Origin of the sequence: Sphingosinicella sp. CPCC 101087, assembly GCF_004151485.1 — a bacterium.
In the GTDB taxonomy this organism is placed as follows: Bacteria; Pseudomonadota; Alphaproteobacteria; order Sphingomonadales; family Sphingomonadaceae; genus Allosphingosinicella.
Window position 1 is genome coordinate 169,102 of record NZ_SBFF01000001.1, and the last position, 111,019, is coordinate 280,120.

Below are 111,019 nucleotides of genomic sequence, written 5' to 3' on the forward strand. Positions count from 1 at the left end.
GACGATCCGCAACGACCTTTCGAAGCTGCGGCCGCTCCTGCGCTGAGCCGGCGGCGGGAAGCTCAGGCGAGAAACGCGGGATCGGCGACGATCCGGCCCGCCTCGAGATCGGCGATTCCCGGCCTGAACGGGATCATCGCGCGTCGTCCATCCGGCTTTTCGATCTCGATGATGTCGCCCGCGCCGAAATTCTCGACGCCGACGACGGTGCCGAGCGTTTCGCCCTCCCGGCTGTCGCAGGGAAGTCCGAGCAGGTCGGCATGATAATATTCCCCCTCGTCGAGCGGCGGCAGCTCTGAGCGTGGGACGGAGAGGAGTTGCCCCCGGAGCGACTCGGCGGCCTCGCGACCATCGATTCCCTTGAACCGGGCAATCGCGCCACCGCCGCCCGCGCGGAGCGACTGCAGGGTCAGCAGCCTCTCGCCGGCGAACAGGCGCTTATGCCGCTTCAGGCTCTCCGGGCCCTCGGCGAACAATTTCAGGCGCACCTCGCCGCCGACGCCATGCGCGCCGGCGACGGCAGCGAGGATGACCTGAGGCTCCGACAAGGGTTACTGCGCCTTTTCGGCACCTTCCTCGGGAGCGGCCTCGTCCGAGCCTTCGGCGGGTTCGGCAGTCGACACGCCCTCGTTGGACGCTTCCCCGGCGGGTGTCGCTTCCTCGGCAGGAGCTTCTTCGGCCGCCGGTTGCTCGGCAGGCGCTTCGGCCGAAGCCTCCTCGGCGGGTGCGGCTTCTGCAGCCGGCTCCGGAGCAGACGCCTCGGCGGGTTCGGCCGCAGTCTCGACCGACTCGGCCTCGGCGGGTTCCTCGGCCTGCGCTTCGGCGGCCTCGGCTGCACGGGTGGCACGCTCCTCGGCGCGCTCCTTGGCCTTCTCGCCCGGAGTGCCCTTGTTGGGGTTGTTACGAGCCGGCCGTTCGAGAATGCCGGCGGCATCGAGGAAGCGGTGGACGCGGTCGCTCGGCTGCGCACCGACCGACAGCCAATGGCGAGCGCGGTCCGCGTCCAGCTTCACCCGCTCGGGATCGTCCTTGGCGAGCAGCGGATTGTAGCTGCCGATCCGCTCGATGAACTTGCCGTCGCGCGAATTGCGCGAATCGGCGACCACGATCTTGTAATAAGGGCGCTTCTTCGCGCCGCCCCGGGAAAGCCGGATTGCTACTGCCATTTTACCATTCCTTTCTGGTGAACATGCTCATTTCTTGAAATTCTTAGGCAAATTGAACGGCGTGCCGCCTTGGCCGCCGGGAAGACCGGGAAACCCGCCAGGCAGACCCGGGGGAAGCGCGCCGGGCGCTCCGGGGCCGCCCATTCCGCCCATGCCGCCGCCGAAGAGCGCGCCGAGCTTCCCGAGCCCGCCCATCTTGCGGATCTTCTTCATCGCCGTGGACATCTCCTGGTGCATCTTGAGGAGCTTGTTTACCTCCTGCACGGTGGTGCCGGAGCCCTTCGCGACTCGAATCTTGCGCTTGGCGTTCAGCACCTCCGGCTTGGCGCGTTCCTTCGGAGTCATCGAACCGATGATCGCGTCGAGCCGGCCCAGCACATTGCCTTCCAGAACGCCGCTCTGGTTGATCTGATTCTTCATCTTGCCAAGGCCGGGAAGCATCCCGGCAAGCGCCCCGAGGCCGCCCATGCGCTGCATCTGGCGCAGCTGACTGCGAAGGTCGTTGAGATCGAACTGGCCCTTCGCCATCTTCTTGGCGAGCGCTTCGGCCTCCTCGACCTGAATCGTCTCCTGCGCCTTCTCGACCAGGCTCACGACATCGCCCATGCCGAGGATGCGGCCGGCTATCCGTTCCGGATGGAACGGCTCGATCGCGTCGATCCCCTCGCCGATGCCCGCGAACTTGATCGGCCGCCCGGTCACCGCGCGCATCGACAGAGCGGCACCGCCGCGGGCGTCGCCGTCCAGACGGGTGAGAACCACGCCGGAGAGATCGATCTCGTCGACGAAGCTCTTGGCCACGTTGACCGCGTCCTGGCCCGTCATGGCGTCGGCGACGAGGAGCACTTCATGGGGCTGCGTCGCGCCGGCAACGGCCTTCATCTCGTCCATCAGCGCCTGGTCGACGTGGAGCCGGCCGGCCGTGTCGAGCATCAGCACGTCATAGCCTTGGAGCCTGGCAGCGTTGAGCGCGCGCCGGGCGATGTCGACCGGCGGCTGGCCGGGAACGATCGGCAATGTGGCGACATCGGCCTGGCGACCGAGCACGGCGAGCTGCTCCTGCGCCGCCGGACGGGCGACGTCGAGCGAGGCCATCAGGACCTTCTTGCGCTCCTTCTCGGTCAGCCGCTTGGCGATCTTCGCGGTCGTCGTCGTCTTGCCCGAGCCCTGGAGACCGACCATCATGACGACGGCCGGGGGCGTCACGGCGAGGTCGAGGCCCGCCTCCTCGGCGCCGAGCATCTCGACCAGCGCGTCATGGACGATCTTCACGACCTGCTGGCCGGGAGTGACCGAGCGAAGGACCTGCTGGCCGACCGCCTGTTCGGTGGCCTTGTCGACGAATTCGCGAACGACGGGCAGCGCGACATCGGCCTCGAGCAAGGCGATACGGACCTCGCGCATGGCGGCGCGGACGTCCGCCTCGTTGAGGGCGCCGCGGCCGCGCAGGCGGTCGAACACGCCGCTGAGGCGGTCGCCGAGGCTCTCGAACATCTAACGCTCCTTCGCTTCTCCGGTCAGCGGCAAGCCCTGGTCACAAACGCAAAAGCGCCGGCGGGCGAAACCTCGCCGGCCAGCGTGCGTCCTTGACGCTTCAGCACTCACCCGTGATCGGGATGTGGGCGCGCATAGCCGCAGTGGCAAGAGAAGGCAAGTTGGACTCCGGAGACGCGTCATGGGCCCGGCGAGAACGGCCGCATTGAATCACCTCCGCCAGGACCTATTTCACTTTCCGTGATTTCCGAGCCGCCGGGTTCCACCCGGCTCGAATTCCCTCTAGATCGCCAGCGCAATGATCCCCTTCCGCAAGATGCACGGCCTCGGCAACGACTTCGTCATCATCGACGCGCGCGAGCAGGCGGTCGAGATGGACGCCGCGCGGGCGAGGAGGATCGCCGACCGGCACACCGGCATCGGCTGCGACCAGCTGATCCTGATCGAGCGGTCCCAGGTTGCGGACGTGCGGATGCGGATCTGGAATGCCGACGGCGGCGAGGTCGAATCCTGCGGCAATGCGACGCGCTGCGTCGCCTTGCTGCAAGGCGGCGAGGTCACGATCGAGACTGCCGGCGGAATTCTGCGCGGCCGGGCGGACGGCAGCGGCGCGACGATCGAGATGGGTAGCCCGCGCTTCGGATGGGACGAGATCCCGCTCGGCTTTGCGATGGATACGCTGAACATGCCGGTCGGCTGGGAGGATTTGCGGAACCCGTCGGCGGTCAACGTCGGCAACCCGCATGTGGTCTTCTTCGTCGACGACCCGGACGCCGTCGAGCTCGAGCGGCTCGGCCCCCTCGTCGAAAATGATCCGCTCTTTCCGGAGCGGGTCAACGTCAACGTCGCTTCGATCGACGGGGACTCCATCCGCCTGCGGGTGTGGGAGCGCGGCGCAGGCCTGACCTTGGCCTGCGGCACCGGCGCCTGCGCGACCGCGGTGGCCGCCATCCGTCGCAAACTGGCCCTTGGCGCGGTCGAGGTGCGGCTTCCCGGCGGGACGCTGACAGTCGATTGGCAGCCGGGCGGGACGATCCGGATGACCGGCCCCGCCACCCACGTCTTCACCGGCGAGCTGCCGTCGTGAGCGGCCCCGAGATCATCACCTTGGGCTGCCGACTCAACGCCGCCGAAAGCGAGGCGATGCGCCGCCTCGCCGCGACCGAGCATGATCTCGTCATCGTCAACAGCTGCGCCGTCACGAACGAAGCGGTGCGCCAGACGCGCCAGGCGATCCGCAGGGCCAAGCGCGCGCGCCCCGACGCCCGCATCCTGGTCACCGGCTGCGCCGCCCAGATCGAGCCCGAGACGTTCGCCCGGATGCCCGAAGTGGCGCGCGTGCTCGGCAATCGCGAGAAGATGGAAGCAACCTCCTTCGGCACTTCCCCGCGAATGTTCGACGAAGCCCCGGCCGAGGTCCGCGTTTCCGACATCATGTCGGTCCGCGAGACGGCGTCGCACCTGCTGACCGGCTTTTCCGAGCGTGCGCGGGCCTTCGTCGAGGTGCAGAATGGCTGCGACCATCGCTGCACCTTCTGCATCATCCCTTATGGCCGCGGGAACAGCCGATCGGTGCCGGCCGGATTGGTGATCGAGCGGATCCGCTCGCTGGTCGCCGAGGGCCACAAGGAGGTCGTTCTCACCGGCGTCGACGTCACCAGCTACGGCGCCGACCTCCCCGGCGCGCCCACGCTCGGCCGACTGATAGAAAGGATCCTGACTTACGTGCCCGAGCTTCCGCGGCTGCGCCTGTCTTCGCTGGATTGCATCGAGATGGACGAGCGGCTGTTCGCCCTGGCTACCGAAGAGCCGCGCTTCATGCCTCACCTCCACATGAGCTTCCAGGCCGGCGACGACATGATCCTGAAACGGATGAAGCGCCGGCACAGCCGGGCCGACGCGGTCCAGACGGTGGAGCGCTTGAAGGCGAAGCGGCCGGACATCGCTATCGGCGCGGACCTGATCGCCGGATTTCCCACGGAAACGCAGGCGATGCACGCGAACAGCCTCGCCCTGATCGATGAATGCGACATCGTCATGGGTCACATCTTCCCTTATTCACCCAAGCAAGGCACGCCGGCGGCACGAATGCCGCGGGTCGATCCGCAGGCCGTGAAGGCGCGCGCGCGGGCGTTGCGCGAAGCGACGGCCCGCCGGCGGCGGACATGGCTCGAAGGCCTTGTCGGCAGCCGCCAGACGGTCCTGATCGAGCGCGTGGAATCGGGGCCGGGGGGAGGAAGCGGCCACGCGGAGAATTTCGCGCCAGTGCGGGTATGTGCGGGCGCCGACGTCGGGGGAATGATGGAAGCGAGGATTACCGGCCTCGAAGGCGACATGCTGCTCGGGGTGCCGGCATGACCGACCTGCCCTGGTACGAACGCGTCCGCTCGGGGTTTCGCAAGACCTCGGACCGGCTCGGCGACAATCTCACCGGCCTGCTCAACAGAGCGGCGCTCGACGAGGAATCGCTGGACGAGATCGAGGAGGCTCTGGTCGCCTCCGATCTCGGCCCCGCCACTGCCGCCAAGGTGAGGGCCCGGCTGGAGGAGGAAAGGTTCGAACTCGGAGTCACCGAGGCGGCCGTTCGCGCCGTTGTGGCGCAGGAGCTGGAGAAGATCCTGGCTCCGGTCGCCGAGCCGCTCGAGATAGACGCCTTCCCCCGGCCGCAGGTCATTCTGGTGGTCGGCGTCAACGGATCCGGCAAGACGACGACGATCGCCAAGCTCGCCCATCTGTTCCAGGAGCAGGATTATTCAGTCCTGCTCGCCGCCGGCGACACGTTCCGCGCGGCGGCCATCGAGCAGTTGAGGATTTGGGCGGATCGGGCCGGCGTGCCGGTCATCGCGGGGCCGGAAGGATCCGACAGCTCGGCAATCGTCTATGACGGGGTCAAGAAGGCGACGGCGGAAGGGATCGACGTTCTGATCGTCGACACCGCCGGCCGTCTGCAGAACAAGAAGCATTTGATGGACGAGCTTGCCAAGATACGCCGGGTGCTGGGCCGGCTGAACCCGGCCGCGCCGCACGACGTCGTATTGGTGCTCGACGCCACCACCGGCCAGAACGCCTTGAGCCAGATCGAGGTGTTCCGCGAGGTGGCGGGCGTTACCGGCCTGGTCATGACCAAGCTAGACGGGACAGCCCGCGGCGGCGTCATGGTCGCCGCGGCCGATCGCTACGGCCTGCCGATCCACGCGATCGGAGTGGGCGAAGGCATGGACGACCTCCGCCCCTTCGACGCCGCGGAAGTGGCCCGCGCCATATCCGGAGTGGCGGCATGAGCGAGTCCAGGACAGACGAGACGCCGAAGGTGCCGGCCGGACCGAGCGCCGGGGCGCGACTCCTGATCGACCTCGGGCCGCTGCTGGCTTTCTTCCTCACCAACTTCCTGGCGCCGGTGCCGGACTCGCTGAAGATATTCGTCGCCACCGGCGTGTTCATGGTCGCGATGATGATCGCGATGCTGGTCTCCCAGCTCAAATATCGCCACATCTCGCCCCTGCTCTGGTTCTCCGGGATCATGGTCGTCATGCTCGGTGGGCTGACCATCTGGCTGCACGACGAGACTTTCATCAAGATCAAGCCGACAATCTATTATTGCGTGGTCGCCGCCCTGCTGACGTTCGGCCTGGTCACCGGACGCAACCTCATGAAAATGGTGCTCGGTACCGTCTATCCCGGCCTTTCGGACCGCGGTTGGCACCTGCTGACCCGCAACTGGATCCTCTTCTTCGTGGTGATGGCCGCTCTCAACGAGGCGGTGTGGCGATCAACCTCGACCGACACGTGGGTCGCGTTCAAGCTCTGGTTCACCCTTCCGGCCACCTTCCTGTTCGTCGCGGCGAACGTTCCGATGTTGATGCGGCACGGATTCGCTCTCGAGGCAGCGAAGGAAGAGCCTCCGATCCCGCCAACCCAGTAGAAGGAAGACAATGGCGCCGGTCATATCGATCAGGGGACTGAGCAAAACCTATGCCTCCGGGCTGCAGGCGCTCAAGCCGCTCGACCTGGACATCGAGCGCGGCGAGATCTTCGCGCTGCTGGGGCCGAACGGCGCCGGCAAGACGACGATGATCAGCATCGTGTGCGGGCTGGTCACGCCGAGCGCCGGCACCGTCACAGTCGACGGACACGACATCCTTCGCGACTACCGCCAGGTCCGTCGCAAGATCGGCCTGGTCCCGCAGGAGTTGCACACCGACCAGTTCGAATCGGTATTCGCGACCACGATGTTCAGCCGCGGTCTGTTCGGATGCCCGCGCGATCCGTCCTACGTCGAGAAGGTGCTTCGGGACCTGTCGCTGTGGGACAAGCGCGGCGCCAAGATCCGGGAGCTGTCGGGCGGGATGAAGAGGCGCGTGATGATCGCCAAGGCGCTCGCCCATGAGCCCGAGGTGCTGTTCCTCGACGAGCCCACCGCCGGGGTCGACGTCGAATTGAGACGCGACATGTGGGAGCTTGTGCGCAGGCTTCGCGAGCGCGGCGTCACCATCATCCTCACCACCCATTATATCGAGGAGGCCGAGGAGATGGCCGATCGGGTAGGGGTGATCAACCGCGGCGAACTGATCCTTGCGGAGGAGAAGAATGCGCTGATGGCCAAGCTCGGCAAGAAAGAGCTGACGCTTCAGCTCGCCGAGCCGCTCGCCGCCATCCCACCCGAGCTATCGGAGTGGAACCTGGCGCTGAACCAGGACGGCCACGAGCTCCAATATATCTTCGACGCCAAGGCGGACCGGACCGGCATTCCCTCGCTGCTCGCGCGGCTCAGGGATCACGGCATCGCCTTCAAGGACCTCAACACGCGCCAGAGCTCGCTCGAGGACATTTTCGTCAGCCTGGTCAGCGACCGAAGGGGAGAGTGAGCGCCATGAACTTCAACGCGCAGGGTGTCTGGGCGATCTATCGCTTCGAGATGCACCGCTTCATGCGGACCTTGTGGACCGGACTTGCGGTGCCGGTGATCACCACCTCGCTCTATTTCATCGTCTTCGGGGCGGCGATCGGATCGCGGATGACCGAGATTGGCGGCGTCCCTTATGGATCATTCATCGTGCCCGGGCTGATGATGCTGTCGATGTTCACCGAGAGCATATTCAACGCTTCCTTCGGAATTCACATGCCGCGCTTCACCGGCACGATCTACGAGCTGCTGTCGGCCCCCCTCTCGCCACTCGAGATCGTGCTCGGCTATGTCGGCGCCGCCGCGACCAAGTCGATCACGGTGGCGCTCGTAATCCTCGCCACCGCCAACCTGTTCGTCGACGTGACGATCGCGCACCCGCTGCCGATGATCCTCTTCCTGGTTCTTATCGCCGCGACCTTCTGCCTGTTCGGATTCATCATCGGGATATGGGCAAAAGGATTCGAGCAACTCCAGGTGATCCCCCTGCTCATCGTCACTCCCCTCACCTTCCTGGGAGGTGCCTTCTACTCGATCGACATGCTGCCCGAGCCGTGGCGCACCGCCACCCTGTTCAATCCGGTGGTCTATCTGATCAGCGGGTTCCGCTGGACCTTCTTCGGCACGTCCGATGTCGGCGTCTGGATCAGCCTGACGGCCACCTTCGGCTTCTTCCTGCTCTGCCTGGTGATCGTCGGATGGATTTTCAGGACGGGCTATCGGCTGAAAAGCTAGGACCCTAGAGCCGCCGGAACATGACCAGGGCGTCCACATAGCCAAGGGCCGGGTGTTCGAAGGCCCCCGGCAGTCGACCGACGATCTCAAATCCGAGCGATTCCCACAGCTTCACGGCTCGATCGTTCGAGCTGACGACGAAGTTGAATTGCATGGCGCGATAGCCGCGCTGCCGCGCGTGCTCCAGGGAGTGCAGGCACATGGCGCGAGCGACGCCGCGACCGCTTGCGGCCGCGGCGGTCATGTAGCCGCAATTGCAGACGTGCCTGCCGCCGCCGGCCTGGTTGGGGCGGAGATAGTAGGTGCCGAGAATCTCGCCGCCTTCCGCTGCGACGAACGTCTCCCGGTCTTCGCCCATCCAGTAAGCGATGGCTTGGCTCTCGGTCATGTCCCGATCGAGCGCATAGGTCTCGCCGGCGCGAATCGTCGGGCCGATGATACGCCAGATCGAGGCGGCATCGTTCAAGTCGGCGGGGCGAATATGCATGGCGGGTCGAGGCCCCCGGTTCGGCCCCTCTTCAGGGGAAAGTTTGGGTGGTGACGACGCAAGGCACCCTGCGGGCTCCCGCCCGTCGAGCGCCTCGTCCGAAAGGAAGGAGCATGTTGGAATGAAGAAGGGAGACGGCCTGCCTGCCGCCTCCCCTCGTCGCGGTTCGTGGCGACAGGGCGCTCAGCCTTCCTGGTCGGCCCTCGAGACGCCGTTGCCGTCCAAGTTCTGGGCGACGAACTCCCAATTGACGATGTTGCCGAGCACCTTCTCGGCAAAGTCCGGGCGGGCGTTGCGATAGTCGATATAATAAGCATGCTCCCAGATATCGAGCGTCAGGAGCGGCTGCATTCCGTCATAGGCGACGGGCGTATCGGCATCGTGCAGCGAGGTGATCTTCAGCGCGCCCTGGTCGAGCACCAGCCAGGCCCAGCCGTTGGAAAAGTGACCGACCGCTTCCTCCTTCAGCTTGGCGAGGAGGTTGTCGCTCGAGCCGAAGCTCTCGTCGATCAGCTCGGCGAGCCTGCCGGTCGGCCGCTGACCTTCCGGGGCAGCCAGGCACTGCCAGTAGAAGCTGTGGTTCCAGATCTGCGCACTGTTGTTGAACAGCGGCGCGTCCCCTTTCTCCTTCGCGGCCAGAATGACCCGGGAGAGCGATGCACCCTCCAGTCCCTTGGCGCCGAGCATGCCGTTCGTCTTGTCGACATAGGCCTTGTGGTGCTTGCCGTGATGATATTCGAGCGTCTCGGCCGACATGAATTCGCCGAGCGCGTCGCGGGAATAAGGCAGATCGGGAAGCCGAAAGGCCATGGTTGATTCCTCCTTTTGATGTGGGTTTCCCGCTAACGCTCACGAGACCCGCTTTGCACCCCCTTTTTTCCGTTTGAACGATGAATCGGGGCAGCCGAGCCACGGCGGCCGCCTCCGGCTCTCCTGACGAACGGCTCCGATTCAACGGGTGACGACGCGGAAGCGGCGCAGCTCGAGCCGCGGCTCCTCCCACCCGGGCGCAAGTTCGCTTGCCCTCCGATAGTCCGAATAGGCCTCGCGAACATTGCCGAGCGCTTCATTGGCGACGGCCCGGCCGTAATGCGCAAGCGCCGGCCGGCTGGTCTCGTGCTGAAGCGCCAGGCTGAAAAGTGGCAGCGCCCGGCCGGGATCGTTGAGCCGGATCATGAGGGCGCCCTTGTTGAGATAGGCCTCGGGCTGCTCGGGATCGAGTTCGATCGCCCGGTCGAAATCGGCCATCGCCTCCTCGACACGATTATGGCGCAGCCGCAGGATACCGCGATTAACATGGGTGGCGACGGTGTCGTAGAGGCTGAGCGACGTCTCGCCGAACGCCTGATCGCAGTGCCGCAGGTCCTGGAAGGTAGGCTGCAGCGGCGAATCCGCGGCCTGGATGCACAAGCGGGCCGAGCTGCTGCCGATGACGGTGACCGAGGCGAGGGCCGGGACCGGAGACGCCGCGAGCAGGGCGGCGACCGCTACGCTGCTCTTTGCCATAGTCGACTCCTTCAACCATGGGCGAGCCCGACAATAGCATGAAAGCAACTGGAATTCATGCCGAAATGCCCCTCTCTGGCGTTGCCGTGGCATCCAGGCAGCGCGCCGCCCAATCCACCGGCGGCGTCGTTGTGGCGGATTTCTGATCGATGCTGCCTCCAAGCTGCTCGCAGTGGAGAGCAAGCGATCCTATGTCAGGACGGACCGCCCGTTCGCCGCCCAGACTCTTGATCAGGGCCGCGGATCGTCAGGAAAGGAAGAATGAAGATGACCGACCAGATCGCCCAGGATCGGACGACCTTCGACCTCACGCCGCCGACCGAGAGCCAGTTCCAGGCGCTGGCCGCCGATCTGAACGAGCAGCAGCGCCAGGTGCTCCTCGCGCACGGCACCGAGGCGCCGTTTTGCGGCACTTTTCTCGACGAGAAGCGCGAGGGCCTGTTCACCTGCCGGCTATGCGGCCTCCCCTTGTTCAGCGGCGGCACAAAGTTCGAGAGCGGCACCGGCTGGCCGAGCTTCACCTCCCCGTTCGCTCCAGGACATCTGGAGCAGATCCGGGACACCAGTTACGGCATGGTCCGCATCGAAATCGTCTGCGGCCGGTGCGGCGGCCACCAGGGTCATGTCTTTCCGGACGGTCCGCCGCCGACCGGAGAGCGCTATTGCATCAATTCGGTGTCGCTGGAGTTCACGCCGAAGGGCGAACCCCTCCCCGACAAGCTCGGCCGCGGCGCGCCGGAGGGTCAGGTCTGGCCGGGATGAGGCTCGGATCGAGCATTATGAAGTCAGGCGAATGCGCCTGACCACTCGGAAGATGCCGCAGCTCGCCAGCTTCTAGGCCGACCGAGCGAACCAGATGACATGGCGGGGGCCCTTGCCGTTGCTCCGCGCCCGCACGACGACCTCCTCGACCGCAAATCCGGCCGCCCGGAGCCTGCGCGCGAATGCGGCATCCGGAGCCGCCGACCAGATCGCGAGCACGCCGGATGGCCTCAGGGCCGCTCTTGCCGCCGCCAGGCCCGACAACGAATAGAGTCGCTCATTCGCATCGCGAACGAGCCCGTCGGGACCATTGTCGACATCGAGCAGGATCGCGTCATAGGCGTCACGTCCTTCGTCGATGAGCGCCGCGACGTCTCGCTCGACCAGATCGACGCGCGGATCGTCCAGGCATCCGGCGGCAAGCTCGGCCATAGGCCCCCTTGCCCATTCGATGATTTCGGGCACGAGCTCCGCAACCGTCACCCGGGCCTCGGACGGGAGCACCGCCAGAGCCGCGCGCAGGGTAAAGCCCATGCCATAGCCTCCGATCAGGAGACGAGGCGCGACGCGGTTGCGCAGCCGTTCACAGGTCATCACGGCGAGGCTTTCTTCCGACCCGCTCATCCGGCTGCTCATCAGCTCGTTGCGGTCGAGCACGATCATGAAGTCATCCCCGCGCCGGAACAGGCGGAGCGCCTCGCCTCCCGGCACCCTGGCCGTTCCGATCAGCTGCCGTGGTTTCATCGAGCCTGCTCCAGATGGGTCGTCACGTCGCCCCTTCCGCCGCGGAACCGCCGAGCCGGTGACGCCATTTTGAGGGCATCGTCAATCGCACGAGCACAATTTCCCACCCGCAAGGCTTTGGGGACTCGCATTATATGCCCTATCGGCGTAACCGCCTGCGATCCTCCGCCAAAGCAGGAACCAACCACTCTCATGCCTCCGTTCAAGCAACCGACCTTCCAGGAGCGCGCCGCCCTCGCCGCCAAGGCCAAGCAGGCGGCGCTGGAAAATTTCCGCGCCAAGCCGCCAGTCGACGAAGCGGCGCTGGCGGAGCGCCGTGCCGCACGCATGGCCCGGGAAGAGGCCCAGGCGAAGGCGCGGGAGGAGAAGCAGGCGGCGCGCGAGCGGGAGAAGGCCGAGAAGGCGATGCGCGCGGAAGCGGCCGTTTCCGCGACCGAGCCGGCCAAGACCGAGGCCGAGCTGAAGGCCGCGCGGGACGCCCGGTACGCCGCGCGGAAGAGCCGCAAGGGCAAGCGGTAGAAGAGCGGCAGCGCTTCGCTTGGAGTGGTGAGCCGGATCATCAGGGCGCCTTGGCCGAGATGCGCCTAGAGCTGCTCCGGGCCGAGCCCGATCTGCCCTCCAACCCAATTTTCGCCTCGTCGATCCGATTGTGCCGCCGCCGCAGGATGCCGCGGTCACGTGAATGGCGACGGGTGTCGTAGGTCGCCCACGCACCTTTTCGGGCGATGGGCGGCTGCTCCAAGATCGTATATGCTCCGGCTCGGCTTCCGGAGGAACGGGCCGTGCAATCTTTCCTGCATTGCGTGACGCGCTGGCTGGCGATCGCCTCGCTCGTGGGGGCCACGGCGTCCGTCGAGGCGAAGGTCGACGCGCAGCCGCAGACGACGCATTCCGTCGCCTCCGCCAACGGCGTTCCGATTGTCTATGAAGTCCATGGGATCGGGGAGCCGACCCTCATCCTCATCCACGGCTGGTCCTGCGACCGGAGCTATTGGTCCTCCCAGCTCGGCCCGCTGGCTGAGTGGTACAAGGTGGTGGCGGTCGACCTCGGCGGGCACGGCGAGTCGGGCGCCGGCCGCCGCGCCTGGACCATCGATTCCTTCGGCGAGGATGTCGCAGCGGTCGTCGCGCAGGCCGTTGAGGGCGACGTCATTCTCGTCGGACATTCGATGGGCGGCGACGTCGCGGTCGCCGCCGCCCTGCGACTCGGCGACCGGGTGAAAGCCATCATCTGGGTCGACACCTATCGGCAATTCGGGGCCCGGCGCTCGCCCGAGGACATCGAAATTCTGGTTCGGCCGTTCCGCGACGATTTCGCGGCCACGACGCGGGAGTTCGTGCGCGGCATGTTCCCAGCGGGCGCGGACCAGGCCCTGATCGAACGGGTTGCGGAGGATATGGCCTCCGCCCCACCCGAGATCGCCGTGCCGGCGCTCGAATCCTCGCTGAATTACGGCAGGACGATCACCGAGACGATCCGCGGCCTAGAAGCCCCGATCGTCGCCATCAACGCCGAAGCCTCGCGACCGGACGCGGAGTCGCTGAAGGCCCACGGCGTGGACGTCGTCCCGACGACCGGGGTCGGCCATTTCATGATGATGGAGAATCCACAGTCCTTCAACACGCTCCTGCTCCGGATACTCGAACGCTACCGGTCACGTGACGGCGGTGATCGCTAGACCAGCGTCGGCCGCAGCAGGTCGCCCGGCGCGCCCGTTGCATCCGCTTCGGCCGCTGCTAGTTTGACGGTTCTCGGAACGCCTGAAAGGCCGATGATGCCGACGGAGCTCTGGGTTCTCGGGTGGGGCTGTATCCTGGCCCTGGTGCACATCTTCGCCGCCGTGCGCGCCAAGACCCGGCAATATGGGACGAAATGGAACATGAGCGCGCGGGACGAGGCGCTTCCGCCGCTGCAGCCGCTCGCAGGCCGCCTGGCCCGAGCTCAGGCGAATTACTTCGAGACCTTCCCGATCATGATCGCGGCCGTCCTGATCGCCGTCGTCGGCGACCGCACCAGCGACGTCACCGCTGCAGGCGCAGGAATCTGGCTCGCCGCGCGTATCGTCTATCTCCCGCTCTACGCCGTCGGCATTCCGGTGGTGCGAACGATCTGCTTTCTGGTCAGCGTGGCCGGAATTCTGATGGTGCTCGTTCCGGCCCTCCTTCACTGAGGCCGGCCGGGCTGGAGGGAAGCTAGAAGAACAGTTTGCGGAAGCTGATGCGGATGGAACGCCCGATCGGATCGAGCAGATCGGGCTGGTAGCCGATCGGCACCACGCCGGCGGCGTCGCGCACGTCGAGCCGCTGATCGAAAAGATTGTCGACCGCCAGCGTCACCCGCGAGCTGCGGAAGAAAGGCACCGACCGAACCAAAGCCCGTTGTGCGCCGAGATCCGCGAAGAGCCGAAGATTGACGGTCGCGAGATCGCCGAACGTCAGGTCTTGCGGCGAGGGCGCACCATTCGGATCCGCGCGCAGGCGGGTGGCGCTCTGCCAATCGACATTGAGGCGCGCGCCAAGCCCGTTGCGGCTGTAGCCGGCGCGCAGTTGCACCTCGTGGCGCGGCTGCCCGCCCCGGCCGCCGACGGCGGAACCGTCGAGCAGGTCGAGCTCGGGAACGCCCGGACGGATCAGGATCGTGTCCACGAGACGCACGGTATGGAAGAGGCTGAGCTGCACGCGGCCCTGCCGCCCACCGCCGAACCCGCGCCCGCCGCCGCCGCCAAAACGTCCGCCGCCGCGACCACCCCGCTCGCCGGCACCCGGGCCCTGCCCGCCCTCGCGGGCGCTGCGGCGCGCTTCGCGACGCTCCTCGATCTGTTCGGGCGTGAGCGGCTGACCGTCAGGCCCGATGGGCGGCGGTGCCTCGAGCGTCTCAGACCAGTTGAACCCCCAGCGGATCTGGCGCTGGCGGCTTCGCGCGAAATTGACCGGACGGCTGTCGATGCGCAGCAGATTTCCCTCGGCATCGCGTTCGAATCGGTCGGGGAATGCGGCCTCGATCTCCGGCGTCGCCGTGGGGAAGCTGGCCGTCGGATTTTCGGTCCGCTCGTCGGTGAAGTTGGCGAGGACGGTGAGGCCGTCGAGCGGCCGCACGGTCAGGCCGAGCTTCAGCTCCCGGCGATTGTCGGCGAGCAGGTCGGGATTGCCGCCCTCGATGCGGGTGACATCCACCGTCCGCCCGGTGACGAGATCGAGGACGCGGACATTGGGCGTGGCGAGGACCGGATCTCCAAGCTGCTGAATGCTTGGCGCGCCCTCCTCGTGCGTCATGGAGGCGATCAGCCTGACCTCATCGACCGGCTCCCAATTGATGCCGTAGCCGAGGGTGGTCAGCGTGCCGAAGTCGGAAAGCCGCTCGACTCGTCCGTTGGCATTGGCCGAGAGGGTACCGACCGGACTGTCGTCGAGCAGCGGCAGGTCAAGATTGGCCTGGACGTTGCCCTGATCTCGGGAAAGGCGGGTGGAGGTGACGATGCCCGAACGGGAGGATTCGCTTTCGATGTCGCGCAAATTGAAACCGGCCCCGATCGTGGCCGACACGGCACCGGCCGGAAGTTCGAACAGCTCGCCGCTCGCGGTGCCTTCGCTTCGGATCGTGCTGGCGGCCGATTCTGCTCGATCGCGGCCGACGCCGCCGGGCAGGTCCCGGTCGGTGAGCGTCGTCGACCATATACGCTCGTAACCACCGTCGAGCGACCAATTCCAGCCGGCCAAGTCGCCGTTCAATGCATAGCCGATGTCGCCGGTTCGGCTGCGGCGGTTGCGGAGCAGGCGCTGCGAGCCGTCCTCGGCGCGACCGAGCGCCGCCAGCGTGTCCTCCCCTTCCAGCTCCGCACTCAACGTCGCGGAAACATTGCCGAGGATCGTGCGGTTGTAAGTGGCGCCCAGCTCCGCCGAATCAGAGGCACTCAGCAGCGTGCGGTCGGGATCGGCGTCGGCGAGGTCGCGCTCGGTCTCGAAGAGGGGATTGGACCGCTCATATTCGGCATCGATGCTGAGACGGCTGCCTTCCGCGATACGCAGGTAATTGACGTCCGCCTCATATTCCTGGCGGCCGCCCGCGGTGGCCTGGACGGTCTCGACCTCGGCGGTGACCGCCTCGAAGCGGCGCCTCAGCACGAAGTTCACGACCTTCTGGTCGGCGCGATAGCCATATTTGAGCGCGACCTCCTCGGGCAGGATGTCGACGCGGACGACGGCTTCGGGCGGAAGATCGCGAATTTCGCGGAAGCTGCTGATGCGACGGCCGCCCAGGAGGATGACCGGCTGGCCGCCGCCGCGGCCCTGGATGCTGCCGGTGAGCGGGCTCAATTCCTCGAGCAGCTCGGCGAGGTTGGAGGCTCCATAAGCGCGAATGTCGCGGGCATTGAGAGTCACCTCGGGCTCGATGTCGCCGATGACCGATCCGCGCGGCGGCCGCCGCGTGCCGGCAACCACGATCTCTTGGTCATATACCTCCTCGTCCAGCTCCGCGTCCGGATCGAACGCCGGATCCTCGACCAGCGCCGGATCCTCGGCCTCAGCGGGCGGCACCGCCTCGCTTTGGGCGAGCACGGGCCAGGAGGCGGAGAGCAGAAGAAGAGCGAAGACAGACGCGACGGGCTTTTGCGATTTCAAATGAGAACTCCCTTTGGGGGAGCCCTTGCGGCCTGGCCGCTTAACAGTTGCCGAACCGGATGCGGACTCGTGACGCCGCCCAACGCCTATCCCGATCCGAATGCCACGCAGGCGCGACGCGCTCAGCCTCGCGTGACGAAGCAACCGGCGCAAGTCCGGCCGCGCCGGATCGGCACCGAAGAAGTCGTGCATGCCGCGCATATCGCAGCGTGGCTTGGCCGAGGAACGGTTCCTGTGCTCTATAGCCCCGCAGGAGTGTGCGCGCGCCGCCCGAATCGGGATTGCTCCAGCACGCTTGCCAGGCTCGCGCGGGCGGGCCATGCTGCCGCTATGAAGGCTGCTCCCTGTACCATCGACATGGTGTTCCCGCGCGGCTGACGCGAGGAACAAGGCTGAACCGGCGCCTTTGCGCCCGTCGGCCATGATCGCCTTTTGTCTTGATGGCGGCCGCGCTCCCGAGCGCGGAACGCCGTGCAGAGAGCATCCCGATGACCAACTATTTCGAAAGCCCGTTCAAGGGCATCCCGCTTTCACGACAGGTTACCCACCCGAATATCATCGTCGGACGATACAGCTATTATTCCGGCTATTATCATGGCCATAGCTTCGACGATTGCGCCCGTTTCCTTCTGCCCGACGAGGACGCCGACAAGCTCGTGATCGGCAGCTTCTGCTCGATCGGATCGGGCGCAAGCTTCATCATGGCCGGCAACCAGGGGCACCGGAATGAATGGGTAAGCACCTTCCCTTTCTTCTTCTACCCGGATGCGCCGGAATTTGCGGGCGCCCACAACGGCTACTTGCCGGCGGGAGACACCGTTGTCGGCAACGATGTCTGGATCGGCTCGGAAGCCATCGTCATGCCGGGGATCAAGGTAGGCCATGGGGCCGTGATCGGAACGAGGGCTCTCGTGACACGGGACGTGGAACCCTACGTGATCGTCGGCGGCAATCCCGCAAAGCCGATCCGCAAGCGGTTCGAGGATGCTCGTATAGCCATGCTGCTGGAAATGGCATGGTGGGACTGGACCGACGAGCAGCTGAAGGTTGCCATGCCTTTGCTGACTAGCGGAGAGGTGGAGGCCCTCCACCATCATTGGAGCGAGCGGATCGCAAAGAAGCCGCGAAATCTCACGGCGGAAGATCCTGGCCGGCCCTGAGGATCGTGAACGGAGAGCGGGGACGACCGCTCTCCGTTCACCACGGCCAGCGCACGCGCGCCCCCTCTTTCGCTCCACTGGGCGGCGCAGATCGGGTCGGCGCAGGCGCGCATGAGACGGAAACCGCCAGTCTTGCGGCCGCGGCCGGCCTAAGGCAGCTATCGTGTACGAACCGTCGAACAGGAGAAAGGCGGCTTGAGGGACGACATCGTCAGCTTCACCGCGCCACTTCTCGTGTGGCGCACCGAAAAGTACGGCGACATCGGCTATGTCCTGGCCGCCGGTGGAGCCGCCGAAACGATCCGGGCGCATGAGCTGATCCGAAGGCTGGAGCTCGGACGGCGGCGCGGGTTCGGCTCAGTGAAAGTCCAGGCGATGATCGGCCATAGCCGCTGGTCGACCTCGGTCTTCCCGCAAAAGCAGGGCGGCTGGTTCCTGCCGGTCAAGAAGGCGATCTGCCGCGCCGAGGGCATAGAGGCTGGCCACGACGTCGCGGTACGACTGGAGCTGCTATAGACTCGTTATCCCGGCGTCGGCTGGAGTTCGGCGCGCATGGCTGTCTGCGAGCCGGTGGCGGACATGAGCTCGACCAACAAGTTCGGATATTGGGACCGAAACGATCTCACGAGCGTTTGAGCGGCGAAACGAGGAGATTTCCATGCGTATTATCGCCCTGCTTCCGCTCCTGATGGTTGCCGCATGCGACGTCGAGAGCGATCCGCAAAACGACCAGGTCTCGCTGGGCTATGACGAGCAGCAGATAGAGAATACGGCCGAGAGCGTCGGCACGGCGGCCGGAGAGGCGGCTTCCGAGGTCGGCAATGCGGCCGAGGCAGCGGCTTCGCAACTGGGCAATGCCGCGAGCGAGGCCGGCCAGGCGATCGAGGACGAAGTCGGGGACGTCGACGTGGACGTGGACGTGAATCGCAACAATGACGGCGACGCGAATTAATACTGTGCCGGCGGTCGTTCGGAGAGCCGGTAGGCTTTCCCCCCACCCGTTCGCGTCGCCGCAATATGGCAGCGACCGCGCGTCCGAGCTCGCGACCTATGTCAGGAAAGGCGAGCCGCTGGTCGCGCTGGCCCGGTGAACGCGGCCTTCGCTTTTCTCCGGCTCGGCTTTCGGCGGGTCGCCGTCGAAATCGGTAGCCGATTCAGGGCAGAGCTGCGCGGATGCGATCGCGCACCGCCTTGATCCTGTCGGCTGCCTCGGTGAACGACTGCACCTCGGCCCGCCGGTTATTGCCTCGCGCCTCCTTGGCCGCCTCGAGATAGCCTTCGAGGTCGGCATCGAGCGCGTCGACGAGGATCTCGGCCTCGTCCTCGGTGAATGTGAGCGTGATTCCCTTAGCCATGTCGGCGCCTATGCACCGAGAGGCGGCTGCTGTGAAACCCCCGGCGTGGTAAAGGCCGGTCAGCGCCACGTCCTACGAAGATGCATCATGAAGGTTCTGCGACTTGTGCACGCATCGGAGGCCTCGTCTGCAGTCCAGGTCGTCACGCAGGCGAAATATATGTAATCATTCGAAAAATCTTTCGACTAATTTCCCGACCCGCCGGAACATGGAGGCCCAGCGCCGGTTCACAGAGAACCTTCTGACGGGAGATCCCACATGTTCATGCACAACAAACGGCTGCAATATACGGTGCGCGTCGCCGAGCCCAATCCGAAGCTGGCAACGATGATGCTGGAACAGTTCGGCGGGGCGGACGGCGAGCTTGCCGCGGCCATGCGCTATTTCACCCAGGGGCTCGGCGAGGACGACCCCGGCCGCAAGGACATGCTGCTGGACATCGCCACGGAGGAACTGAGCCATCTCGAGGTGATCGGATCGATCGTCGCGATGCTCAACAAGGGCGTGAAGGCGCAGCTTTCGGAAGCGCAGATGGAGGAAGCCGAGCTCTACCAGATGATCGGGGCGAGCGGTAACAGCGCGAAGCAGTCGCTGCTGTTCGGCGGCGGGCCGGCCCTCACCGACTCAGCCGGGGTGCCCTGGACCGCCGCTTATGTGGATTCCCGGGCCGAACCGACGGTCGACCTGCGTTCGAACATCGCTGCGGAAAGCCGAGCGAAGATCGTCTATGAACGGCTGATCAACATCACCGACGATCCAGGCATCAAGGAAGCGCTCGGTTTCTTGATGACGCGCGAGATCGCGCACCAGAAATCCTTCGAGAAAGCGCTTTACGCGATCGAGGACAATTTCCCGCCGGGCAAGCTCCCCGGGGTCGAACGCTTCGCCAGCCTGTACGTCAACAGCTCGCAGGGCGAGGGCGACATGGACGGACCGTGGAACAGCGGGGAGCAATGGGACCGGGTGGACGACCTGCCGGGATCGATTCCGATGGATGGAGGCGAAGGCATGCCTTCGGTCGGCCTGGACAAGGAAGACCTCGCGGTCATGTCCCAGCTGTCTGTGAGGACCATGTCCAACCCTGCCTCCGATCCGATGACCGGGGCCGATCTCGGCGCCGGCGCAGGCGCCGGCCGCACCACCAAGGGAGACATGGGCGGCGCGCAGAGCGCGGCGGATGCCTCGGTCATGGCGGACGCCAATGCCAAGGAGACGATCGCAAAGGTGAAGGAGAAATCGACGGAAGCCTGAGCCTTCACAAAGCTTCCAGTGAGCGATTCCCTCGTCTTCGTCGGGTTCGTCGCCAGCCTGCTTGCCGGGCTGGCGACGTTCGTCGGCGCCTTGCCGATCCTGGCGGTCGGACGCCCGACGGAGCAGCAGGAAAATCTCATGCTCGGGTTCGCGGCGGGCGTCATGCTCGCTGCTTCCTTCTTCTCGCTGATCATCCCCGGCATCGAGCAGGCGCAGGCGATGGGCGCGAGCAAGGCGGAGGCTTCAGGAACGATGGTGGCAGCGGTGCTGCTCGGCGGGCTCCTCCTCGCGCACCTCAACGCCGTCGTGCCGCCGCTCGACAGGATCGGCCTGGGTCCGCGCGCGATAGCCGATGCCCGCTTCCGACGCGTCTGGCTGTTCGTCGCGGCGATCACCCTGCACAATTTTCCCGAAGGCCTGGCCGTTGGTACGAGCTTCGGCGGCGGCGACATGGCGGCCGGAACCGCGACGGCGATCGGAATCGGCCTTCAGAACCTGCCCGAAGGCTTCGCGGTGGCGGGGGCGCTGACGGCGCTCGGCTATTCTCGGCAAAGAGCGGTCCTGCTCGCCCTCGCTTCGGGACTTGTCGAGCCGGTTGGCGGCCTGGCGGGCGCGGCGCTCGTGTCGATCGCGACGCCTCTACTTCCCTGGGCGCTCGGCTTCGCCGCCGGGGCGATGATCTATGTCGTGCTGTCGGAGATCATCCCCGAGGTGCAGACCCGTCTCGGCCCCGGCCGCCGCGCAAGTTCGGCGCTTATGGCCGGCCTCGTCACGATGATGTTCCTGGATTCGACGCTCGGCTAAGCGCTACGCCGGATGGGAGCATCTAATACCAGTTGAGCCTTGGTGCTTAACCTGGATTGAACCATTGCCTGCACAGGCCGTTGCTGCATTCATCGCTGGAACGTGCGGCTCCGGCGCCTGGGCGGCGGTGCGCTCCCGTCCTTTCGAAGGAATATTCCACTGCATGCATTGATCATCGAACAGGACACCTGGATCATCCTGATGATCGAAGACGTCCTGCGCGACCTGGGTTATTCCAGCTTCGCCGTCGCATCCTCTCTCGAAGCCGCGGTCGCTGCTGCGAACCTTCGCTGTCCCGACCTGATCACCTCCGACATTCGCCTCGGGTCGGGAACTGGCATCGAAGCGGTTCGGCAGATCTGCTCCGCCCGGCCCATCCCCGTCGTTTTCGTGACGGCGACGCCGTGGGAAGTGCGACAAGCCAATGCCAATGCCGTCGTCGTGGCGAAGCCGTTCGGCGAAGATGCTCTCAAGGAGGGCATAAGCCAGGCAAGGACGGCGCTCGCCGGCTGAACGCACTGAACGACGGCGGCATGGGGCTTGTCGCCGTAACAAGAAGATCATCTCCTCGAAGAGGGGCGATGAACGTCCTTCCTCTCCGCTGACGCAAGCCGGCCGGCGCAGTGCATGGCGTGTCGAGCGCCTGCACGGCTTCTGCATCAACCTCCACCGTTTCTCCTTCGCCGGTGCGGCACCAATCCGATCGGCAGAGGCCATGAACGACCCGCAGCTCACGGGAGATGTTCATGCCGGTCGCTCTTTCGCTTTCTCGCCGCCACAGCTTTCGGGCCAAGGTCGGGGCCGCCCTCGCCTTGATCCTGCTCGCCGACTTTCTGTTCTTCCTCCAGGAGCCCGGCTGGACGATCGGTCTGTTCGCTCTGGCCTGGGCAGCGGCGTTGGCTGCCGTCGTGCCCGCGGTGCCCGGAAACCGCCCGGCCCGCCTCGCGCTGGCGCTCGCCTTCCTCTATGCCGCCTTGCTGGTCGACGATCCCGATCCGCTTGGTGTCCTCCTGTTCGGGACCGCCCTGTCGCTTGCCGCCTTGCTGCCGCGGCGGGATTTCGACGACGCCTGGCGATGGGCGCTGCGGCTGATCCTCCACGGTGTCTCCGCGGTCATAGCGCCGTTCGCCGACCTGGCGCGGCTGAGCCGGCTTCCCCGTCCGGCCCGTTTCGGACCCCGTGCCGTGATCCGGCTGGTGGCGCTGCCGATCGCCGGGAGCCTCATATTCCTATCGCTGTTCGCCGCGGCCAACCCGCTGATCGAAAGTGCGCTGGCGATGGTCCGGGTGCCGCAGCTCGACGCCGAGACTTTCCTGCGGATCATCTTCTGGGCTTTGGTCCTGTGCGCGACCTGGCCGATGTTCCGCCCACGTGCGATCGCCCTGCGGCCAGCGATCAACGGCGGCGCATCTCCGGTCGACCTGCCGTCGGTCTCGACGGCCTCGATCGCCCTCTCGCTCGCTGCGTTCAACCTGCTGTTCGCGGTACAGAACGGGCTCGACCTTCTCTTCCTGTGGAGTGGCGCGCCGCTGCCGGAAGGCGTGACGCTCGCCGAATATGCCCATCGCGGAGCCTATCCGCTGATCGCAACGGCCCTGCTCGCCGGGCTCTTCGTGCTCGTGACGCTGCGACCGGGTAGCGAGACCGCACAGCGACCGATGGTCCGGCGGTTGGTGGTGCTATGGGTCGGCCAAAATCTGCTGCTCGTCGCCTCCAGCATCCTTCGCACGATCGACTATGTCGAGGCCTATTCGCTGACCGTCCTGCGCCTCGCGGCGCTCGCCTGGATGGCGCTCGTCGCCGTCGGGCTGATGCTGATCTGCTGGCGCATGCTGCGGGAGCGCAGCGGCGCCTGGTTGATCAACAACAATGCGCTCGCGGCCGCGATCGTGCTGAGCGCCGCGGCGGCCGTCGACCTGGGCAGCATCGCCGCCGAATGGAACGTCCGCCACGCGCGCGAAGTCGACGCCACCGGCGCCGAACTGGACCTGTGCTACCTGCGCTCGCTCGGCCCGTCCGCGCTCGTGCCGCTGGCGCGTTTCGAGGCACGTCTGCCCGACGGCGCATTGCGCGAGCGCGTACGCCATGTGCGCTCACGGCTGCTCGACCGCGCCCAAGCAGGCGAGGGCGACTGGCGGCAATGGACCTGGCGCAACGCCCGCCGACTCGCCGCCGCCCGCGATGCGTTGGGCGACGCGCCCCCGCCGGCCGCCCCGGCGCCCTGGGGCCGCGACTGCGACGGTCGACCGCTGCCGCCACAACCGGCGCCGCCCGTGCCGGAGACCGCACCGGAGGTCTCCGCGCCGCCGGAGCCCCCTTCCGGCGCACCGCCGAGCACCGGACCAGCCAAGCCGTCGGCCGCGCCGTTGACGGCCGGGGTCGAACGATGATCCAATGCCCCATGCCCCGCACGATCCTGGTCGTCGACGACGATCCACATATTCGCCAGCTGCTGCTGTTCGCGCTCCGCAAGGCCGGGCTCGGCACCGCCGAGGCGGCGGACGGCGAGGCGGCGCTGGCGGCGATCGCCGAGCAGGCGCCCGATCTCGTCATCCTCGACATCAACATGCCGCAGATGGACGGGCTCGAGGTTTGCCGGCGGATCCGGGCGGCGGGCGACCTGCCGATCCTGTTCCTGTCGTCGCGGGACGACGAAATCGACCGGGTGCTTGGGATCGAGCTTGGCGCGGACGATTATGTCGTGAAGCCGTTCAGCCCGCGCGAGGTGGTGGCGCGGGCGATGGCGATCCTGCGGCGAGCCGCCGCCCGGCCTCCGCAGGCGGATTCCGGGCGCGCGTTCATCCATCATGGGCGGCTGAGCCTCGACGTCGAGGGCTGGCGGGCGAGTTGGGACGGCGAGGATGTGCCGCTCACCGTCACCGAGTTCGGAATCCTCAGGACGCTCGCGGCCATGCCTTCCAAGGTGTTCAGCCGCGACGCGATCATCGACCGAGTGCATGGGCCGGGCTTCGCGATGACCGACCGGACGATCGACAGCCATGTGCGCAACCTGCGCGCGAAGTTCGCCCGGATCGGTGCCGCCGACCTGGTCGAGACTCGACCGGGCATCGGCTACCGGATCGGCGGCTGCACCGGCACGGGCGCCGGCGCGCAGGGATGATCGCCGCCCAGGCCTGGATCGGCGCTGCCCGGGCCTGGATCAGGAGGCATTGGCCACGGCTGCGGCTACGCACGATCCTCCTCGCCACCCTGTTGTTCGTCGCCGCCTTGCCCGGCCTCGGCGCAGTCTTCCTGAGGGTCTACGAGAATACGCTCGTTCGCCAGACGGAGGCCGAGCTGGTCGCGCAGGGCGCCGCGCTCGCCGCGGCCGCAACGGCGCTGTGGCCGGGCACCCGGCCGGCCCAGATTCCCGACCCGGCCGACCTGCGCCCTGAGCCGCCCCGCATCGACCTCAATGCAACCCCGATCCTTCCCGAGCGGCCGGCGCCCACAATCCAGACGAGAAGGGATCCGGCCGCCGAAGCCGCCGCCCGACGTCTGGCGCCGATCCTGGCTTACACCCGGCGGACCACCCTAGCCTCGATCCTGCTGCTCGACAGAGACGGCAACGTCCTGCTTCCTTCCGAATTCCTCGGCAGCCATGCGGCGTTGCCGGAGGTGCGGGCAGCGCTTGCCGGTCGGCCGGAGACCGTGCTTCGCCGCAACGGCGACTATCGCCAAGTCTACCGGTTCGAATGGCTGACCCGCGCCGCTGCCATCCGTGTCCACCATGCGCGGCCGATCGTCGTGGACGGCCGGGTCGTCGGCGTGCTGCTGCTGTCGCGATCGGCGCGCGCCCTGTTCCGCGGCATGTACGAGGACCGGGGCAAGATCGCGATCGGCGTGGTCGCGATCTTTGCGATCCTGGTCGTGCTGACCGCCCTGCTGTCGCGAGGCATATCACGGCCGATCGAGCGCTTGAGCGAAGCCACGCGCGCCGTCGCCCAGGGACGCGGCGAAGTTCCGGATCCGCCGCCCACCGCGGCGATCGAGATCCAGGCTCTTTATGCCGATTTCGGAGCCATGGCGGCGGCGATCGACCGCCGGTCGCGCTATCTGCGCGACTTCGCCCATTCGGTGAGCCACGAGTTCAAGACGCCGCTTGCCGGCATCAGGGGCGCCATCGAGCTGCTGCAGGACCATTATACCACGATGGATGAGGCGGAGCGCCGGCAGTTCCTCGCCAATGCGGCTGCGGATGCCGACCGATTGGCACATCTGCTCTCGCGCCTGCTCGATCTCGCCAAGGCCGACATGGCGCGCCCGGGAAACGAAGCCACCGCACCGGTCGACGCGACCGCGCACCGCATCGCCGATGCGCATCGCGCCGACGGCTTTGCCGTCGACGTTTCGCTGCCGCCTGCAATGCCGCCGGCGATGGTCCCGGAGCGGGTTCTCGAAGCCGCGTTGACCAGCCTCATCGAAAATAGCCGCCAGGCCGGCGCCACACGGGTCTCCATCACGGGACGCGAGAACGGGCCGCGGATCGAGGTCGATGTGCTGGACGACGGACCGGGGATCCGCCCTGCCGACCGAGAGCGCATCTTCGAGCCGTTCTTCACCGGCCGCCGTGCCGAGGGCGGCACCGGGCTCGGACTTCCCATCGTCAAGTCGCTGCTCGCCGGAAGTCATGCGAAAATCGATCTGGTCGCCTCGGATCGTGGGGCGTTGTTTCGGCTGAACCTCCCCCGCTCAGACAAGGTCGGAGGCTAGGGCAAGCGGCTTCGGGATATCCGGTCGCCGCTCGCGCACCGGCTCCCCCCGAGATGCTCCCTCAGAAATCGAAGTCCTGCAAACGTCGTGAACGATCAGGCGGCCGGATGCGCCCCGACCGGCGGAACGGTCTCGATCCAGCCGCGCATGGCCTCCAAACCCGCAATCTCCCGCCTCGCCATCGTCGCGACGAGGCCGCTCCCGTTCCGGGTCGCTTCCTCGAACACCGCGATTCGGCCATCGAGGGTGGACGCCGCCGCGGCGCGGGCCCGCAAAGCGGACCAGCGGATCCGGTCGCTCGGGTGCCGGGCGGCGAATTCAGCTATGAGGTCCGCGCCTTCCTCGCCGCCTTGATGCGCCGCAAGGGCGAGCATCGGCTCGATCGACGTACGGGTCAGGATACCGGCCACCGTACCGCCCTGAACGTCAAATCGATACTGGTCCTTGAATAAGGTGCTGTGTGCGGTCTCGACGATGTTGATCGAGACCGACATTTCATCTGCAGGAAGCTGGAGATGGATGTCCTTGTGGGCGCGGTAGAGCATCACCTTGCCAGGCTCGAGCCGGCTGCGCTCGACGAAACGGAGCTCGACCTTTTCGCCGGGATAGCCGACCACCCCCCCATAATCATATTCGTAATAGTCACTCCAATAGCCGGGCCCGAAATAGCCGACGGTCAGGAACGAGAAATTGTGATCGTGCGGGATGCCGTAGAAGAATGGATCGGTGCCGCTGTGGCGCACCACGCTGTCCTTGAGCGCGGGCCAGATGTTCGCCCGAACGAGAAACCTGCCGGGCGCACCGTGGAGCAGGATCACCTGCGCGCTGAACTGATTGTCCCGCAGCTGTCGCCGGCACCTTTCCTTCAGCTCGGCGATCATCAGGCGGGGTAGAAAGTCGCGATTGTTGGCGAGCTTCCTCAGACCCTCTCCCCAGGAGGCGAAATTCTCCTCGTCCTCGCCGTCGAACCCGCCGGTCTCCAGCCGCTCGACGAGATCGCCCAGCTCGATCGACTCCTCGGTGTCGGTCGGGATCAGGCGCGGCATGCGGCGCCCTCGCTTGCCGTGATCATCGCCCCGATCTGCTCCTCATCCACGAAGAAGAGGCTCAATGCCTGCCGCGCCGCGGCGCGGACGTCCGGGTGCGGATCGTCCGACGCCAACTTCCGCAGCGACGGCAGGGCCGCGTCGGCGTCCATCGCCAGCATCTCCCGCATGACGTGCCAGCGCGTATGGAAATTCGGATTCCCCAGCGCCTCCTCCAGGAGGGGAAAAGCTTCGTCGCGTTCCAGCGCGCGCAGCAGCGACACCATCATCTCGAGCCGCGAACTCGCCTCGTCCGCACTGGTGGCGCCGACCAGGTGGTGGCCCTCGCTGTCAAATTCGGCACCGACCGGTGCACCGCCGGTGCGCGCGACCGCCTGGAAGAAGAGGATGTCGCCGGCCGCATGCTCGATGACGAAGCTCTGGCGGCGCCCGTCGACCAGAATATCCTCGCCGTCACGGATGCGGCGCCGCTCGACCAGGCGGCAGCGGCCGGCGGAAGCGGCGGAGAAGCCGGCCGTGATCTCCGGCGCTTCCCAGAACGACAAGGTCGCGCTGCCCGCCTTGATGAAGCGCAGCAGGGTGACGAAGCCCGTGAAGTTGATCGAGGCCGGGCCGCGCCGTCCGGTCTTCTTGGCGGCCAGCATGTCCAGCCCGGTCACGCCGAACGAGATGGACAGGTCCGGATGATGATAGAGCAGGAGGCTTTCGTGAATCTCGCTCGACACCGGATGGAATGGCGGGCGGAAGAACGGATCCGCGCGGCTTTCGGCGAACAACGCTCGCATCAGCGCGTCGAGCTCCCTGTCGCCGTCCATGAAGGCGCGCGCCGCGCCGATCAGCGCTTCAGGGGTTCTCTCTTGAAGGGCGGCAAGATCCCGCTCGAGCTGCCGCACCAGGGAGTGCGCACCATATTCATGGGCGAAGCGCTCGATCCGCCGCAAGGAAGTCGCCTGGGCGTCCCGATCGGCAAGCCAGCGCGCGAGGGCTGCGCGGGGAGTCATCGGAGCGGTCCCCCGATCAGGAAAGAGGGGGCGAAGGCACCGAAGTCCCTTCGCCCCATAGCTCCGACGATCTCAGACGATCGCGTAGAAGATGGCGATTCCGACGCCGAGGCAAACGGGTCCACCAACTTCCTTTTGCTTGAGCGACCCATGCATCCCGACGCTGGTGCGCAGCTCCGGGATGGACGTGACGTCGATCTTCTTCTTCATGCCAATATTCCCTTTAGACAGTCGGGTACCGACAAGAGGAATAGCTAGGCGTCCTGCGGCTCGGCCAAGAAACCGCCGGCTGGTTCGATCTTCCGGCCCCGATGCGCGGAGATAAAGGTTCGCCGTGCGCCGGAGGGCGGAACAGCCGGGACGGGCGTCCATCCATCCTCGCTCCCATAGTCTCAGGGTTCTCTCAAACATGTCGCCATGGTGAAGAAAAAGTTTACCGTTGTCGGAAACCCAGCGTTCACCAATCGGTGCCGGGCGCAGTTTACCTGTCGAGGCGGAGGCGGTAGCCCTGCAGCCAGCGAGGCACCCGAAGGCGACGGTGAGGAGCCGGCTCCGCTCCGATTGCGGCTCCAGCCGGACCTGTCGCCCAAGGGCGGTCCGTGGGAGGCGAGCGGCGGGAGCATATGGACAGGAAAGCCGAAAATACGGGCACAACCGAGGTGCGCAGCGCGCATCGGTTCGACGTGAAGCGGCTGGAGGCGTGGCTACGCGATCATGTCGCCGGCTATGAAGGACCGCTCTGCGTCGAGCAGTTCAAGGGCGGGCAGTCCAATCCGACCTACAAGCTCGTTACCCCTGGCCGCGCCTATGTGCTTCGACGCAAGCCGCCGGGGCCGCTGCTGCCCGGCGCGCATGCGGTGGACCGGGAATATCGGGTGATCAGCGCGCTCGCCGCCCAGGGTTTCCCCGTCGCGCAGGCCTACGGTCTGTGCCTCGACGAAAGCGTGATCGGCACCGCCTTCTACATCATGGCCATGGTGGACGGGCGGATATTCTGGGACAGCAGCTTCCCCGAGGTCGCAGCCGCGGAGCGGCCGGCTTATTTCGACGCGATGAACGCGACGCTCGCGAGCCTTCACGGGATCGATCCGGAGGCGGCCGGGCTCGGAGACTATGGCAAGCCGGGAAACTATTTCGCGCGGCAGATCGCCCGCTGGTCCAGCCAGTATCGGGGAGATGTCGATGCCGGCCGGCTCCCGGCGATGGACCGACTGGTGGAATGGCTTCCGGGGAATGTCCCGCCCGACGAGCCGAGCCCGAGAATCCTCCACGGCGACTATCGCTGCGACAATATGGTCTTCCATCCCGAGCGGCCGGAGGTGTTGGCCGTGCTCGACTGGGAGCTCTCGACCTTGGGCCATCCGCTCGCCGACTTCAGCTATCATCTGATGATGTACCGGATGCCGGACGCGCTCGCCGGACGCGACCTCGCGTCTCTGAACATCCCGAGCGAGACGGATTATGTTAAGGCCTATTGCCGCCGAACCGGCCGCGACAGCATTCCTGACCTCGATTTCTACATGGCGTTCAACCTGTTCCGGCTCGCGGGCATTCTCCACGGCATCAAGGGACGCCTGATCCGCGGCAATGCGTCCTCGGCCCATGCCGGGGAAATGGTGAAAAGGCTGGAGCCTCTCGCGGAACTCGCCTGGGCCCAGGCGGTGAAGGCGGGAGCGCCGAACTAGGGACGCGTCGCGAGCCGGACGAGGAATCGGCGGATGTCTTCAAGGTCCGAACCTCCGAACCACGAACTGGCGGGCCTTTGCTCACGCACGGGGATCGCCTAGGCTCCGATATTCACAGCCGGGGGGTTGGATGGCTGAGCAAGCGAATGGTGGCGGCTGGGCGGAAGGGCTGAGACGAAGCGTCCGACAAGTCGGACCGGCGCGGCTCATCGGCACCCTGCTCTTCCTGATGCTGGGACTCTATGTCGCCCGGTTCGGCTGGGAGGTACCGTTCGCCAGCGATGTCGAGCGGGCGCTCTACGACCTCAGGTTCCAGACCGAGGCGCACAGGACGCTGGAGCAGGACGACCGGATCGTCCTGGTCACCTATAATGACGAGACCCTGGCCCAGCTCGGCAAAAGGTCGCCGCTCGACCGGGCGATGCTCGCCCGCGCCCTTGCGGCCATCGACGGGATGAATCCGCGCGCGATCGGAATCGACATCCTGATCGACCAGGCGCAGCCGGAGGATCCCGAGCTGGTCGCCACGCTGCGGCAAATGCGGACGCCGATCTATGTCGCCTTCGCGTCGGCCGCGCACAACCCGGACCAGATCCTTCCGTGGCAGGAGGAATTCCTCACGAACTTCCTCGCGCAGGCGCAGCCGGGCCCGGTGCGGCCGGCGAGCATCCGGCTGCTCCCGGACCTGGCCGACGGCGTCATCCGTCGCTGGCCGGACCAGCCTGCCGACCTTCCGCCCCTGCTCGCCAATGCCATGGCCCCGCCAAGTTCCGAGTTCCGGAGCTACACGCGCGCCATCGATTTTCGTCTTCCCGCCACGTCCGAAGCGGACGAGGTCCCGGTCTTCACCAACCTGCCGATCCAGTTCGTGGCGGAATTCCCCGACGGCGTGCGCTCGGCGATCGAGGGCCGCTACGTCCTGATCGGCGGCGATATCCAGGATCTGGACGATTACGAGACGCCGATGACCCGCTTCACCGGCCGCTGGATGAAGGGGCTGGAGGTCCACGCCCACGTTCTGTCCCAGCTGCTCGACGGGCGGATGCCGGCGGCTATACCCGGCTGGATGCTGTGGGTCGCAGCCGTCGTCGCGGTGGCGGCCGGCGCGCTCACCGCCTTTCTCGAGCTGCGCGGATGGAAGCTGGGACTGGCCTTGCTCGTACAGCTCGTCTTCTTCGGTTATCTCCCCTTCCTGCTCCAGGGGATGGCAATCGACACGATCAGCCTGCCTGCCTTTGGCTGGGGTGCCGGCTGGCTCTTCGCCTTCGTCGGCGTCGGCACGGCGGCACGCGCAGTCGGATCGGAGCAGCGCCGCTTCGCCCAATCGGCGCTCGGCAAATATCTTCCGCCGGACGTCGCCAGTCAGATCATGCGCGATCCCAGCCAACTCGCGCTCCACGGAGAGAAGAAGCAGATCTACGCCTTGTTCACCGATCTCGAGGGCTTCACGAAACTGAGCCATGCGATCACGCCGGAACGGCTTTCCGGTTTGCTCAACCGCTATCTCGACCTGATGAGCGATATCGTCCTCGAACATGGCGGCACGATCGACAAGTTCGTCGGCGACGCGGTCGTGGCCTTCTGGGGCGCGCCGATCGCAAGAGCCGACGATGCCGATCGCGCGGCCCGGGCGGCGATCGGCATGTACGAGGCGGGCCAGGAATTCGCCCGCACGGCGGGAGACGATATTCCGCCGATCGGCCGGACTCGGGTCGGACTCCATCTGGGCGAGGCGGTGGTCGGCAATTTCGGCGGCGAGGGGCGAATCCAGTACACCGCCCTGGGCGACGCCATGAACACGGCGGCTCGGCTCGAATCGGCCAACAAGGCTCTCAAGACCCGCATCCTGGTGAGCCGCCAGGCGAAGGAGGAGACCGGCCTCGATCTGTTCCGTCCGATGGGCCGCGTGGTCCTGAGCGGGCGGGCGACACCGATCGAGGTGTGGGAGCCGGTGCCGGAAATGGATTCCGGCCTCCGGACCCGGCTTACCGATTTGTGGCAGCGTTTCGACGGCGGCGACACGGAGGCGCTCGCCCAACTCGAAGCCATTGCCGCCGGACACAAGGAAGATGCAGCAATGCAGGAATTCGTCTATAGGATAGGCGAAGCAGGTCCGGGAGGTCACTTTGTCTTGGGGTCCAAATAGAATGTCGTTCGGCCGGCTGGTTCTCGCCGGCCTGCTCGCCACCTGCGCCGCCTCGGCGGCTGCCAATGTCCTCGTCGTGCGGGCAGCGGGCCCTTCGGCGGGAAGCTATCCGCCGGGCCGCTCGCTGCCCGACGACGCGCGCATCGCCCTTCGCAGCGGCGACACATTGGTCGTGCTCGACGCGCGCGGCACCCGCACGTTCCGAGGGCCGGGCACGTTCAGCCCGAGCCAGGCCGCCCAGGCTGGCGCCCGCACGACGCTTGCCTCGAGCGGCCGCCGCGTGCGCGTCGGGGCCGTCCGCAGCGCCGGCATCGTCCCGGCGAGCCCGACCACCATCTGGCATATCGACGCTTCGATGAGCGGCAACATGTGCCTTGCCGACACGAACAATGTGCGGCTCTGGCGAGGGGATACCAGCCAGGCGACCCGGGTGACGATCAGCGGTCCCGGCGGCACCTCGCGCGAGGTGGCCTGGCCCGCCGGCGCGGCGACATTGGCGTGGCCGTCGGACCTGCCGATCACCGACGGCGCGCAATATCAGCTCGCGCTGAATGGAGTCGCGGTGCCGTCGCGTGTCACGTTCCGCACGCTGGAATCGCCGCCTGCCGACATGACTGCGGTCGCCGCGGCCCTGATCGAGCGCGAATGCCAGGAGCAGCTCGACCTGCTGGTCGACAGCGCGCCGGTTCAATAGGTCCTTAGATACGCGGCTTCGACAAGCTCAGCCGCTACTCAGGATGAGCGGACTTCTTTCATTCTGACCGCTCATCCTGAGTAGGCATTGAGCCTGGCGAAATGCCGAATCGAAGGACCCGGACCTATTGCGCCCCGGCGGGTCCCGTGGGGAAGCCGCGCTTGCGCAGGAGCGCGTCGACGTCGGGGTCGCGACCTCGGAACTGGCGGTAGGCCTCGGCGCGATCGGTTTCGTTGCCGGTCTTGAGGAGCGTTTCGGCGAAGCGCCGGGCCGTCTCCGGATCCCAGACATTGCCAGCCTCCTCGAACGCCGCCCACGTGTCGGCGTCCATCACCTCGGACCAGAGGTACGAATAGTAGCCGGCCGAATAAGCGTCGGACGAGAAGAGGTGATTGAAGTGCGGCAAGCGGTGCCGCATCACGATCTCCTCCGGCATGCCGAGCCGCGTCAGCGTCTCCCTCTCAAAGGCATCAGGATCGACTTCGCCGCCGGGAAGCGTGTGCAGCGCCATGTCGACCAGTGCCGACGAGAGATATTCCACCGTGGCGAAGCCCTGATTGAACCGCGAGGCCGACTCGATGCGCTGGACGAGTTCCTGGGGCATCGGTTCGTTGGTCTCGTAATGACGGGCGAAGCGGTTCAGAGTCTCCGGGGTCAGCACCCAATTCTCGTGAACCTGGCTAGGATATTCGACGAAGTCCCGCGGCGTTCCGAGCAGGCTCGGATAATGCACTTCCGCCAGCAAGTAATGGATGGCGTGGCCGAATTCGTGGAACAGGGTCTCGGCATCGTCGAGGCTGATGAGCACCGGCTCGCCCGGCCCGGGCTTGGCGAAGTTGTTGTTGTTCGATCCGAGCACGATCTCGTCGCCGAGCAGGCCCGAGCGGCTGCGATAGGTGGTCGCCCAGGCTCCGGAGCGTTTGCCGGTCCGCGCGAACATGTCGCCGTAAAAGACTCCCACGTCCCTGCCCTGTGCGTCGGTGACATGCCAGGTGCGGATATCCGGATGGAAGACCGGCACCTGCCCCGTATTCTCGCGGAACTGCAGCCCGTAGAGCCGGCCGGCCATGTGGAACATGCCCTCGATCATGTTGTCGAGTTGGAAGTAGGGCTTCACCTCGTCCTGCGAGAGGTTGAAGCGCTCCTGCCGGACCTTCTCCATGTAATAGCGATAGTCCCACGGATCGATCTTCGGATCGTCGCCGAGCCGGCGCGCCGCCGCCTCCTGTTCGGCCACTTCCTCACGCACCCGGGCGACCGCCGCCGGCCAGACGCGCATCATCAGTTCCTGCGCCCGATCCGGGGTGCCGGCCATGGTGTCCTGCATGCGCCAGTGGGCATGGGTGGGGAAGCCGAGCAGCTCGGCGCGCTGGGCGCGCAGGCGGACGATCCGGCGGATCGTCTCGTTGGTGTCGTTCGCGCCGCCATTGTCGCCGCGATTGACGAAGGCGCGCCAGACCCGCTCGCGCAGAGCCTCGTTCTCGGCGAAGGTCAGCACGGGATCGACCGCCGAACGGGTGTTGACGATGGCGAACTGACCGGCGGGAAGGTTGCGCTCGCGAGCGGCCGCGGCCGCGGTGGCCTTCACATCGTCGGGCACGCCGGCCAGCTCCGCCTCGGTGACGGTGATGAAGGTCTGCTCATCGGCCAGAACCTTCTCACTGAACTCGGCGAACAGCCGCGCCAGTTCCTGATTGTAGGCGGAAAGCTGCTGCTTCTGCGCCGGATTGAGGTTGGCGCCACGGCGCACGAAGCTCTCGTAGATACGGGTCGTGAGCCTTTGCTGCTGGGTATTGAGGCCGGCGCTCCCGCGCGCCTCGTAGACGGCGTGGATTCGCTCGAACAGAGCGGGGTTCAGGTAGATCTCGTCATAGGCGGCCGCGAGGCGCGGACCCCATTCGCGCTGCAGCGCCTGATATTCGGGATTGGTCATATTGCTGGTCATGACGCCGAATACCGCGCCCACCCGGTCGAGCCGTTGTCCGGCCCGCTCGAGCGCCTCGATCGTATTGGCGAAGTTCGCCGGTTGCGCATTGTCGGCCACTGCCCGAACCTCGCGGCTCTGTTCGTCGATGGCGAACTGAAAGGCTTCCGGAAACAGTTCCGGTCGGACCTGATCGAAGGGCGGAACGCCGTCATAAGGTCCCGCCCAGTCCGCGAGCAGCACATTGTCGGGAACGGCCGGCGCGGTTTCCGCCTCGGGCACGCTCTCGGCCACGGACAATTCGGTCGGCTGGTTCATCGTCGTGCATGCTCCAAGCGCCATGGCGGCAGCACCCGCCAGAAATATTGCTTTCACCTGTTCAGTCTCCGTCTCGGGCGGGGCCCGGTGAGGATGCCGGGCGACAGGCGAGATCGGCCTCCCACCTGCCCGGCCTTGGAAAGATCCGGTCCGCGGGGTCGCGGCTCCGGTGATGGAACGTGCATATAGGAGGATCGCTGAACGAGGCGCAACGGCGTGCCTCACCCTTTTCCTGCCGCAGGGATTCGCGCATGATGCCGGCAGGACAAAAAGGGAATGCGGATGCTTTCAGCCGACGCGCTGCTGCTCCAGCTGAGCTACGCGCTGCTCGTCGCAGCGGTGCTGGCTGCGCGTCCGGCGGCATTGCGGGTGCTGGTCGCGCTTGCCGCCCTTGTCGGCCTGACGCGCGCCTTGATTTGGACCGGCGACGTCGTCACGGCGGTGTGGATGGGGCTGCTGCTCGGGGCCTGCCTCACGCTGCTCGCTCGCAATTTCTACGAAAGCCGCCACATCCGATTCACGCCCGAGGAGCGAAGGATGCTCGACAGCCTGGTCGCCGGCGTGTCGCAGAGTCGGGCGCGCCACCTGATCGACCAGGGGATATGGCTGAACGGCAAGGAAGGCGACGTCCTCACCCGCGAGGGGCAGAGAGTAGATCATTTGTATTTCCTCGCCGAAGGTGAGGCGCGGGTGATGAGCATGGGGCGCCACGTCGGCACTTGCCGGCCCGGCGACCTGATCGGCGAGCTCACCGTATTGTCGGGCGAGACTGCAAGCGCGACCGTCATCCTCACCGGACCGGCACGATTCTGGTGCGCCCCGGCCGACGACCTCAGGCCCTATGTCGAGGCGCATGACGATATTCGACGCGCGATCGAACACGGCTTCGCGACGGCGCTGAAATCCAAGCTCCGCGCCAGCAACCGAGCGATTGCCGAGGCGGGCGGCGTTCACCCAGGAAGCGAGCCGGCGGCATAGCCCCTAAGCGTCGTAATCGACCTCGACGCCTTCGCCTTTCGGTACGGACTGGCAGGTGAGGACGTAGCCAGCGGCCACCTCCTCGTCGGTGAGACCATAGCGGGCCGCCATTTCGACCTCGCCGGACACGATCCGGGCGCGGCAGGTGGCGCAGACGCCGGCCTTGCAGGCGAAAGGCGCCGGCAATCCCGCGGCTCGGGCGCTGTCGAGTATGTTTCCGGCGGCGGCATCGAATGCGATGCGGCGCTTGCGCCCGTCCAGAGTCACCATCATCGTCAGACCCTGAGCGCCCTGGCTGAGCGCCTGGAGCTGCGCCGCGATGGCGGCCGAGGGCCGGCCGGCGGTGAAGCGTTCGAGATGGATCATGTCGCGTGGAACGCCGCGATCCCGGAGCGCCTGCTCGGCAGCGTCCATCATCGGTTCCGGCCCGCAGACGAAGAAGGCGGCCGCGCCGGCCGGATCGACCAGCCGGTCGAGTATCTGGTCGCATTTGGCGCGATCCAGCATGCCGTTGAAGAGCTCGATATCCTCGGACTCTTCGGCAAGGAAATGATGGACTTCCAGGCGGTTCATGAAGCGATTCTTCAGCTTCGCCAGGGCCTCCAGGAAGATGACGGACTGGCTGTCGCGATTTCCATAGAACAAGGTGAAGCGGCTGTTCGGCTCGGTCACGAGCGCCGTCCGCAGCAGGGACATGATCGGAGTGATTCCCGACCCGCCCGCAAAACCGACATAATGGTTGGCGGCACCAGGGGCGAAGTCCCAGGTGAAGCTGCCATGCGGCGGCATGACCTCGATCTCGTCGCCCGGCGCGAGATTGTCGTTGGCCCAGTTGGAGAAGATGCCCCCGGCGATGCGCTTGATGGTGACCTTCACCTCCTTGTCCTGCGGCGCGACGCAAAGCGAATAGTTGCGCCGTATCTCCTCGCCGCCAATCTCGGCCTTCAGCGTGAGATGCTGACCGGGCCGGAAGGCGAAGGTCTCGCGAAGAGGCTCGGGCACGTCGAAGCGGATCGACTTGGCGTCGGCCGTTTCGGGAACGATCTCGGCGATACGAAGCGTGTGAAAGCCTACGGACACTTGGTGACATCCCCCCGGCGCGCGCTGGCGGGGGCCGCGACGCATATGGTGTGGCGCGCCTTCAATGGCATTTGAACAGGTCGAAAGGCTCGGCGCAGGCGCGGCAGCGCCAGAGCGCCTTGCAAGGGGTCGAGCCGAAGCGGCTGATCTCCGCCGTGTCGTTCGATCCGCACTGTGGGCAGCAGACCTCGCGCTCGCCGGCAGGGGTCGGCGGGGCGATGCCATATTCGAGCAGCTTGCGGCGACCTTCCCGGCTGATCCAGTCGGTGGTCCAGGGGGGCGAAAGGGTCGTCTCGACCTGCACGTGACGATAGCCGGCCGAGTCCAGGGCGGCGCGGATGTCGCGCTCGATCACCTGGGTCGCCGGGCAGCCGGTATAAGTGGGCGTGATGGTGACTCGATCGGACTGGATGTCCCGGACGATGCCGAGGTCGACCACGGAAAGGACGGGAATTTCCGGATCGGGCACGCTTGCGAGCACGGCCCGGATCCGCGCCGTCTCGTCGATCAGGGTCGGCGCCGCTACCATTTCGCGTCCGGATAAGTGCGCGGCAGGAATTGCATCACGGCAATGAGGTGGCCGAGATGCTCGCTATGGTGGCCGCGGCGGCCGCCGAGAATCGGCCGCTGATCCGACGGTACATCCACGCCTGCCTCGGCGAGCACGGATCGGATGCGGCGGTCATAATCCTCGCGGAACAGGCCGACGTCGGGGCCGAGGCCGCAGCCGGCGGCAGCGGTCGCGATTTCGTCCATCTCGAACAGTTCCGGGACAAAACGCCAAGTCCAGTCGAGCGCGTCGACGAGGCGGCGCCGGCTCTCCTCGGTGCCGCCGCCCAGGCGGATCACCCATTCGGCGCTCAGTTCCTGATGGTAAGCGACCTCCTTGACCGCCTTGGCGGCGACGGCGGCGATGAGCGGATCGCACGAGCCGGTCAGATGATCGAACAGCATCTTCTGCCAGGTGGAGAAAAGGAACTGCCGCGCCATGGTCCGCGCGAAATCCCCATTTGGCTGCTCGACCAGCAGGCAGTTGCGGAAGTCGAGGACGTCGCGATGGAAAGCGAGCGCGTCGCCGTCGCGTCCCCTGCCTTCCGCCTCGCCGGCGGCGCCGAGAAAATGAGTCGCCTGTCCGATCAGGTCGAGCGCCATGTTTGCGAGGCTGAGATCGACCTCCACCGACGGCGCGTGTCCACACCATTCGGACAGGCGCTGGCCAAGAATAAGGCTGTCGTCGCCGAGACGCAGCAGATAGTCGAAGCGGACGTCATGGGGCACCTCGGCCTGAGGCGAATCGAACTCGCCCTTGCCGGTGGCGCCCTCGGGCAGGTCGATGGGGGGGAGCGATGCCATCTATGCGCTACCCAGGCACCAGGGATCCGGCTGCATGTCGACGGGCGGCATTTGCAGCCCCGGCGCCGGATGGCGCGACTTGAAGGTGAAGGCGTGCGGGCTCGGGCCGTACCGGTCGAGATACCAGAGCCGAGAAAGACCGTCGTTGACGGTGGGAACGGTACCGGCGGGGATCCACCACAAGGCCTGGTACGCGCCCTCGAACCGGTCGAAATATTCGCGACGGCGAGCCATCACCGGCGTGTGAGCGCTGCGGTAGACGAAATCGAACAGCGCCTCGGCGTCGACCCAGACCGACATGTTGAGGATGAAGCGTGGATCCGGGGTCACCTGGATCCCGGTGGCGTTGCCGCCCTCGTCCTGGAGGCGCCAGACGAAGCCAGGGCTGGCATCGGCGAGCGCATTTATCCGGTCCAGCGCATCGAAGAAGGGCTGGACCCGTTCGTCGCCCCGGGGAGCGACCAATCGCCCGACATTGATCTGCGCGACATGCCATTCCTCACTCATTCGAACCTCCCGCTCAGATATGCTTCACGTCCTCGGGTATGTCGTAGAAGGTGGGGTGCCGGTAGGTCTTGTCGGCGGCCGGATCGAACAAGGTGGCATCGTCCTCGGGATCGGAGGCGGAAATCTGCGCCGACGGCACGACCCACAGGCTCACCCCCTCCATCCGCCGCGTATAGGTGTCGCGGGCGTGGCGCAGCGCGATCTCGGAATCGGGCGCATGGACCGAACCGACATGGCGATGCGCCATGCCGCCCTTCGATCGGACGAACACTTCCCAGAGGGGCCAATCCTTGGACATCACGGTCTCCACCTCTCCATCGATCGTCACCCCCGCGAAAGCGGGGGTCCAGCTTCCCGTCCGCCATACCCGCCGAAAGGCAGCTGGATTGAGCTTGCGGTCGTCTCCGGCTCCCGCTTTTGCGAGAATGACGAAAAAGATCGAACTCTACGCCGCCTTCTTGGCCGCCTGCTTCTCGGCATAAGCCGCGGCGGCATCTCGGACCCAGGCCCCCTCCTCCCACGCTTCGCGGCGGGCGGCCATCCGCTCCTTCGCCACCGGGCCCTCGCCGCGCACGACGGCGTAGAATTCCTCCCAGTCGACCTCGCCGAAATCGTAATGCCCCCGCGCCTCGTTCCACTCGAGGGCCGGGTCCGGCACCTTCAGCCCGAGCGCCTCCGCCTGCGGCACGGTGATGTCGACGAACTTCTGGCGGAGTTCGTCATTGGTCTCGCGCTTGATCCGCCAGCGCATCGACTGGGCGGTGTTGGGACTGTCGGCGTCGGGCGGGCCGAACATCATCAGCGACGGCCACCACCAGCGGTTGAGCGCATCCTGCGCCATTCTCTTCTGGTCGGCGGTGCCGGCGCACATCGCCATCATGATCTCGTAGCCTTGGCGCTGATGGAAGCTCTCTTCCTTGCAGACGCGGACCATCGCCCGCGCGTAGGGGCCGTAGGACGTGCGCTGCAGCGGCACCTGGTTCATGATCGCGGCGCCGTCGACCAACCAGCCGATCGCGCCGATATCGGCCCAGGTCAGGGTCGGATAGTTGAAGATGGTGCTGTATTTGGCCTTGCCGCTGTGGAGCGCCTCGATCATCTCCTCGCGGCTGGTGCCCAAAGTCTCGGCGGCCGAATAGAGATAGAGGCCGTGACCCGCTTCGTCCTGCACCTTGGCGAGCAGGATCGCCTTGCGCCGCAGAGACGGTGCGCGGCTGATCCAATTGCCCTCGGGCAGCATGCCGACGATCTCGCTATGGGCATGCTGGGAGATCTGCCGGGTGAGCGTCCGGCGATAGGCCTCCGGCATCCAGTCCTTCGGCTCGATGAACTCGTCCGCAGCCACCCGCGCTTCGAAGGCGGCGAGCTTCTCCGGGTCCTCGATTGCGCGGACCTGGTTCGATTTCTGCAGCTCGGTCGTGTACATACTCGCTCCTCGCTGAAGGGAAATACCATTAACCGACCGATCGGTCAATGAATTCGCAAAGGCCATTCAACGAGTCAACGCGCGGGGGCGAGCGCCGGTCGCATCGGAGGAGCGGGTGATGAGTCCGATCGAGGAGGCGCTGGCGGCGCTCGAGCGCCGGAGCGAGAGTCGGATCCGGGACGGCCTGTCGCGCTACGGCATCGCGACCGCCGACCGGGTGCTCGGCGTGCCGATGGCCGCGATCCAGGAGGTCGGCAAGACGATCGGGCGCGACCAGGCGCTGGCCGAGGCGCTGTGGAAAAGCGGCGTCTATGAAGGCCGCCTTCTCGCGGCTTTTGTCGGCGATCCCGACCGGATGACTCCTGCGCTCATGGACGAATGGGCGCGCGGGTTCGACAATTGGGCGACCTGCGACACCCTCTGCATGAAGCTGTTCGACCGCACGCCGCATGCCTTCGCGATGGTCGATGCCTGGGCCCCCGATCCCGCCGAGTTCGTCAGGCGCACTGCCTTCGCACTCCTCGCCAGCTTGGCCCTTCACGACAAGACGACCCCCGATCCGGCTTTCCTCTCCCGCCTGCCGCTGATCGAGGCGGGAGCCGGCGACGACCGCAATTTCGTGAAGAAGGGCGTCAGCTGGGCCCTACGTGCGATCGGCGACAAGCGCCGCAGCCCCGCCCTGCGCGAAGCGGCCCGCGCGCTCGCCGACCGCCTCGCTGCCTCGCCCGTTCCGAGCGCGCGCTGGATCGGCCGGGACGCATCCAAGGCCTTCGCCGCCGCGGCGCGCAAAAGCGAGGCTGGATAGCCGGGACCGGCGCTGCCCGGAACGAGGTCAAACGCGTTCGATCACCGTAGCAATGCCCTGCCCCACCCCGATGCACATCGTGCAAAGCGCGTAGCGGCCGCCGGTTCGCTGCAGCTCCTCCGCGGCCGTCAGCACCAGGCGAGCCCCCGACATGCCGAGCGGATGGCCGAGCGCGATGGCTCCGCCGTTCGGGTTCACATGTTCGGCATCGTCGGGGAGGCCGAGCTGGCGCATCACCGCAAGTCCCTGGGCGGCAAAGGCTTCGTTGAGCTCTATCACGTCCATGTCGCCGATCTTCAGGCCCAGACGCGTCAGCAGCTTCTCGGAGGCGGGCGCCGGGCCGATGCCCATGATACGCGGCGGCACGCCGGCGACGGCGGCCCCGAGGAAACGCGCACGCGGGGTGAGGCCATTGCGCTTCGCCGCTTCCTCCGTGGCGACCACCATCGCGGCGGCACCGTCATTGACGCCCGAGGCATTGCCGGCGGTCACGGTGCCGTCGGTGCGGACGATCGGACGCAGCTTCGCGAGCGCCTCGACGCTGGTCGCGCGCGGATGCTCGTCACGATCGATCAAGATCGGATCACCCTTGCGCTGCGGGATCGAAACCGGGACGATCTCGGAGGCGAGGCGGCCACTGGCCTGCGCGGCCGCCGCCTTCGCCTGGCTGCGGACGGCGAAAGCGTCCTGATCCTCGCGGCTTATCTGAAATTCCTCGGCGACGTTCTCGGCCGTACTCGGCATCGTGTCGTCGCCATAAGCCTGCTTCATCTTCGGATTGACGAAGCGCCAGCCGATCGTCGTGTCGTACATCTCGGCGTTGCGGTCGAACGCACTCGTCGCCTTGGCCATGACGAACGGCGCACGGCTCATGCTCTCCGAGCCGCCGGCGATCACCATGTCGGCCTCGCTGCCGCGGATCACGCGGGCCGCCATGGCCACCGCGTCCATTCCGGAGCCGCACAGGCGGTTCAGCGTGACTCCTCCTGAGCGGTCGGGCAGGCCGGCGAGCAGGGCCGCCATCCGGGCGAGGTTTCGATTGTCCTCGCCGGCCTGATTGGCGCAGCCGTAGACGACATCGTCAAGCTCTTCCCAATCGACGCCCGGGTTGCGATCGATCAGCGCCTTGATCGGGATTGCGGCCAGATCGTCGGCGCGGACATGAGCGAGCGAACCGCCATAGCGGCCGATCGGCGTGCGCACCGCGTCACAGATGAAGGCTTCGGTCATTCACTCTCTCCGATCACGTCTCCGCCGAGACTCCGCGAGAAGCCCTGGAACTCGGCAATGATGCGGCCGTCCTCGCTCCGCACCGACACGTTGTAAACGCCCGATCGCCCGGCAAGCGCCTGCTCGCGCGCTTCGGCGACCAGTATCTCCCCTTCCCTTGCCGCATCGAGGAAGACGATCGAGGCCTGGGCCGCGACGGTTCGCACGTTGCGGCTGTTGCACGCATAAGCGAAGGCCGTGTCGGCCAGCGAGAAGATCATCCCGCCATGGGCGATACCATGACCGTTCAGCATGTCAGGGCGCAGTCGCATGCGGATTCGGGCATAGCCTTCGCGCACCTCGTCCAACTCGATGCCCCAGGCCGGCCCGGTGCCCTCGTCGGCGAGCATCTTGCGGGCTATTTTCGCGGCAAGCTGGTCGGCGCTCACGCAACCTCCTTGGGTTTCCCGACCGATCGGTCTATGAATTTCGCCATGGCGTACGAAACGATCGACTTCAAGGTCGACGCGCGAGTCGCGCGATTGACTCTCAACCGCCCCGAGCGGCTCAACAGCTTCACCGTGCAGATGCACGAGGAGGTCGCCGACGCGCTCGGCCGGCTCGAGCAGGGGCTGGAAGAGGCTCGGGTGTTGGTGCTGACCGGCGCCGGCCGCGGCTTCTGTGCCGGGCAGGATCTCGGCGACCGGGCAGTCGCGCCGGGCCAGGCGCTCGATCTCGGCGAGTCGGTCGAGAAGCGCTACAACCCGCTGATCCGTCGGCTCACCAGTCTCTCCATGCCGGTCATCGCCCGAGTGAATGGCGTCGCAGCCGGCGCCGGAGCGAATATCGCGCTTGCCTGCGACATCGTGGTCGCCGCCAGGTCGGCCAGATTCATCCAGTCTTTCGCGGCGATCGGGCTCATCCCCGACAGTGGCGGCACCTGGGTGCTGCCCCGGCTGGTCGGTCAGGCGCGGGCGCTGGGCCTGGCGCTGACCGGCGACCCATTGCCGGCCGAGCAAGCCGAGGCCTGGGGCCTGATCTGGAAGGCGGTGGACGACAACAGGCTCGACGAGGAGGTCGATGCGCTCGCCGCGCGCTTCGCCGCCGGACCGACTCGCGGCCTCGCCGCGATCAAGCGGATGATCCGCGAGAGCTGGGGTCACACGCTGGATCAGGACCTGGATCTCCAGCGCGACGCCATGCGCGACCTCGGCTACAGCGAGGATTATCGCGAGGGCGTCGCTGCCTTCATGGAGAAGAGGAAGCCGGCCTTCAGAGGGAAATAGCGCCCGCGTTCTACCTGGACCTGACTCTCGACAGGCGGCCCCGCGACGGCCGGCAGGCGTTCAGGGCAGGCTTCAGCTCAGCCGTTGCTCGGGATGAGCGGGTTCCAGAAGTGCCGTATCGAAGTAGAGGCCAAGGCCGAACGGAGTGTAGGATGAAGACCCTGAAGCTGCTCAATTATGCCCGCGACTCCTGGGTCGCCGGCGAAGGCTCGCTCGCGGAAATCCGAAGCGCCGTCAGTGGCGACGTCGTGGCGCAAACCGGCAGCGCCGGCGTCGACTTCAAGGCGATGCTCGACCATGCCCGCCGCGTCGGCGGCCCGGCGCTGAGGAAGCTGACCTTCCATGAGCGCGCCTGGATGCTGAAGGACGTCGCCAACGCGATCATGGCGCGCAAGGAGGAACTGTACGAACTCAGCTTTGAGACGGGGGCTACCCGCAGCGACGGCTGGATCGACATAGAGGGCGGCGCGGGCACCCTCTTCTCCTTCTCCTCCAAGGGGCGGCGGGAACTTCCGAACCAGCGGGTGCTGATCGACGGACAGATGGAGATGCTGTCCAAGGGCGGCACCTTCGTCGGCCAGCATGTCTTCACCCCGCTCCAGGGCGTCGCCGTCCATATCAACGCGTTCAACTTCCCGGTCTGGGGCATGCTCGAGAAATTGGGCCCGACCCTGCTCGCCGGCGTGCCCGCAATCGTGAAACCGGCCTCGTCCACCGCTTACCTCGCCGAGGCCGCGTTCAGGATCATGATCGAGGCGGGGGTGCTGCCGGACGGCGCGCTTCAGTTCATTGCCGGCTCGACGGGCGACCTGCTCGACCATCTCACGCTTCAGGACGTCGTCTCCTTCACCGGATCGGCGGCGACCGCGATGAAGCTGCAGTCGCACCCGGTGATCGCCAAAGAGAGCGTGCGCTTCGTCGCCGAACGCGATTCGCTCAACGCCTCCATCCTCGGTCCGGATGCGGGACCGGGCACGCCCGAATTCGACCTCTTCGTCAAGGAGGTGGCGCGCGAGATGACGGTCAAGGCGGGGCAGAAATGCACCGCCATCCGTCGCGCCATGGCCCCCGCCGAGTATATCGACGCGGTCGAGCAGGCGCTTGCCGAACGGCTCGCCAGCGTCCGGATCGGCGATCCGCGCGAAGAAGGGGTGCAGATGGGCGCGCTCGCCAGCCGCGAGCAGCTCGCCTCGGTGCGCGAGGCAATCGCCGAGCTCGCCAGGTCGGCGCGGATCGTCGCCGGCGATCCGGATATCTCTCCAGTCGCCGGCAACGGCGCCTTCATCTCGCCGATCCTGCTGCGTTCGGACAATCCCTGGAACGCGCCGGCGATCCATGATGTCGAGGCGTTCGGGCCGGTTTCGACGATCATGCCTTATCGCGACTTGGACGACGCGATCGCGCTCGCCAATCGCGGCATGGGATCGCTCGCCCTCTCGCTTTTCACCTTCGATCCCGAGGCGGCCGAGCGTTTCGTGCTCGGATCTGGCGCCTATCATGGCCGAATGCTGATCCTCGACCGGACGTCGGCCAGGGAGTCGACCGGCCACGGCTCTCCCCTCCCCGTCCTCGTCCATGGCGGTCCGGGCCGCGCCGGGGGCGGCGAGGAGATGGGCGGGATCCGCGGGGTCACGCATTACATGCAGCGCACCGCGCTCCAGGGCAGCCCCGACATGCTCGCGGCGATCGTGAAGCAGTGGCTGCCCGGCGCGGCGAAGCAGGAGGGCGAGGTTCATCCGTTCCGCAAGCGTATCGCCGAGCTCGATATCGGCTACACGCTCAAGACGGCTGGCCGGCAGGTCAATCTCGAGGATATCGAACGCTTCGCGCGCTTCACCGGGGACAATTTCTACGCCCATATGGACGAGGAGGCCGCCAGGGCCAATCCGATCTTCGACGGCCGCGTCGCGCACGGCTATCTCATCCTCTCCTTCGCGGCGGGCTTGTTCGTCGATCCGGCGCCGGGACCGGTCCTCGCCAATTACGGGCTCGAGAATCTGCGATTCCAGACGCCGGTTTATCCGGGCGACACGATCCGGGTGGAGCTGACGGTCAAATCTATGAGCGTCCGCAATGCCGAGATGGGCGAGGTGCGCTGGGCCGTCTTCGTGTTCAATCAGAAGGGCGAAGTCGTGGCCAGCTACGACCTGCTGACGATGAACGAACCGTGAGAAGAGGAGTGTCGGTGCGTACTGCCCTCATCGCCCTCATCGCGCTGGTAGCCTGCGGCCAGGCACCCGCGCCGCCGGCCGACCTCGCGAGGGAGGCTCGCACCCCGGTCTACGATTACCGCGTGGTGCGCGCCTATCCGCATGACGGCCGCGCCTTCACCCAGGGTCTCTTCTATCTCGACGGGGATCTCTACGAGAGCACAGGTCATGTCGGCCAATCGACTATCCGCCGTGTCAATCTCGAGGACGGGCGCGTGGTCCAGTCGGCCGACATTCCGCCGCCGCTGTTCGGCGAGGGGATCGTCAACTGGGCCGACCAGATCATCAGCATCAGCTGGCGGAGCGGGATCGGCTTTCGCTGGGACAGGGCCACGCTCCGCCGCATGAGCGAGTGGCGCTATCCCGGCGAGGGCTGGGGCCTTACTCAGAACGGCCGCGAGATCATCATGAGCGACGGCACCGCACAATTGCGCTTTCTCGATCCGGAAACATTGGCCGAGCAGCGGCGCGTCACGGTCACCGACGGTGGCACGCCAGTGCCGCGACTCAACGAACTGGAATGGGTGAATGGCGAAGTCTTCGCCAATGTCTGGATGACGCCGATGATCGCGCGGATCGACCCGACGGACGGACGGGTCACGGGTTGGATCGATCTCACCGAGCTGGTACGGGAAACGTCGGGAGCGAGCCGCGACAGCGTGCTCAACGGGATCGCCTACGATGCAGCGGGCGACCGCCTGTTCGTGACCGGCAAATATTGGCCACGCCTTTACGAGATCGATATCGTGCCGGTGCCGGCGAAATAGCCCGGCGGACTCGGCGACGGCTTATCAAGGAAGCGGCTCCGGCCCACTGGCGGGGGGTTCGCCGAAAGGTTTCCCCGGCGCGTCGGCCACCGGCCAGAACCGGAACGCTGAGTTCGGCCGGATTGTTTTCCTTCGCAACCGCCCGAGCGAAAGGAAGACCATCATGAAGGTTGCCGAATGCATGAGCCGCGACGTTCAGATCGTGAAGCCAGACCAACCGATTCAGGAAGCCGCCCAATTCATGCTCCGCACCGATAGCGGCAGCATGCCGGTGTGCGATGGGGACAGGCTCGTGGGGATGGTCACCGACCGCGACATTGCGGTTCGCGCCGTAGCGCAGGGACGCGGCCCCGATACGCCGGTCCGGGAGGCGATGAGCGACAGCGTCGAATATTGCTACGAGGATGACGACGTAGAGCAGGTGGCGATGAAGATGAGCGATTCTCAGGTTCGCCGCTTCCCCGTTCTCAGTCGCGAGAAGAAGCTTGTCGGCATCGTCTCGCTCGGCGACATCAGCCGATCGGACACTGGCGACGCCGCGAACGTGGCGCTCGGCGGAATTACTGATCCGGGCGGTCAGCACGACCAGTCGACCGAGCCTCATGCCCGGACCGACTAGCCTCTCTGGAACGCCCCCGGCGCCCTGAGCGGGGGCCGCGACGGCCTACCGATCAGGCGGCAGGACGCTCCCGGCGCAGGTCCCCCAGGCCGAAACCACGGGCTCGCATGGCCGCGGCCACTCCGAGCAGCCGCGCATGATCGTCGGTGGCAAAGCTGACCGGCACCTGCTCCAGTGCCTTGCGCATTCGACCCTTGGCGACGAAGGCGGCGCGGAAGCGTCCGCGCTCGATCAGGGGCAGCATCGATCGGAGCAGCGGGCTGACCAGGAAGAGGCCGTCGAACGCGCTCGTGCTCAGCGCCATGTTGCCTGCGAAAGAGCCGAGAATTGCGGTAAAAAGGTCGGCAGCTTCGAGCGCGATCGGGTCGCCGCGCAATGCCCCGGTAACGATCGCTTCAGGCGCGGGCGGCGCACCGGGGCGCCCCTTGGCTTCTGCAATCGCGGCATGGATGGTCTGCAGCCCGACGCCTGCCAATAGCCGCTCGAACGAGACGTGGCCAAAGCGCGCGCGCAGCTGCAAGAGCAGGGCGTCCTCCTCTTTGGTCTGCGGCGCGAAGCTGCTGTGCCCGCCCTCCCCGGCCATTACCGTGACGGCCTCCGATTCCCCGACGATCAAGCTCGCCATGCCGAGCCCCGGCCCGGTTCCGACGACGAGGAACCGACGGCCCGGCGCAACCGCCCTGGGGGGCAACGGACCGACCCGGGTCAGGCGAGCGGTATCGACATCGGCCAGCGACCAGGCGATCGCTTCGAAGTCGTTGATCAGCAGCGGCTCGCGGGCGAGGAAGGCGCGAAGGCCGCTGACCGAAATGTACCAGCGGCAATTGGCAAGGCTGATCACGTCGCCGCCGGTGACCCCCGCGACCGCCAGACCGAGCGGCAGGCCGGCGGTGGAGAGGCGGTTCTCGCGCGTATAGGTCTGAAGCGCGTCGGTGAACGTCGGAAAATCTGTGGTGCGGAACAGACGCACCGCATCGAGCCGCCCTTCGGACGCGTCGGTCACCAGCGCGAAAGAGACGTTCTCGCCGTCAATGGCGCACACGAGTTGCGTCATTCCAGTATCCTCTCCGCGAAGCGCGCTACGCGACCGCCGTGAAGAAGTGCTTAAGCAACCCGATGGCTCTGGCCGGTCGACCTATCAGGGAGCCAAGCGATTTCTTCGCCGGGAGCGCACCATTCCTCTGCCATCGCTGGACCTGCCTGCCACGGATTTGATCCGGCATCCATGAACTACGACCATGCTGAATCGGCACCTCCGCGCGCTTGGGTCTGACTTTCGCACGGACGACGGAAGCGGGACGCTGTGCCCGCGAACAACCTCAATCGATGGGCCAGGTCTCTAGCAGTTCGACGAAGCGGCTGAGCCAGGCGTTGGTCTGGTGCCCGTCGACCACGCGATGGTCGATGGTCAGCGACACATAGGCCATCGGGCGGATCTGGATCGCGTCGACGCCACCGGCTTCGCGCACGACTACCCTCTTCTCCAGCTTGCCCACGCCAAGGATGGCCGATTGCGGCTGGTTGATGATGATCGGTGCCGCGAACAGGGATCCCGACACTCCGTGATTGGAGATGGTGAAGGTGCCGCCCTTCACGTCGGCCGCGCTCAATCTCTCCGCACGGGCGCGCTCGACCAGGTCGTCGAGGCCGGCGGCCACGCCCTTCAGCGAGAGCTTCTGGACCTGCCGCAGCACCGGCACGATCAAGCCCTTCGTGCCCAGCGCGGTGCCGACCCCGACATTGATATCGTCGTAGATCTCGAGCTTATCCGCATGCCAGCGGCTGTTGATCGATGGCGATGCCTTCATCGCTTCCGCGGCTGCGGCGACGAGGTAAGCAGTATAGCTGAGCTTGACGCCCTCCTTGGCCCACGCAGCCTTGTGGCGGTGGCGATGCTCGATGATGGCGCTGAAATCCGCCTCGAAAACCGCGGTGACATGCGGCGCCTGAGTGACCGAGCCCAGCATGTTCTCGGCGATGCGAAGGCGCATCTTGTCGTGCGGGACGAAGTGCGAGCGTATGTCACCGGTTGCGGCGGGCATCACGCCTTCGGCCGCCTTGCCGACGCGGGTCGCCTCCTCGACCGCCCGATCGACGTCCGCGCGGGTGATGCGTCCACCGCGGCCGGTACCGACAATGTGCGCCGGATCTATGTCGTGCTGGAGGATCGCGCGCTTGACCGACGGCGAAAGTCGGGTCTCGCGGTCCGGAGCAGGAGCAGCGTCTCGGTCGGGCCGCGGCGCCGGCGCGGACGGGCGGCGCGACCCGGCACCGGCCGGTGGAACCGCCGCCTGCCCGCCCATGCCCGCCTCGGCAACCGGCGCGATGCGGCCCAGGACCGCCCCCGGCACGGCGTCCTCGTCGCTGTGGAGCAGGATCTCGCGCAGCACCCCGGCGGCGGGGGCGGGGACCTCCATCGCGACCTTGTCGGTCTCCAGCTCAACGAGCGGGTCGTTCTCCTCGACCCGGTCGCCGACCTGCTTCAGCCAGGCGCGAACGACGGCCTTGGTGCCCTCCTGCTCCATGGGGACGAGGACGTCGATCATGGCGCTCCCCGCAAGCCGTCAATCCGGCGACGGCCGGGATCCAAGCGGAGGCCGTACGGACCCCGGCCCGCATTGGGGTGACGCAGGAAGAAAGGCTTGGGGCGCGGCATCAGAATCCCACCAGTTCGTCGATCTTCGCCCGGATCCGCTCCACCGACGGCACTGCCCAGTCGAGAAGCTTCGGGTTGTGCGGGCTGGGTATATCCGGCATCGTCAGCCGCGAGACCGGCGCATCGAGATCGAGGAACGCCTCGTCCGCCACAACGGCGGCGATCTCGGCGCCGAAGCCGCCGGTACGCAGGTCCTCGTGGACGATGAGGCAGCGGCGGGTGCGCCGCACCGATTCCAGCACCGTTTCGCGATCCCAGGGCATCAGGGTACGCAGGTCGATGACGTCCGCGGAAACGTCCGCCGCGGCCGCCTCGCAGCGCGGCACCATCGCGCCCCAGGTGATGATGCTGATCCGGTCGCCCTCGCGCACCTTCTTCGCGCGGCCGAACGGCAGCACATAATCGTCGCCGGGATAGGGCCGGCGTGCCCAGGCATCGTCGAGCATGGCCCGATGCTCGAAGAAGACGGTGGGATCGTTGCCGCGGAGCGCCGAACGCAGCAGCCCGACCGCATCCTCTGCGTTGGACGGCACCGCGACCTGCCAGCCCGGATTGTGCACGAACTGCACTTCGTTGGTCTGGCTATGCCAGGGATCGCCGCACTTGAAGAAGCCGACCGGCATCCTCAGCACCATCGGTGCAGCGAAGCGGTTGTTGGTGCGCCAACGCATCGTGCCGCAATCGTTGATCTGCTCCAGCGCGGGCTCCGCATATTTGCGGAATTGGATCTCCGGCACCGGCATCAGCCCGGCCAGGGCCATGCCGACGGCGCGTCCGACGATGCCTTCCTCGCTGAGGCTGGTGTCGAACACCCGGTCTGCGCCATGCTTTTCCTGCAGCCCCAGGGTCACCGCATGGACCCCGCCCTTCGGGCCGATATCCTCGCCGAACAGCAATACGCGCTTATTGATCGCCAGCTCGTGATCGAGGGTGCGGCGGATCGCCGTGACCATGTTGATGCGCTGGCCTTCCGGGCGCGGCGTCTCGGTGGATGGGGGAGCGCGATAGCCGCGCGTCCACTGTCCGCCCCGCGCCTGCATAGCGCCTTCGTAGAAAACGTTGGCGGTGACGCTTTCCGGATCCGCGACTTCTCGCGCCTCGGCCTCCTGGCGCGCCGCCTCGACGTCGGCCTCGGCCCGGCGGGCGATCCCGTCCCATTCCGCCTCATCGAGCAGCGATCCGAGCAGATAGGATTTGAGCTTTGGCAGCGGATCGCGCGCCCATTCCGACTCGACCACCTCGCGCGGCTTGTAGGTCTGGGTGTCCTGCGCACTATGTCCCTGGAGCCGCGGCACGGTGAGGCGAAGCAGCGCCGGCCCCTCGCCACCGCGAACGTGGCCGAGCGCCTCCTCGAGCAAGCGCGCTGCTTCCCCCGGCTCGGTGCCGTCGCCGGACAGAATGTGGAGGTTTCCGAAGCTCGCCAGGTTGCGGGCGATGTCACCGCCCGGAGTCTGGACCGTGGACGGCACCGAAATGCCGTATTGATTGTCCTCGACATAGAAGAGCATCGGCAGCTTCTGGGTGGTGGCGATGGTCAGCGCCGACCAGAAACCGTTGGTCGCCACCGACGCGTCACCGCCCAGGACGACCGCGACCGCCTGATCATAGGCGCTCTCGCCCAGCGTCTCGTGGTAATAACGGATCGCCTGGGCCCAGCCCGCGGTCGGCGTATATTGGGCGCCGACGCCGCCCGCCATCGGCAGCGCCGGGCAGCCGTTTGGGTTGGGATAGTTGAACACAACGCCGATGTCCCGACCGTCCGAATAGCCGCCGGCACGGCCCATGTCCGAGCCCAAGGCGTCGGCGAGCGGCACGCCCAAAGCGAGAAGCAGCGGCCGCGACCGGTAATAGCCGCAGGCACCGTCATGGGCATGGGTCAGGCGGCTGCCGAGCATGACCTGGGCCATGTCGTGCCCGCGCGCGCTGAACTGGTAGAGGACCTTGCGCTCGGGGACGAGCGTCTCCTCCTCAAGCCGGTCCAGCGCGCGGCTGACATGAACGAGATAGGCGATCCGCTTCCAATCGAAAGCGGGGTCGGGCGCATTGGCCCGTTCAGTCCGTTCGCGCAGGCGCGCGTCAGGCATAGGCCGGCTCCGCCATTTGCTCGACGACGGCGGCGGCGAAATAGTCGACGCTCTCGTCAGAAAGGCCCACGACATTGAATCGGCCGCTTCCCGCCATGTAGATTCCGTGGCTCCTGCGCAGCGCCAGCACCGCGTCGGGCGAAAGCGGGAGCATCGAGAACATGCCGTTCTGCCGGCCGATATAGTCGAGCCGCGGATCGAAGGCGGCGAGGCGGCCGCGAAGCGTGCGGATGCGGGCACACATCTCCTCGAGCTCCGCCCGCCAGTCGGCGCGGAGCTCCGGATCCTCGAGGATGATGCGGACGCAGGCGGCGCCGTGATCGGGCGGCATGGACCACATCGTGCGAGCCAGCGACACGAGATTGCCCAGCACGATCTCGGCGCCGCGAACGCTGGATCCCTTGACGAACAAGGTGCCGGTGCGCTCGCGATAGATTCCGAAATTCTTGTCGCAGCTCTGGGCGACCAGCGCCTGCTCGGCCGCCTCGACGACGAGCCTCGTCCCGGCGGCATCTTCCTCCAGGCCGTTGCCGAGACCCTGATAGGCAATGTCCACGAAGGGAACCAGGCCGCGTTCGGCGACGAGGTCGGCGATGGCACGCCATTGATCCAGGTCGAGGTCCGCACCGGTGGGGTTGTGGCAGCTGCCGTGGAGGAGGACGAGATCGCCGGCCCGCGCCTTGCGGAGCGCGTCCATCATCTCGTCGAACAGGATCGCCCGGTTCGCTTTGTCGTAATAGGGATGGTCGACCATCTCGACCCCCGCGCAACCGATCAGCGGCTGATGGTTCGGCCAGGTCGGCTGGCCGACGAAGATTCGCGCCTGGGGGTCCGCCTTGGCGATCAGCTCGGCGCCCAGCCGCAGCGCCCCGCAGCCACCGGGCGTCTGCACGCCGACGATTCGTTCGTCGGAGAGGGCAGCCTCGCCGAAGACGATCGGCTTGATCATTTCGACGAAACGGACATCGCCCTGGGAGCCGAGATAGGCCTTCGTCTCCTGACTCTCGAGCAGGCGCCGCTCGGCCACCTTCATCGCGCGCAGGATCGGCGTGTTGCCGGCAGCGTCGCGATAGACGCCCACGCCGACGTCGACCTTCTCCGGTCGCGGATCGGCCTCTGCCAGCGCGATCAGCGCCAACAGCGCATCAGCCGGTTGTTCTTCGAGCCTGTCGAGCAGCTTGACGGTCACCCAAACCTCCTTTTCGTTCGTGTCGCTACCCGTCGGCCATGCTCTTACAGATGACGGCTGCGCAAGTGTCATCAAAGATTGACAGGAAAGGCAGGGTTGGTGAAACACCTGTTTCACCAATATCGAAGATCGCGAAGAGAGTGTATCAGCTGGATGAGATAGACCGCCGAATCGTTCGAGAAGTGCAGCGCGATGCCAGCCTCAGCCACGCCGCTCTGGCCGAGCGCGTCGGGGCGTCCGCCGCCTCGGTGTGGCGGCGCGTGCGCAACCTCGAGAAGGAAGCTGTGCTCGGCGCAACCGTGCGCCTCGCCAGCGCGGAGAAGCTGGGCCGCGCCGTCAATGTGCTGTGCCAGGTGCGAATGAGCCGGCAGACCGTCGAGGCACGCGCCGAGTTCGAGCAATTCATCCGTTCGCGCGCCGAGATCGTCGAATGCTACGCCATGTCCGGCGAGTGGGACTATCTGCTTCGGATCGCGGTCGAGGACGTGGCGGATTACGACCGGTTCATCATGCGCGGCGTGCTGGCCCATCCGAGCGTCGCCAATGCAGCCAGCAATTTCGCTCTGCGGCAGGTGAAATATACGACGGAGATACCCGTCTAGCGTTCAGATCCGGTGCCCGCGTGGCGGGACGGCGGGTCTAGCGACTCAGCCGGTCCATCATCGCGAACCCGCTCCAGATCGCGGCGGCCACGACAGCCAGTGTCAAGACAACTACGCCGCCGACGAGGAGCGGCGAGGTGCCTTCGTCAAGGCGGCGTGCCGCGAGCCTGTTCACGATTGAGCGAAGCGAGAGACCAACAAATGCGGCCGCGATCAGGATAGCCGAGGCATCCAACAGGAATCTCAGCCCGATGGCTCGCCGGCACGCAGGTAAGGGATCGCAATGGGCGCCGCCCCAAGCGACCGCCCAGAGGATCGGGGACAAGAGCACAAAGGCCGATCGCGAACGTTGCTCCGCAGCCCAAGCGGGCGCCGAGGGTTTGTACTCCCCCTCCTGGATACGGCATTGTTTCCTCCTCCAATTACCATTGGTTCCCATACGGGGGAAAACCCTCGACCCCTCCGCATTTGCGCAGCCGGCTCCTTGCACGCGCCGCATCTGTTTGGCTGACGCCCCACAAGTCCCGCGGAACCCCTTCCCTCTCCGCGGATTGAGTCGGCGCCGAACCGATCCACCGGAGCAGATTCATGGCCGCACGCGCCTATTGGAAGGGGCAGATCAGGCTTGCCCTCGTCTCCATCCCCGTCGAGATCTTCACCGCCACGAAGAGCGGAGCGTCCATCGCCTTCAACCAGATCCACGAGCCGTCCGGCAAGAGGATCAAATATGAGAAGGTTGTGCCGGGAATCGGTCCGGTCGACCCCGACGAGATCGTCAAGGGCTATCAATATGAGAAGGGCTCCTACGTCCTGCTCGAGGACGAGGAGATCGAGGCGGTCAAGCTGGAGAGCAAGAAGACGCTCGAGCTCACGCAGTTCGTCGACCATGACGAGATCGACGTGCTCTATTACGAGAAGCCTTATTATGTCGTCCCGGCCGACGACCTCGCGGAGGAGGCCTATATCGTGCTCCGCGAGGCGCTGCGGCGGACGCGCAAGGTCGCGATCGGCCAGCTCGCCATGCGCGGTCGCGAATATGTGGTGAGCCTGAAGCCGTGCGGACGCGGCATCGTCCTCGAGACGCTTCGCTATGCCGACGAAGTGAACAAGGCCCAGAACTATTTCCGCGATATCGAGAATGCCGAGCCGGACGAGGAGCTGCTCGACCTGGCGGAAGCCTTGATCGATCGCAAGACGGCGAAGTTCGATCCCGGCCAGTTCCACAACCGTTATGTCGAGGCGCTGGAGGACCTCATCGAGCGAAAGCGCAAGGGCAAGACCATTCATACGGATGAGGACGAGGCCCGCCCGGAGAAGGGCATGAACGTCGTCGACCTGATGGCGGCGCTCAAGCGCTCGATCGAGAAGCCTGGCGAAACCGGCAAGGCACCGGCCCGCAAGAGCGCGGCGAAGAAGGCGCCCGTGAAGAAGGCGCCGGCGCCGAAAAAGCCTGCTGCCAAGAAGGCACCGGCGAAGAAGAGCGCTGGCGCGGAGCCGGCCCGCAAGCGGGCCTAGGACCCCCGAAATCCAGATGGCTCGAGATCAGGACGCGCTGGAAACCTACAACCGCAAGCGGGACTTCTCCAAGACGGCAGAGCCGGCCGGAGGGCGTGAGAAGCTCGCCTGGGGCGACGGCGACGGCTTCATGATCCAGAAGCACGACGCTACCCGGCTCCATTACGACCTGCGGCTCGAGCTGGACGGCGTGCTCAAGAGCTGGGCGGTGCCCAACGGGCCGAGCCTCGATCCCGCCGACAAGCGCCTCGCCATCCGGACAGAGGACCATCCGCTCGCCTACGCCACCTTCGAGGGCACGATCCCGAAGGACGAATATGGCGGCGGCACGGTGATGCTGTGGGACCGGGGCGTCTGGGAGCCGGTGCCGGGCAAGGATCCGCGCCAGAGCCTGAAGAAGGGGCACCTGCACTTCACCGTGCACGGAGAGCGAATGAAGGGCGAATGGATCCTGATCCGCCTCTCGCCGCGCCCCGGGGACAAGAAGGAGAATTGGATCCTGCGCAAGGTGGCGGACGAGCATGTCGGCAACCCCACCGGCCTCACCGATAAATATCTCACCTCGATAAAGACCGGCCGGTCGATGCAGGAAATCGCCGCCGGCAAGAAGGCGAACCTCCTGCCGAGCTGGAAGAGAAAGCCCAAGCGCCTGGCATCCGCCCGCACGGAGTCGAAAAGCCGCAACGCAGCCGGCGCGCTTCCGGCTTTCCGCGAGCCGCAGAAGGCAACCCTGGTCGACCACGTCCCGAGCGGGTCGGGCTGGATCCACGAGATGAAATATGACGGCTATCGCTGCCAGCTGGCCGTCGGCGGCGGCAGGGTCGCGATCTTCACGCGCAAGGGGCTCGACTGGAGCGACAAGTTCCCCGAAATCGCCGAGGCCGCGGCCGGACTCGTGCCGGGATCGGCCCTGCTCGACGGCGAGATCGTCCGCCTCGACGAAAAGGGAAATACCGGCTTTTCCGCGCTGCAGCAGGCGATCAGCGAAGGCGGCCGAGGCCTTACCCTGTTCCTGTTCGATGCGCTCGAGATAGAGGGGGAGACGCTCACCGGCCTGCCCAACATCGAACGCAAGGCGCGACTGGCCGAGTTGGTGGGGGAAGGTCGGCCGCCCTTCATCCTCTATGCCGATCACATCGTCGGCAAGGGCGAGCAATTGTTCGACGCAATGTGCGAGGCCGGCCAGGAAGGGATCATCTCCAAGCGCGCCGACGCGCCCTATCGCGGCGCACGGACCCGCAACTGGCTCAAGGTCAAATGCACGAACCGGCAGGAATTCGTGATCGTCGGCTGGACACCCAGCGAGAGCAAGGGCCGGGCCCTGCGATCGCTGCTGCTCGCGCTCAACGAGAGCGGGAAGCTGCGCTACGCCGGAAAGGTGGGGACCGGCTTCAGCATGAAGACTCTCCAGGACCTTTCGGATCGGCTGCGCCGCATCGAGGTTGGAAAGGCGCCGGTCGCCGTGCCGCGCGCGGAAGCCCGCGGAGCCCATTGGGTGAAACCCCAACTGGTCGCCGAGATCGCCTTCGCCGAATTCACTTCGGACGGAGTCGTCCGCCACGCCAGCTTCCTCGGCCTGCGCGGCGACAAGCCGGCGACGGAAGTGGTTGCCGAGCGGCCGCAATCCGTGCCGCATCGCGCCAGCGCCTCGACTCCGCTCAGGACGGGCGACACGGTCAAGATCAGCAATCCGGGTCGCACGCTCTTTCCGGAGGCCGGGATCACGAAAGGCGACCTCGCCGACTATCTCCGTGCAGTGGCGCCCCTGATGCTGCCCTGGGCCGCGAGCCGGCCGCTGACGCTGGTCCGCTGCCCCGGCGGCCGGGGAAAGAAATGCTTCTTCCAGAAGCATGATGCCGGCACGTTCGGCGACAAGGTCCGCCGCATCCCGATCGAGGAGAAGAAGGGGCAGATCGAGGACTATCTGTTCGTCGACGATCAGGACGGCCTAGTCACCCTCATCCAGATGGGCACGATCGAGATCCACGGCTGGGGCTCGCGGATCGAGGACGTCGAAAAGCCCGACCGCCTCGTCTTCGACATCGATCCCGACGTCGGTCTGGGCTTCGATCACGTGAAGAAGGCAGCGCGAGACCTGCGGGCCCACCTCGCCGACATCGGCCTTCAGAGTTTTCCGATGCTGACCGGCGGCAAGGGCGTGCACGTCGTCGTGCCGCTGCAACCCGAGGCTCGATGGCCGCAGGTCAAGGATTTCGCCCAGCGCTTCGCGACGGCGCTGGCGACGGCAGAACCTGACCGGTTCACCGCCAACCTCGCCAAGGCGAGCCGCAAGGGACGCATGTTCCTCGACTATCTGCGTAATCAACGCGGCGCGACGGCAATCCTGCCTTATTCGGCCCGGGCGCGCGAGGGCGCGCCGGTGGCGGCGCCGGTCCATTGGGACGAACTGGATGGGATGGAGAGCGGCGCGAGCTTCACGGTCCGTGATGCGGACCTGCTCGTCGAGCGTGCGACGGGGCTGAATCTGCAGGGTTGGGGCGAGTCCGACCAGGTGCTTCCGGATTTGTAGGCGGGCGTTGAAGATGCGGTCGCTGCGTGCCGGCGAGACCTCATTGGCGTCGTAGCCGGCAAGATATCTCGCCGCCTGCACGCGAGGAGAAGGATCAAGCGCGAAAGGCGACGCCTGTGGGCGAAGACCCCCGGCCGGGGTCGTGGGTCATAGCGGCGCGCCGCTCCAGATCCACCAGGCGAACAGCAGTGCGACGATGAACGCCAGCGCCATCCGCCACGCTGGCGCGGGGCGCATCGGCTCGACGCCGTCCGGAAGCTTTCCCCGCCCGGTCAGCATCGGACCGACCAGATCCTGACGTTTGAACAGGGCATAATAGAGGACCGCCGCGACATGGACGCCGATAAGCACGAGCAGAAGGTTGAAACTCGTCTCGTGCAGATCCTGGGCTTCCTCGGAAACCTCATAGCTGACGAGATGCGCCAAGGGGGCGGGGCTCAGGCCATCCTGATCGGTCGAGACCAGGCCGAATGCGACGTGGACGACAAGAAGGCCGATCATCGCGAGCACGCTGAGCGCGCCGAGCGGGTTGTGGCCGATCGAGCCGGTCCCGCGTCCGGTCAGATAGGCGCAGATCGCGCCGGGCCCCCTGACAAAGCTCGCGAAGCGAGCGGTGGAGCTGCCGACGATCCCCCAGGCGAGCCGAAAGACCAGCAAGGTCACGATCGTCAGGCCGATCCGATAGTGCCAGTCGAGCCATTCGTTCTCGGCGGTCCACCAGGCGGCAGGGATCAGAACGACCAGCAGCCAGTGGCACAGCCTGGTCGGCGCGTCCCAGATCCTTCCCCGCATCGGCGAGCGGCCCCGGTCAGTCCTCGGGCGCCCGGAACAGGTCGTGGCAATTGCTGCAGGCCTTGCCCAAAGCCGGAACGGCGGCGCGGATCGCTTCGAGGTCGCCCGATTGGGCCGTCTGGTTGAAGCGGGCCGATTCTGCCTCGAATGCCTGTGCCCGCTCCCTGAACGTCGCGGCGTCTTGCCAGATCTCCGCCTTCGCGCGGGTTTCGACGCCGGTCTCCGGGCCACTGCCTTCGGGAAACCAGGTGAGGATCTGCGGCCCGAAGCCCGCGATCAGGGCGGCGTGGCCCTGGATCGTCTCGACCGAGGGAGAGCCGGACTTGAGCTGGTCGCCGATGCCCTTCATCGCCTTGCCCATTTCCTCATAATGCTCGTGACGCGCCTTCATCACGGCGGCGATATCGTCCGGCACGGCCTCGCCGGCGGCGACGTTGCGCGCGGCCTCGGCCTGTTGATCGGGCGGCGCCTCGCCCGCCGAGTTGCAGGCCGCGACGGCGACAAGGGAGGCGGCGGATCCAAGAACGAGCAGCAATCTCATGGCGTCTCCTTTCGAATCGACGCCATGCCCTGCCCGCCGCTCGCGTTCAACCCGGCCGTGGGCCACCACCGGATGAGATCCGCGCGGCACAGCACGCGGGGGTTGGCGCAAAAGGAAAACGCCCCGGCCTGGGGGAAGGCCGGGGCGTCTCCTCGCAACGGGTCCAAGCTTCAGGCGCGGACCCGGAAAGCGCTAGATCAGCGGCAGCGGCTGCGGCCGCGCTGGATTTCACGGCCCAGCAGGGCTCCGGCGGCGGCTCCCAGGATGGTGCCGGTCGCGCGCTCGCCGCGAGTATCGATCGCACGGCCCGCGAGTGCGCCGGCGGCGCCGCCGATGATCAGGCCGGTCGTTCCGTTGGAGCGGCGGCAGTAGCGACGACCGTCGCGTCCGCGCCATGTCGGGCCATTATAATAGCCGTTGCTGTCATAATGGCGGCTGTAGCGGCCATTGTCGTAATGGCCGTAGGCATAAGCGGGCGTCGCAACGACGGGGACGGCCATGGTGACCGCGGCCAATCCGAGAATCGCTTTGCGCATGTTCTGCTCCTTTGAATACTGGATCTCGGGATCGCCCCGTGATCGAGGAGGGGTGTAGACCGATTCGGCTGAGCAACTTCTGAACCGCGCCGTCAGGTGGGATTCAGGAAAGTGGAAGTTGGCCTGAACAATTCCCGTGACCGCGCGGTGACCTAGCCAAATAATACACGTTATCCCTTGCGCTGGAACGCGGCAGGCCCCAATCTCAAGAGGAACGCAAAGGAGTGGGAAAGCCATGGCAACCCAGACCGACACATCGACCGAGGCCCGTGCGGGAAGCGCGCCGACGCTGACGCTGGAGGCGCCGAGCCCGCTGCAGTCCGTTCAGCCGGAGCAAGCCGCGGGCCTCGTCCCGCTCAAGGACGAGCAGAAAAGCCAGCTCGAGGAGAGGGTGGACACCTTCGTGGCCGAACTGGTGGCGCTCGACTCCAATTCGCCCGACTTCGGCAAGAAAGTCGACCAGCTGACAACCATGGGGCGCAAGGAGATTGCCGAGGCGGCGAGCCATTCCAACCGCTTCCTCGACCGGCCGGTGAAGGCGATCAACAGCGACACCGGGATCGGCGCCGATCTGACGGAGCTGCGCAAGACGGTCGAGGCGCTCGATCCTGCCCGGGGCAACATCAGCCGCCCGCGGCGGCTGTTCGGGATCATCCCGTTCGGCAACAGCCTGCGCGGCTACTTCATGAAATATCAGTCGGCGCAGACCCATATCGCCAAGATCCTCGCGGCCCTCGCGTCCGGCAAGGACGAGCTCTTGCAGGACAATGCCGCGATAGACACCGAGCGCGCGCAGATGTGGCGGACGATGGGCAAGCTCGAGCAGATGATCCATATTTCCAAAACGCTCGACGCCAAGCTCGAGGAGAAAGCGAACGAGCTGGACGCCACCGAGCCGGCCAAGGCCAAGGCGATCCGCGAGACCGCCCTCTTCTATACCCGTCAGCGCACCACCGACCTGCTCACGCAGATGGCCGTCACGGTCCAGGGCTATCTGGCGCTCGACCTGGTCAAGAAGAACAACATCGAGCTGGTGAAGGGCGTGGACCGCGCATCGACCACGACGGTGTCGGCATTGCGCACGGCGGTGACGGTTGCCCAGGCGCTGACCAACCAGAAGCTGGTGCTCGAGCAGATTACCGCCTTGAACACGACCACGGCCAACATGATCGAGAGCACCGGCATCCTCCTGAAGACCCAGTCGGGCGAGATTCACAAGCAGGCGGCTTCGTCGACCATCCCGCTGGAAACGCTGCAACGCGCCTTCCAGAACATCTACGAGACGATGGACACGATCGACCGGTTCAAGATCGAGGCGCTCGGGAACATGAAGCAGACCGTCGACGTGCTCGGCAAGGAGGTCGAGAAGAGCCGCGGCTATATCGCCCGCGCCGAGGGAGTCGAGCAGAACCGGCTCGCCGGCACGGAATCGCCGCTGACGGCACTCGAGGGCTGAGATGCCGAGTCGTCCCCGCGGGGTGAACGAGATGATCGCCCGCATGGACGATGTGATCGGTCGCATCGACCGCACGTCCGCGTCCCGCGCAGCGGAGCGCCGGAACATCTCGCGCGGCGCGGCGGCAATTGCGCGCAAGGCAACCAATATCGGCGTCGCCATCGGGCTGCTGATCGCCGCCACCATCGCCTTCGGCCTCATCGTCGGGCCGATCGGGATAGGCGGCCTGTTCGCCGTCGCCGCCCTGATGTTCCTCGCCGTCCTCCTCTTCTCCTTCTGGCCGTCCGAGAAGCCGATCGTCGAGTTCAGGGAGGACATGCCCAACCAGGCAGTGGTCCAGCGGCTGGACAGTCTGCTGGTGCGCAAGCGCGCCGCCCTCCCCGCCCCGGCGGCGAGCCGCATCGACGCGATCAGCGCGCAGTTGCCGCTGCTCGAGAACCGCCTCGGCGAGACCCAGATTCTCGACCCGCTTGCCCAGGACGCGCGACGGCTCATGGGCAAGCACCTCCCCGAGCTGATCGAGCGATACGAACGGGTGCCGCCCGCCTATCGACACGAGCGCGACGGCGAAGGCATGACCGTGGACGAAAGGCTGATCGCCGGACTGGATGCGGCAAAGACGGCACTCGACGACCTGGGCCGCAAGCTGGCGCACGAGGATCTCACCGCCTTCGAGACTCAGGGCCGCTTCATCGAAAGCCGCTACAAGGATAGCAGCGGCGCCATCCGGAGCGAATAGGACCGGGTTCGGGACATGGCCTTCGAGCTGGAACGCGTCCTTTACGAAACCGAGGATTTCCTCAGGCGCAATCTGCGTTCGCGCAGTGCGCGAGAGGCGCAAAAGCGCCGCGCCCAGCGCAAGTTTCGGGAAGCGATTCGGCGCATGCGGCGCGCCGGTTTCATTCTCGTCGCCTTGCTGCTCGCTTTGGTCCTGGTCAGCATCTTCGTCGTCGAGATCGGCTTTCTCACCTGGATGGTGGCGCTGCCGACCGTGCTCCTCGTCTCGCTCATGTCGCTGTTCTGGCCATCGCGGCGGGCGGTGCAGCTGGCAGCGGAGACGCCGGTCGTGCCTCTGGGCGAACTGGCGGTGCGCGCCGAGGACGGACTGATCGACCGGAGCAAGGAGCTTCCCGGGCGAGCCCTCCCCGCTGCCGATGCGATTATCGCCCGGCTGAGCGAGCTGCAGCCGCACCTCGACACGCTCGATCCCCGCTCGACGCTTGCCGGCGACGCGCGGCGGCTGATCGGCGAGCATCTGCCGCGGCTGGTCGATTCCTACCTCGAACTGCCGCCGAGCCGGCGCGGGCCGGCGGCGGAAAGCACGTCACGCTTCACGGAAAGCCTCGACATCGTCGGCCAGGAGCTCGACCATCTGATCGATCAATGCTGCCGCGACCGGCACTTGAGCTTCGAGACCCAGCGCCGCTTCATCGAGACGCGCTATCGCGAGGACCCTCACCTCAAGGGGGAGTGATCCTTCGATTCCCGCCTCGCGTCGCTCAGCAGCCGGTCGGATTTGCTGGAATCGGAGGACCGTGCTTCACCGTTCGCCCGGCAGGGCAATGCCGCGCAGCGACTTGCCGGCGGTTTCGATCAGGAAGAGCAAGGCGACGGCGCCGACCACGCAGGCACCCATCATATAATAAGCCGGAAAGAGCGAGTCCCCTGTTCGGTCGATCAGCCAGCTGTTTGCCGCCGGTGCCGTGCCGCCGAACAGCGACGTCGCGACGTTGTAGGAAATCGCGAAGCCGGCAAAGCGGACGTGGGTCGGGAACATGGCCGGGAAGGTCGCGGAGATCGTCGCCAGCTGGGGCACGTACAGGAAGCCGAGCAAGGCGAAGCCGACGATCGCCCCGGCCAATCCGGTCTCCATCAGGTGGTAGAGCGGGATGACGGCGACGAACAGGCCGATCAGCGAGAACCACCAGAGCGGCTTGCGGCCAAACCGGTCGGACAAGGCGCCGGCCAAGGGCAAGAACAACATCATGAACAGCATGCCGGCGATCGGCACGATCAGGGCGGCCTCGGTGGTCAGGCCCAGCCGCCGCTGGAGATAGGTCGGCATGTAGCTCAGCAGCGTATAGTTGACGACGTTGAGGGCGACGACCATGCCGCCCATGACCAGCAGCGGCCGCCAGTAATCGCGCATCAGATCGGCCAGCTCGCTGCGGCTGCTTTTCTCCTTCTGCCCCTTCTGCTCGATCTCGCGGAAGATCGGCGTGTCCTCCATGCGGGAGCGCAGGTAGAGGCCGATCAACCCCATCGGGCCGGCGACCAGGAACGGAATGCGCCAGCCCCATTCGTGCATCGCCTCGCTGCCGAGCCAGAGCGAGAAGCCCAGCATCAGCAGGGCGCCCAGCGAAAAGCCGGCAAGCGTGCCGACCTCGAGGAAGCTGCCGTAGAAGCCGCGTCGCGCGTCGGGAGCATATTCGGCCATGAAGGTGGCGGCGCCGCCATATTCCCCGCCGGTCGAGAAGCCTTGGACCATTCGGAGCAGGATGAGCAGCACGGGGGCCCAGAAGCCGATCGTGTCATAGGCCGGGATGAGCCCGACGCAGACAGTCGCGCCGGCCATCAGCAGGATGGTGAACGCGAGGACCGATTTGCGGCCGAGGCGGTCGCCGAGCGGTCCCCAAAACAGGCCACCCAGAGGCCGGATGAGGAAGGAGATGGCGAAGGTGCCGAGCGCGAACAGGGTTGCGGACTCCGCCTCTCCCGGAAAGAGCGCTGCGGAGATGTAGACAACGCCATAGGCATAAATGCCGTAGTCGAACCATTCGGTGGCGTTGCCCATCGCCGAGGCGGCAATCGCCCGCCTGATGATGCGGGGATCGGTGGCGGGCTCGCCGGCGGGGACGTGGTTCGCGGCATCGGTCATCCTGTTCTCCTGGCTGTCGCGGACTGGTCCGCGTCGCTTGGGGGGGAGGCCGCACTGTCCCCATCCGGCGTCCGAGGATCAAGCCTTGCGGACATCGGGGTGGTTCGCGGCAGGATCTGGTAGGCGCCCTGGCGTTCGCTCGGCACCGGCGCCCGCGCCCATTGGCGCCACAGGCCGAAGGCGACCGCAGCGGCGGCACAGACGGCCACTGCAATGAAGAGGCCGCCGGGGCCGGCCGCCGACATCGCACCCGCTCCGACGAGCGGACCGGCGGCCGCGCCGGCCGAATAGAGCAGCACCAACCCGCCGCTCGCCGCGACGCGCTGCCCCCCTGTCAGATGGTCATTGGTATGGGCGACGCAGAGCGGATAAAGCGCGAAACTCAGGCCGCCGAACAGAAAACCGGCGATCATCAGCGGCACGCCCGGCGTCGCGACCAGAGCAAGCGCGACGCCCACCCCGACGGTGCCGGCGAAGGCGAATACGATGATCCGCCTGCGGTCGAATCGATCGGACAGGCGGCCGAGCGGCCATTGCAGGGCGATGCCCCCGACGATGACGAGGCTCATGAAGAATGCCGTGTCCGACAAGTCCATCCCGAGCCCACGAGCGTATACGGGACCCAGCCCGTAAAAGGCCCCGAGCATGATCCCGGTCAAAGTGGCGCCAACGACGCCGAGCGGGGAGACGGCGTAGAGCCGGCTCAGCGAAAAGGATGAGTTCTCGCCGATCGGCGGCCCCGCCGACCGGGTCAGGGTCACCGGTATGACGGCGAGCGAGATCAGGATCGACGCGGTGACGTAGGCCATGACCGGGGCGCCGCCGCTGACGTTCAGCAATTGCTGGCCAAGCGCCTGACCGGAATAGAGGAAGATCATGTAGGCGGCGAGGACCCCGCCTCGATCGGGGCCTTCCGCGCGATCGTTGAGCCAGCTTTCGAGGCAGACGAACACGCCGGCAACGCAGAAGCCGTCCACCAGGCGCAGGAGGGCCCAGAAGAGCGGCGCCTCGAGAGCCGCATACGTCAGGGTGCTCGCCGAAAAGAGCGACACGAAGGCCGCGAAGGCGCGAATGTGCCCGACGCGCTGGATCACCGGCGGTACTCGAAGCGATCCAAGGGTGAGACCCACGAAATAGGCGGTCGCGACGAGGCCGATGAGGATCGGGCCGCTGCCTTGCGCCTCCAGGCGCAAGCTCACCAGAGTGGTCATATAGCCGCCCCCGGCCATCAGCATCAGGATGGCGAGGAGCAGGCTGCGCACGTTGAGGATCGAAGCCGGCACGTACCGTCAATGAAAAGTCACTGTCTGCGTTCCCGCCGAGGAACGATACGGCCGTCAGGAGGTGGTCCTTGCGCGGGATGCCGGCTTTCGCTTGTCGGCCAGCCGCGCGACCACCTCGGTCGGTGTCTGGGAAACGGTGAAATGGTCGTCCCTGGAGAAATGGATGACCGTCTCGCCGCCTTCGGTGGGGATGATGTAGCGGACATGCTCCGGGGCAACGGCAATGCTGTCCCCGTCAGTGAGTGTGAACCAGATCAAGACGACCTCCTGGCTTCCATAGAAATGAGGGGAGCGGATTGGCTAGCCCCGTTATCCGCTTGTGGACGAGGGCGGACAAGGGGCTTGGGCCGTCCATCCGTCCCTGCTGCGGGAGGGTGCATGGCCGCTCTTGCCCGGCGCGCCGGGTGCGGCCAAAGCCTCGGCGATGCTGGCCCGATTGCTGCCCGACCGCTTCGTCCTTTGGCTGCTCGCCGCGGTCGCGCTGGCGATCGCCTTTCCAGTCGCCGGCGGCACGGCGGCCGCGGTGGACAGCCTGACGCTGGCGGCGATCTTCTCCTTGTTCTTCCTCCACGGCGTCCGGCTCCCGCGCGAGGCCTTGTTGTCGGGCGTGACCGACTGGAAGCTGCACGTCGCCATCCTCGCCCTCACCTTCGTGGCCTTCCCGCTGGCGGGACTTGGGCTCGCCGCAGCCTTCCCCGGCTTGCTGCCGCCCTCTTTGTGGAGCGGTCTTCTGTTCCTTTGCGCTCTGCCATCCACGGTGCAAAGCTCGATCGCTTATACATCTATCGCCCGAGGCAATGTCGCAGGTGCGGTGGCGGCCGCCGCCTTCTCCAATCTCGCCGGCGTGTTCCTGACCCCGCTCCTCGTCGCTCTGATGCTGAAGGCGTCGGGCGTCTCGATCTCGGCGGCCGGCATCGGCAAGATCTTCGCGCTGCTGTTCCTGCCTTTCCTCCTTGGCCACGGCCTGCGGCCGCTGCTGCTGCCGTTCGTCGCGAAGCGGCCAAGGCTCGCCACTCTGGTCGACAAGGGAACGATCCTCCTCGCCGTCTACGGCGCCTTCTCGGCAGCCACGGTGGAAGGCGTATGGCGGCGGCTCCCAAGGGAGGATCTGGCGATCCTGGCGGGCATACTCGTCCTCCTGCTCGCGTTGATCCTCGCCGCGGCCTGGGCGCTCGGCCGCTTCGGCGGCTTCGCTCGCCCGAGCCGCGCCGCAATCCTCTTCTGCGGGTCGGTCAAGGGCCTCGCGACCGGCGTGCCCATGGCGCGGATCCTCTTTCCGGGACCCGCGGCCGGCCTGATCATCCTGCCTGTCATGATCTTCCACAGCATCCAGCTCGTCATCTGTGCCTGGATCGCAGGCGCCATGGCGCAGGCGGGAAAGGAGGATGGCGAGGCTTCCGCGGCGACGTAGAATTCAGGCGAACAGCGCCCTCGCTCTGCCGAGCCGCTCGATTCCCTCGTCGAGCGTCTCGCGCTTCTTGGCGAAGCATAAGCGGACGACGCTGATGACCGGATCTTCGGTGTAGAAGGCCGATACGGGGATGGCGGCGACGCCGGCTTCGTGGACGGCGCGCTCACAGAAAACGACGTCGTCGACGGCGATGCCCGATGCGGGGAGATCGATCGACAGAAAATAGGTCGCCTCGGCCGCCAGGGTGACGAAGCCCTGGCCTTCGAGGCCGCGACGCAGATGGTCGCGCGCCTGGGCGAAGCCCGAGGTTGTCCGCTCGAGGTCGTCGGGCGGCTTGGAAAGCCCGTAGGCGACCGCTGTCTGCAGATTGGGCGCGGTCGAATAAGTGACGAACTGGTGAGCCTTGGCCACGACGTCGGCAAGTGCCGGCGGTGCGACGATCCAGCCGACCTTCCAGCCCGTCAGCGAGAAGATCTTGCCGGCCGAGCCGACCTTCACCGTCCGCTCGGCCATTCCGGGCAGCGCCGACAGGGGTAGGAAGAGGCGGCCGTCGAAAACGACATGCTCCCACACCTCGTCGGTCAGCGCGATCGCGCCGGCGGCCAAGCAGGCTTCCGCGAGCAAGGCGAGCTCTTCGCGGTCGAACAGGCGTGAGGTGGGATTGTGCGGATTGTTGAACACGACCAGCCGAGTACGGGTGGTGAAGGCGGCGGCGAGCGCCTCACCCGTGATCCGCCAGTCAGGCGGAGCCAGCTTGACCAGCCGCGGCACGCCGCCGGCGCGGCGGACCAGGGGCAGATAGGCATCATAGAGCGGCTGGAACAGGACGACCTCGTCGCCCGGCTCGATCAGGGCGAGCAGGGCGGAAGCCAGCGCCTCGGTGGCACCCGAAGTGACGATTATTCCACCTGCGTCGAGCTCGAGACCCTGAAACCGCCGATAATGAGCGGCGACCGCCTCGCGCAGCTCCGGCAGACCGCGCATCGGCGCATATTGGTTCGAGCCGGCTCGCACCGCCTGCGCGGCGCGGTCGAGCACGTCCTCCGGCCAGCCGAAATCGGGAAAGCCCTGGCCGAGATTGACTGCGCCCAGCGCGCGGGCGAGCCCGGACATGTGGTCGAAGATGGTGATGGGAAGATCGGCGAAGAGCGGATTCGTCATCGCCCGCAGGCATAGCATGGACGGAGGCGGTGCAAATACAAGGAAGGCCCGGCGCCATCCGGGCGCCGGGCCTTCGCCGACCGAGGACCTCGAGTCCTCTCCCGCGCTGGCGAGCGGTCAGCGGTTCCGCGCGTCCGCCGACCGGGCCTGATCGCGCGCCTCGCGGCGGACGTCGCCGCGACCCATGGCCGAGACCAGGGCGTCGCCGGAGACGGAGAAATTGTCCGCCGGCAGCGCGGCCAGCCGGTCGCCGACGCCGACGATCACCGTGTCGACGGCGCCATTGGCGGCGGCCCGCAGCGACTGGACCTCGCCGATCGCCCGGCCCGACGTGTCACGCACGATCATGCCCGGCGACACCGTCAGCGCACCCGCCGCAGCGGCCGCGGCCGAACCGGCCGCCGCGAGCGAGCCGCTGCCCGAGGAAAGCCCGCCATTGGCGGCTCCCGCGGCGCTGCCCTGCGCGGAGGCGGCCGCGTTGCCGGAAGCGCCCAGAAGGCCACCTGCGGCGGCGCCCGCGCTTCCGACGGCGCTGCCGACCGCGTCCGTGCCGATCAGCTGCGCGCCGGCACCGGCTTCGCCGGAGCCGCCGCCGCTCGCGTCGCCGGACGCTCCGGGCGAACCGAGCGCGGTATCGGCGGCCACGGCGAGCGACCCGCCCGCTTCGGCATTGCTCTCCGCGCGCGCATCCGCGCGGCCGGAGCGGGTGTCGATGCTGCGATCGATCCGCGTGGCGCCGGATCCGGAAAGGGCCCCGCCGACGCTCTGATTGATGCCGCCCAGGGAGCCCCCCAGTGCCCCGCCGAGCTGACCTCCGAGTTGGCCGCCCAGACCGCCACCGCCCAGCAGTTGGGCCGAGGCCGGGGCGCCGACGAGGACGGCGCCGCCGGCCGCGAGTTTCAGAACGAGCTTCATGGTCAGTCTCCTTGCCATTCGAGGAAATGGGGTCCTCATGGGGCTAACGAGACGAACCGCCGGTTTAATCCCGGAAGGCTATCAATCGCGTCGGTAGGGGGTTCGGCAATCACTGCAGACGATGCCCCGGCCGACGCCGCGCCGCCCCCGCCCCGCCGCTTCCGCATCCAGTGCGGCCAGCGGATTCGGGCGGCCGACATGGTGGGCGAGCCGTCCCGCGACGAACGGCACGGCATAAGAGGTGCCGCGCACCGGCGCGAGCCCGCCGCCGAGGGACGCCGCGGCCATGTCGGCGCCCGGCGCGGCATAATCGAGATGGAGCGCCCGTCCGGCCTCGATCAGCACCCTGCCGCGCCGATCGACGCCGGTGACGGCGATCACCCCCGGATAGGAAGCGGGATAAGCGGGCGGCGCGGCGCGCCCGTCATTGCCGACCGCGGCGACGATGTGCATCCCGCGCGCCTTTGCCTGCGCGACGGCGCGCGCCACGACCGGGTTGGCGGGCCCGACGAGGCTGATCGCCACGACCGGAACGCGGGACTGGGCGAGCCAGCCGAGCGCGCGCGCGAGCGCCAGCGCGTTGCCGCCCGCCGGATCGCGACCGTAGATGTCGGCGACAGCGAGCGTCGCGCCGGGAGCCGCGCCACGCACGCTGCCCTGCCCTGCCGCCAGCGAGGCCACGGCCGTGCCGTGCGCGCTCGCGCGCGGCGCGCCCTGGGCGAACCCCTGCTGACGGACGCGCCCGCGAAGTGCCGGGTGCGGTCCGACGCCGCCGTCGATGATTCCGATCACCAGCGCACCGCCGCCGCTGACGGCCGGCACGGACCGCGCAGCGGCCCCGCCGGCAGCGACCGCGCCGCCGCTCGGGACGTGAAGGTGGTTCGCCGCGAACTCGCCGGTCGGCGCGAGGCGGCGGAGCCGTGATAGCGCCCGGTCGACCGACCAGCCGCGCGGTACCCGCAAGGTGACCGTGCGCATGTCGAGTCCCTCGATACGCTCCTCGCCCAACGCCTCGAATCCCGCGGCTTCCGCGGCGGCGAGAGCCACCGGATCCGGATCGATCGCGATCACCTCGCTACGCACCGCAGGACCGAGCCGGGTCATCTCGAGCCGGTCGGGGTTGGCCCGGACCAGATCGCGAAGCCGGTCCACCCTCGTCGCGGCCAGGTCACGCGCGCTGGATCGAACAGTCTCGATCGTCTCGCCGGTCCGGTCGAGCGTGTCGGTCGTCACACGCTCGACGTCGCCAAGAACCCCGCCGAGGACGGGCGGGGTGGGAAGGAGCTGCGCGTGCGAGCGGCCGCACAGCAGCAACAGGACTGCCGCCATCGTCCAGCATCGCCATGATCGTCCGCGCATCGCTCGCCCCTGCCACATTTTTCCTTGCACCGGGATGAAACGTCCCTGACCGTCCGTTTCCTCCAGCGACACGAGACGGAGTTCGCCTGTTGCAGGCTTTCGAGCGCGAGCTGCTGACGCTGCTGCCCCGGCTGCGCCGATTTGCCCGCGCACTCGCCCGCGATGCGGCGGATGCGGACGATCTGACCCAGGTCGCCCTGGAACGCGCGCTCAAGGGCCGCGACAGCTGGCAACCGGGCACGAAGCTGGATGCATGGATGATGAGGATCATGCGCAACTGCTGGATCGACGAGGTGCGCAGCCGCACGCGCCGCGCCCAGACCTTCGCGCCCGAGGAGGCGGGACAATCGGTCGGCAGCGACGCCGATCGGGACATCGAGCTGCAAGCGGAGATGCGCGACGTCGACCGCGCGATGAACGCCCTTCCACCCGAGCAGCGCGAGGCGGTTGCGCTCGTGCTTGTAGAGGGCCTGGCCTATCGCGAGGCGGCGGACCTGCTCGACATACCGATCGGCACGCTGACGTCGCGCCTGACGCGCGGGCGGCAGGCGCTGGCGCAGATGCTGGAGGCAGCATGAACGACATGGATGACGCGCGGCTGATGGCCTATCTCGACGGCGAGCTCGCGCCGGCCGAGCGCACCGAGGTAGAGCAGGCGCTCGCGGGCGATCCCGAGCTGCGTTCCCGCCTGGACGCGCAAGGACGGCTGCGGGAGAGGCTAGCGGCGCATTACGGCCCGGTCGCGGAGGAGGAGGTGCCGGAGCGCTTCCGGCAGATGCTCGGCGGGAGCACGGACAATGTGGTCGATCTCGCCGACGCCCGCGAGCGCCGGCGACGGCCGCTCTGGCAGACCGCCGCCGCTTTGGCCGCGACACTCGTGATCGGCTTCTTCGTCGGCAGGCTGGTGACGGTCGAGTCCGGCCCGGTCGCGCTGCGCGGCGCGGAAATGGTTGCCTCGGGCGGGCTGGCCGAGGCGCTCGACACTCAGCTCGCCTCCGCCCCGTCGCCCGATGCCGGCGCCCGGATCGGCGTCACCTTCGCCCGCACCGACGGCAGCCTGTGCCGGACCTTCGAGGGTCCCGCGCTGGCCGGCCTTGCCTGCCGCGCGGATTCGGGCTGGCAAATCGTCATGACCACCGCCCGCGAGGGCGCGGAGGCCGGCGAGTATCGGCAGGCGGGCTCGACCAACGCCTTGGTGCTGCAGACGGCGCAGGACCTGATGGCCGGCGAGCCGCTCGATGCCGAGGCCGAGCGGAGGGCCCGCGACTCGGGCTGGAGGCCGATTCCGCGGGCGCGGTGAGCCTTCAGGATTAAATGCGCGGCTCCATCCGTTCCCGGGAGAAAGAACGGAGGAGTATCCATGAAAATCTTGGCAGCAACCGCTTTGTGTCTGGTCCCGATTGCCGCTCCGGCGCTCGCCAAGCCCGCAGCCGAGTTCAGCGCCGGCGTCGAGCACCAGTCGGGCGACTATGGGACGGGCGAGCCGGTTGACCTCACCGCGGTCCGCGGCACGGTCCGGATCGAGGAAGGGGGCTTCTTCCTGTACGGATCGCTGCCCTATCAGAGGATCGAGGCGCCGGGGAACGTCGTCGGCGGTGGCGGAACGCTGCTCGGACTGCCGATCATCATCGACCCGACCCAACCGGACACGCACGAGGTCCGCGAAGGCCTCGGCGACCTCCGCGTCGGCGCTGGCTACCGGCTGGCCGGGCCGGCCGGGATCGGCCTCGCGGTTGCCGGCGAGGTGAAGCTCCCGACCGCATCGGCCCGCCGGGGGCTCGGCACCGGCGAGACCGACGTGACGGTCGCCGCGGAGGCGAGCCGGACGTTCGGCGCCGTCACTCCCTTCGCCTCGGTCAGCTTCACCATGCCCGGCGATCCGGAAGAGTATCGGCTGCGCGACAGCCTTGCGGTCCGCGGCGGATTGGCCGCCCGGCTGGGACGCGCGGCGCGGGGATCGATCGCCTATGGCCACGCACAGAGCCTGTCGCCGCTGGTCCCCGACGAGCGGCAGGTCTCGGGCCGGCTGAACGTCGGTCTATCCGACCGGCTGTCGGTCGGGGTGCACGGCAATGCGGGCCTTTCCGACGGCGCCGCGGACATGGGCGCTGGGGTGCAGATCGGCTGGCGGCTGTTCTGAGCCCGGGAGGCGAATCGCCGCACGACCGCAGTGCCGTCCCGCCGGCGAAATGGCGATATCGATCCGTCGAGAACCTTCAGCACTCGCAGGCCCGGTCCGGAAGTCGGCGGATCAACGCCCTGCGGCGGAGTCGGTCGTCGCCGGGGGAGGAGCATTGACGGTCGGCGTCGTCGCCGGTGCGGGCGCGGCGGCGCGAGGCTGCGGCGGCGCCGGGGTCGGCCGGATCGGCTGCGGCGCGTCTGCGGGGTCGACCGTGCCCCAGCGGCCGAGCGGGCGCTGCTGGGGCTCGCTGGAGCGCGTGTCGCTACCGGTCAGCGCCCAGCGCTGGGTAGCGGAAAGGTTGCGGTCGGCGCGGGCACGCTCGGTGATCAGCGCATTGGCGGTGTCTCGGCGCAGCGGCTCGTATCGACGCAGCACCGCGCGCTGGAAGCTGTCGACGCTGCCGATCGCCGCGGCTTCGTCGGCGGCCGCCGCCGCGGCGGCGTCGCGCGAACCCGTATCGGCCGCAGCCATACGCTCCGCCATGGTCGGCTGGCCGAAGCCGCCACGCCAGTCGATGGCGGGTTCGACGCCGGCATAACGGCTCGCGAAGGCATGGGGGCGGCCCCAGCCGCCGCTCCAGCGATAGAAGATGTGCGCGCCGATCGTGGCGGACTTGACCAGGCTGGGCGCCCAGTAGGGCACGACATAGTTGGCGTGATAGTGGGTCGCCCAGCCGACGGGCGAGAAGACGTAACCGCCGAGCGCGGCCTCGGCGACCTGGCGGGCGCGCTCCCAGAGCGCCGGCATGGGCGCTCGGCGCAACGAACCGTCGCAACTGAACGTGAACTGGCAGCCGGTGATCCTCCGCGCACCTTCGAATACGACGCCGCAGACCGTCGACGGCCAAGCGGGATGGCGGACGCGGTTGAGCACGACCTGCGCCACCGCGCGCTGGCCGTCGAGCGGCTCCGTTGCCGCTTCATAATAGATGGCCGCGGTCAGGCATTCGAGCGAACGCCGGCGGTCCGCCTCGCTCGCGCCTCCGAGCAGGAACGGCCGGGCGGCGGGATTGGCGAGGTCCGACACCGGTATGGCGGCATTCCAGGCGAGCGCGTCGGTAGGCGCAATCTGCTTCAACTGGGTCGCGGCCGTGCGGGCGGCAGCCTCCGTTAGCGGCGCATGTCCCTGCCGCTCCGCCATCAAGCGCGGCGGCGGGGAATCGAAGCCACGGCCGCTGCCGTGCAGTATCATGCTGGCGCCCGCCAGGAGCCAGAGCAGCAGCATCGCGGCCAGCAATAGCGTCGCGCGCCAGTGCTCGCGTACGGCCGCGAGAAGGGGCGGGGCTGAAAGCTTCGAGGCAAACGCCGTCATTCTATCACCGGTACGAGGGGAGAGTGGCCGATATATATAATACAGCCCGGCGGCAATCTGAAGGGGGGCCGGGTGGTGGCGACCGTGCGGCGAGTCGAGGCCGCGGCGTAGCAAGACCTTCGGATGACCCGTCGCGGTTGATGGCGCAACGGGCGGTCCGTCGAAACCCCCGCGCCTTCCGTCGAAACCTGCCCCGGCACCGATCAGGTCTCACTAGTTCGCCTCCCGGCCCGGGAGTCGCCGTGCCGTCGAGGAAGGGGGAAGCCCTGTGCTGACTGCGATGAACCGTTGCTTTTTGCTGGCGAACCGAGCCGGGTCGGGGTAATGAGCGGCGACTCGTCCCGGCGGTCTCGCCGCCGCAAGTCTGGAAAACAGGCGATCCCACCGCGTCCGATCGTAGCGGCGTGCTGAGGTCGCTCCAAATCTCGACCGTCATCCTGTTCAAGGGGAAATCGTGATGAAGTCAGTCCTTCTTTGTGCCGCCTCGATCGCCGTCGCCGTTGCCGCAGGGGCGGGAGCGCAATCTCGGCCGGCGGGAGGCACCGCAACCTACTGGATGTCGGCGGAAACGATGAGCGGGTTCGCGGCGGGGGCCGCCCAAGCGAACCCCCAGAGCGTCGTCGGCGCGCTGCTCGGCGGCCGCGGCGGCGGCGCCAATCCCTCCTTCGTCCGCAACCTGCATCTGCAGCTTGGCAGCCCCCGGCGCGCAAACGGCGCCCCGAGCGCCGAGCATCTGCCGCCGGCTGGCCTCGGCGCCGGCCCGTCGCTTCCGCTCACTACGCCTCAGGCCGCGCCGCAAACGACGCCGCCCAATTACATGCCCGGAATGACCGACGGTAATATGCGCGGCCGGCTTCTGATCTATTGGGGGTGCGGCGAGCAGGCGCGATCCGGTCAGCCGGTCGAGATCGACTTTGCGCGCATGGCGCGGGGCGAGGTGCCCGCAGCCATGGCGGCGCTGAACCTGCAGCCGATGATGCCGCCCTCCCCGGCCACGTCGGCCACTTATGGCGAATGGCCGAACGAGCGGGGCCGCACGACCGTGCCGGCGACCGGCTCGCTGGTCGGCGACCATGTCGTGCGCGGCAATTATTCGCCCGAGATCCGCTTCGCGCTGGCGCAAGGGCAGGATTTCCTAGCGCCGGTGAACGTCACTTCGAATAGCCCGGCTGCGTCCGGCTCGGTGCCGGTGACCTGGCAGGCGGTGCCCAACGCGCGCGCCTATTTCGTCATGGCGACCGGCGCGCGCGAGGACGGGACGATCGTGATGTGGACTTCGAGCGAGGTGCAGGCGGCGCAGATGGCGTTCGATTACCTCTCGCAGGGGGATATCGACCGACTGCTCCAGCAGCGCGTGCTGCTCAACCCGCAGACCACCCAGTGCACGGTTCCAGCCGAAGTGGCGGGCAGCGTGCAGGCGGCGTCGCTCATGGTGAACGCGTTTGGACCAGAGGCGAATTTCAGCCATCCGGCGCGGCCCGCGAACGCGCCACGCAACTGGGCTCCGGAATGGGCGGTGAAACTGCGCACGCGATCGACCTACATGGGCATGCTCGGCATGGATATGGCGGCGATGATGGGCGGGAACCGCAATGCCCGCAGCGGCGAAGAGCCGAGCCGGCCCGAGCGGCGCCGGCGCCGCAACCCGCTGGAGCGCATCTTCGGACAGTAAGCACCGGGTGAGACCGGCGGCACCGCGACGCGACTCGTGCTTCTTGCCCGAGGGAGCGGATTGAGGTCAGGGTCAGCGCAGGCATCCAATCCCCTTCCCCGTCTGGAATCCTGTACGCCCAGCGGGTAAGGGTCCGGCAAACGACAAGGTGGAGTGGTCATGTCGGACCGGATTCCGCCCCCTTCGGGCGCGACCGAGAGAAGTCATTGCGATGCCTCGCAATATGAAGCGATGTATCGGCGGTCGCTGGAGGATCCGGATGGCTTCTGGGCCGATCAGGCCGAGCGGATCGAATGGATAAGGACGCCGACCCGTATCTCCAACTGGTCGTTCGATCCGGTCGACATCAAATGGTATGAGGACGGAACCCTCAACCTTTGCCACAATTGCGTCGACCGCCATCTGGAGGCGCGCTCGGCCGAGCCGGCGATCCTCTGGGAGGGCGACGAGCCGGGTGTGACCCGGACGCTGACCTACGGCGAGCTCTACGCCGAGGTGACGCGAATGGCGAGTTGCCTGAAGGCGCTCGGCGCCGGCAAGGGCGACCGGGTCACGATCTACATGCCGATGATTCCGGAGGCGGCGGTGGCGATGCTCGCCTGCGCCCGGATCGGCGCCATCCACAGCGTCGTGTTCGGCGGCTTCTCGCCCGAGGCTCTGCATGGGAGGATCGTCGATTGCGCGAGCCGCATCGTCGTGACCGCCGACGGCGGAAGGCGCGGCGGCCGACTGGTGCCGATCAAGGCCAATGTCGACGCGGCCGTCGACAAGGGCGCGCAGGTTGATGCCGTGTTGGTCGTCCGACACCTGGGCAATGACGTCGCGATGCAGGATGGCCGCGATCATTGGTACGACGCATTGCGAGAGACGGTTCCCGATACCTGCCCTTGCGAGCCGATGAACGCCGAGGATCCCCTGTTCATTCTCTACACGTCGGGATCGACCGGGAAGCCCAAGGGCGTGCTGCACACGACCGGCGGCTATGCGGTGTGGACCGCGGCGACCTTCCATTATGTGTTCGATTATGAGCCGGGCGAACTGTTCTGGTGCACCGCCGATGTCGGCTGGGTGACGGGTCACTCCTATGTCGTCTACGGACCGCTCGCGAACGGCGCGACGACCCTGATGTTCGAAGGCGTACCCAACTATCCGGACAGTAGCCGCTTCTGGGAGGTGATAGAGCGCCACAGGGTCAACATCTTCTATACCGCGCCAACCGCGATCCGGGCGCTGATGCGCGAAGGCGACGCGCCGGTGACGAAGCACGACCGTTCATCGCTGCGACTGATCGGGACGGTAGGTGAGCCGATCAATCCCGAGGCCTGGCTGTGGTACTGGCGAACCGTCGGCGACGAAAAGTGTCCGGTGGTCGACACCTGGTGGCAGACCGAAACCGGAGGGATCATGATCACCACCCTGCCCGGCGCGCACGACATGAAGCCGGGATCGGCGGGGAGGCCCTTCTTCGGCGTAGTGCCGCAGCTGGTCGACAATGACGGCAACCCGTTGGACGGGGCGGCATCGGGAAATCTGTGCATCGTCCGCTCCTGGCCGGGGCAGATGCGCACGGTCTACGGCGACCATGAACGGTTCGTGCAGACCTATTTCAGCCACTATCGCGGCAAATATTTCACCGGCGACGGCAGCCGATGCGACGAGGATGGCTATTGGTGGATTACCGGCCGGGTCGACGACGTGCTCAATATCTCCGGTCACCGGCTGGGGACGGCCGAGATCGAGTCCGCGCTCGTCAGCCATCCGGCCGTCGCGGAGGCGGCGGTGGTCGGCTACCCGCACGTTCTCAAGGGTCAGGGGATCTACTGCTACGTCACTCTGGTCGTCGGCGTTGACCCGAGCGATGAGCTGGAGAGGGAACTGCGCCAGCATGTCCGCGAAGAGATCAGCCCGATCGCGACGCCGGACTTGATCCACTTCACCCCCGCTTTGCCCAAGACCCGATCGGGCAAGATCATGCGCCGCATCCTCCGCAAGATCGCCGAAAACGATTATAGTGCGCTCGGCGACATCTCGACCTTGGCCGAACCGGCCCTGGTCGACGACCTCATTGCGGGCCGGCGGAACCGTTGATGGCGCCCGACCGGCCGATGCGCATCGTGGCAGGAGACATAGGCGGCACCAATGCGCGTTTCGCCATCGCCGAGCTGGTTCCGGGGCAGCGGCCGAGGCTGAGTGACGTCAAGCTCTACCCGACTGCGGACCATGACGGTTTGCCCTCCGCCTGGGAGGCGTTCGACGCCGACTTCGACGAGCCGATGCCGCGCGCTGCGGCGATCGGCGTGGCGACCGGTCTGGGCGAGGACGTGCTGCGCTTCGCCAATAACGACTGGGTGATCGACCAGCGGACGCTTGCGGGCGAACTCGGGCTCGACCGGCTGCTGCTCCTCAACGACTTCGGCGCCATGGCCCATGGCGTCAGCGTTCTCGGCCCGGACGAGCTTGGCCATATCAAGGACCCGCAAGGAGCGCTCCCCGAACAGGGCGTAACGACGGTGATCGGGCCCGGGACGGGCCTCGGCGTCGCGATGATCCTGAGACGCGGCGCCCACGTCCACATCATCGAGACCGAGGGCGCACATATGGGTTTCGCGCCGCTCGACGAGGAAGAGGAGAGAATCGAGCATGAGCTGAGGATCCGCTACGGCCGCTGCTCGGTAGAGCGGGTCGTCTCCGGCCCCGGCCTGCTCGATCTCTATCGCGCGCTCGGCGGCCGCACCTATGATGACGACATCGCTTTGTGGACGGCGGCGCTCAAGGGCAACGATCCGGCAGCGACGGAGGCGCTCGAGCGGCTGGTCAAGGCGTTCGGATCGGCCGCCGGCGACCTCGCCCTCGCCCATGGCTCGAACGCGGTGGTGATCAGCAGCGGACTTTCGAAGCGCATGGCCGTGCAGCTGCGCACCCGATTGTTCACCGGGCGCTTCGTTGCCAAGGGCCGCTACAGACGGCGGATGGAGGCGATGCCGGTGCGGCTGGTGCTACACGATCAGCCCGGCCTGCTCGGTGCGGCCGTCGCCTTCCAGCGGGAGGTGCTTGGGCGGTAAAGACGGTCCTCTGCTCCGCCGCGGTGCGCATCCTTTGCGTCCGATGGATAGCGGCGCCCCGTCAGCCTGAGTAAAGACGATTACGGACGGGAACGGCACCGCCGAACGACATCGGCACGCCCGTCCCACTCTCGGGATCCACAGCATGGATGTGGAGGTGAGGCTCGGTCGTGTTTCCGGAATTGCCGACCAGGCCGACCGGATCTCCGGCGGCGAGCCGGTTGCCCGGCGCAACCTCGACGCTTCCCCGCCGAAGGTGCGCGAGCTCCACGTTGACCTCGCCGCACTCGATCACGACATGGTTGCCGGCCGGGTTGTCGGGATCCGCCTGGGGCGGGACAAGATCGGGTAAGCCGTCGCGAGCGGAAAGAACGGTGCCCTCGCAGGGACTGACGACGGCCGCGCCGTAGATCACATAACGATCGAGATCCCCCGGCAGAATCCCGCTGGCACGGAAGCCGGCACGACCGATGGCGGTGAGGTCCGCGGCAAATTGCTGCTGTCGGTGACCGGCATGGCCGTTCAGGAGGCCGATGCCGCCCCCCTGCCCGACCATGAAGCGCCCGTCCCGGAGGGGAAAAGCCAGGGTGCGGGCTCCGGCAGGCGGCGCCATCCCCGAGGCGACATAGGCCAGGCCGGCCGAGAACAGGGCGATCGTGAGCATTGTCGTCCATTTGCTCCGAAGCAGGGACGGCCCCGCATCCACGCGCCAAGGACGCCCGCCGTGCTTCACGAGCGAACGCAGCACCGCGGCCGCGAAGACGGCCAGCAGGAGAATGCGGGTGTAATGACCCGCAATGTCCCAGCGGCCGACGAGGAAGACGAGGGCCAGGACGAGGGCTGATTCGACCACGATGAGCAACCACGCCGCCGAGGTCTGCTCGTCGAGACGCCACACCCGCCAGGCATAAAGGAGCGGCATGCCGATGCAGACCAGCAGCAGGATGACGACGAAGATCATGCTCGTCCGGCGCCGCGGGCGCTAGCCGGCCCGCGAGCCGGCCAGAGGTGCCCGGATCTCCCCGACGACGAGCTCGTCTATCTCGAGCCGCCTGATCCGCCCCGATCCAATCGAAAGACGTCCGATCGCGAAGGCGCCGACGGCAAGGGCTCCGACAGCAAGGGCGCCGATCGCCAGGGCGCCGGCTCGAGCGGCGCCGAGTGTGAGGGTAGCCGACCACTCCCCGGGCTTGGTCATGGCGCGCAGTAGGTTCATGTGATGTCTCTCCTTAAGCCCCGACTCCAACGCCTTCGGAGCATGGCCGGTTTCGCAACGTGTCGGCTCATCTCGCCAGGACCTTGTGTCGCCAGGGATCGGCCCTAGCTTCAGTCGATGGATTTCGACGACCAGCTGCGCCGCTATTTCGGGACGGCAGACCTCGCCGCACTGCCAGGGCCGGCGCTCGCCGCCGGTATCGAGCGGATGAAGGTCGACCTGGGGCTGGAGCGCGACCGGAGCCGTCGCTTCGCGCTCTGGGCGCTGCTGCACATGCTCGGCGAGGCGCCGGACCTCGACGTGACGTTCGAGAACGAGCGCGACCGCGAGGCCGCGCGCAATTTCATGGACCTGGCCCATCGGGCTGGCGAGGCCGAAGGAATGCGCTGAGGCGCGCAGGAATGGCGGCCATTGCCGGGGTGCAATTGGTCAATTCGGTAACGATTGCACGCTATGCTTACGAACCTCGGCACTCCACGAAACCCGATTCGAATTGAAGATGACTCGCGCACTTTTTCGAAGCCCCTGGAAAGCGCTCCTGCTGGCGCTGTTCGTCGGGTTCGCCTTCGGAATAGGCCAGATCGGCGAGCCGATCGAAAATATCATGCAGGCGGCGCGATTCAAGCTGCGGAGCCACCCGGCCAGCGGCTCGATCGTGCTGGTCGCAATCGACGACAGGAGCGTCGCCGAGATCGGAAAGGTTCCTTGGAACGGAGGACAGCTTGCGGGCCTCGTACAGCGGCTCGATGCGGCCGGGGCCCGGCGGCTCCATCTTGACTCCGATTTCGCGGAGCTCGGCTCGCCGGCACAGGCCGCGCAGCTGGAATCGGCATTGTCGAACTTGCGTGCCGAACTGCTGCTGCCCGCCCGCTTCTCGATAGATCTCGTGACCGGCGCTCGATCGGATCACCTGCCGCCCGCCCGCTTCGCGCGCCACGCTCGCCTCGTGAACACGAACTTGTTCGTCTGGTGGGACGGGGCGGTATGGCAGCATCCCGAAGGCGCCATCGTCGGCGGTCGTTTGCTGCCATCCCTCGGCTCCGTGCTCGGCCGATCGGACCAAATCTCTACCGACCTCTTCCACATTGATTATGCCGCCGACGTTCGGTCCCTTACCGTGGTGAGCGCAAGCGATATCCTGAACGGCCGCATTCGGCCGCAGCTGCTCGCCGGCAAGGATGTGGTCGTCGGCCGAACGGACTTCGGCGCGGAGCATCACCGGGTTCCCGGCGCGACCCACGCGCCTGCGATCCTGTTCCATCTTGCTGCCGCGGAAACGCTGCTGTCCGGGCGGCCGGTCAATCTCGGATGGGGACTTCCGCTAGTCCTCGGCCTGTTCCTCTCTGCAGCGCTCCTGCAACTGAGACGCCGCTGGATTGCCGTGACCCTGCTAAGCGCGGCTGCCGCCGCCGCAATTGCCGGCCCGATTATGCTCGAGGAGCAGCAGATACACGTCCAGATCATACCGGCGATGGCCGCCATCATTACGGCCGCCCTGATTCGCCTGGTCGCCAGCCTGCGGCGCTCCTACCAGACCCGCGGGACCACCAACATCGTCACGGGCATGCCGAACCTTCAGGCGCTGCAGCGCTCGCAGCTGAACGGCGGGGTCGTCGTCGCGGCGAGGGTCAAGAACTATGCGCAGATCACGGCGACGCTGCCGCCTCAGCAGGAAAAGGAGCTCGTCGAACAGATCGTGGCCCGGCTCGAATTCGGTGCAGGCGGGGCGACCACCTACCAGGCGGACCAGGGCGTCTTCGTCTGGGTGGCCGACAACAATATGGGCGACGGAGTAATCCAGCAGCTCGAAGGGCTCCAGGCCCTGTTCCGCAGCCCTATCGTCATAGAGACACGCCTCATCGACCTGTCGATCACCTTCGGCCTCGACGTTGACGGCTCGAGGCCGCTGGCGCAACGCGCGTCGAGCGCGCTGGTCGCCGCGGACGATGCCGCCCGCGAGGGAAAAAGGTGGGCGAGCTTCAACCCGGCCAGCGTCGAGGATGCGGATTGGTCGATGTCGCTGCTCGCACGACTCGACCACGCGATCGACAATGACGAGCTATGGGTCGCCTACCAGCCGAAGATCGATTGCCGGAGCGGCCGTGTAGTCGGGGCGGAAGCGCTGGTCCGTTGGACCCATCCGGAAAAGGGCCAGGTCTATCCGGACCAGTTCATCGCCGCGGCCGAACAGGGCGGTCGGATCGAGCGACTCACCTACTTCGTGCTGGACAATGCGCTTGCGTCCGCTGCCCGGATCAACGGCCGCCGTCGCCGATTCAGCATCGCCGTCAACCTATCGGTGCTGCTGCTCGATAGCGAGAATCTTGTCCCGACGGTCGAGGCCCTGCTTGCGAGGTATAATCTCGCACCGCAGTTGCTGACGCTCGAAGTGACCGAGACCTCGACCCTGGCAAGCGGCGCCGCTCAGATCGCCAATCTGGAGCGGCTAAGCCGCATGGGCGTCCAGCTCTCGATCGACGATTACGGCACCGGCTTCTCGACCCTCGAATATCTGAAACGGATCCCCGCCTCGGAGATCAAGATCGACCGCAGCTTCATCAGCATGCTCAACAAGTCGCAGAGCGACCGCATCATGGTCAACTCGACGATCCAGCTCGCCCATTCCCTCGGCCGCAAGGTCGTCGCCGAGGGTGTGGAGAACGAGGATATCCTGCGGGAACTGAAGCGCATGCGGTGCGACATCGTTCAGGGATTCCACACCGGGCGGCCGGTGCCCATCGCCGAGCTCATCGAGCAGTTCGGATTGAACAGGCCCAGCCGAGCAGCTTGAACCGACGCTTCTTCCGGTCCCTGTAAGCACGAGATCAGGGTCCGGCCAGCGACGCTGCAGTCTCCATTTCCATTCCTTTCGAGTCGCCGAGTCGCATCAGCGAAACGGGGCCGTTGCGCGTCCGACCGCCATTTCAGCTAAGCGCGCGCGCCCTGCCCTCGCGGTCCTGCCGCTCCGCGGCGAACGCGCCGAAGCCGGCATTCAGTGCCCAAAACCCATCGTAAACACCTGATCGCGCTAGATTTTCCGGATCGGCATGAACCTGATGCCGTCAATGCGCGTGCCGGCTGCCCCGGCTCGGGACTCGATTGTCCACAATCGGGAAAATTAATACTTTGTTTACCATCTGATCGCTGGTAAAGACGTTGTTAGGTAGAAATGACTCTGCCGGAATATGGGAGGTTGGACCATGTGGGCATGGCTTATGGGCGGCGGCTCTTGGCGCTGAACTGATCAATTACGAAACATAAAGTCCCGCCTCTGGCGGGACTTTTCATTTTAGGACCGCGGCAGGATGGAATCTGGGGCGGCAGACCGCTCCGGGGTGCCGGCGAGCACTTGCCGAAAGAACCCCCGCTCTCCGCACTTCCGAACCCGATCGGCCGGGGGCGGGCATCTGGATTCCGGGCCGGCCGATGCGGACGTCGCCGCTTCAGATGAAGGCGGCCAGGGTGGGCCCGAAAACCCACCTGATCTCCCCGTCGTCGTCACCCCCCCCGCTGCGGATCATCGTGCCAGGCACGTCGGGCCACGGCTGCTGGTCGCACTCGCGACAAAGCGGGACGGCCGCGCCGCATCCACTCCCGGCGCGCTGGGTGCGCAAACTACCGAGCTTGCGGATAGTCGCGCCTGTCGCCCCGGGGCCGGCGCGACTAGGCCTTCGCAGGCCCTCCGATCGACCAGTCGACGGCGAATGGGTCGCGAAGCGAGCCGTAGCGATCGCCCCAGAACTGATTCTCGAGGGGCATCTTGATCTCGCAGCCGGCAGCGACGGCGCGCTCCCACCAGGCGTCGGGATCGTCGACCTGGAGGTGGATGGTGAAGCCCCCCATCTCGCGTACCTTGCTCTGAGAATATTCGGGGAACTCGTCCGACATCAGAAGCGAGCCGCCGTTGATTCGCAGATGTACATGCATAAGCCGGCCATCCTCGGCCTCGTTCGTGAAAACCTCCTCGGCGGCGAACGCCTGCTTGTAGAAATCCGCGGCGTCGCGGGCGCGGCCGCCCTTCGGGTGCAGGTAGCAGGAGATCGGGCTAGGACTGGGAGGCTGATCGGTCATCGTTACTGCCCTCGGCTATCCGCATAGAGGTATGACGGGGTCTACGGCTGGCGGCAATATCGCCCACGCCAGGTCGATCGCCTCAGTCGGCATGCCGATTCCCTCCGTTGGCGCTTTGCCTCGGCGCGCGCGTATGTTAGCGCTCACATCAAATAGCCGTGAGAGCGACGACGAAAGGGGAGCGAAGCATGCGAAAGGCGCGTCACCTGTTCGGGATCTGCGCCCTGGTGCTTTCGGCAGGGCTCGCCCCTCGCTCTGCCTCGGCCCAGGACCTCGTGCTCAACGAGGCCGGTTACTTCGAGACGCAGGGCGTCAACTACCTCGTCTTCAGCAACTGGTATGACGGCCTGTTCGCCGACGCGAAGATCAGCGGCGTGGAGATCGTCCAGCGGGATTGGCGCACCGTCACCAATGGTGACGTGCGCCTTTCGGCGACGCCGGGCCAGTGGGATCCGATCGGGCGGATGATCGACCGGACCGTCGATCCCGAAAGCGGAGCGATCGAGGTGCGGCTGGAATATCCCGGTCATGATTTCCGCTACCGGATTCGTGCGGAACGGCGGCCGGGCGGGGCGATCGGCGTCGCGGTGATCCTGGACGAGCCGCTACCGGCGGCGCTGGCCGGTCGCGCCGGATTCAACCTAGAATTCCTCCCTGCCGCATACTTCCACCGCAGCTTCATGGCGGACGGAATCGGCGGGACCTTCCCACTGCATCCTTCGGCGACGATGGTCGCAAGCGGCGAGCGACTGCCTTCGAGCGGACGCGACGTGGGGCCCGGCGCGGAGGCCCTCCCCTTCGCCAGCGGCCGGACGATCGTGTTCGCGCCCGAGGATCCGGCGCGGCGTGTCACCGTGACCTCCAAAGGCGCCCCGATGAACCTCTATGACGGGCGCAATCAGGCCCAGAACGGCTGGTTCGTGCTCCGGAGCGAGCTTCCGTCCGATCGGGCAGGCCGGGTGGTCGAATGGACGATCCGGGCGAACGGCGACCCCGACTGGATACGTGCGCCGGTGATCGGCCATTCGCAGCTGGGCTATGCGCCCGCCCAGGCCAAGGTGGCGGTGATCGAGCTCGATCCGAACGACCGGCCGACCGGCCCGGCGCGGCTGCTCCGGGTAGGCGCCGATGGGACGCTGACCACCGTGCTTGAAGCGGAGCCGGAGCCGTGGGGACGCTATCTCCGGTACGATTATCGCCGGTTCGACTTCGGCGCGGTGCGTGACCCCGGCATCTACCTGCTGGAATATGGCGGCACCCGCACGGCAACCTTCCGCATCGCACCGGACATCTATGCCGAAGCCTGGCATCCCAGCATGGACGTGTTCCTGCCGGTCCAGATGGACCATATGTTCGTCAACGAGGCTTACCGGGTCTGGCACGGCGATCCGCATCGCGACGATGCCCGACAGGCACCGCTCGATCACGAGCATATCGATCTCTACCGCCAGGGGCCGACCACCGACACGCGCTTCGCGCCCGGCGAGCACATTCCCGGTCTCGCGGTCGGCGGCTGGCTCGACGCCGGCGACTTCGACCAGCGCACCCAGACCCAATATGCGGTGGTGCGTAGCCTCGTCGACATCTGGGAGCGGTACAGGCCGGAGCGCGACACGACCTGGATCGACCAGCAAAGGCGCCGCGTGGAGTTGCACGTGCCGGACGGACGGCCCGACATCCTCCAGCAGATTTCACACGGCACGTTGCAGCTCGCGGCCCAGTTCGACGCGGTCGGCCATGCCGTTCACGGCATCGTCGAGCCGGACGTGGCGCAATATACCCATCTCGGCGACGCCGGCAGCAAGACCGACGGGCTCGTCTACGATCCCTCGCTCGCGCCCGGTGAGGAGCAAGGCGGTCGCAGCGGCACGCCCGACGACCGATGGGCCTTCACCAGCCGAGCCTCAGCGCTCAACTTCGGATCGATCGCGGCACTGGCGGCCGCAAGCCGGGCGCTGCGCGGCCATGACGATAGGCTCGCGGCCCGATCGCTCGAGATCGCGCGGCGGGTCTGGACCGAGGAGCAAAGCCGACCGCCTTTCACCTTCCGCCACGGCAACACGACCGGCGGGCCGCTCGACACCGAGGAATTCACCGCCGCGGTCGAGCTGTTGATCGCCACCGGCGAGCGCGAATATGCCGACCGGATCGCGGCGTTGTGGCCGGCGCTCGCCGACCGCTTCCCGACCCACGCCGTGCTGGCGGTGCGGGCGATGCCACACATGCCGGCGAGCTTCCGCGGGCAGCTGGAGACGGCAACGCGGACCTATGCGGCCGGCGCGGCGGAGAGGTTGCGCGCCAATCCCTATGGCGTGCCGATCACCGAGGGTGGCTGGGCCGGCAACGGCGCGGTGATCCAGGCGGGACTGTTGGACTATGCGCTGCACAAGGCTTTTCCGCAGATCGTCGACGGATCGGCCGTGTTCCGGGCGCTGGACTATCTCCACGGCACCCATCCGGGGCACGATCTGTCCTTCGTGTCGGGCGTCGGCACGCGCTCGAAGGAAATCGCCTACGGCAGCAACCGGGCGGATTTCTCGTTCATCGCCGGCGGGGTGGTGCCGGGCGTGCTGATCGTCCGGCCGGACCTGCCCGAGAACAGCGAATCCTGGCCCTTCTTCTGGGGCGAGAACGAATATGTCGTGAATATGGGGCCGGCTTATGTGGCTTTGGTTCACGCGGCGATGGATCTGCTGGGAGAGGTTCGGCCAGAGTAAAGCGAACGCGCACGGCCTTCCGGGAGGGGAATGCCGACCGGCTCCATGTCCGAGACCGTTCGCATTGCCGACCTGGCCTCATTGACTGCTCGTTGCATTCCTCGCCATTGTCCTGGCGGGCGGATTTGCGATCCGGCGGTCGCGAAATAGGCTGAACCTGCCCCTCCACCATCCTCGCGGGTGTCCCCCCTTCCCTCAGCCTGCGGCGACTGGGAGGAACCGGGACCTCAACCCTCCTTGGCCGAGCAATATTCGTCGAGAAACGCCTGGTGCTCGGGCAGCTTCGCCACGGCGCGGTCGATACTGGCGCTGATGTCGGCGAGGGCCTGGCGGAGCTGGTCGGGGCGCATGAGGCGGGCGAGGTGATGATAGCCGCGGGGCTGGAGGCCCTGGCCGAGCATGACCTGGACCCAGCTGTCGACGCGGAACAGCTCGTCCGAAGCCTGGTAGGCGGTCGCATTGTCGCGGAAGAGCGCGATCCGCTGGGCGAGCGAGTCCGGTATGTCGAGATCGCGCATCCGCCGCCAGAAGTCGCCGTCGTCGCGCTCGGTCAGGTGATAATGGAGGATGATGAAGTCGCGTATGCCCTCCGCCTCGCGCCGCGACTGTTCGTTGAAGCGGTCGATCACCGCCGGGCTGACACCCGCGAAGGGAAAGTTCTGGATCAGGCGCGTCACCGCCACGTTGATGAGGTGGATGCTGGTCGACTCGAGCGGCTCGACGAAGCCGCTGGCGAGGCCCAAGGCGATGCAATTACGGTCCCACACCTTCAGGCGGCGCCCGGCGCGGAAGCGGATCAGGCGCGGGTCGGTGATGAGTTCGCCCTCGAGGCGGTCGAGCAGCATGCGATGCGCGTCGTCTTCGGACAGGTGATCGCTGCAGTAGACGAACCCGTTGCCGACCCGATGCTGGAGCGGGATCCGCCATTGCCAGCCGGCCTCATGCGCGATGGCGCGCGTGTAGGGCAGAGCGGGGCCCACCGAGCGGGTCTGTACCGCCAGCGCGCTGTCGGTGGGGAGCCAGTGACTCCAATCCTCGAAGCCCGCCTTCAACGTCTGCTCGATCAGCAGGCCGCGAAACCCGGTGCAGTCGATGAACAGGTCGCCCTCAACCGTCTCGCCGGACTCGAGCAGCAGGGCGTGGATGAACCCGGTCTCGGTATGCTGGCGGACCTGTTTGATCTTGCCTTCGATACGCCGGACGCCGGCGGTTTCGGTGAGGGCGCGCAGGTAGCGGGCGTAGAGTGAGGCCTCGAGATGGTAAGCGTAGCTGAGCTTGCCATCCGCTCCCGTATAGAACTTGCCGGCTTTGGCGGCCTGAAGCTCGAAGCAATAGTCGCCGAAGTCGCCGGCAAATCCCTGCGCACGTCCTTCCAGCCAGAAATGCTGGAAATCCCCCATCCAGGTGGATTTTCCGGTGATGCCGAAGGCGTGGAAGTAGCGTTCGCCAATTCGGCCCCAATCCTCGAACGATATGCCGAGCTTGAAGCTCGATCGGGTAGCGCAGACGAACTCGCGCTCGTCCGCTCCAAGGAGGTGGTGGAACGTTCGGGTGGTGGGGATGGTCGATTCCCCGACGCCGACCGTGCCGATCTCGTCCGATTCGACGAGAGCGATGTCGACCAGAGGCCCGAGTTGCCGCGCCAGGGCAGTCGCGGCGAGCCAGCCGGCCGTGCCCCCTCCTGCGATGACGACACGTTTCACCTTCTGCCCCTCCAAGCCCGTCCTCCCTCAGCGATTAAGGCGATTGAGCAGCAGGGCGCGCAGGCGGCGCGCTTTGGCCTCGTCGAGCGGACCCAGGTCGCCGCGGGCATGCTTGGGCAGATGCGCTGCGGCACGATCCGCCGGCCCGAAGACATAGTGATCGAACAGCGCCCGCCACGCCCTTTTCTCGGGCTCCGGCCGGTCACGAAGGCTGAGCAGGCCATGAAGCAAGGTGTTCATCGGCGTGTCGATGAAGGCCGGCGTCGGGTTCCACCAATAGTTGATCATCACGTTGAAGTCGTCGAGCGCCTCGACATGGTGCCACCAGAGCGCGGGATAGAAGAGCACGTCGCCGGTCTCGAGCTCGGCCACCCGCGCTGCGGCGAGGGCAGAGGCGAAGCGCGGATAGGTTTCGAGGTCGGGGGCGCGAAGGTCGACCATGCTGACCACCTGGCCGCCGGGCGTCGGCTCGAGTGGTCCAGGATAGAGATTATGCACCTGGTCGGGCGGGAAGAGGGTGAATCGCCGTCGCCCCACCATGCAGCAGGCCAGATTGTTCGACATGTCGTAATGGGTCGAAGCGATGGTCCGGTTGCCGATCCAGATGCTGACCAGCGGCGGGACGGGGCCGAAGCAGGCAGGGTCGAGGCCGAGATCATTCTTTGCCCTCAGGCCGGGCAGATAGAGGTCGAGATCCGTCGAGCCGATGTAGAAGCTCGGGCCGTCGGCTTCCCCAAGATGCGCCGCGATACGATCGAGGAATTGATGGAGCGGAACGCGGCCCGCTTCGAAGTTGAGGCCGGTCAGGTCCTGATTGTAGAAGAAGCGGCCGCCAATTTCCGGGCTTCCCGTGTAGCCGACGACGGGCCTGCCACCATCGAAGGATTTGAGATAGTCGATGGCCGCGGCCGCGGATTCGCGACCACGCATGACCAGGGACCAGTTTGCCGCGAGCCCTTTGAGCACGACCGGCTGCTGCGCCTCGAGCAGGGAGTCGAGCGAGAGATCGCCCGGCGCTACGCCCGCTTCCTCCCGAACCTTCATCGCGGTTCCAGCTTCGGCCTGGGGCGATTGGTTCATGCTCTGCGCCGCCGGTTCTTGAGCTCGATCAACCGGCTCACATTACCGAGCGAAGCCGCGGCCAAAAAGGCCGCGCGCAGGAACCCGCCGCTGTGCAGCCGCTCCAACGCCGCCCCGTCCAGGGCGGCGAGCCGGGCTTCGTCGATCGTATGAACGTCCGGAACGACATATTGCTCGGCGTCGTCGAGCTGGATCTCGACGGCCACGGGCCTGATCAGGTCCAGTGCTCCGAACGCCGCGAACATCGGACCGCTAACCTCCAGCCCTTGGTGTATCACCCGCAGGACGGTTGAGACATGTTCGAGATAGGGCGAGTTCCCGCCTTGCGGACGGAAGACGGGCTCGCCCTCGATCCTGCTTATTCGCGGGTGATCGAGGTCGACATGGATCATCGGCTCGCGCCGGATCTCGCCCCCTTCCTCACGCGCCTGAAAGCCGATCATGAACGGACCGCGTCGCTGCACGGCCGGGACGTACCGCGCCTTCCAACCTTCTGCGTCGAGGAAGAGATTCTCATCCTTTTCGAGGCCGAGCAAGGCCACGGACTGGAAGTCGCCGCTCGAATCCCTGCGGAACAATATCGGATATTCCCGCTGAACCTCCTCATACTCGGTGGGGAAGACCAGCACCTGGTTGACCGAGTCGCCAAATTCAGGCGCGTGGCGGGTCACGACCCGCAGGTCGGCATGGTCGATATTGTTGAGGAGGACGGCGTTGGTCATGTGCTGGCTTCGGGGCCGGACACGCGGCATGCGGCGGCCGGGGCATGATGGAACAATAAGGGAAGAGGCTCAACGGAGCCGAGAAAAGAAGTCGAAGTTCCGCCGCGACGGGAAAGCCTCGGAGAAAAGATGGAGGGGCTGACTATTGCCATACCCCTCCACCACCCTTTGGACCTGGTGAGCAGGCCGCCGCTGGCAAGCTAGAACCGATATCGCGCCCCGAAGATGAAGCGCGGCTTCAGCTCCTGCGCGAACCAGAGGTTGCTGCGGTCACGGCCGTAGGTCACGACCGGCTCGCTGGTGATGTTGATCGCCTCGAAGGCCAGCGAGATGCGATCGGTGACGTCGTAGCTGATGTTCAGGTCCAACGTTCCGAACGGCGCGACGAACACGGGATTACGGTCGCCGCCACCGCGATTGGTCGCTGCCAAGAACTTGTCGCGCCAATTATAGGCGAGACGGGCCGAGAAGCCGTAATTCTCGTAAATCAGGGTGACGTTGTAGCTGTCGCTGAGGCCGAGCAAGGCGAACTGGTCGACGCTCGGATCGGCCCCGACGTCGATCGTCACGTCGCCGTTCACCATCGTGTAGGAGCCGGCGACTCCGAAGCCGGTATCGCCGAGAAAATATTGCCCGGCCAGCTCGATGCCGTGGATCTCGCCCGTTCGATTGTTGACCGGCTGCTGCACGGCGAACTGGAACAAGGGGTCATCCTCGTTCGGAACGATGTCGACTTGCGCCAACAGCTGGTCCACGAAGCCCTGATCGAGCTCGCCGTCGGAGAAGTTGGCCTGGAACTCGTTCGTGGCCGCGGCGACGTCGCCGCCATTCTGGACGATCAGGGCGGTCATCGTGAACAGATGCACGTCGCTGGTATCGATGCCGAGAGTCCGCAGCGCCTCCAGGGCATCGCCCGAGCGGGTACCGGGCAGACCAGAACCCGGGTCGCGCAGGCCGAACAAGGTCTGCGAGACCTGCGCCGAACCGACGAAATTCTTGACTCGCTTCAGGAAGTAGCCCGCCGAAATGTAGCTGGATGGCGCGAAATACCACTCCGCTGCGATGTCGAAATTGGTGGAGATCAACGGATCCAGGTCGGCATTGCCGCTGTTGCCGGAAGCCACGCCGCCGAGCGCCGTTGGCCGAGGCGGCGGATTGGCCGCGTTCGACACGAACAGATTGCCGAAGTCCGGCCGGGCCAGAGTGCGGCTCGCCGAGGCGCGCAAGATCACGTCGTCGACGATCTCGAGCCGGAAATCGACCGCCGGCAGGAAGTTGCTGTAGCGACCCTCCTGGGTAATCGGCTGGAAGGTGGCGGAGACGATGCGAGAAAAGTCGTTGTCCGAACGCCAGATGATGTTCTCCGGCACGGCCGCGAGCGCGGTCGAGTCGACGCGGGTCTCCTCGTAGCGCGCGCCCGCCACGACCGTGGCCGGACGCCCGCCGATGTCGCCGCTCCAGGTGAGCTGGCCATAAATGGCCCAGATCTTTTCCTCGACGGTGTTGAAGTCGTCACTCGTGACACTCACCGGCCTGCCCCGCTGGACGTAAGCGGCCGACAGCGCCTCGTAGAGGTCGACCGCATTTCCGCGGAATCCGATGAGCGAGGCCCCCGAAGCCTGGGGATCGAAGTGATCGAACCGGCAGGTTCCGCAGAAGACCTCGACCAGTCCCGGCGCGAGCTGCTGCACGTCGCCCGGATTGTCGATGCCCCAGTCGCCGAGGATCTGCTCCGTCTGGACCCGGGCGCTCGTCATGCGCGAGTCGATATAGTCGCCGCCGACGTCCAGCCGCAGGCGATCGTCGATTTCCCACCCGATATCGGCCCGAAGCTCGCGGATCCGATGCCTTTGCCTGGAGGCGTTGGTGCGCCCGACCTGGCTGCCCAGATCGCCGACATCGAGCGTGCCGTTGCCGTTGCCCTTGATCGAGTCGTCGATCGAGATGCTCTGGACCGGAAAGCCGCCGCTATAGTCGACCGAATGGGCCGTGATCACCGGCGCGCCGATGCTGACCAGGGTCGAGCTTGTCCCGTTCGGCGCGTTGGGGCGACTGTTCGCTTCGGAAATGTGCCCGTCGAGATTAACGGTGATGGCGTCGGTCACCTCCCAGCGGGCGTTAACGCCATAGGATTCGAGCGTATCCTCGACGGCTCGGAACTGCTGCTCGAAGCCGGCATCTTTCACGCCCGCGATATTCTCCTGGAGAAACACCGTCGTGGCGACCACGGGATTGTCGTCGAAGCGGACCTGCGCGAACGGCCGGTTGAACCAGTTGGTCTGATCGGTCCGCTGCTCCTCCAGGCGATTGCGCGCGTACAGGGCGTCGGCGGTAAGGGTGAGGCCGTCGAACGGCCTGAACTGGATCACCGCCTGGCCGTTGATCCGCTCCCGCTCCGACTCGGAGAAATGGTAGCGGCTGTCGCTGGGTATCGACACGAGCGGATCGCCCTCGGGCAAATTCTCGATCTGGGTATTGGCATTGACGAAGGTGGTACCCTCGAGGAAGGCGCTGAGGCGCCGGATGTTCCAGTTGTTCGACGTCGCGCTCGCCGCAGCGCTGTCGCGCCGCTGATAGGCGCCGAAAAGCGAGATGCCGATCCGCTCGCTTGGATCGACCCAGCTGAGCACGCCGGAGACTTCGGGGGTCACGTCATTGCCGCGATCGACGCTCGAATCGTGCACGGCGCGCACACCGATGCTTCCCGACAATCCGGTGAGGCCGACGTCGAGCGGCCGGTTGGTGACGACGTTGATGGCCGCGCCGATGCCGCCCGATGGAATGGCCGGACGCCCCGTCTTGTAGACTTCGAGCGTCCGCACGCCTTCGGAGGCGAGATTGGAGAAGTCGAAGGAGCGGCCCGTCGCGCGATTGAAGTCGACGCTCTGGTCGCCGCCGACGACGTTCACGTTTGAGGCCGGCATCTGCCGGCCGTTCAGCGTGACAAGATTGAAGGCTCCGCCAAAGCCGCGCACCGTCACCTCGGAACCCTCGCCATTGACGCGGTCGATCGACACGCCGGGGATGCGTTGGAGCGACTCGGCGAGGTTGGTGTCGGGGAATTTGCCGATATCCTCTGCGGAAATGGCGTCGACGATGCCCTCGGAGTTGCGGCGGATGTCGATCGCGCGATCGAGACTGGCGCGGATGCCGGTGACGATGATGGCTTCCTCGCCGTCGGCGGCCTGCGCCCCTTCGGTCGGTGAGGCGGTCTCTTGATCGCCCGCATCCTGAGCCGAAGCGGGCGCGGCGATCAGCGCGAAGGCCGATACGCCTGCGGCCAGGGCGGTGCGGAGCAGCGGGAGCGTCCGTGATCCCTGGCGGGCGGACGGATTCCGGGTATCGAGTGCGCGCATATATCCTCCCCTTGTTGCCAGCTCTTTCGGCCGGCTCATGTCATGTCATGGCGCGCGATATCTGGTAGCGCTACCACCATGCAATTGTTAGCGCTACCACCAACCATGCCAATGTCAAGCCTCCGGCGAAACAAGTTCGCGATATGACCAAAAAGACACAGTCGCCGATCAGCGGCCGGCCACAAGCCCCGCGAAACCCTAGCCGGTTGGAAGGCGAGTGGATGACCCAGTCGATCCCGCCAAGCCCTCAGATCGCTCGGGCGATCACTTCCTTCATGATCTCGCTGGTGCCGCCGAAGATGCGGGTGACCCGGGCGTCGCGCCACAGCCGTGCGATCGGATATTCGTTCATGTAGCCGGCCCCGCCATGGAGCTGCAGCGCGGCGTCGCACAGGTCCCACTGGAGCTCCGTGTGCCAGAGCTTGGCGGCGGAGGCTTCGGCGGCGGTGAGCACTCCCGCCATATGCCGGCCCAGCGCCCAATCGAGATGCGCCCAGCCGACCTGCAGCCTCGCGGCCAGGTCGGCGAGGGTGAAGCGCGTATTCTGGAACTCGAAGATTGCGCGGCCGAACGCCTTGCGCTCGCGGGTGAAGCGGATCGCCTCGTCGAAGGCGCGCTGGGCGACCGCCTGGGCGCCGATCGCTATGGCGAGCCGCTCCTGCGGGAGCTGGTTCATCAGATAAGCGAAGCCCATCCCTTCCGCGCCGAGCCGGTTGGACTGCGGCACCCTCAGGTCATGGAAGAAGAGCTCGGACGTGTCCTGGCCGTGCAGGCCGATCTTGTCGAGGTTGCGGCCTCGGCCGAATCCGGGGCGGTCCGATTCGACGAGAATCAGGGAAATGCCCTTCGCTCCTTCCGCGGGGTCGGTCTTGGCGGCAAGAATCACCAAATCGGCATGCTGGCCGTTGGTGATGTAGGTCTTGGAGCCGTTGATCAGATAGTCGTCCCCGTCCTTCACCGCGACGGTGCGGATGGCCTGGAGATCGGAGCCGGCCCCGGGCTCGGTCATCGCGATCGCGGTCGGGGTCTCGCCGGAGATCATCCGCGGCAGCCAGTGCCGTTTCTGCGCCTCCGAGCCGTAAGCAAGGATATAAGGGGCGACGATGTCGGAATGGAGCGAGATGCCGGCGCTGGAGCCGACATAGCCCAGCTCCTCGTCGATCACCGCGTTGAAGCCGAAATCGAGACCGAGCCCGCCATAGGCCTCCGGCACGTTCGGGCAGAGCAAGCCGGCCTTTCCGCTCTTCGTCCAGAAGTCTCGGTCGATGATGCCCTGGTTTTCCCACCGATCGAGATGCGGGATCAGCTCGCGCTCGAAGAAGCGGCGGACCTGCTCGCGGAACATCTCGTGCTCGGTGGTGAAGGTCGTGCGGCGGGACGTGTCGAGCATCGTCATGAATTACAGCTCCTCGAATCGCGGCGCCGGACGGGGTTCGACGAGGCCGTCGCGCTCGACGAACGTGCCGCGGGCGGCGTTGTGCGGATGAGCCGGCGCTTCCGTCATCGACAGGACCGGGGCGAAGCAGGCGTCGCTGCCTTCGAGCAGGTCGCACCAATGGTCGCGCGGATGTTCGCTGAACCGGGCGGCGAGCTCGTCGTGCAGGCCCGGATCGCCCTGGGCCGAGCGGAGGCCGAGCTTCGCCTTCAGGGCCGCGAAGAATGGCGGCTCGAGCGCGCCGACCGAGACCCATTTTCCGTCGGCGCATTCGTAGCAGTCGTAGAAGGGCGCGCCCGAATCGAGCAGGTTCGCGCCGCGCTCGTCTCTCCACATTCCGGCGGCGCGCAGAGACCAGGTCTGGGCCGCGATCAAGGCGGCGCCGTCGACCATCGCGCAGTCCACGACGCAGCCCTTCCCGGTCGCGCGGGCGGAAAGGATGGCGGCCAGCATCGCGAAGGCGAGCATCATCCCGCCGCCGCCGAAATCGCCGACCGCATTGGCCGGCGGCGTCGGCGGCGCGCCGGCGCGGCCATAGCCGTGCAGATTGCCGGCGAGCGCGATATAATTGATGTCGTGCCCGGCGGCGGCGGCGAGCGGCCCGGATTGGCCGAAGCCGGTCATCCGGCCGTAGATCAGGCGCGGATTTTCGGCGCACAGCCTCTCGGGTCCCAGCCCGAGCCGCTCCATCACGCCCGGACGAAAGCCCTCGATCAGCCCGTCGGCCGCGGCGACGAGCGCGCGCAGACGCGCGGCGTCGCCTTCCTCCTTGAGGTCGAGCGCGAGAATCTCGGCGCGGTTACGGCGCAATATGTCCTTGTCGGGCGGAATGGGCGGCACCGAGCCGGCACGCTCGACCCGGATCACCTCGGCGCCGTGATCGGCCAGCATCATTGCCGCGAACGGCGCTGGCGCCAGGCCCGCCAGTTCGATGATTCGTATGCCTTTCAGCGGCTGCACGGGCCCTCCCCCTGGCCTGCGATATTAGAGCAATATCAAGGCTGGCGGCCATGCTCTGCGAAAATGAGCGGTTGGAGAAGTGGCTAAACCGGATCGCGGCTCTCGAAGTCGTCCCGATCCCGGTCGCGGCGCGTCGCGACAAAACTCATCCAGTATAATGAAGATGAGCAAAAAGCGGCATAGGTTCATGACCTTAGGTCTCGAACAGGAGTCTCGAATGGCTCAATACCATCTGTACTATCTCAGGCAGGGGATGCTCGTTGGTTCCGGAAATATCGAGGCGTCCGACGATGCTGAAGCCGCGCGGATCGCCCGCGAACAGGGTGGCGGCCAGGTGATCGAGATATGGAACGACCACCGCCGCGTCCGTGTCGTTTCTCAGCCGAGCACGCCGGAACGCAGGGTTGGCTCGGCAGCTTGAAGACCTTTCCCGCTGCCGGACAAGGCGATGATCCAGGCCGAGGCGCGTCAGACGGCTCCGCCACGCCAGGTCGGCATCGGGCGCTCGCCAATCGCCACCTCGACTGCTGCACGAGCGAGGAGACGGGTTGAATCGAGAGTCGGGAGCGGCGAGTCCTCGGGCGCGACGAGCAACGGAATCTCGGTGCAGACCAGAGCCACGGCATCGCATCCCCGCGCCGCCAGCTTTTCGATGATCCGGACGTAGGCGGCGCGCGATTCGTCCGTGAAGATGCCGAGACACAATTCGTCGAAGATGATCGCGTGAATGGTTGCACGCTCGGCTGCCTCCGGGATTTCCCAGGCCACCCCGCGGCGACCCAAAGCCCCTGGGTAGACCGGGCCGCTCATCGTCCAGTCGGTGCCGAGGATACCGACCTTGTTTCGGCCGTCCGCGACTGCTCGATCGGCAACGACCTCGGCTATGTGGAGGGCCGGTATGGCGAAGCGCTCGCCCGGCGCCTCCAGCGCGATATGGGCCGTGTTGTCGGGAAGCACGAAGAAGTCGGCGCCCGCCGCGGCGAGCTTGCGCGCGTCTGCGAGAAAGATGGCGCGCAACGTCTCGAGATCGCCTGTCGCCCACGCTTCCAGAGCATCGTGCATCGGAACGCCGGTCAGGGTGATTTCGGGATGATTGTGCGCACCCAAGCGGCGGACGCCCTCCATCCAGGCGGTGCGATAGCACAGGGTCGCGCCTTCGGCGCTGTGGGCGAGAATACCGATATGCTTCGCCGCCATGCACCTCGTCCTTTCGGTCAGCGCGGCGCCATCCGGATGGCGCCGTCGAGCCTCACATATTCACCGTTGAGATAGGGATTTTCGGCCATGAAGATGGCCAGACGGGCATATTCCTCGGCTCGGCCGAGCCGCTTTGGAAAGGGCACCTGGGCGGCGAGCGCATCCTTCACGTTCTGCGGCATCATCGCCACCATGGGCGTTTCGAACACGCCGGGAAGGATGGTGTTCACGCGAATTCCCTCATTCATCAGGTCGCGCGCGATCGGCAGCGCCATTCCGAGCACTCCGGCTTTGGACGCACTATAGGCGGCCTGACCGATCTGCCCGTCCTGGGCGGCGACGCTGGCGGTGTTGACGATCAGCCCCTTCTCTCCGTCTTCGAGCGGATCGAGATCGGCCATCCCCGCGGCCGAGGCGGCTAGCACCCGGAAGGTGCCGATAAGGTTGATCTGGATGGCCAGCTCGAACTGCTGCATCGGATAGCGTCTGATCTCGCCCGTCTGCTTGTCCCGACCGACGGTCTTCATCGCATTGGCGACCCCGGCGCAGTTGACGCAGATCCGCTCCTGCCCGTGCGCCTCGCGGGCCCTGGCGAAGCCCGCATCGACCGCCTCGTCCGAGGTGACGTCGACATGAGCGAAGATCCCGCCAATCTCTCCGGCGACCTTTTCGCCGCGGTCGGCGTCGCGGTCGAAGACTGCAACCTTTACGCCCTTGGCCGCGAGCGCCCGGGCGGTCGCTTCGCCGAGGCCGGATGCGGCGCCGGTAACCACGGCGGAGATATTGCTGTCGAGTTTCATGGCTTTCCCTTTCTGCTTTGAGCTCGCCTTAATCGCTGCGCCGCGGGATGGAAGGGGCCGGCGGGCTAGTTCCCGGGCCTACGGTGCCGCGCCCTTACGCGATCATGCGAGATTCTCGACGATAGTCACGTTGGCGATACCGCCGCCCTCGCACATCGTCTGCAGCCCCCAGCGCCCGCCGCGGCGCTTCAGCGCATGCGTCAGGGTCGCCATCAGCTTCGCGCCGGAGGCGCCGAGCGGATGGCCCAGGGCGATCGCGCCGCCATGGACGTTGAGCCGGTCGGGATCGGCTTCGATCTCCCGGAGCCAAGCGAGCGGCACCGGGGCGAACGCCTCGTTGACCTCGTAAAGGTCGATGTCGGCGATGCTGAGGCCGGCGCGTTCGAGCGCGCGGCGCGTCGCCGGAATGGGTTCCTCGAGCATGATGACCGGATCGCCGGCGGTTACGGTGAGGTTGTGGATTCGCGCCACGGGAACCAGACCGTGCGCCTTCAGCGCCGCTTCGCTGACCACGAGGACGCCGCTCGCGCCGTCGCAGATCTGGCTGGCATTGGCGGCGCTGATGCGGCCGCCTTCCTTGAGCAGCTTGACCGAACCTATTCCTTGCAATGTCGCGTCCGGCCTTATGCCTTCGTCCCGGTCGTGGAGCCGGCTTGCCCCGTCCTCGCCGGTCACCGGCAGCGCGATGATCTCGTCGGCGAAGGCGCCTTCCTCCGTGGCACGAGCGGCCTTGCGATGGCTCTCCAGCGCGAAGGCGTCGAGATCTTCGCGACGGAACTGATATTTCTCGGCGATCATCTCGGCGCCGACAAACTGGCTGAACATGGCGACGCCGAACCGCTCCTGGATGCTCTTCGGGAACGGACCACCGAGGCCGGCCTGCGTCGCCAGCGTCACGGGCGAGCCCATCGGCACGCGGGTCATGGATTCGACGCCGGCGGCGATCACGACGTCCTGCGTGCCGCTCATCACCGCCTGGGCGGCAAAATGGATCGACTGTTGCGAGGAGCCGCACTGCCGGTCGATGGTGACCGCCGGCACGCTGACGGGCAGCTTGCTGGCGAGGACGGCGTTCCGCCCGATGTGGAAGGATTGCTCGCCGACCTGGCCCACACATCCCATGACGACATCGTCGATCGCGGCCGGGTCGATGCCGGTCCGGTCGACCAGGGAATCGAGAATGCGCGCAGCCATGTCGGCGGGATGCCAGTCCTTCAGTGCGCCGCCCTTGCGGCCGCCGGCGGTGCGGACCGCATCGACGATATAGGCTTCGGGCATGGTGTCTCCTTACGTTTACGTAAGCGTGTTAGCGAGGGAGGCGCGGCAGAGGCAATGCCGGAACGCTTGGAGCGACGTCGGTAGAACCACCCCCTGGGTCGCAAATCCGGCAGACCATGCTTGCGGCAGGACGTCGCGGACGGCTGAAGCGAGCCTGGGGCGGCGCTGCGGAAAGCGACGCTATCAGCGCTCGACCGGCCGAGCCGTGGACAGGCCGCATCTGGAAGGCCGTGGCCCGAGACGCTATTGCTTGCTGGAGAACGAGGCGGCACCCGATGGCAGACAATCCTTTCACCCGGCATCCGCGCGAGGTCGGCGAAACCTATTTCGAGCATATGGGCGTCGCCGCCCGGGTAGGGCTCCGGCTCGCGGCGGGCGCCCTCGCCTGCTTCGTGCACGCGATCTTCCCGTTCCTATGCGAGCGCACCGGCAGCCGGACTATCGAGAAGCTCCACCGCCAGATTCACGGCCGGGTGGACGCGCCGAACTGGGAACGGCACCCGATCATCTGACCGGGAAAGAATTCAGAAGCTGAAGCTGATGCCGACCGCGGCGATTCCGCGCTGGCGCGGCTGCAACGCCATGGGATGGCGTTCGGCTTCGATGTTGGTGCGCTGCCGCACATATCCGGCGATCGAGAAGCGGCCGACACCCAATTGAATATTGTCGTCCAGCGGAAGGGCAGCGATCAGCCCGTCCCGGCCGGAAGACCCCGGCTCCGCCAACGCGGCATTCCCCTCGCGCAACGCCGCCTGAACGTCGGGCTCGGTCGAGTCGGTCGAGTCCGATGGCGCGGCGTCGAACCGATTGGGCGGCGCCGAATTGCCAGTCTGCGCCATGACCGGAGCGGCCGCCATCAGCGCCAACGACGATATCCACACGGTGCCGCATCGGTGCGCAGTCATGCTTCCCGGACCCCTTATGTCCTGTTTCAGGGTAAGCGCCGCAGGCCGGAGGAAGGTTCCCGCGGCTTACCTGTCTCGGCAAGTATCTGGCTCGACGAAACGAGGCTTTCGCACGGCGAACGGAGGAGGAGGCGGCTCGCTCGCGAGCCGACCGACCGGGCGCGAGGGTAGATGCGTCTCTTGGGAGCGGTCCTCAAAGGTTGAGGCGCTTGCGGTCGGCAAGGATGCTGCGGGCGGCATTGTGGCCGGGTGCGCCGGTGACGCCGCCGCCTGGATGCGCACCGGAGCCGCACAGATAGAGACCATGAAGCGGCATGCGGTAGTCGGCAGCCCCGAGCATCGGCCGGTTCGAGAAGATCTGGTCGAGCCCCATCTTGCCGTGGAAAATATCTCCGCCGACGAGGCCGAAGCGGCGTTCCAGGTCGATCGGAGACAGCGCCATTCTCCCGACGATGCTCGCGGAGAAGCCGGGCGCGTAGCGCTCGACATGAGCGATGATGGCGTCGGCGGCTTCCTCCCGGCGGTCATCCCAGCCGCCCGGGACGTCGTAGGGGAAGTGCTGGCAGAACAGGCTTGCGACGTGAGCGCCGGCCGGAGCCAGGCTGTCGTCCAGGGTCGAAGGGATCAGCATCTCGACGATGGGTTCGCGCGAATAACCCTGCGTCCGGGCGCTGAGCCAGGCCCGGTCCATATAGTCCAGCGACGGAGCGACGATGATCCCGGCGGTCAGATGGTCCCCGGGGTCGGGAAGACTGGTGAAGCGAGGCAGCTCCGACAGGGCGACATTCATCCGGAAGGTGGCCGATTCGCTCGCCCAGCCGGCCATCCTCCGCGACACCGGCTTCGCCACGGCGCCTTCCGGAAGCAGCCGCCCGAACAGCAGCTTCGGATTGACGCCGGCGGCTACCGCCTTGGCACGCCAGGTCCGGCCGGCCGAGACGGCACCCGCCGCGTACGCCGTGCCGCCGCGAGTCTCGACCACGATCTCGTCGACCGCCGCGTCGAGGACGATTTCGACACCCTTCCCGCGGCAGGCCTTCGCCATGGCCTGGGTGATCGCGCCCATCCCGCCGATCGCATGGCCCCAGGCGCCTTCCACCCCCGCCGCCTCCCCGAAGACGTGGTGAAGCAGGACATAAGCCGACCCCGGGGATTCGGGGCTGGCATAATGACCCACCACGCTGTCGAACCCGAACAGGGCCTGGACCAGATCGTGGCTGAAATAGCGGCGCAAGATATCGGCGGCGGATTTGGTGAAGAAGTCGACCAGGTCGCGCTGGCCCTCGAGACCTAATCCGTTGACACCGGAACCGAGCCGCAGCAGCCGCGGCAGCTCGGAAAGGCCGCCGCCGGCGTTGGGCGGCGAGCGCAGCAACCACTGCCGCACGATCCCGACGACTCTGTTCAGCGCAGCCGAATAGGCTTCGTAATTGCCGGCGTCGGCGGAACTGTGGCGGGCGATCTCGCGCTCCGTCAGGCCGCCCCGCCCGGCGAGCAGATAGTCGGCGCCTTGGGTAGGGAGGAAATTGTCGATCTTGCGAAGCACCACCTTGAGGCCGTGCTGGTAGAGCCGCATGTCGCCGATGATCTTCGGGTTCAGCAGCCCGACCGTGTAGCTGGCGGTGGAGTTGCGGAAGCCGGGATGGAATTCCTCGGTCACCGCAGCGCCGCCGACCACGCTTCGGGCCTCCAGCACGACGACCTTCAATCCCCGCTCCGCGAGATAATAAGCGCAGACCAGGCCGTTATGCCCCGCGCCTATGATGAGCACGTCGCAGCCGATGGAGCGCCTTGCGTTCATCGCTCCGCGCTAGCTCCGGACGCGGCTCTCGTCACGCGAGATCGAGCCGCTCCGTCGCGAGCTGGAACGAAGCGGATCAGGTCCTCGTCGCCCTTGCCCTGTTCGTGCCTTCGACGCTGAATGCGCCCGGGCCGGCGACGACGAAATAGAGGAAGATGAAGCAATAGAGGATCGCGGCGTCGCCGCCGTTGGCGACGGGGAAGGGATTGTCCGGCGCAAAGTGAAAGCCCCAATAGGCCACCGCCATCTCGCCCGAGGCGATGAAGGCTGCCGGACGGGTGAACAGTCCGATCATGATCAGCGCCCCGGCGACCAGCTCGATCAAGCCGCCGATTCCGACAACGGAGAGGAGTTCCACCTGGCCTGGCTGCGCTCCGGGTGGGAAGCCGAACAGCTTCACCAGACCATGCGAAAGGAAGAGCAGACCGGTGACGATTCTGAGGATGCCGAGAAGCTGCGGCTGATATCGCGAGAAGCTATTGAACATCTGGTCGTGTCTCCCCTGCTCGCTGGTCCAGGCAGCAGAGCATGGCAGGACGGTTCGGGCAAGGGGCGATGAGCGCGGTGTGGCCGGTGCAGCGGGCGCGGTTGCCGGTTTCGAAGGAGCCCGCGAGCCGATATTCCTGCGGCCGATTCCGCTCGCGAAGCTGTTTTCCGATCACCGCATCAGCACGAGCTCTTCGGACATGGTCGGATGAAGCGCGATCGTTTCATCGAACTGCGCCTTGGTGAGGCCGGCCTTGACGGCAATCGCCGCCGCCTGAAGGATTTCGGGGGCGTCCGGGCCGATCATATGGATGCCAAGCACCTTCTCGGTCTCCTCGTCCACGATCAGCTTGTAGAGCGCGCGCTCGTTGCGGCCCGCCAGCACATTCTTCATCGGCCGGAAGTCGGCGACATAGGTCTTGTATTCGCCGACCCGGTCGCGCGCCTGCCCTTCGGTCATTCCCACGCCCGCTATTGGAGGATGGCTGAACACGGCCGACGGAATGTTCTCGTAATCGACGCGTGTCGGCTTTCCGCCGAACACGGTCTCGGCGAAGGCGTGGCCCTCGCGGATCGCGACCGGCGTAAGCTGCACCCGGTCCGTCACGTCGCCGATCGCATAGATGCTGGCGACCGACGACTGGTTGTCTTCGTCGACGAGGATCGCGCCATTCTTGCCGAGCTCGACCCCGACCGCTTCGAGCCCGAGTCCGCCGGTATTCGGCAATCGGCCCACCGCCCAGAGCAGCAGGTCCGCCGCGATCGGATCCTGGCCGGCGAGGTGAATGCGCAGGCTGCCGTCCTCCTGCTTCTCGATCTTCTCGATCGGCGCGTTGAACTTGAAGTCGATGCCCTTCATCAGCGAGATGGTGAGCAGCCGGTCGCGGATCTGCTCGTCATAATGCCTGAGGATCCGGTCGCCCCGGTTGACGATCGTCACGTGGCAGCTGAACTCGTGAAGGATGCCGGCGAATTCGTTGGCGATATAGCCTCCCCCGACGATCACCGCGCGCCTCGGAATCGAGTCAAGGTGGAACATCTCGTTCGACGTGATTCCATGCTCGGCCCCCGGCACGTCCGGGACCATCGGATGCGCGCCGGTGGCAATGAGGATGGTGCCGGCGCTCACCTTTGTCCCGTCCGCGAGCGTCACCTCGTTGGGACCGGTGACTGTGGCGCGCTGGGCCAGGATCTCGACCTCGTTCCGCTCGAGCATGTCTGAATAGAGGCCTTCGAGACGTTCGACCTCGCCAAGGACATTGTCGCGCAAGGTGGGCCAGTCGAAGCGGGATTCTCCCACTTCCCAGCCGAACCGGCGGGCATCTTGCAGGTCCTCCGCGAAGTGGGCGCCATAGACGAGCAGCTTCTTGGGCACGCAGCCGCGGATGACGCAGGTTCCCCCGACGCGATATTCCTCGGCGATCGCCACTCGAGCGCCATGGGCGGCGGAGACGCGCGCCGCGCGCACGCCACCCGAACCGGCGCCGATCACGACGAGGTCATAATCGTAGGTCTCGCTCATTGACGGCCGTTCCTCGGTTGCAGCCAGACCGCGCCGCCGGCGAAGTCGGTAGTGATGATGAAGTCGCGCAATATCGAAGTACCGATATTGAGATCGGCTGCGCTTTCACCGGCATCGATCGCCGCCGGCACATCGCGATATTCGCTGCCGGCAATGCGAAGGTTACGCAGCATGACGATGTCGCGCTCGACCGGGCCGCCAAGGCCGCCTCCGGCCCGGCGCTCCACGATGCGCTCCGGTGCGGTCAGGCCGATCCGCTCGGCATAGTTCCGGCCGATCAGGACCTCGCTGCCATTGCCCAGATCGAATGCCGCCTGGACCGGCGCCTGGCTCTCTATCGAGACGGCGAAGGTCGGAATGCCCCGATGCTCGCCGACGGCGAGGCGCGTGCCGACAGGCTGTACGTTGTCCTCGATCCTGTCGATGGTTCCGGCCTCGATGTCGATGCGCAGGCGATGGCGGTCGAACAGCTCGCGGCCGAGGATCAAGTCGATCGGCCTTCCGATCAGGCGCTGCGAAACCTCGCCGAGGTCGAGCACCGCGGCCGGCTGCGCGAGCGACGCGCCGACCGCCTCGATCACCACCGACTCGACGAAGCGCGCTTCCATGGTCTCCGCGCCGGAGCCGCGCGCGGTCGCGCCGCCGGTTGCGGCGACTCCGAGGCGGCCGGCGAAATCGTCGTCCAGCACCGTCATCTCCGCGCCCGAATCGAGCAGGCCGAGGGCCGCCTTTCCGTTGACGGTCACCGGCAGGAACAAGCGGTTGTTGAACAGCTCCAGCGGTTCGGCCGCGGCGGGTGCCGGAGCGAGCGCGAGGAGGACGGCGGCAAGGCTGCCGACGAGGCTCGGCCTCATTCCCCGCTTGCTCCGAACGCCCGGGCGATCAGCGCCCGGGTCGAGGAATCGAAGTCGATCGAACCGCTGTCCGCGTCGAGCGCCTTCGCCATCGCCTTGCCCAGCTCGACCCCGAACTGGTCGAAGGGGTTGATTCCGAGCAAGGCGGCGTTGGCGAAAACTCTATGTTCGTAGAAGGCGAGGAGCGCGCCCAGCGTGCGCGGGTCCAGCCGGTCGAGCAGGATCGTCGTCGATGGGCGGTCCCCGGGATAGTCGCGATGCGGATCGTCGGACCGGCGCCCGGACATCAGCGCCGCACCCTGCCCGAACGCATTGGCGAGGAGCTGGCGGTGATGATCGGGCGCGAGGCTGTGACCGGGCTCCACCGAGGCGATGAACTCGACCGGTACCAGGTGCGTGCCCTGGTGGAGGAGCTGGAAAACGGCGTGCTGCGCATCGGTGCCGACGCCGCCCCAGACGATCGGCGAGGTGGCGCGCCCGGCCGGGCTGCCGTCGAGGCGGACGCTCTTGCCGTTGGACTCCATTTCGAGCTGCTGGAGATAGTCGGGCAGCAGCCGCAAGCGCTCGTCATATGCGAAGACGGCGCGGCTCTCGACCTTGCGGATATTGGCATAATAACGATCGACGAAGGCGGCGAGGACCGGTGCATTGCGTGCGAGCGGCGCCAGGCGGAAATGGCGGTCCATCGCGGCCGCCCCTTCGAGGAGGCTTTCGAAGGCGTCCCAACCGAGGGCCAAGGCGGCCGGAAAGCCTATCGACGACCAGAGGGAGTAGCGGCCGCCGACGGTGTCCGAGAAAGGCAGAATTCGGGTTTCGTCGACTCCGAACTCGATGGCCTTGTCGGGACTGGCGGTGAGCGCCACGACCCGCCCATAGGGATCGACCACGCCATGTTCATCCATCCAGGACAGTGCGGAGCCCGCATTGAGCATCGTCTCGGTGGTGGTGAAGGTCTTCGACGCTATCACCAGCAACGTGGCGTGGGGATCGAAACGGCGGATCGCCTCCTCCAGAGCGGCGCCGTCGACGTTGGAGACGATGGCGGTATCGTAGCGGCCCGCCTCGCGGCCGAGCGCGTCGACGAGCAGCTTGGGCCCAAGCGCCGAGCCGCCGATTCCAACATGGAGGATATGGCGGATGGAGCCGAAGGCGTCCGCCTCCATCGCGTCGATGAGGGTGCGCATCCGGGCATGGAAACGGCGGGCGCGGGCGACGCTCTCGGCCGCCCCCTCCCCGCGTTCGGCGGTATGTTCGGCGGCGCGTTCTTCGGTCGGATTGACCGCCTCGCCGGCAAACAGAGCGTCGCGGCGCTCCTTAAGTCCGGCGGTCTCGGCAAGGCGGATGAACCCGTCGAGCTGCGACCGGCCGAGATGCGTCTTCGAGAAATCGAACAGGATTCCCGATTCATCGACCGTGAGGCGCTCGAGACGGTCGGGCTCGGAATCGAAGAGCTCCGACAGGGTCGTCGTCTGCGCTGACTCGAGGGGTGCCCAGGCTTCGTCCATCACCGTCTCCCTTGGGTTCGGTGGCTATCTAGGGAGGCGAGGCGCCGATGCATAGGTGGGGTGCACAGGGCCTCTGGTTCCGTCCGCGGTGATCAATCTCCGCCCTCGCGACGAACGTCGCACCGCCGAGCCCGGTGTGGACCCTAGTCTCGATCGTTCCCGCATGTGCTGGAAAGGTCAGTTCGCCTCGAGATGCGCCTTCATCTTGCGCAGGCCGTCCGCCATCATCGGCGAGATGCGCTCGGCGAAGTCGACCGGAAGAACGTCGGCCGTCCAGGTCACGCGAGCCCCGATCGGGGAAGGATGGATCTCGAGAGCGCCATTATGATGCTCGACGCCCAAAACGGTCCAGACCAGGCGGCGGCGATCATCGTCGATCGTGACGATCGCCTCGTCGGCGACGGCGCCATTGGCGAAGGTCACGCGCCGCGTCGGCGTAGCGACGTCGGGGAGCATCTCGGTGGCAGTCACGAAGCCGGGCACGAGCCGCGTGTGGAGGGCGCCGACATCGCGTGCGGCGTCCCAGATGTCTTCCGGCGGACAACCAATTTCGATCTCATGATGGACGGTGGGCATGTCGGTTCCTCGCTGTTTCGATCCGGGCAACGGATAGCGGGACGACTCGAGGCTTGCTGGCAGAAATCGGACCCGGTCATCCGCGCGCCATGACGCACGGAGCGCGGCGCGATAAAGGTGTCGCATGGGCGCCTACCGCCACGAACATCCGGATCTGAGCTTCGAGGCGTGCGAGCGCGCCCGCCATGCCCGCGATCCCGCTTTCGACGGGGTGATCTTCATCGCCGTCACGTCGACCCGCATCTACTGTCGGCCTGTCTGCCCCGTGCGCCAGCCGCTCACCCACAACGTCCGCTACTTTCCGAGCGCCGCCGCGGCGGAAGCGGCCGGCTTCCGGCCATGCCTGCGCTGCCGCCCGGAGACCGCGCCGCACTCGCCGGCCTGGTCGGGCGCCCGCGCGACCGTCACCCGGGCGCTTCGCCTCATCGAGGAGGGCGCGCTCGACCAAGAGGGGGTCGAGCCGCTTGCCGCGCGCCTGGGCATCGGCCCGCGGCATCTTGCCCGCCTCTTCCGCCGCTACCTTCGCACCACGCCGACGGCGGCCGCCCGAACCGCCCGGGTGCAGCGGGCGAAAAGGCTGATCGACGGATCGGACCTGCCGATGACCGAGATTGCGGACCTGGCAGGCTTTCGAAGCGTCCGCTCGTTCAACGCCACGTTTCGCGAAGTCTATCGCCGTCCGCCGAGCGCCCTGCGCCGCGGGCGGTAGAGCCTCGTCGGACCATGCGCCTTTCACCCAAGCGTAGGCTGGGTCCAAGCGGATCCAGCAGGGACGCCAACCTTCGTTGACACGACGCCCCGGGGGGAGCGAAGGGCCATCGATTCGACCCGCTCGCCTGCCCGATTGCGCGTAATGCCCTTTACGTGCATATACACGTAGATGCTGGGGACAATCTGCGTCTGCGCCAAGCTGCGCCGGTCCGCTCGGATCGTCAGCGCGCTCTACGACGAGGCGCTCGCGCCTTCGGGGCTCAGCGTCGCGCAATTCTCGCTGCTGCGGATGCTGCAGCGGGCCGGGCCCTGCTCGCTGACGGAGCTGGCGGCCGCGACAGGCCATGACCGCACGACGCTCAACCGCACCCTCAAGCCGCTCGAGGCGGCCGGGCTGGTCGATTCGTCGCCCTGCGGTGAGGATCAGCGGGCCCGCATCGTTCAGGTGACCCATAAGGCGCGCGCGGCGATGCGCGCCGCTCAGCCACATTGGGAGGCGGCGCAGACGCGGATCCGCAATGCCTTGGGGCCGGACCACGACCGGCTATTCGCCTCGCTCGACCGCATAGAGGAGCTGCGCGCATGAAGCGTCCGTGGATCGTCATCACCAGCGCCGCCTTGATCGTCACGCTCGCGATGGGCGTCCGCCAGGCGTTCGGCCTGTTCCTGCCGCCGATGAGCGTCGAACTGGGCATCGGCCGCGGCACGTTCGGCCTTGCCGTTGCGATCAGCAATCTCGTTTTCGGCCTAGCCCAACCCTTCGTGGGCGCACTGGCCGACCGCCACGGCGCGGGCCGCGTCGTCTTCTTCGGAACCCTGGTCTATGTCACCGGGATGGTGGGCGCGTCCTGGGTCGGCAGCGCGCTCGGCCTCCACCTCACCTTCGGCCTGCTGGTCGGCCTTTCGCTGGCGGCGACGACGTTCGTCGTCGTGCTGGGGGCGGTCGGGCGGGTGGTTCCCGCCGAGCGGCGCGGGCTCGCTTTCGGCATCGTCACCGCCGGCGGCTCGCTGGGCCAGTTCCTGGTCGTGCCGGGCGCTCAGCTGCTGCTGTCCGAACTCGGCTACCGGCTAGCCTTGATCGTGCTGGCGGGCGTCGTCGCCATCTGCGCCGTGCTGGCGATCGGAGTCGCCGGCAAGCCCGCGGAAGCGACGGATGGTCCGGCCCAATCGCTCGGACAGGCGCTGAACGAAGCCGCGGGGCATGGCGGCTTCTGGCTGCTCAATGCCGGCTTCTTCGTCTGCGGTTTCCAGCTCGTCTTCATCGCCACGCACTTCCCTGCCTATCTCGACGACCAGGGACTGGGACTCGGCATCGGCGCGAGCGCGCTGGCGCTGATCGGCCTGTTCAACATCTTCGGATCCTATCTGTTCGGCCTCTCCGGCGACTTCTGGCGGCGCAAATATGTGCTCAGCGGCATCTATGCTGCCCGCGCGGTCGTCGTCGCCTTGTTCCTCGCCGCGCCGCTCAGCGCCGGAACCGCCCTCGCCTTCGCCGCGGCCATGGGCTTCCTGTGGCTCGGCACCGTGCCGCTGACCAGCGGCCTGATCGGCCAGATCTTCGGCGTGCGCTATCTTTCGACCTTGTACGGCATCGTCTTCCTCAGCCATCAGGTCGGCAGCTTCTTCGGCGCCTGGCTGGCGGGCTATGTCTATGATCGCAGCGGGTCCTATGACGCGGTCTGGGCCGCCACGATCGTCCTGGCCATCGTCGCGGCCTTGCTCCACCTGCCGATCCGCGACACGGCCGTGCACCGGGTGCAGCCGGCGTGAAGTCGGCCTTGCCTTGGATCGCGCCGCTGGCGCTGCTTCCGGTAGCGGCGCTCGGCCTGTGGCTATGGCGGCGGGAGGGGGCCCTGATCTGGCTTTCGGACTTCGTGGCGGCCTGTTTCTGAGACGATTCCTTGCGTGTCGACGGCCTGGGGAGCCGCGGGCGGATGCAACCGCTGCAATCCGGACCTCGAGGCTGGCGCCGCGCGGCTTGAGCGGATCTCACCCTTGCCTGCTGCTTGACCGCGCCCGGCGGCCAAGCGAAAGGCGCTCGCATGGTGAACGAGATCCCGCCCGGTACGGACGCAAGCGATTCCAGCGGTCCGCCGGAGCGCCGGAAGGAGAGCTGGTGGGAGTCGATCCGCTTCTTCCTTCTCCTCTTCCTCGCGGCCGTGGCGATCCGGAGCCTGCTGTTCGCGCCGTTCAGCATTCCCTCGGGATCGATGCTGCCGAACCTCATGATCGGCGATTATCTGTTCGTCGCGAAATGGCCCTACGGCTATTCGCGCCACAGCTTCCCATTCGGGATAGCGAGCTTCGACGGTCGCATCCTCGCCAGCCTGCCGGAGCGCGGCGACGTCGTCGTGTTCCGCTTCCCCGGCGTCGAGAATGACGACTACATCAAGCGCGTAATCGGCCTGCCTGGCGACACGGTCGAGGTTCGCGACGGCGCCGTCATCCTCAACGGCGAGCCGGTGCGGCGGCAGCGCATCGCCGACTATGCCATGCCGGTGAGCGCCAACAGCCCGTGCCGGGTCGTCGGCGACAGCCCGGAGGCGACCGAGCGCGCCGGTGGGCCGACCGGACGCGAGTGCGTCTTCCCGCGCTATCGCGAAACGCTGCCGGACGGGCGAAGCTACGAGGTGCTCGACCAGGGCGACATGGACCTGGACGATTGGGGACCGATCATCGTGCCGGAGGGCCAGCTGTTCGTGATGGGCGACAATCGCGACGACAGCGCCGACAGCCGCGTGCCCACGGAGCAGAACGGCGTCGGCCTGCTGCCGGTCGATCATCTGCTCGGCCGGGCGACCATCCTGTTCTGGTCGACGGACGGGTCGGCCCAATGGCTGCTGCCCTGGACCTGGTTCAGCGCTGCCCGCTGGGAGCGGATAGGCGAGACCTGGTGAATATGCTTGCCCAATGGCTGGAGGACCGGACCGGCCACCGGCCGAAGGACCTTGCCTTGTTCGAACTGGCGATGACCCATTCGAGCAAGAGCGAGCGAAATTACGAGCGGCTGGAGTTCCTCGGCGACCGGGTCCTCGGTCTGGCTACCGCCGCCCAGCTCTATGCGCTGTTTCCTGAAGAGCCCGAGGGCAAGCTGTCGCGCCGTCTGAACGTGCTCGTCTCGCGCGCGACCTGCGCACAGGTCGGCCGCGATATCGGCGTTCCGACCCAGATGCGGCTCGGCAAGCAGGCCCGCGAGGATGGCGCTCATGACAGCGACAACATATTGGGCGATACGGTCGAGGCGCTGATCGGCGCGATCTTCCTCGACGCCGGCTTCACGGCGGCCGAAAAGGTGGTCCAGCGGCTGTGGGTCGCCTATGTCGGAGAGCTGGAGCGCGCCCCCAAGCATCCCAAGTCGGAATTGCAGGAATGGGCGGCGGCGAACGACCGGCGTCCGCCCGTTTACGCTCTGGTCGGACGCTCCGGGCCGCATCATTCGCCGCGCTTCGTCGTCGAGGTCTCGATTCCCGGGGCCGGCGATGCGCGCGGAGAGGGAACGACGAAGCAGGAAGCGGAGACGGCGGCGGCCGAGACGTTGCTGGAACAGGTGAAGTCGAAATGACCGAGCATTGCGGATTCGTGGCGGTGGTCGGCGCCCCCAATGCCGGCAAGTCGACCCTGGTCAACGCGCTGGTCGGCCAGAAAGTCGCGATCGTCACGCCCAAGGCGCAGACGACGCGCACCCGGCTGATGGGGATTGCGATCGAGGGCGAGGCGCAAATCCTGCTGATCGACACGCCGGGCATCTTCGCGCCGAAGCGGCGGCTCGACCGGGCGATGGTCGCGGCGGCCTGGGGCGGAACCCAGGATGCCGACCTGGTCGCGCTCGTCGTCGACGCCAAGGCTGGAATCACTCGCGGTGTCGCAGAAATGGTCGACCGGCTAGAGGAGCGGCGGGAGCCCCTGACCCTCGTCCTCAACAAGGTCGACCTGGTGCGCAAGGAGGTGCTGCTCACGCTCGCCGCCGACCTCTCCGCCCGAGCCGCCTTCGAGGAGATCTTCATGATCTCGGCCACGACCGGCGACGGCGTCGCCGAGCTGAAGAGCGCTCTGGCCAAGAGGGTGCCGGAAGGGCCGTGGCATTTCCCTGCGGACCAGGTGTCGGACGCGACCGACCGGATGCTTGCGGCCGAGGTCACCCGCGAGCAGCTCTACCACCAGCTTCATGCCGAGCTGCCTTATGAGAGCGCGATCGAGACGGAGAAGTTCGAAGAGCGTTCGGACGGGTCTGCGGC

Annotated in this window: 107 protein-coding genes and 1 pseudogene (2 of these 108 running past the window's edge); 54 read left to right on the forward strand and 54 right to left on the reverse strand. The window is 66.7% G+C overall.

Going from position 1 to position 111,019, the window contains the following annotated elements:
• Positions 1-46, forward strand: partial view of an NAD(P)/FAD-dependent oxidoreductase gene (locus EKM57_RS00800; protein WP_129790562.1) — the final stretch only. Its footprint begins 875 nt before the window's first position; only the last 46 of its 921 coding nucleotides appear in the window; its start codon lies off the left edge, out of view; its stop codon occupies positions 44-46.
• Positions 47-62: 16 nt separating this feature from the next.
• Here EKM57_RS00800 and rimM read toward each other — a convergent pair whose 3' ends face one another.
• The 3 genes and pseudogenes from rimM to ffh form a co-directional block, all read right to left on the reverse strand.
• Positions 63-548: a ribosome maturation factor RimM gene (gene rimM / locus EKM57_RS00805; protein WP_129790563.1), complete on the reverse strand. Its 486-nt coding sequence runs from the start codon at positions 546-548 to the stop codon at positions 63-65.
• Between the two features lie 138 nt (positions 549-686).
• Positions 687-1,166, reverse strand: a pseudogene (gene rpsP / locus EKM57_RS00810) (30S ribosomal protein S16); the annotation flags it as partial.
• Positions 1,167-1,193: 27 nt separating this feature from the next.
• Positions 1,194-2,660: a signal recognition particle protein gene (gene ffh, locus EKM57_RS00815; RefSeq protein WP_129790565.1), complete on the reverse strand. Its 1,467-nt coding sequence runs from the start codon at positions 2,658-2,660 to the stop codon at positions 1,194-1,196.
• Positions 2,661-2,958: 298 nt separating this feature from the next.
• Here ffh and dapF point away from each other — a divergent pair, with 298 nt between their 5' ends.
• The 6 genes from dapF to EKM57_RS00845 are packed head-to-tail and all read left to right on the forward strand — an operon-like array spanning position 2,959 to position 8,298.
• A complete protein-coding gene (dapF, locus tag EKM57_RS00820) occupies positions 2,959-3,747 on the forward strand; it encodes a diaminopimelate epimerase (RefSeq protein ID WP_129790566.1) in 789 nt (262 codons plus the stop codon).
• Entirely contained in the window at positions 3,744-5,018 is a 1,275-nt protein-coding gene (gene mtaB, locus EKM57_RS00825) for a tRNA (N(6)-L-threonylcarbamoyladenosine(37)-C(2))-methylthiotransferase MtaB (protein WP_129790567.1), read from the forward strand. Before dapF ends, mtaB begins: the two co-directional genes overlap by 4 nt.
• Positions 5,015-5,941, forward strand: coding sequence for a signal recognition particle-docking protein FtsY (gene ftsY, locus EKM57_RS00830; protein WP_129790568.1), 927 nt, complete (start codon positions 5,015-5,017; stop codon positions 5,939-5,941). The genes mtaB and ftsY overlap by 4 nt, the downstream gene beginning before the upstream one ends.
• The gene (locus EKM57_RS00835) at positions 5,938-6,582 is read left to right on the forward strand and encodes an inner membrane-spanning protein YciB (RefSeq protein WP_129790569.1); all 645 of its coding nucleotides are present in this window, start codon (positions 5,938-5,940) and stop codon (positions 6,580-6,582) included. The genes ftsY and EKM57_RS00835 overlap by 4 nt, the downstream gene beginning before the upstream one ends.
• 10 nt (positions 6,583-6,592) lie before the next feature.
• Positions 6,593-7,525, forward strand: coding sequence for an ABC transporter ATP-binding protein (locus EKM57_RS00840; RefSeq protein ID WP_129790570.1), 933 nt, complete (start codon positions 6,593-6,595; stop codon positions 7,523-7,525).
• A 5-nt stretch (positions 7,526-7,530) separates the two neighbouring features.
• Positions 7,531-8,298, forward strand: a complete 768-nt coding sequence (locus EKM57_RS00845) for an ABC transporter permease (RefSeq protein ID WP_129790571.1) — start codon at positions 7,531-7,533, stop codon at positions 8,296-8,298.
• A gap of 4 nt (positions 8,299-8,302) precedes the next feature.
• Here EKM57_RS00845 and EKM57_RS00850 read toward each other — a convergent pair whose 3' ends face one another.
• The 3 genes from EKM57_RS00850 to EKM57_RS00860 all read right to left on the reverse strand — a co-directional run bounded on the left by EKM57_RS00850 (position 8,303) and on the right by EKM57_RS00860 (position 10,291).
• Positions 8,303-8,785 carry a GNAT family N-acetyltransferase gene (locus EKM57_RS00850; RefSeq protein WP_129790572.1) on the reverse strand — a complete coding sequence of 161 codons (483 nt, stop codon included), beginning with the start codon at positions 8,783-8,785 and terminating at the stop codon, positions 8,303-8,305.
• A gap of 183 nt (positions 8,786-8,968) precedes the next feature.
• Positions 8,969-9,595 carry a superoxide dismutase gene (locus tag EKM57_RS00855; protein ID WP_129790573.1) on the reverse strand — a complete coding sequence of 209 codons (627 nt, stop codon included), beginning with the start codon at positions 9,593-9,595 and terminating at the stop codon, positions 8,969-8,971.
• A 141-nt stretch (positions 9,596-9,736) separates the two neighbouring features.
• Positions 9,737-10,291, reverse strand: coding sequence for a tetratricopeptide repeat protein (locus EKM57_RS00860; protein WP_165357132.1), 555 nt, complete (start codon positions 10,289-10,291; stop codon positions 9,737-9,739).
• A gap of 261 nt (positions 10,292-10,552) precedes the next feature.
• Between EKM57_RS00860 and msrB the strand changes: the two genes are divergently transcribed.
• Positions 10,553-11,053: a peptide-methionine (R)-S-oxide reductase MsrB gene (msrB, locus tag EKM57_RS00865; protein WP_243450836.1), complete on the forward strand. Its 501-nt coding sequence runs from the start codon at positions 10,553-10,555 to the stop codon at positions 11,051-11,053.
• Positions 11,054-11,125: 72 nt separating this feature from the next.
• Here msrB and EKM57_RS00870 read toward each other — a convergent pair whose 3' ends face one another.
• Complete coding sequence (locus tag EKM57_RS00870) at positions 11,126-11,797, reverse strand: spermidine synthase (RefSeq protein ID WP_129790575.1); 672 nt, start codon at positions 11,795-11,797, stop codon at positions 11,126-11,128.
• Between the two features lie 192 nt (positions 11,798-11,989).
• On the opposite strand from EKM57_RS00870, the gene EKM57_RS00875 reads away from it, so the two are divergent.
• From EKM57_RS00875 to EKM57_RS00885, 3 genes are all read left to right on the forward strand, one after another.
• Entirely contained in the window at positions 11,990-12,316 is a 327-nt protein-coding gene (locus EKM57_RS00875) for a DUF6481 family protein (RefSeq protein ID WP_129790576.1), read from the forward strand.
• 263 nt (positions 12,317-12,579) lie between these two features.
• Positions 12,580-13,476 carry an alpha/beta fold hydrolase gene (locus EKM57_RS00880; RefSeq protein WP_165357133.1) on the forward strand — a complete coding sequence of 299 codons (897 nt, stop codon included), beginning with the start codon at positions 12,580-12,582 and terminating at the stop codon, positions 13,474-13,476.
• Positions 13,477-13,572: 96 nt separating this feature from the next.
• On the forward strand, positions 13,573-13,968 hold the full coding sequence (locus EKM57_RS00885) for an MAPEG family protein (protein ID WP_129791018.1): 396 nt from the start codon (positions 13,573-13,575) through the stop codon (positions 13,966-13,968).
• A gap of 22 nt (positions 13,969-13,990) precedes the next feature.
• Here the strand turns inward: EKM57_RS00885 and EKM57_RS00890 are convergent, their stop codons facing one another.
• Positions 13,991-16,417 (reverse strand): TonB-dependent siderophore receptor, encoded by a 2,427-nt coding sequence (locus tag EKM57_RS00890; RefSeq protein ID WP_129790578.1) that lies wholly within the window; start codon positions 16,415-16,417, stop codon positions 13,991-13,993.
• 488 nt (positions 16,418-16,905) lie between these two features.
• Here EKM57_RS00890 and catB point away from each other — a divergent pair, with 488 nt between their 5' ends.
• From catB to EKM57_RS00905, 3 genes are all read left to right on the forward strand, one after another.
• Positions 16,906-17,577 (forward strand): type B chloramphenicol O-acetyltransferase, encoded by a 672-nt coding sequence (gene catB / locus EKM57_RS00895; RefSeq protein WP_129791019.1) that lies wholly within the window; start codon positions 16,906-16,908, stop codon positions 17,575-17,577.
• Positions 17,578-17,772: 195 nt separating this feature from the next.
• A complete protein-coding gene (locus tag EKM57_RS00900) occupies positions 17,773-18,093 on the forward strand; it encodes a DUF1905 domain-containing protein (protein WP_129790579.1) in 321 nt (106 codons plus the stop codon).
• Positions 18,094-18,235: 142 nt separating this feature from the next.
• The gene (locus EKM57_RS00905) at positions 18,236-18,529 is read left to right on the forward strand and encodes a hypothetical protein (protein WP_129790580.1); all 294 of its coding nucleotides are present in this window, start codon (positions 18,236-18,238) and stop codon (positions 18,527-18,529) included.
• Positions 18,530-18,731: 202 nt separating this feature from the next.
• Here EKM57_RS00905 and EKM57_RS00910 read toward each other — a convergent pair whose 3' ends face one another.
• Entirely contained in the window at positions 18,732-18,932 is a 201-nt protein-coding gene (locus tag EKM57_RS00910) for a hypothetical protein (RefSeq protein WP_129790581.1), read from the reverse strand.
• A gap of 258 nt (positions 18,933-19,190) precedes the next feature.
• On the opposite strand from EKM57_RS00910, the gene EKM57_RS00915 reads away from it, so the two are divergent.
• The 6 genes from EKM57_RS00915 (at position 19,191) to EKM57_RS00940 (ending at position 25,700) form a co-directional block, all read left to right on the forward strand.
• Entirely contained in the window at positions 19,191-20,183 is a 993-nt protein-coding gene (locus EKM57_RS00915; RefSeq protein WP_129790582.1) for a manganese catalase family protein, read from the forward strand.
• 18 nt (positions 20,184-20,201) lie between these two features.
• Complete coding sequence (locus EKM57_RS00920; protein WP_243450837.1) at positions 20,202-20,987, forward strand: ZIP family metal transporter; 786 nt, start codon at positions 20,202-20,204, stop codon at positions 20,985-20,987.
• A 168-nt stretch (positions 20,988-21,155) separates the two neighbouring features.
• A complete protein-coding gene (locus EKM57_RS00925) occupies positions 21,156-21,500 on the forward strand; it encodes a response regulator (RefSeq protein ID WP_129790583.1) in 345 nt (114 codons plus the stop codon).
• A gap of 233 nt (positions 21,501-21,733) precedes the next feature.
• Positions 21,734-23,377, forward strand: a complete 1,644-nt coding sequence (locus tag EKM57_RS00930; RefSeq protein ID WP_129790584.1) for a DUF4153 domain-containing protein — start codon at positions 21,734-21,736, stop codon at positions 23,375-23,377.
• Positions 23,378-23,388: 11 nt separating this feature from the next.
• Positions 23,389-24,108, forward strand: a complete 720-nt coding sequence (locus EKM57_RS00935; RefSeq protein WP_165357135.1) for a response regulator transcription factor — start codon at positions 23,389-23,391, stop codon at positions 24,106-24,108.
• On the forward strand, positions 24,105-25,700 hold the full coding sequence (locus EKM57_RS00940) for a HAMP domain-containing sensor histidine kinase (protein ID WP_129790586.1): 1,596 nt from the start codon (positions 24,105-24,107) through the stop codon (positions 25,698-25,700). Before EKM57_RS00935 ends, EKM57_RS00940 begins: the two co-directional genes overlap by 4 nt.
• A gap of 95 nt (positions 25,701-25,795) precedes the next feature.
• Here EKM57_RS00940 and EKM57_RS00945 read toward each other — a convergent pair whose 3' ends face one another.
• The 3 genes from EKM57_RS00945 to EKM57_RS21715 form a co-directional block, all read right to left on the reverse strand.
• On the reverse strand, positions 25,796-26,746 hold the full coding sequence (locus EKM57_RS00945) for a transposase (protein ID WP_129790587.1): 951 nt from the start codon (positions 26,744-26,746) through the stop codon (positions 25,796-25,798).
• A complete protein-coding gene (locus tag EKM57_RS00950) occupies positions 26,734-27,747 on the reverse strand; it encodes a HEAT repeat domain-containing protein (protein ID WP_129790588.1) in 1,014 nt (337 codons plus the stop codon). The genes EKM57_RS00945 and EKM57_RS00950 overlap by 13 nt, the downstream gene beginning before the upstream one ends.
• A gap of 72 nt (positions 27,748-27,819) precedes the next feature.
• A complete protein-coding gene (locus EKM57_RS21715) occupies positions 27,820-27,957 on the reverse strand; it encodes a hypothetical protein (RefSeq protein WP_165357136.1) in 138 nt (45 codons plus the stop codon).
• Positions 27,958-28,370: 413 nt separating this feature from the next.
• On the opposite strand from EKM57_RS21715, the gene EKM57_RS00955 reads away from it, so the two are divergent.
• The 3 genes from EKM57_RS00955 to EKM57_RS00965 all read left to right on the forward strand — a co-directional run bounded on the left by EKM57_RS00955 (position 28,371) and on the right by EKM57_RS00965 (position 32,272).
• The gene (locus EKM57_RS00955) at positions 28,371-29,432 is read left to right on the forward strand and encodes a phosphotransferase family protein (protein WP_129790589.1); all 1,062 of its coding nucleotides are present in this window, start codon (positions 28,371-28,373) and stop codon (positions 29,430-29,432) included.
• 130 nt (positions 29,433-29,562) lie between these two features.
• Entirely contained in the window at positions 29,563-31,578 is a 2,016-nt protein-coding gene (locus EKM57_RS00960) for an adenylate/guanylate cyclase domain-containing protein (protein WP_129790590.1), read from the forward strand.
• A gap of 1 nt (position 31,579) precedes the next feature.
• Complete coding sequence (locus EKM57_RS00965; protein WP_129790591.1) at positions 31,580-32,272, forward strand: hypothetical protein; 693 nt, start codon at positions 31,580-31,582, stop codon at positions 32,270-32,272.
• Between the two features lie 124 nt (positions 32,273-32,396).
• Here EKM57_RS00965 and EKM57_RS00970 read toward each other — a convergent pair whose 3' ends face one another.
• Positions 32,397-34,571: a M3 family metallopeptidase gene (locus tag EKM57_RS00970; protein WP_243450838.1), complete on the reverse strand. Its 2,175-nt coding sequence runs from the start codon at positions 34,569-34,571 to the stop codon at positions 32,397-32,399.
• Positions 34,572-34,796: 225 nt separating this feature from the next.
• Between EKM57_RS00970 and EKM57_RS00975 the strand changes: the two genes are divergently transcribed.
• Positions 34,797-35,492, forward strand: a complete 696-nt coding sequence (locus EKM57_RS00975; RefSeq protein WP_165357137.1) for a cyclic nucleotide-binding domain-containing protein — start codon at positions 34,797-34,799, stop codon at positions 35,490-35,492.
• Positions 35,493-35,495: 3 nt separating this feature from the next.
• Here EKM57_RS00975 and EKM57_RS22730 read toward each other — a convergent pair whose 3' ends face one another.
• The 6 genes from EKM57_RS22730 to paaA form a co-directional block, all read right to left on the reverse strand.
• Entirely contained in the window at positions 35,496-36,572 is a 1,077-nt protein-coding gene (locus EKM57_RS22730) for a ferredoxin--NADP reductase (protein ID WP_129790593.1), read from the reverse strand.
• A 61-nt stretch (positions 36,573-36,633) separates the two neighbouring features.
• Positions 36,634-37,101 (reverse strand): 1,2-phenylacetyl-CoA epoxidase subunit PaaD, encoded by a 468-nt coding sequence (paaD, locus tag EKM57_RS00985; protein ID WP_129790594.1) that lies wholly within the window; start codon positions 37,099-37,101, stop codon positions 36,634-36,636.
• The gene (gene paaC / locus EKM57_RS00990) at positions 37,095-37,925 is read right to left on the reverse strand and encodes a 1,2-phenylacetyl-CoA epoxidase subunit PaaC (RefSeq protein WP_129790595.1); all 831 of its coding nucleotides are present in this window, start codon (positions 37,923-37,925) and stop codon (positions 37,095-37,097) included. Before paaC ends, paaD begins: the two co-directional genes overlap by 7 nt.
• Positions 37,926-38,432, reverse strand: coding sequence for a DUF3291 domain-containing protein (locus EKM57_RS00995; protein ID WP_129790596.1), 507 nt, complete (start codon positions 38,430-38,432; stop codon positions 37,926-37,928). It abuts the gene before it with no gap.
• Positions 38,433-38,445: 13 nt separating this feature from the next.
• The gene (gene paaB, locus EKM57_RS01000) at positions 38,446-38,730 is read right to left on the reverse strand and encodes a 1,2-phenylacetyl-CoA epoxidase subunit PaaB (protein WP_129791022.1); all 285 of its coding nucleotides are present in this window, start codon (positions 38,728-38,730) and stop codon (positions 38,446-38,448) included.
• A 147-nt stretch (positions 38,731-38,877) separates the two neighbouring features.
• A complete protein-coding gene (paaA, locus tag EKM57_RS01005; RefSeq protein WP_129790597.1) occupies positions 38,878-39,858 on the reverse strand; it encodes a 1,2-phenylacetyl-CoA epoxidase subunit PaaA in 981 nt (326 codons plus the stop codon).
• Between the two features lie 118 nt (positions 39,859-39,976).
• Between paaA and EKM57_RS01010 the strand changes: the two genes are divergently transcribed.
• Positions 39,977-40,663, forward strand: coding sequence for a DNA alkylation repair protein (locus EKM57_RS01010; RefSeq protein WP_129790598.1), 687 nt, complete (start codon positions 39,977-39,979; stop codon positions 40,661-40,663).
• A 27-nt stretch (positions 40,664-40,690) separates the two neighbouring features.
• On the opposite strand, the gene pcaF is transcribed toward EKM57_RS01010, so the two are convergent.
• Positions 40,691-41,893 carry a 3-oxoadipyl-CoA thiolase gene (pcaF, locus tag EKM57_RS01015; RefSeq protein WP_129790599.1) on the reverse strand — a complete coding sequence of 401 codons (1,203 nt, stop codon included), beginning with the start codon at positions 41,891-41,893 and terminating at the stop codon, positions 40,691-40,693.
• Positions 41,890-42,321 (reverse strand): hydroxyphenylacetyl-CoA thioesterase PaaI, encoded by a 432-nt coding sequence (gene paaI / locus EKM57_RS01020; protein ID WP_129790600.1) that lies wholly within the window; start codon positions 42,319-42,321, stop codon positions 41,890-41,892. Before paaI ends, pcaF begins: the two co-directional genes overlap by 4 nt.
• Before the next feature lie 45 nt (positions 42,322-42,366).
• Here paaI and paaG point away from each other — a divergent pair, with 45 nt between their 5' ends.
• The 4 genes from paaG (at position 42,367) to EKM57_RS01040 (ending at position 46,754) form a co-directional block, all read left to right on the forward strand.
• The gene (gene paaG / locus EKM57_RS01025) at positions 42,367-43,158 is read left to right on the forward strand and encodes a 2-(1,2-epoxy-1,2-dihydrophenyl)acetyl-CoA isomerase PaaG (protein ID WP_129790601.1); all 792 of its coding nucleotides are present in this window, start codon (positions 42,367-42,369) and stop codon (positions 43,156-43,158) included.
• Positions 43,159-43,310: 152 nt separating this feature from the next.
• Positions 43,311-45,329, forward strand: a complete 2,019-nt coding sequence (gene paaZ / locus EKM57_RS01030; RefSeq protein ID WP_129790602.1) for a phenylacetic acid degradation bifunctional protein PaaZ — start codon at positions 43,311-43,313, stop codon at positions 45,327-45,329.
• Positions 45,330-45,343: 14 nt separating this feature from the next.
• Positions 45,344-46,135 (forward strand): glutaminyl-peptide cyclotransferase, encoded by a 792-nt coding sequence (locus EKM57_RS01035; RefSeq protein ID WP_129790603.1) that lies wholly within the window; start codon positions 45,344-45,346, stop codon positions 46,133-46,135.
• A gap of 163 nt (positions 46,136-46,298) precedes the next feature.
• On the forward strand, positions 46,299-46,754 hold the full coding sequence (locus EKM57_RS01040) for a CBS domain-containing protein (RefSeq protein WP_129790604.1): 456 nt from the start codon (positions 46,299-46,301) through the stop codon (positions 46,752-46,754).
• A gap of 52 nt (positions 46,755-46,806) precedes the next feature.
• Here the strand turns inward: EKM57_RS01040 and EKM57_RS01045 are convergent, their stop codons facing one another.
• The 4 genes from EKM57_RS01045 to EKM57_RS01060 form a co-directional block, all read right to left on the reverse strand.
• Positions 46,807-47,808: a glucokinase gene (locus EKM57_RS01045; protein ID WP_129790605.1), complete on the reverse strand. Its 1,002-nt coding sequence runs from the start codon at positions 47,806-47,808 to the stop codon at positions 46,807-46,809.
• 265 nt (positions 47,809-48,073) lie between these two features.
• Complete coding sequence (locus tag EKM57_RS01050) at positions 48,074-49,300, reverse strand: dihydrolipoamide acetyltransferase family protein (protein WP_129790606.1); 1,227 nt, start codon at positions 49,298-49,300, stop codon at positions 48,074-48,076.
• A gap of 109 nt (positions 49,301-49,409) precedes the next feature.
• Positions 49,410-51,494, reverse strand: a complete 2,085-nt coding sequence (locus EKM57_RS01055; protein WP_129790607.1) for a transketolase C-terminal domain-containing protein — start codon at positions 51,492-51,494, stop codon at positions 49,410-49,412.
• Positions 51,487-52,683 carry an amino acid aminotransferase gene (locus EKM57_RS01060; RefSeq protein ID WP_243450839.1) on the reverse strand — a complete coding sequence of 399 codons (1,197 nt, stop codon included), beginning with the start codon at positions 52,681-52,683 and terminating at the stop codon, positions 51,487-51,489. The genes EKM57_RS01055 and EKM57_RS01060 overlap by 8 nt, the downstream gene beginning before the upstream one ends.
• 140 nt (positions 52,684-52,823) lie before the next feature.
• Here EKM57_RS01060 and EKM57_RS01065 point away from each other — a divergent pair, with 140 nt between their 5' ends.
• The 3 genes from EKM57_RS01065 to ligD all read left to right on the forward strand — a co-directional run bounded on the left by EKM57_RS01065 (position 52,824) and on the right by ligD (position 57,330).
• On the forward strand, positions 52,824-53,285 hold the full coding sequence (locus EKM57_RS01065; RefSeq protein WP_371414108.1) for an Lrp/AsnC family transcriptional regulator: 462 nt from the start codon (positions 52,824-52,826) through the stop codon (positions 53,283-53,285).
• A gap of 588 nt (positions 53,286-53,873) precedes the next feature.
• Positions 53,874-54,800: a Ku protein gene (locus EKM57_RS01070; protein WP_129790610.1), complete on the forward strand. Its 927-nt coding sequence runs from the start codon at positions 53,874-53,876 to the stop codon at positions 54,798-54,800.
• Between the two features lie 16 nt (positions 54,801-54,816).
• Positions 54,817-57,330, forward strand: coding sequence for a DNA ligase D (gene ligD / locus EKM57_RS01075; RefSeq protein ID WP_129790611.1), 2,514 nt, complete (start codon positions 54,817-54,819; stop codon positions 57,328-57,330).
• 147 nt (positions 57,331-57,477) lie between these two features.
• Here the strand turns inward: ligD and EKM57_RS01080 are convergent, their stop codons facing one another.
• From EKM57_RS01080 to EKM57_RS01090, 3 genes are all read right to left on the reverse strand, one after another.
• On the reverse strand, positions 57,478-58,122 hold the full coding sequence (locus tag EKM57_RS01080) for a cytochrome b/b6 domain-containing protein (protein WP_129790612.1): 645 nt from the start codon (positions 58,120-58,122) through the stop codon (positions 57,478-57,480).
• 16 nt (positions 58,123-58,138) lie between these two features.
• Positions 58,139-58,663, reverse strand: a complete 525-nt coding sequence (locus EKM57_RS01085; protein WP_129790613.1) for a cytochrome c — start codon at positions 58,661-58,663, stop codon at positions 58,139-58,141.
• Between the two features lie 197 nt (positions 58,664-58,860).
• On the reverse strand, positions 58,861-59,199 hold the full coding sequence (locus EKM57_RS01090) for a glycine zipper 2TM domain-containing protein (RefSeq protein WP_129790614.1): 339 nt from the start codon (positions 59,197-59,199) through the stop codon (positions 58,861-58,863).
• A gap of 235 nt (positions 59,200-59,434) precedes the next feature.
• Between EKM57_RS01090 and EKM57_RS01095 the strand changes: the two genes are divergently transcribed.
• Genes EKM57_RS01095 through EKM57_RS01105 form a run of 3 tightly spaced genes read left to right on the forward strand, consistent with a single transcriptional unit; the run spans position 59,435 to position 62,129 of the window.
• A complete protein-coding gene (locus EKM57_RS01095; RefSeq protein ID WP_129790615.1) occupies positions 59,435-60,655 on the forward strand; it encodes a toxic anion resistance protein in 1,221 nt (406 codons plus the stop codon).
• Position 60,656: 1 nt separating this feature from the next.
• A complete protein-coding gene (locus EKM57_RS01100) occupies positions 60,657-61,394 on the forward strand; it encodes a hypothetical protein (protein ID WP_129790616.1) in 738 nt (245 codons plus the stop codon).
• Positions 61,395-61,409: 15 nt separating this feature from the next.
• Positions 61,410-62,129: a hypothetical protein gene (locus EKM57_RS01105; RefSeq protein ID WP_129790617.1), complete on the forward strand. Its 720-nt coding sequence runs from the start codon at positions 61,410-61,412 to the stop codon at positions 62,127-62,129.
• Positions 62,130-62,195: 66 nt separating this feature from the next.
• Here EKM57_RS01105 and EKM57_RS01110 read toward each other — a convergent pair whose 3' ends face one another.
• From EKM57_RS01110 to EKM57_RS01120, 3 genes are read right to left on the reverse strand one after another with little or no spacing between them, the layout of a single operon-like run.
• Positions 62,196-63,533, reverse strand: coding sequence for an MFS transporter (locus EKM57_RS01110; RefSeq protein WP_129790618.1), 1,338 nt, complete (start codon positions 63,531-63,533; stop codon positions 62,196-62,198).
• Positions 63,530-64,816, reverse strand: a complete 1,287-nt coding sequence (locus EKM57_RS01115; protein WP_129790619.1) for an MFS transporter — start codon at positions 64,814-64,816, stop codon at positions 63,530-63,532. The genes EKM57_RS01110 and EKM57_RS01115 overlap by 4 nt, the downstream gene beginning before the upstream one ends.
• Before the next feature lie 54 nt (positions 64,817-64,870).
• Positions 64,871-65,074, reverse strand: coding sequence for a hypothetical protein (locus tag EKM57_RS01120; protein ID WP_129790620.1), 204 nt, complete (start codon positions 65,072-65,074; stop codon positions 64,871-64,873).
• Between the two features lie 166 nt (positions 65,075-65,240).
• Between EKM57_RS01120 and EKM57_RS01125 the strand changes: the two genes are divergently transcribed.
• Positions 65,241-66,227 carry a bile acid:sodium symporter family protein gene (locus tag EKM57_RS01125; RefSeq protein ID WP_206185245.1) on the forward strand — a complete coding sequence of 329 codons (987 nt, stop codon included), beginning with the start codon at positions 65,241-65,243 and terminating at the stop codon, positions 66,225-66,227.
• Between the two features lie 3 nt (positions 66,228-66,230).
• Here the strand turns inward: EKM57_RS01125 and EKM57_RS01130 are convergent, their stop codons facing one another.
• From EKM57_RS01130 to EKM57_RS01140, 3 genes are all read right to left on the reverse strand, one after another.
• A complete protein-coding gene (locus EKM57_RS01130) occupies positions 66,231-67,388 on the reverse strand; it encodes an aminotransferase (protein ID WP_129790621.1) in 1,158 nt (385 codons plus the stop codon).
• A gap of 117 nt (positions 67,389-67,505) precedes the next feature.
• Positions 67,506-68,303, reverse strand: a complete 798-nt coding sequence (locus tag EKM57_RS01135) for a hypothetical protein (protein WP_129790622.1) — start codon at positions 68,301-68,303, stop codon at positions 67,506-67,508.
• Positions 68,304-68,384: 81 nt separating this feature from the next.
• A complete protein-coding gene (locus tag EKM57_RS01140) occupies positions 68,385-69,662 on the reverse strand; it encodes a S8 family serine peptidase (protein ID WP_129790623.1) in 1,278 nt (425 codons plus the stop codon).
• Between the two features lie 89 nt (positions 69,663-69,751).
• On the opposite strand from EKM57_RS01140, the gene EKM57_RS01145 reads away from it, so the two are divergent.
• The 3 genes from EKM57_RS01145 to EKM57_RS01155 are packed head-to-tail and all read left to right on the forward strand — an operon-like array spanning position 69,752 to position 71,802.
• A complete protein-coding gene (locus tag EKM57_RS01145) occupies positions 69,752-70,240 on the forward strand; it encodes an RNA polymerase sigma factor (RefSeq protein WP_129790624.1) in 489 nt (162 codons plus the stop codon).
• Positions 70,237-70,962, forward strand: a complete 726-nt coding sequence (locus tag EKM57_RS01150; RefSeq protein ID WP_129790625.1) for an anti-sigma factor — start codon at positions 70,237-70,239, stop codon at positions 70,960-70,962. The genes EKM57_RS01145 and EKM57_RS01150 overlap by 4 nt, the downstream gene beginning before the upstream one ends.
• A 60-nt stretch (positions 70,963-71,022) precedes the next feature.
• The gene (locus tag EKM57_RS01155) at positions 71,023-71,802 is read left to right on the forward strand and encodes a hypothetical protein (protein WP_129790626.1); all 780 of its coding nucleotides are present in this window, start codon (positions 71,023-71,025) and stop codon (positions 71,800-71,802) included.
• A gap of 111 nt (positions 71,803-71,913) precedes the next feature.
• On the opposite strand, the gene EKM57_RS01160 is transcribed toward EKM57_RS01155, so the two are convergent.
• Complete coding sequence (locus tag EKM57_RS01160; protein WP_243450840.1) at positions 71,914-73,155, reverse strand: cell wall hydrolase; 1,242 nt, start codon at positions 73,153-73,155, stop codon at positions 71,914-71,916.
• Between the two features lie 457 nt (positions 73,156-73,612).
• Here EKM57_RS01160 and EKM57_RS01165 point away from each other — a divergent pair, with 457 nt between their 5' ends.
• The 3 genes from EKM57_RS01165 to EKM57_RS01175 all read left to right on the forward strand — a co-directional run bounded on the left by EKM57_RS01165 (position 73,613) and on the right by EKM57_RS01175 (position 77,889).
• Complete coding sequence (locus tag EKM57_RS01165) at positions 73,613-74,827, forward strand: hypothetical protein (RefSeq protein WP_165357138.1); 1,215 nt, start codon at positions 73,613-73,615, stop codon at positions 74,825-74,827.
• Positions 74,828-74,986: 159 nt separating this feature from the next.
• Complete coding sequence (gene acs, locus EKM57_RS01170; RefSeq protein WP_129790628.1) at positions 74,987-76,915, forward strand: acetate--CoA ligase; 1,929 nt, start codon at positions 74,987-74,989, stop codon at positions 76,913-76,915.
• Positions 76,915-77,889, forward strand: coding sequence for a glucokinase (locus tag EKM57_RS01175; RefSeq protein WP_243450841.1), 975 nt, complete (start codon positions 76,915-76,917; stop codon positions 77,887-77,889). Before acs ends, EKM57_RS01175 begins: the two co-directional genes overlap by 1 nt.
• Before the next feature lie 61 nt (positions 77,890-77,950).
• Here the strand turns inward: EKM57_RS01175 and EKM57_RS01180 are convergent, their stop codons facing one another.
• Positions 77,951-78,850: a M23 family metallopeptidase gene (locus EKM57_RS01180; protein WP_129790629.1), complete on the reverse strand. Its 900-nt coding sequence runs from the start codon at positions 78,848-78,850 to the stop codon at positions 77,951-77,953.
• Between the two features lie 21 nt (positions 78,851-78,871).
• Entirely contained in the window at positions 78,872-79,105 is a 234-nt protein-coding gene (locus EKM57_RS01185) for a hypothetical protein (RefSeq protein ID WP_129790630.1), read from the reverse strand.
• A gap of 117 nt (positions 79,106-79,222) precedes the next feature.
• Here EKM57_RS01185 and EKM57_RS01190 point away from each other — a divergent pair, with 117 nt between their 5' ends.
• Together EKM57_RS01190 and EKM57_RS01195 are read left to right on the forward strand one after the other, a co-directional pair.
• Complete coding sequence (locus tag EKM57_RS01190) at positions 79,223-79,495, forward strand: hypothetical protein (RefSeq protein WP_129790631.1); 273 nt, start codon at positions 79,223-79,225, stop codon at positions 79,493-79,495.
• A gap of 109 nt (positions 79,496-79,604) precedes the next feature.
• Entirely contained in the window at positions 79,605-81,896 is a 2,292-nt protein-coding gene (locus EKM57_RS01195; protein ID WP_129790632.1) for a bifunctional diguanylate cyclase/phosphodiesterase, read from the forward strand.
• Between the two features lie 872 nt (positions 81,897-82,768).
• Here EKM57_RS01195 and EKM57_RS01200 read toward each other — a convergent pair.
• Positions 82,769-83,176: a glyoxalase/bleomycin resistance/extradiol dioxygenase family protein gene (locus EKM57_RS01200; protein WP_129790633.1), complete on the reverse strand. Its 408-nt coding sequence runs from the start codon at positions 83,174-83,176 to the stop codon at positions 82,769-82,771.
• A gap of 188 nt (positions 83,177-83,364) precedes the next feature.
• On the opposite strand from EKM57_RS01200, the gene EKM57_RS01205 reads away from it, so the two are divergent.
• Positions 83,365-85,893 carry a glycoside hydrolase family 9 protein gene (locus tag EKM57_RS01205; RefSeq protein WP_129790634.1) on the forward strand — a complete coding sequence of 843 codons (2,529 nt, stop codon included), beginning with the start codon at positions 83,365-83,367 and terminating at the stop codon, positions 85,891-85,893.
• A gap of 227 nt (positions 85,894-86,120) precedes the next feature.
• On the opposite strand, the gene EKM57_RS01210 is transcribed toward EKM57_RS01205, so the two are convergent.
• From EKM57_RS01210 to EKM57_RS01235, 6 genes are all read right to left on the reverse strand, one after another.
• Positions 86,121-87,596, reverse strand: coding sequence for a tryptophan halogenase family protein (locus EKM57_RS01210; protein ID WP_243450842.1), 1,476 nt, complete (start codon positions 87,594-87,596; stop codon positions 86,121-86,123).
• A gap of 27 nt (positions 87,597-87,623) precedes the next feature.
• The gene (locus tag EKM57_RS01215) at positions 87,624-88,640 is read right to left on the reverse strand and encodes a cupin-like domain-containing protein (protein ID WP_129791026.1); all 1,017 of its coding nucleotides are present in this window, start codon (positions 88,638-88,640) and stop codon (positions 87,624-87,626) included.
• Positions 88,641-88,672: 32 nt separating this feature from the next.
• Positions 88,673-89,398, reverse strand: a complete 726-nt coding sequence (locus EKM57_RS01220; RefSeq protein ID WP_129790636.1) for a SapC family protein — start codon at positions 89,396-89,398, stop codon at positions 88,673-88,675.
• A gap of 200 nt (positions 89,399-89,598) precedes the next feature.
• Positions 89,599-92,754, reverse strand: coding sequence for a TonB-dependent receptor (locus EKM57_RS01225; RefSeq protein ID WP_129790637.1), 3,156 nt, complete (start codon positions 92,752-92,754; stop codon positions 89,599-89,601).
• 247 nt (positions 92,755-93,001) lie between these two features.
• Positions 93,002-94,144, reverse strand: a complete 1,143-nt coding sequence (locus EKM57_RS01230; RefSeq protein ID WP_129791027.1) for an acyl-CoA dehydrogenase family protein — start codon at positions 94,142-94,144, stop codon at positions 93,002-93,004.
• Positions 94,145-94,153: 9 nt separating this feature from the next.
• Entirely contained in the window at positions 94,154-95,149 is a 996-nt protein-coding gene (locus EKM57_RS01235; RefSeq protein ID WP_129790638.1) for a CaiB/BaiF CoA-transferase family protein, read from the reverse strand.
• Positions 95,150-95,306: 157 nt separating this feature from the next.
• Between EKM57_RS01235 and EKM57_RS01240 the strand changes: the two genes are divergently transcribed.
• On the forward strand, positions 95,307-95,570 hold the full coding sequence (locus tag EKM57_RS01240; RefSeq protein WP_129790639.1) for a hypothetical protein: 264 nt from the start codon (positions 95,307-95,309) through the stop codon (positions 95,568-95,570).
• Between the two features lie 47 nt (positions 95,571-95,617).
• On the opposite strand, the gene EKM57_RS01245 is transcribed toward EKM57_RS01240, so the two are convergent.
• The 3 genes from EKM57_RS01245 to EKM57_RS01255 form a co-directional block, all read right to left on the reverse strand.
• On the reverse strand, positions 95,618-96,346 hold the full coding sequence (locus tag EKM57_RS01245; RefSeq protein ID WP_129790640.1) for an aspartate/glutamate racemase family protein: 729 nt from the start codon (positions 96,344-96,346) through the stop codon (positions 95,618-95,620).
• Between the two features lie 17 nt (positions 96,347-96,363).
• Complete coding sequence (locus tag EKM57_RS01250) at positions 96,364-97,146, reverse strand: SDR family NAD(P)-dependent oxidoreductase (protein WP_129790641.1); 783 nt, start codon at positions 97,144-97,146, stop codon at positions 96,364-96,366.
• Positions 97,147-97,248: 102 nt separating this feature from the next.
• Positions 97,249-98,424 (reverse strand): acetyl-CoA C-acetyltransferase, encoded by a 1,176-nt coding sequence (locus EKM57_RS01255; protein ID WP_129790642.1) that lies wholly within the window; start codon positions 98,422-98,424, stop codon positions 97,249-97,251.
• Between the two features lie 275 nt (positions 98,425-98,699).
• Between EKM57_RS01255 and EKM57_RS01260 the strand changes: the two genes are divergently transcribed.
• The gene (locus EKM57_RS01260; protein ID WP_129790643.1) at positions 98,700-98,936 is read left to right on the forward strand and encodes a DUF6356 family protein; all 237 of its coding nucleotides are present in this window, start codon (positions 98,700-98,702) and stop codon (positions 98,934-98,936) included.
• A gap of 12 nt (positions 98,937-98,948) precedes the next feature.
• Here the strand turns inward: EKM57_RS01260 and EKM57_RS01265 are convergent, their stop codons facing one another.
• The 7 genes from EKM57_RS01265 to EKM57_RS01295 all read right to left on the reverse strand — a co-directional run bounded on the left by EKM57_RS01265 (position 98,949) and on the right by EKM57_RS01295 (position 106,073).
• On the reverse strand, positions 98,949-99,329 hold the full coding sequence (locus tag EKM57_RS01265) for a hypothetical protein (protein ID WP_129790644.1): 381 nt from the start codon (positions 99,327-99,329) through the stop codon (positions 98,949-98,951).
• Between the two features lie 193 nt (positions 99,330-99,522).
• Complete coding sequence (locus EKM57_RS01270) at positions 99,523-101,130, reverse strand: NAD(P)/FAD-dependent oxidoreductase (RefSeq protein ID WP_129790645.1); 1,608 nt, start codon at positions 101,128-101,130, stop codon at positions 99,523-99,525.
• A gap of 76 nt (positions 101,131-101,206) precedes the next feature.
• Entirely contained in the window at positions 101,207-101,617 is a 411-nt protein-coding gene (locus tag EKM57_RS01275; RefSeq protein ID WP_129790646.1) for a DoxX family protein, read from the reverse strand.
• A 171-nt stretch (positions 101,618-101,788) separates the two neighbouring features.
• On the reverse strand, positions 101,789-103,138 hold the full coding sequence (gene gorA, locus EKM57_RS01280) for a glutathione-disulfide reductase (RefSeq protein WP_129790647.1): 1,350 nt from the start codon (positions 103,136-103,138) through the stop codon (positions 101,789-101,791).
• Positions 103,135-103,992 carry an aspartyl protease family protein gene (locus tag EKM57_RS01285; RefSeq protein WP_129790648.1) on the reverse strand — a complete coding sequence of 286 codons (858 nt, stop codon included), beginning with the start codon at positions 103,990-103,992 and terminating at the stop codon, positions 103,135-103,137. The genes gorA and EKM57_RS01285 overlap by 4 nt, the downstream gene beginning before the upstream one ends.
• A complete protein-coding gene (gene pgi / locus EKM57_RS01290; RefSeq protein WP_129790649.1) occupies positions 103,989-105,497 on the reverse strand; it encodes a glucose-6-phosphate isomerase in 1,509 nt (502 codons plus the stop codon). The genes EKM57_RS01285 and pgi overlap by 4 nt, the downstream gene beginning before the upstream one ends.
• 177 nt (positions 105,498-105,674) lie before the next feature.
• Positions 105,675-106,073, reverse strand: coding sequence for an SRPBCC family protein (locus tag EKM57_RS01295; RefSeq protein ID WP_129790650.1), 399 nt, complete (start codon positions 106,071-106,073; stop codon positions 105,675-105,677).
• Between the two features lie 124 nt (positions 106,074-106,197).
• On the opposite strand from EKM57_RS01295, the gene EKM57_RS01300 reads away from it, so the two are divergent.
• The 7 genes from EKM57_RS01300 to era form a co-directional block, all read left to right on the forward strand.
• On the forward strand, positions 106,198-106,782 hold the full coding sequence (locus EKM57_RS01300) for an Ada metal-binding domain-containing protein (RefSeq protein ID WP_129790651.1): 585 nt from the start codon (positions 106,198-106,200) through the stop codon (positions 106,780-106,782).
• A 171-nt stretch (positions 106,783-106,953) separates the two neighbouring features.
• Positions 106,954-107,370, forward strand: a complete 417-nt coding sequence (locus EKM57_RS01305) for a MarR family winged helix-turn-helix transcriptional regulator (RefSeq protein WP_129790652.1) — start codon at positions 106,954-106,956, stop codon at positions 107,368-107,370.
• Complete coding sequence (locus EKM57_RS01310; protein ID WP_129790653.1) at positions 107,367-108,554, forward strand: MFS transporter; 1,188 nt, start codon at positions 107,367-107,369, stop codon at positions 108,552-108,554. Before EKM57_RS01305 ends, EKM57_RS01310 begins: the two co-directional genes overlap by 4 nt.
• Positions 108,551-108,676: a hypothetical protein gene (locus EKM57_RS22615; RefSeq protein ID WP_256386842.1), complete on the forward strand. Its 126-nt coding sequence runs from the start codon at positions 108,551-108,553 to the stop codon at positions 108,674-108,676. Before EKM57_RS01310 ends, EKM57_RS22615 begins: the two co-directional genes overlap by 4 nt.
• 150 nt (positions 108,677-108,826) lie before the next feature.
• Entirely contained in the window at positions 108,827-109,681 is an 855-nt protein-coding gene (lepB, locus tag EKM57_RS01315; protein WP_129790654.1) for a signal peptidase I, read from the forward strand.
• 2 nt (positions 109,682-109,683) lie between these two features.
• Positions 109,684-110,346: a ribonuclease III gene (rnc, locus tag EKM57_RS01320; RefSeq protein ID WP_129791028.1), complete on the forward strand. Its 663-nt coding sequence runs from the start codon at positions 109,684-109,686 to the stop codon at positions 110,344-110,346.
• Positions 110,343-111,019: the 5' portion of a GTPase Era gene (gene era, locus EKM57_RS01325; RefSeq protein WP_129790655.1), read on the forward strand. It continues 217 nt past the right edge of the window; the window shows 677 of its 894 coding nt (coding positions 1-677); the start codon lies at positions 110,343-110,345; the stop codon falls past the right edge of the window. Before rnc ends, era begins: the two co-directional genes overlap by 4 nt.

Excerpts from the sequence above, each read along its gene's own strand:
- EKM57_RS01250 (WP_129790641.1), bottom strand. The coding sequence starts at position 97,146 with ATGAAACTCGACAGCAATATCTCCGCCGTGGTTACCGGCGCCGCATCC.
- paaG (WP_129790601.1), top strand. The coding sequence starts at position 42,367 with ATGGCGTACGAAACGATCGACTTCAAGGTCGACGCGCGAGTCGCGCGA.
- EKM57_RS01140 (WP_129790623.1), bottom strand. The coding sequence starts at position 69,662 with ATGCGCGGACGATCATGGCGATGCTGGACGATGGCGGCAGTCCTGTTG.
- catB (WP_129791019.1), top strand. The coding sequence starts at position 16,906 with ATGACCAACTATTTCGAAAGCCCGTTCAAGGGCATCCCGCTTTCACGA.
- EKM57_RS00935 (WP_165357135.1), top strand. The coding sequence starts at position 23,389 with ATGCCCCGCACGATCCTGGTCGTCGACGACGATCCACATATTCGCCAG.
- EKM57_RS00945 (WP_129790587.1), bottom strand. The coding sequence starts at position 26,746 with ATGCCGCGCCTGATCCCGACCGACACCGAGGAGTCGATCGAGCTGGGC.
- EKM57_RS01085 (WP_129790613.1), bottom strand. The coding sequence starts at position 58,663 with ATGAGATTGCTGCTCGTTCTTGGATCCGCCGCCTCCCTTGTCGCCGTC.
- EKM57_RS01080 (WP_129790612.1), bottom strand. The coding sequence starts at position 58,122 with ATGCGGGGAAGGATCTGGGACGCGCCGACCAGGCTGTGCCACTGGCTG.
- EKM57_RS01300 (WP_129790651.1), top strand. The coding sequence starts at position 106,198 with ATGGGCGCCTACCGCCACGAACATCCGGATCTGAGCTTCGAGGCGTGC.
- EKM57_RS01165 (WP_165357138.1), top strand. The coding sequence starts at position 73,613 with ATGAAGTCAGTCCTTCTTTGTGCCGCCTCGATCGCCGTCGCCGTTGCC.
- EKM57_RS01090 (WP_129790614.1), bottom strand. The coding sequence starts at position 59,199 with ATGCGCAAAGCGATTCTCGGATTGGCCGCGGTCACCATGGCCGTCCCC.
- EKM57_RS01205 (WP_129790634.1), top strand. The coding sequence starts at position 83,365 with ATGCGAAAGGCGCGTCACCTGTTCGGGATCTGCGCCCTGGTGCTTTCG.
- acs (WP_129790628.1), top strand. The coding sequence starts at position 74,987 with ATGTCGGACCGGATTCCGCCCCCTTCGGGCGCGACCGAGAGAAGTCAT.
- EKM57_RS00995 (WP_129790596.1), bottom strand. The coding sequence starts at position 38,432 with ATGAGTGAGGAATGGCATGTCGCGCAGATCAATGTCGGGCGATTGGTC.
- EKM57_RS01100 (WP_129790616.1), top strand. The coding sequence starts at position 60,657 with ATGCCGAGTCGTCCCCGCGGGGTGAACGAGATGATCGCCCGCATGGAC.
- EKM57_RS01135 (WP_129790622.1), bottom strand. The coding sequence starts at position 68,303 with ATGAAGCTCGTTCTGAAACTCGCGGCCGGCGGCGCCGTCCTCGTCGGC.
- EKM57_RS01045 (WP_129790605.1), bottom strand. The coding sequence starts at position 47,808 with ATGACGCAACTCGTGTGCGCCATTGACGGCGAGAACGTCTCTTTCGCG.
- ligD (WP_129790611.1), top strand. The coding sequence starts at position 54,817 with ATGGCTCGAGATCAGGACGCGCTGGAAACCTACAACCGCAAGCGGGAC.
- EKM57_RS01155 (WP_129790626.1), top strand. The coding sequence starts at position 71,023 with ATGAAAATCTTGGCAGCAACCGCTTTGTGTCTGGTCCCGATTGCCGCT.
- EKM57_RS01310 (WP_129790653.1), top strand. The coding sequence starts at position 107,367 with ATGAAGCGTCCGTGGATCGTCATCACCAGCGCCGCCTTGATCGTCACG.
- EKM57_RS01275 (WP_129790646.1), bottom strand. The coding sequence starts at position 101,617 with ATGTTCAATAGCTTCTCGCGATATCAGCCGCAGCTTCTCGGCATCCTC.
- EKM57_RS00860 (WP_165357132.1), bottom strand. The coding sequence starts at position 10,291 with ATGGCAAAGAGCAGCGTAGCGGTCGCCGCCCTGCTCGCGGCGTCTCCG.
- EKM57_RS01200 (WP_129790633.1), bottom strand. The coding sequence starts at position 83,176 with ATGACCGATCAGCCTCCCAGTCCTAGCCCGATCTCCTGCTACCTGCAC.
- EKM57_RS01255 (WP_129790642.1), bottom strand. The coding sequence starts at position 98,424 with ATGCCCGAAGCCTATATCGTCGATGCGGTCCGCACCGCCGGCGGCCGC.
- EKM57_RS01195 (WP_129790632.1), top strand. The coding sequence starts at position 79,605 with ATGACTCGCGCACTTTTTCGAAGCCCCTGGAAAGCGCTCCTGCTGGCG.
- EKM57_RS01225 (WP_129790637.1), bottom strand. The coding sequence starts at position 92,754 with ATGCGCGCACTCGATACCCGGAATCCGTCCGCCCGCCAGGGATCACGG.
- rnc (WP_129791028.1), top strand. The coding sequence starts at position 109,684 with ATGCTTGCCCAATGGCTGGAGGACCGGACCGGCCACCGGCCGAAGGAC.
- ftsY (WP_129790568.1), top strand. The coding sequence starts at position 5,015 with ATGACCGACCTGCCCTGGTACGAACGCGTCCGCTCGGGGTTTCGCAAG.
- EKM57_RS01190 (WP_129790631.1), top strand. The coding sequence starts at position 79,223 with ATGGATTTCGACGACCAGCTGCGCCGCTATTTCGGGACGGCAGACCTC.
- EKM57_RS01160 (WP_243450840.1), bottom strand. The coding sequence starts at position 73,155 with ATGACGGCGTTTGCCTCGAAGCTTTCAGCCCCGCCCCTTCTCGCGGCC.
- EKM57_RS01245 (WP_129790640.1), bottom strand. The coding sequence starts at position 96,346 with ATGGCGGCGAAGCATATCGGTATTCTCGCCCACAGCGCCGAAGGCGCG.
- EKM57_RS01125 (WP_206185245.1), top strand. The coding sequence starts at position 65,241 with ATGCTGGCCCGATTGCTGCCCGACCGCTTCGTCCTTTGGCTGCTCGCC.
- EKM57_RS00840 (WP_129790570.1), top strand. The coding sequence starts at position 6,593 with ATGGCGCCGGTCATATCGATCAGGGGACTGAGCAAAACCTATGCCTCC.
- lepB (WP_129790654.1), top strand. The coding sequence starts at position 108,827 with ATGGTGAACGAGATCCCGCCCGGTACGGACGCAAGCGATTCCAGCGGT.
- EKM57_RS01110 (WP_129790618.1), bottom strand. The coding sequence starts at position 63,533 with ATGACCGATGCCGCGAACCACGTCCCCGCCGGCGAGCCCGCCACCGAT.
- paaB (WP_129791022.1), bottom strand. The coding sequence starts at position 38,730 with ATGTCCAAGGATTGGCCCCTCTGGGAAGTGTTCGTCCGATCGAAGGGC.
- EKM57_RS01105 (WP_129790617.1), top strand. The coding sequence starts at position 61,410 with ATGGCCTTCGAGCTGGAACGCGTCCTTTACGAAACCGAGGATTTCCTC.
- EKM57_RS01175 (WP_243450841.1), top strand. The coding sequence starts at position 76,915 with ATGGCGCCCGACCGGCCGATGCGCATCGTGGCAGGAGACATAGGCGGC.
- EKM57_RS01070 (WP_129790610.1), top strand. The coding sequence starts at position 53,874 with ATGGCCGCACGCGCCTATTGGAAGGGGCAGATCAGGCTTGCCCTCGTC.
- dapF (WP_129790566.1), top strand. The coding sequence starts at position 2,959 with ATGATCCCCTTCCGCAAGATGCACGGCCTCGGCAACGACTTCGTCATC.
- EKM57_RS01150 (WP_129790625.1), top strand. The coding sequence starts at position 70,237 with ATGAACGACATGGATGACGCGCGGCTGATGGCCTATCTCGACGGCGAG.
- EKM57_RS00855 (WP_129790573.1), bottom strand. The coding sequence starts at position 9,595 with ATGGCCTTTCGGCTTCCCGATCTGCCTTATTCCCGCGACGCGCTCGGC.
- EKM57_RS01185 (WP_129790630.1), bottom strand. The coding sequence starts at position 79,105 with ATGAACCTACTGCGCGCCATGACCAAGCCCGGGGAGTGGTCGGCTACC.
- EKM57_RS00835 (WP_129790569.1), top strand. The coding sequence starts at position 5,938 with ATGAGCGAGTCCAGGACAGACGAGACGCCGAAGGTGCCGGCCGGACCG.
- EKM57_RS00940 (WP_129790586.1), top strand. The coding sequence starts at position 24,105 with ATGATCGCCGCCCAGGCCTGGATCGGCGCTGCCCGGGCCTGGATCAGG.
- EKM57_RS00960 (WP_129790590.1), top strand. The coding sequence starts at position 29,563 with ATGGCTGAGCAAGCGAATGGTGGCGGCTGGGCGGAAGGGCTGAGACGA.
- paaD (WP_129790594.1), bottom strand. The coding sequence starts at position 37,101 with ATGGTAGCGGCGCCGACCCTGATCGACGAGACGGCGCGGATCCGGGCC.
- EKM57_RS01295 (WP_129790650.1), bottom strand. The coding sequence starts at position 106,073 with ATGCCCACCGTCCATCATGAGATCGAAATTGGTTGTCCGCCGGAAGAC.
- EKM57_RS01055 (WP_129790607.1), bottom strand. The coding sequence starts at position 51,494 with ATGCCTGACGCGCGCCTGCGCGAACGGACTGAACGGGCCAATGCGCCC.
- EKM57_RS00875 (WP_129790576.1), top strand. The coding sequence starts at position 11,990 with ATGCCTCCGTTCAAGCAACCGACCTTCCAGGAGCGCGCCGCCCTCGCC.
- EKM57_RS01050 (WP_129790606.1), bottom strand. The coding sequence starts at position 49,300 with ATGATCGACGTCCTCGTCCCCATGGAGCAGGAGGGCACCAAGGCCGTC.
- EKM57_RS00950 (WP_129790588.1), bottom strand. The coding sequence starts at position 27,747 with ATGACTCCCCGCGCAGCCCTCGCGCGCTGGCTTGCCGATCGGGACGCC.
- EKM57_RS01230 (WP_129791027.1), bottom strand. The coding sequence starts at position 94,144 with ATGCTCGACACGTCCCGCCGCACGACCTTCACCACCGAGCACGAGATG.
- EKM57_RS01240 (WP_129790639.1), top strand. The coding sequence starts at position 95,307 with ATGAAGATGAGCAAAAAGCGGCATAGGTTCATGACCTTAGGTCTCGAA.
- EKM57_RS00930 (WP_129790584.1), top strand. The coding sequence starts at position 21,734 with ATGCCGGTCGCTCTTTCGCTTTCTCGCCGCCACAGCTTTCGGGCCAAG.
- paaA (WP_129790597.1), bottom strand. The coding sequence starts at position 39,858 with ATGTACACGACCGAGCTGCAGAAATCGAACCAGGTCCGCGCAATCGAG.
- EKM57_RS01270 (WP_129790645.1), bottom strand. The coding sequence starts at position 101,130 with ATGAACGCAAGGCGCTCCATCGGCTGCGACGTGCTCATCATAGGCGCG.
- pcaF (WP_129790599.1), bottom strand. The coding sequence starts at position 41,893 with ATGACCGAAGCCTTCATCTGTGACGCGGTGCGCACGCCGATCGGCCGC.
- EKM57_RS01010 (WP_129790598.1), top strand. The coding sequence starts at position 39,977 with ATGAGTCCGATCGAGGAGGCGCTGGCGGCGCTCGAGCGCCGGAGCGAG.
- msrB (WP_243450836.1), top strand. The coding sequence starts at position 10,553 with ATGAAGATGACCGACCAGATCGCCCAGGATCGGACGACCTTCGACCTC.
- EKM57_RS00905 (WP_129790580.1), top strand. The coding sequence starts at position 18,236 with ATGCGTATTATCGCCCTGCTTCCGCTCCTGATGGTTGCCGCATGCGAC.
- EKM57_RS01265 (WP_129790644.1), bottom strand. The coding sequence starts at position 99,329 with ATGACTGCGCACCGATGCGGCACCGTGTGGATATCGTCGTTGGCGCTG.
- gorA (WP_129790647.1), bottom strand. The coding sequence starts at position 103,138 with ATGAGCGAGACCTACGATTATGACCTCGTCGTGATCGGCGCCGGTTCG.
- EKM57_RS00965 (WP_129790591.1), top strand. The coding sequence starts at position 31,580 with ATGTCGTTCGGCCGGCTGGTTCTCGCCGGCCTGCTCGCCACCTGCGCC.
- EKM57_RS21715 (WP_165357136.1), bottom strand. The coding sequence starts at position 27,957 with ATGAAGAAGAAGATCGACGTCACGTCCATCCCGGAGCTGCGCACCAGC.
- EKM57_RS00870 (WP_129790575.1), bottom strand. The coding sequence starts at position 11,797 with ATGAAACCACGGCAGCTGATCGGAACGGCCAGGGTGCCGGGAGGCGAG.
- EKM57_RS00975 (WP_165357137.1), top strand. The coding sequence starts at position 34,797 with ATGCTTTCAGCCGACGCGCTGCTGCTCCAGCTGAGCTACGCGCTGCTC.
- EKM57_RS01305 (WP_129790652.1), top strand. The coding sequence starts at position 106,954 with ATGCTGGGGACAATCTGCGTCTGCGCCAAGCTGCGCCGGTCCGCTCGG.
- EKM57_RS01180 (WP_129790629.1), bottom strand. The coding sequence starts at position 78,850 with ATGATCTTCGTCGTCATCCTGCTGCTGGTCTGCATCGGCATGCCGCTC.
- paaC (WP_129790595.1), bottom strand. The coding sequence starts at position 37,925 with ATGGCATCGCTCCCCCCCATCGACCTGCCCGAGGGCGCCACCGGCAAG.
- EKM57_RS01130 (WP_129790621.1), bottom strand. The coding sequence starts at position 67,388 with ATGACGAATCCGCTCTTCGCCGATCTTCCCATCACCATCTTCGACCAC.
- EKM57_RS01095 (WP_129790615.1), top strand. The coding sequence starts at position 59,435 with ATGGCAACCCAGACCGACACATCGACCGAGGCCCGTGCGGGAAGCGCG.
- EKM57_RS01215 (WP_129791026.1), bottom strand. The coding sequence starts at position 88,640 with ATGAAGGTTCGGGAGGAAGCGGGCGTAGCGCCGGGCGATCTCTCGCTC.
- EKM57_RS00910 (WP_129790581.1), bottom strand. The coding sequence starts at position 18,932 with ATGGCTAAGGGAATCACGCTCACATTCACCGAGGACGAGGCCGAGATC.
- EKM57_RS01040 (WP_129790604.1), top strand. The coding sequence starts at position 46,299 with ATGAAGGTTGCCGAATGCATGAGCCGCGACGTTCAGATCGTGAAGCCA.
- paaZ (WP_129790602.1), top strand. The coding sequence starts at position 43,311 with ATGAAGACCCTGAAGCTGCTCAATTATGCCCGCGACTCCTGGGTCGCC.
- EKM57_RS00915 (WP_129790582.1), top strand. The coding sequence starts at position 19,191 with ATGTTCATGCACAACAAACGGCTGCAATATACGGTGCGCGTCGCCGAG.
- EKM57_RS01285 (WP_129790648.1), bottom strand. The coding sequence starts at position 103,992 with ATGAGGCCGAGCCTCGTCGGCAGCCTTGCCGCCGTCCTCCTCGCGCTC.
- EKM57_RS00885 (WP_129791018.1), top strand. The coding sequence starts at position 13,573 with ATGCCGACGGAGCTCTGGGTTCTCGGGTGGGGCTGTATCCTGGCCCTG.
- pgi (WP_129790649.1), bottom strand. The coding sequence starts at position 105,497 with ATGGACGAAGCCTGGGCACCCCTCGAGTCAGCGCAGACGACGACCCTG.
- EKM57_RS00955 (WP_129790589.1), top strand. The coding sequence starts at position 28,371 with ATGGACAGGAAAGCCGAAAATACGGGCACAACCGAGGTGCGCAGCGCG.
- EKM57_RS00845 (WP_129790571.1), top strand. The coding sequence starts at position 7,531 with ATGAACTTCAACGCGCAGGGTGTCTGGGCGATCTATCGCTTCGAGATG.
- EKM57_RS01220 (WP_129790636.1), bottom strand. The coding sequence starts at position 89,398 with ATGACCAACGCCGTCCTCCTCAACAATATCGACCATGCCGACCTGCGG.
- EKM57_RS01260 (WP_129790643.1), top strand. The coding sequence starts at position 98,700 with ATGGCAGACAATCCTTTCACCCGGCATCCGCGCGAGGTCGGCGAAACC.
- ffh (WP_129790565.1), bottom strand. The coding sequence starts at position 2,660 with ATGTTCGAGAGCCTCGGCGACCGCCTCAGCGGCGTGTTCGACCGCCTG.
- EKM57_RS00850 (WP_129790572.1), bottom strand. The coding sequence starts at position 8,785 with ATGCATATTCGCCCCGCCGACTTGAACGATGCCGCCTCGATCTGGCGT.